The sequence below is a fragment of the Rheinheimera sp. 1928-s genome, from assembly GCF_029269265.1.
Taxonomy (GTDB): Bacteria; Pseudomonadota; Gammaproteobacteria; order Enterobacterales; family Alteromonadaceae; genus Pararheinheimera.
This window is the reverse complement of record NZ_JARIXP010000008.1, coordinates 1-115343: the sequence shown is the minus strand read 5'-3', so window position 1 is coordinate 115343 and position 115343 is coordinate 1. Positions and strand designations below refer to the sequence as shown.

The 115343-nt window shown below is 46.5% G+C and carries 116 protein-coding genes and 1 rRNA gene (1 of these 117 running past the window's edge); 67 read left to right on the top strand and 50 right to left on the bottom strand.

Going from position 1 to position 115343, the window contains the following annotated elements; all coding sequences use genetic code 11:
- Positions 1–402 carry the 3' portion of a hypothetical protein gene (locus P3C17_RS18210; RefSeq protein ID WP_300930748.1) on the top strand. It extends 270 nt beyond the left edge of the window, so only the last 402 of its 672 coding nucleotides appear in the window; the start codon falls outside the window, past its left edge; the stop codon is at positions 400–402.
- On the opposite strand, the gene barA is transcribed toward P3C17_RS18210, so the two are convergent.
- The gene (gene barA / locus P3C17_RS18205; protein WP_300930747.1) at positions 399–3173 is read right to left on the bottom strand and encodes a two-component sensor histidine kinase BarA; all 2775 of its coding nucleotides are present in this window, start codon (positions 3171–3173) and stop codon (positions 399–401) included. The genes P3C17_RS18210 and barA overlap by 4 nt on opposite strands.
- An 86-nt stretch (positions 3174–3259) precedes the next feature.
- Between barA and rlmD the strand changes: the two genes are divergently transcribed.
- From rlmD to P3C17_RS18180, 5 genes are all read left to right on the top strand, one after another.
- Complete coding sequence (rlmD, locus tag P3C17_RS18200) at positions 3260–4600, top strand: 23S rRNA (uracil(1939)-C(5))-methyltransferase RlmD (protein ID WP_300930746.1); 1341 nt, start codon at positions 3260–3262, stop codon at positions 4598–4600.
- Positions 4601–4603: 3 nt separating this feature from the next.
- Positions 4604–6796, top strand: coding sequence for a GTP diphosphokinase (gene relA / locus P3C17_RS18195; RefSeq protein WP_300930745.1), 2193 nt, complete (start codon positions 4604–4606; stop codon positions 6794–6796).
- Between the two features lie 66 nt (positions 6797–6862).
- A complete protein-coding gene (gene mazG, locus P3C17_RS18190) occupies positions 6863–7657 on the top strand; it encodes a nucleoside triphosphate pyrophosphohydrolase (protein ID WP_300930744.1) in 795 nt (264 codons plus the stop codon).
- 84 nt (positions 7658–7741) lie between these two features.
- Positions 7742–8074, top strand: coding sequence for a hypothetical protein (locus P3C17_RS18185; protein ID WP_300930743.1), 333 nt, complete (start codon positions 7742–7744; stop codon positions 8072–8074).
- 54 nt (positions 8075–8128) lie between these two features.
- Complete coding sequence (locus P3C17_RS18180) at positions 8129–9034, top strand: hypothetical protein (protein ID WP_300930742.1); 906 nt, start codon at positions 8129–8131, stop codon at positions 9032–9034.
- A 756-nt stretch (positions 9035–9790) separates the two neighbouring features.
- Here the strand turns inward: P3C17_RS18180 and P3C17_RS18175 are convergent.
- Together P3C17_RS18175 and P3C17_RS18170 are read right to left on the bottom strand one after the other, a co-directional pair.
- Positions 9791–10327, bottom strand: a complete 537-nt coding sequence (locus tag P3C17_RS18175; protein WP_300930741.1) for a hypothetical protein — start codon at positions 10325–10327, stop codon at positions 9791–9793.
- A gap of 537 nt (positions 10328–10864) precedes the next feature.
- A complete protein-coding gene (locus P3C17_RS18170; RefSeq protein WP_300930740.1) occupies positions 10865–11482 on the bottom strand; it encodes a hypothetical protein in 618 nt (205 codons plus the stop codon).
- 385 nt (positions 11483–11867) lie between these two features.
- Here P3C17_RS18170 and folE point away from each other — a divergent pair, with 385 nt between their 5' ends.
- Both folE and P3C17_RS18160 read left to right on the top strand, forming a co-directional pair.
- Positions 11868–12512, top strand: a complete 645-nt coding sequence (gene folE, locus P3C17_RS18165; RefSeq protein ID WP_300930739.1) for a GTP cyclohydrolase I FolE — start codon at positions 11868–11870, stop codon at positions 12510–12512.
- 45 nt (positions 12513–12557) lie between these two features.
- A complete protein-coding gene (locus P3C17_RS18160; protein ID WP_300930738.1) occupies positions 12558–12980 on the top strand; it encodes a VOC family protein in 423 nt (140 codons plus the stop codon).
- Here P3C17_RS18160 and P3C17_RS18155 read toward each other — a convergent pair.
- Positions 12916–14055, bottom strand: coding sequence for an alkaline phosphatase family protein (locus P3C17_RS18155; protein ID WP_300930737.1), 1140 nt, complete (start codon positions 14053–14055; stop codon positions 12916–12918). The two genes, P3C17_RS18160 and P3C17_RS18155, sit on opposite strands and share 65 nt — an antisense overlap.
- 211 nt (positions 14056–14266) lie before the next feature.
- On the opposite strand from P3C17_RS18155, the gene P3C17_RS18150 reads away from it, so the two are divergent.
- Positions 14267–15658, top strand: a complete 1392-nt coding sequence (locus P3C17_RS18150) for an alanine/glycine:cation symporter family protein (RefSeq protein WP_300930736.1) — start codon at positions 14267–14269, stop codon at positions 15656–15658.
- Positions 15659–15738: 80 nt separating this feature from the next.
- Here P3C17_RS18150 and P3C17_RS18145 read toward each other — a convergent pair whose 3' ends face one another.
- From P3C17_RS18145 to P3C17_RS18125, 5 genes are all read right to left on the bottom strand, one after another.
- Positions 15739–16161, bottom strand: a complete 423-nt coding sequence (locus P3C17_RS18145; protein WP_300930735.1) for a DUF3010 family protein — start codon at positions 16159–16161, stop codon at positions 15739–15741.
- Between the two features lie 371 nt (positions 16162–16532).
- Complete coding sequence (locus tag P3C17_RS18140; protein ID WP_008897994.1) at positions 16533–16664, bottom strand: hypothetical protein; 132 nt, start codon at positions 16662–16664, stop codon at positions 16533–16535.
- A 73-nt stretch (positions 16665–16737) separates the two neighbouring features.
- A complete protein-coding gene (locus P3C17_RS18135; protein ID WP_300930734.1) occupies positions 16738–17265 on the bottom strand; it encodes a hypothetical protein in 528 nt (175 codons plus the stop codon).
- A gap of 287 nt (positions 17266–17552) precedes the next feature.
- Positions 17553–18437: a LysR family transcriptional regulator gene (locus tag P3C17_RS18130; RefSeq protein WP_300930733.1), complete on the bottom strand. Its 885-nt coding sequence runs from the start codon at positions 18435–18437 to the stop codon at positions 17553–17555.
- 186 nt (positions 18438–18623) lie between these two features.
- Positions 18624–19247 (bottom strand): class II aldolase/adducin family protein, encoded by a 624-nt coding sequence (locus P3C17_RS18125; RefSeq protein WP_300930732.1) that lies wholly within the window; start codon positions 19245–19247, stop codon positions 18624–18626.
- A 106-nt stretch (positions 19248–19353) separates the two neighbouring features.
- Between P3C17_RS18125 and P3C17_RS18120 the strand changes: the two genes are divergently transcribed.
- The 6 genes from P3C17_RS18120 to P3C17_RS18095 all read left to right on the top strand — a co-directional run bounded on the left by P3C17_RS18120 (position 19354) and on the right by P3C17_RS18095 (position 25346).
- Positions 19354–20511: a methionine aminotransferase gene (locus P3C17_RS18120; RefSeq protein ID WP_300930731.1), complete on the top strand. Its 1158-nt coding sequence runs from the start codon at positions 19354–19356 to the stop codon at positions 20509–20511.
- Positions 20487–21269 carry an amidohydrolase gene (locus P3C17_RS18115; RefSeq protein ID WP_300930730.1) on the top strand — a complete coding sequence of 261 codons (783 nt, stop codon included), beginning with the start codon at positions 20487–20489 and terminating at the stop codon, positions 21267–21269. The genes P3C17_RS18120 and P3C17_RS18115 overlap by 25 nt, the downstream gene beginning before the upstream one ends.
- 9 nt (positions 21270–21278) lie before the next feature.
- Positions 21279–22460, top strand: coding sequence for an MFS transporter (locus P3C17_RS18110; protein ID WP_300930729.1), 1182 nt, complete (start codon positions 21279–21281; stop codon positions 22458–22460).
- A gap of 101 nt (positions 22461–22561) precedes the next feature.
- On the top strand, positions 22562–22984 hold the full coding sequence (locus P3C17_RS18105) for a cytidine deaminase (protein ID WP_300930728.1): 423 nt from the start codon (positions 22562–22564) through the stop codon (positions 22982–22984).
- Between the two features lie 14 nt (positions 22985–22998).
- Entirely contained in the window at positions 22999–24315 is a 1317-nt protein-coding gene (gene deoA, locus P3C17_RS18100; protein ID WP_300930727.1) for a thymidine phosphorylase, read from the top strand.
- Positions 24316–24464: 149 nt separating this feature from the next.
- Entirely contained in the window at positions 24465–25346 is an 882-nt protein-coding gene (locus P3C17_RS18095; RefSeq protein ID WP_300930726.1) for a TIGR02285 family protein, read from the top strand.
- A gap of 7 nt (positions 25347–25353) precedes the next feature.
- Here the strand turns inward: P3C17_RS18095 and P3C17_RS18090 are convergent, their stop codons facing one another.
- The 3 genes from P3C17_RS18090 to trxA form a co-directional block, all read right to left on the bottom strand.
- Positions 25354–26649, bottom strand: a complete 1296-nt coding sequence (locus tag P3C17_RS18090) for an NAD(P)/FAD-dependent oxidoreductase (RefSeq protein ID WP_300930725.1) — start codon at positions 26647–26649, stop codon at positions 25354–25356.
- Between the two features lie 50 nt (positions 26650–26699).
- Positions 26700–27968: a transcription termination factor Rho gene (gene rho / locus P3C17_RS18085; RefSeq protein WP_233009933.1), complete on the bottom strand. Its 1269-nt coding sequence runs from the start codon at positions 27966–27968 to the stop codon at positions 26700–26702.
- A gap of 194 nt (positions 27969–28162) precedes the next feature.
- The gene (gene trxA, locus P3C17_RS18080; RefSeq protein ID WP_046518974.1) at positions 28163–28489 is read right to left on the bottom strand and encodes a thioredoxin TrxA; all 327 of its coding nucleotides are present in this window, start codon (positions 28487–28489) and stop codon (positions 28163–28165) included.
- Positions 28490–28587: 98 nt separating this feature from the next.
- On the opposite strand from trxA, the gene rhlB reads away from it, so the two are divergent.
- Both rhlB and gppA read left to right on the top strand, forming a co-directional pair.
- Positions 28588–29859, top strand: a complete 1272-nt coding sequence (gene rhlB, locus P3C17_RS18075) for an ATP-dependent RNA helicase RhlB (protein ID WP_233079555.1) — start codon at positions 28588–28590, stop codon at positions 29857–29859.
- Complete coding sequence (gene gppA / locus P3C17_RS18070; protein ID WP_346015676.1) at positions 29825–31369, top strand: guanosine-5'-triphosphate,3'-diphosphate diphosphatase; 1545 nt, start codon at positions 29825–29827, stop codon at positions 31367–31369. The genes rhlB and gppA overlap by 35 nt, the downstream gene beginning before the upstream one ends.
- A gap of 63 nt (positions 31370–31432) precedes the next feature.
- Here gppA and hemB read toward each other — a convergent pair whose 3' ends face one another.
- From hemB to P3C17_RS18010, 12 genes are all read right to left on the bottom strand, one after another.
- Positions 31433–32434, bottom strand: a complete 1002-nt coding sequence (gene hemB / locus P3C17_RS18065) for a porphobilinogen synthase (RefSeq protein WP_300930724.1) — start codon at positions 32432–32434, stop codon at positions 31433–31435.
- Positions 32421–33188, bottom strand: a complete 768-nt coding sequence (locus P3C17_RS18060) for a GGDEF domain-containing protein (RefSeq protein ID WP_300930723.1) — start codon at positions 33186–33188, stop codon at positions 32421–32423. Before P3C17_RS18060 ends, hemB begins: the two co-directional genes overlap by 14 nt.
- Entirely contained in the window at positions 33185–33985 is an 801-nt protein-coding gene (locus P3C17_RS18055; protein ID WP_300930722.1) for a TatD family hydrolase, read from the bottom strand. Before P3C17_RS18055 ends, P3C17_RS18060 begins: the two co-directional genes overlap by 4 nt.
- A 2-nt stretch (positions 33986–33987) precedes the next feature.
- The gene (locus P3C17_RS18050; RefSeq protein WP_300930721.1) at positions 33988–34479 is read right to left on the bottom strand and encodes a hypothetical protein; all 492 of its coding nucleotides are present in this window, start codon (positions 34477–34479) and stop codon (positions 33988–33990) included.
- A gap of 18 nt (positions 34480–34497) precedes the next feature.
- The gene (tatC, locus tag P3C17_RS18045) at positions 34498–35247 is read right to left on the bottom strand and encodes a twin-arginine translocase subunit TatC (protein ID WP_300930720.1); all 750 of its coding nucleotides are present in this window, start codon (positions 35245–35247) and stop codon (positions 34498–34500) included.
- Complete coding sequence (gene tatB / locus P3C17_RS18040; protein ID WP_300930719.1) at positions 35225–35617, bottom strand: Sec-independent protein translocase protein TatB; 393 nt, start codon at positions 35615–35617, stop codon at positions 35225–35227. Before tatB ends, tatC begins: the two co-directional genes overlap by 23 nt.
- Positions 35618–35884: a twin-arginine translocase TatA/TatE family subunit gene (gene tatA, locus P3C17_RS18035; RefSeq protein ID WP_300930718.1), complete on the bottom strand. Its 267-nt coding sequence runs from the start codon at positions 35882–35884 to the stop codon at positions 35618–35620. It lies immediately after the preceding gene.
- Between the two features lie 48 nt (positions 35885–35932).
- Entirely contained in the window at positions 35933–37555 is a 1623-nt protein-coding gene (gene ubiB / locus P3C17_RS18030) for a ubiquinone biosynthesis regulatory protein kinase UbiB (protein WP_300930717.1), read from the bottom strand.
- A 2-nt stretch (positions 37556–37557) separates the two neighbouring features.
- Positions 37558–38163: an SCP2 sterol-binding domain-containing protein gene (locus P3C17_RS18025; RefSeq protein ID WP_300930716.1), complete on the bottom strand. Its 606-nt coding sequence runs from the start codon at positions 38161–38163 to the stop codon at positions 37558–37560.
- Positions 38163–38918, bottom strand: coding sequence for a bifunctional demethylmenaquinone methyltransferase/2-methoxy-6-polyprenyl-1,4-benzoquinol methylase UbiE (gene ubiE / locus P3C17_RS18020; protein ID WP_233079565.1), 756 nt, complete (start codon positions 38916–38918; stop codon positions 38163–38165). Before ubiE ends, P3C17_RS18025 begins: the two co-directional genes overlap by 1 nt.
- 103 nt (positions 38919–39021) lie before the next feature.
- Complete coding sequence (locus tag P3C17_RS18015) at positions 39022–40095, bottom strand: DNA alkylation repair protein (RefSeq protein WP_300930715.1); 1074 nt, start codon at positions 40093–40095, stop codon at positions 39022–39024.
- Between the two features lies 1 nt (position 40096).
- The gene (locus P3C17_RS18010) at positions 40097–41119 is read right to left on the bottom strand and encodes a GGDEF domain-containing protein (RefSeq protein WP_300930714.1); all 1023 of its coding nucleotides are present in this window, start codon (positions 41117–41119) and stop codon (positions 40097–40099) included.
- Positions 41120–41442: 323 nt separating this feature from the next.
- On the opposite strand from P3C17_RS18010, the gene P3C17_RS18005 reads away from it, so the two are divergent.
- Both P3C17_RS18005 and P3C17_RS18000 read left to right on the top strand, forming a co-directional pair.
- Positions 41443–43167 carry a DUF885 domain-containing protein gene (locus P3C17_RS18005; protein WP_300930713.1) on the top strand — a complete coding sequence of 575 codons (1725 nt, stop codon included), beginning with the start codon at positions 41443–41445 and terminating at the stop codon, positions 43165–43167.
- Between the two features lie 110 nt (positions 43168–43277).
- Positions 43278–43778 (top strand): hypothetical protein, encoded by a 501-nt coding sequence (locus P3C17_RS18000; RefSeq protein WP_233079569.1) that lies wholly within the window; start codon positions 43278–43280, stop codon positions 43776–43778.
- A gap of 31 nt (positions 43779–43809) precedes the next feature.
- On the opposite strand, the gene P3C17_RS17995 is transcribed toward P3C17_RS18000, so the two are convergent.
- Both P3C17_RS17995 and P3C17_RS17990 read right to left on the bottom strand, forming a co-directional pair.
- Positions 43810–44040: a hypothetical protein gene (locus tag P3C17_RS17995; RefSeq protein WP_233079570.1), complete on the bottom strand. Its 231-nt coding sequence runs from the start codon at positions 44038–44040 to the stop codon at positions 43810–43812.
- Entirely contained in the window at positions 44041–44517 is a 477-nt protein-coding gene (locus P3C17_RS17990) for an EVE domain-containing protein (protein ID WP_300930712.1), read from the bottom strand.
- A 136-nt stretch (positions 44518–44653) separates the two neighbouring features.
- On the opposite strand from P3C17_RS17990, the gene tesB reads away from it, so the two are divergent.
- Complete coding sequence (gene tesB / locus P3C17_RS17985) at positions 44654–45523, top strand: acyl-CoA thioesterase II (protein ID WP_233079572.1); 870 nt, start codon at positions 44654–44656, stop codon at positions 45521–45523.
- Between the two features lie 66 nt (positions 45524–45589).
- On the opposite strand, the gene plsB is transcribed toward tesB, so the two are convergent.
- Positions 45590–48028: a glycerol-3-phosphate 1-O-acyltransferase PlsB gene (gene plsB, locus P3C17_RS17980; protein WP_300930711.1), complete on the bottom strand. Its 2439-nt coding sequence runs from the start codon at positions 48026–48028 to the stop codon at positions 45590–45592.
- Between the two features lie 131 nt (positions 48029–48159).
- On the opposite strand from plsB, the gene lexA reads away from it, so the two are divergent.
- The 5 genes from lexA to P3C17_RS17955 all read left to right on the top strand — a co-directional run bounded on the left by lexA (position 48160) and on the right by P3C17_RS17955 (position 53243).
- On the top strand, positions 48160–48789 hold the full coding sequence (gene lexA / locus P3C17_RS17975; RefSeq protein WP_233009899.1) for a transcriptional repressor LexA: 630 nt from the start codon (positions 48160–48162) through the stop codon (positions 48787–48789).
- A 272-nt stretch (positions 48790–49061) separates the two neighbouring features.
- Complete coding sequence (coxB, locus tag P3C17_RS17970) at positions 49062–50195, top strand: cytochrome c oxidase subunit II (protein ID WP_300930710.1); 1134 nt, start codon at positions 49062–49064, stop codon at positions 50193–50195.
- 9 nt (positions 50196–50204) lie between these two features.
- Positions 50205–51797, top strand: coding sequence for a cytochrome c oxidase subunit I (gene ctaD / locus P3C17_RS17965; RefSeq protein ID WP_233079576.1), 1593 nt, complete (start codon positions 50205–50207; stop codon positions 51795–51797).
- An 8-nt stretch (positions 51798–51805) separates the two neighbouring features.
- On the top strand, positions 51806–52369 hold the full coding sequence (locus tag P3C17_RS17960) for a cytochrome c oxidase assembly protein (protein WP_233079577.1): 564 nt from the start codon (positions 51806–51808) through the stop codon (positions 52367–52369).
- Positions 52362–53243 (top strand): cytochrome c oxidase subunit 3, encoded by an 882-nt coding sequence (locus P3C17_RS17955; RefSeq protein ID WP_300930709.1) that lies wholly within the window; start codon positions 52362–52364, stop codon positions 53241–53243. The genes P3C17_RS17960 and P3C17_RS17955 overlap by 8 nt, the downstream gene beginning before the upstream one ends.
- A gap of 32 nt (positions 53244–53275) precedes the next feature.
- On the opposite strand, the gene P3C17_RS17950 is transcribed toward P3C17_RS17955, so the two are convergent.
- Complete coding sequence (locus P3C17_RS17950; RefSeq protein WP_300930708.1) at positions 53276–53485, bottom strand: DUF2909 domain-containing protein; 210 nt, start codon at positions 53483–53485, stop codon at positions 53276–53278.
- A 26-nt stretch (positions 53486–53511) separates the two neighbouring features.
- Between P3C17_RS17950 and P3C17_RS17945 the strand changes: the two genes are divergently transcribed.
- The 8 genes from P3C17_RS17945 to P3C17_RS17910 all read left to right on the top strand — a co-directional run bounded on the left by P3C17_RS17945 (position 53512) and on the right by P3C17_RS17910 (position 59498).
- Positions 53512–54222: an SURF1 family protein gene (locus P3C17_RS17945; protein ID WP_300930707.1), complete on the top strand. Its 711-nt coding sequence runs from the start codon at positions 53512–53514 to the stop codon at positions 54220–54222.
- Positions 54223–54720, top strand: coding sequence for a hypothetical protein (locus tag P3C17_RS17940; protein ID WP_300930706.1), 498 nt, complete (start codon positions 54223–54225; stop codon positions 54718–54720).
- The gene (locus P3C17_RS17935; RefSeq protein WP_300930705.1) at positions 54720–55700 is read left to right on the top strand and encodes a COX15/CtaA family protein; all 981 of its coding nucleotides are present in this window, start codon (positions 54720–54722) and stop codon (positions 55698–55700) included. The genes P3C17_RS17940 and P3C17_RS17935 overlap by 1 nt, the downstream gene beginning before the upstream one ends.
- Positions 55693–56598 carry a heme o synthase gene (gene cyoE / locus P3C17_RS17930; protein ID WP_300930704.1) on the top strand — a complete coding sequence of 302 codons (906 nt, stop codon included), beginning with the start codon at positions 55693–55695 and terminating at the stop codon, positions 56596–56598. Before P3C17_RS17935 ends, cyoE begins: the two co-directional genes overlap by 8 nt.
- A 15-nt stretch (positions 56599–56613) precedes the next feature.
- On the top strand, positions 56614–57264 hold the full coding sequence (locus tag P3C17_RS17925) for an SCO family protein (protein WP_300930703.1): 651 nt from the start codon (positions 56614–56616) through the stop codon (positions 57262–57264).
- A 204-nt stretch (positions 57265–57468) separates the two neighbouring features.
- The gene (locus P3C17_RS17920) at positions 57469–58485 is read left to right on the top strand and encodes a 5'-methylthioadenosine/S-adenosylhomocysteine nucleosidase (protein ID WP_300930702.1); all 1017 of its coding nucleotides are present in this window, start codon (positions 57469–57471) and stop codon (positions 58483–58485) included.
- 12 nt (positions 58486–58497) lie between these two features.
- Positions 58498–58947: a DUF3592 domain-containing protein gene (locus P3C17_RS17915; protein ID WP_300930701.1), complete on the top strand. Its 450-nt coding sequence runs from the start codon at positions 58498–58500 to the stop codon at positions 58945–58947.
- 197 nt (positions 58948–59144) lie between these two features.
- Entirely contained in the window at positions 59145–59498 is a 354-nt protein-coding gene (locus tag P3C17_RS17910; protein WP_300930700.1) for a hypothetical protein, read from the top strand.
- Positions 59499–59719: 221 nt separating this feature from the next.
- On the opposite strand, the gene P3C17_RS17905 is transcribed toward P3C17_RS17910, so the two are convergent.
- Together P3C17_RS17905 and nfuA are read right to left on the bottom strand one after the other, a co-directional pair.
- Positions 59720–60727: a polysaccharide deacetylase family protein gene (locus tag P3C17_RS17905; protein ID WP_300930699.1), complete on the bottom strand. Its 1008-nt coding sequence runs from the start codon at positions 60725–60727 to the stop codon at positions 59720–59722.
- A 72-nt stretch (positions 60728–60799) separates the two neighbouring features.
- The gene (gene nfuA / locus P3C17_RS17900; protein ID WP_300930698.1) at positions 60800–61378 is read right to left on the bottom strand and encodes a Fe-S biogenesis protein NfuA; all 579 of its coding nucleotides are present in this window, start codon (positions 61376–61378) and stop codon (positions 60800–60802) included.
- Between the two features lie 126 nt (positions 61379–61504).
- Here nfuA and P3C17_RS17895 point away from each other — a divergent pair, with 126 nt between their 5' ends.
- On the top strand, positions 61505–64060 hold the full coding sequence (locus P3C17_RS17895) for a M14 metallopeptidase family protein (RefSeq protein ID WP_300930697.1): 2556 nt from the start codon (positions 61505–61507) through the stop codon (positions 64058–64060).
- Here the strand turns inward: P3C17_RS17895 and P3C17_RS17890 are convergent.
- Positions 64057–64758, bottom strand: coding sequence for a phosphoribosyltransferase family protein (locus P3C17_RS17890; RefSeq protein WP_300930696.1), 702 nt, complete (start codon positions 64756–64758; stop codon positions 64057–64059). The genes P3C17_RS17895 and P3C17_RS17890 overlap by 4 nt on opposite strands.
- A gap of 54 nt (positions 64759–64812) precedes the next feature.
- Between P3C17_RS17890 and bioH the strand changes: the two genes are divergently transcribed.
- The 3 genes from bioH (at position 64813) to P3C17_RS17875 (ending at position 66853) form a co-directional block, all read left to right on the top strand.
- On the top strand, positions 64813–65568 hold the full coding sequence (gene bioH / locus P3C17_RS17885; protein ID WP_300930695.1) for a pimeloyl-ACP methyl ester esterase BioH: 756 nt from the start codon (positions 64813–64815) through the stop codon (positions 65566–65568).
- Positions 65569–65692: 124 nt separating this feature from the next.
- Complete coding sequence (locus P3C17_RS17880; protein WP_300930694.1) at positions 65693–65965, top strand: excinuclease ATPase subunit; 273 nt, start codon at positions 65693–65695, stop codon at positions 65963–65965.
- A gap of 9 nt (positions 65966–65974) precedes the next feature.
- Positions 65975–66853, top strand: coding sequence for a putative metalloprotease CJM1_0395 family protein (locus P3C17_RS17875; RefSeq protein WP_300930693.1), 879 nt, complete (start codon positions 65975–65977; stop codon positions 66851–66853).
- Between the two features lie 64 nt (positions 66854–66917).
- Here P3C17_RS17875 and P3C17_RS17870 read toward each other — a convergent pair whose 3' ends face one another.
- The 3 genes from P3C17_RS17870 to greB form a co-directional block, all read right to left on the bottom strand.
- Positions 66918–69239 (bottom strand): Tex family protein, encoded by a 2322-nt coding sequence (locus tag P3C17_RS17870; protein ID WP_300930692.1) that lies wholly within the window; start codon positions 69237–69239, stop codon positions 66918–66920.
- A gap of 142 nt (positions 69240–69381) precedes the next feature.
- On the bottom strand, positions 69382–70746 hold the full coding sequence (locus tag P3C17_RS17865) for an aldehyde dehydrogenase family protein (RefSeq protein ID WP_300930691.1): 1365 nt from the start codon (positions 70744–70746) through the stop codon (positions 69382–69384).
- An 8-nt stretch (positions 70747–70754) separates the two neighbouring features.
- Positions 70755–71240 carry a transcription elongation factor GreB gene (greB, locus tag P3C17_RS17860; protein ID WP_300930690.1) on the bottom strand — a complete coding sequence of 162 codons (486 nt, stop codon included), beginning with the start codon at positions 71238–71240 and terminating at the stop codon, positions 70755–70757.
- Positions 71241–71543: 303 nt separating this feature from the next.
- Here greB and P3C17_RS17855 point away from each other — a divergent pair, with 303 nt between their 5' ends.
- The 3 genes from P3C17_RS17855 to envZ all read left to right on the top strand — a co-directional run bounded on the left by P3C17_RS17855 (position 71544) and on the right by envZ (position 73897).
- On the top strand, positions 71544–71747 hold the full coding sequence (locus P3C17_RS17855; protein ID WP_233079598.1) for a hypothetical protein: 204 nt from the start codon (positions 71544–71546) through the stop codon (positions 71745–71747).
- 107 nt (positions 71748–71854) lie between these two features.
- The gene (gene ompR, locus P3C17_RS17850; RefSeq protein ID WP_233079599.1) at positions 71855–72580 is read left to right on the top strand and encodes a two-component system response regulator OmpR; all 726 of its coding nucleotides are present in this window, start codon (positions 71855–71857) and stop codon (positions 72578–72580) included.
- On the top strand, positions 72581–73897 hold the full coding sequence (gene envZ / locus P3C17_RS17845) for a two-component system sensor histidine kinase EnvZ (protein WP_300930689.1): 1317 nt from the start codon (positions 72581–72583) through the stop codon (positions 73895–73897).
- A 42-nt stretch (positions 73898–73939) separates the two neighbouring features.
- Here envZ and P3C17_RS17840 read toward each other — a convergent pair whose 3' ends face one another.
- From P3C17_RS17840 to hslR, 3 genes are all read right to left on the bottom strand, one after another.
- Complete coding sequence (locus P3C17_RS17840; RefSeq protein ID WP_300930688.1) at positions 73940–75481, bottom strand: phosphoenolpyruvate carboxykinase; 1542 nt, start codon at positions 75479–75481, stop codon at positions 73940–73942.
- A 213-nt stretch (positions 75482–75694) separates the two neighbouring features.
- Positions 75695–76543 carry an Hsp33 family molecular chaperone HslO gene (gene hslO / locus P3C17_RS17835; RefSeq protein WP_300930687.1) on the bottom strand — a complete coding sequence of 283 codons (849 nt, stop codon included), beginning with the start codon at positions 76541–76543 and terminating at the stop codon, positions 75695–75697.
- 9 nt (positions 76544–76552) lie between these two features.
- Positions 76553–76963 (bottom strand): ribosome-associated heat shock protein Hsp15, encoded by a 411-nt coding sequence (hslR, locus tag P3C17_RS17830; RefSeq protein ID WP_300930686.1) that lies wholly within the window; start codon positions 76961–76963, stop codon positions 76553–76555.
- Between the two features lie 144 nt (positions 76964–77107).
- Between hslR and gspC the strand changes: the two genes are divergently transcribed.
- The 12 genes from gspC (at position 77108) to P3C17_RS17770 (ending at position 88477) form a co-directional block, all read left to right on the top strand.
- Positions 77108–78019: a type II secretion system protein GspC gene (gspC, locus tag P3C17_RS17825; protein ID WP_300930685.1), complete on the top strand. Its 912-nt coding sequence runs from the start codon at positions 77108–77110 to the stop codon at positions 78017–78019.
- Positions 78020–78045: 26 nt separating this feature from the next.
- A complete protein-coding gene (gene gspD / locus P3C17_RS17820) occupies positions 78046–80121 on the top strand; it encodes a type II secretion system secretin GspD (RefSeq protein ID WP_300930684.1) in 2076 nt (691 codons plus the stop codon).
- Positions 80121–81629 carry a type II secretion system ATPase GspE gene (gene gspE / locus P3C17_RS17815; RefSeq protein ID WP_233079606.1) on the top strand — a complete coding sequence of 503 codons (1509 nt, stop codon included), beginning with the start codon at positions 80121–80123 and terminating at the stop codon, positions 81627–81629. Before gspD ends, gspE begins: the two co-directional genes overlap by 1 nt.
- Complete coding sequence (gene gspF, locus P3C17_RS17810) at positions 81629–82849, top strand: type II secretion system inner membrane protein GspF (RefSeq protein WP_300930683.1); 1221 nt, start codon at positions 81629–81631, stop codon at positions 82847–82849. Before gspE ends, gspF begins: the two co-directional genes overlap by 1 nt.
- Before the next feature lie 3 nt (positions 82850–82852).
- On the top strand, positions 82853–83290 hold the full coding sequence (gene gspG, locus P3C17_RS17805; RefSeq protein WP_008899651.1) for a type II secretion system major pseudopilin GspG: 438 nt from the start codon (positions 82853–82855) through the stop codon (positions 83288–83290).
- A 3-nt stretch (positions 83291–83293) separates the two neighbouring features.
- On the top strand, positions 83294–83920 hold the full coding sequence (gene gspH / locus P3C17_RS17800) for a type II secretion system minor pseudopilin GspH (protein WP_300930682.1): 627 nt from the start codon (positions 83294–83296) through the stop codon (positions 83918–83920).
- Entirely contained in the window at positions 83917–84288 is a 372-nt protein-coding gene (gspI, locus tag P3C17_RS17795; protein ID WP_233079609.1) for a type II secretion system minor pseudopilin GspI, read from the top strand. Before gspH ends, gspI begins: the two co-directional genes overlap by 4 nt.
- Positions 84275–84886, top strand: coding sequence for a type II secretion system minor pseudopilin GspJ (gene gspJ, locus P3C17_RS17790; protein WP_300930681.1), 612 nt, complete (start codon positions 84275–84277; stop codon positions 84884–84886). Before gspI ends, gspJ begins: the two co-directional genes overlap by 14 nt.
- Complete coding sequence (gspK, locus tag P3C17_RS17785; RefSeq protein WP_300930680.1) at positions 84886–85866, top strand: type II secretion system minor pseudopilin GspK; 981 nt, start codon at positions 84886–84888, stop codon at positions 85864–85866. Before gspJ ends, gspK begins: the two co-directional genes overlap by 1 nt.
- Positions 85863–87053: a type II secretion system protein GspL gene (gene gspL / locus P3C17_RS17780; protein WP_300930679.1), complete on the top strand. Its 1191-nt coding sequence runs from the start codon at positions 85863–85865 to the stop codon at positions 87051–87053. The genes gspK and gspL overlap by 4 nt, the downstream gene beginning before the upstream one ends.
- A 206-nt stretch (positions 87054–87259) precedes the next feature.
- Entirely contained in the window at positions 87260–87718 is a 459-nt protein-coding gene (locus P3C17_RS17775; RefSeq protein WP_233079613.1) for a type II secretion system protein M, read from the top strand.
- On the top strand, positions 87719–88477 hold the full coding sequence (locus tag P3C17_RS17770; RefSeq protein ID WP_300930678.1) for a type II secretion system protein N: 759 nt from the start codon (positions 87719–87721) through the stop codon (positions 88475–88477). It begins immediately after the preceding gene.
- Here the strand turns inward: P3C17_RS17770 and yrfG are convergent.
- The gene (gene yrfG, locus P3C17_RS17765) at positions 88452–89141 is read right to left on the bottom strand and encodes a GMP/IMP nucleotidase (RefSeq protein WP_300930677.1); all 690 of its coding nucleotides are present in this window, start codon (positions 89139–89141) and stop codon (positions 88452–88454) included. The genes P3C17_RS17770 and yrfG overlap by 26 nt on opposite strands.
- 61 nt (positions 89142–89202) lie before the next feature.
- On the opposite strand from yrfG, the gene nudE reads away from it, so the two are divergent.
- From nudE to P3C17_RS17735, 6 genes are all read left to right on the top strand, one after another.
- Positions 89203–89781 carry an ADP compounds hydrolase NudE gene (gene nudE / locus P3C17_RS17760; RefSeq protein ID WP_300930676.1) on the top strand — a complete coding sequence of 193 codons (579 nt, stop codon included), beginning with the start codon at positions 89203–89205 and terminating at the stop codon, positions 89779–89781.
- Positions 89768–90595 (top strand): 3'(2'),5'-bisphosphate nucleotidase CysQ, encoded by an 828-nt coding sequence (gene cysQ / locus P3C17_RS17755; RefSeq protein WP_300930675.1) that lies wholly within the window; start codon positions 89768–89770, stop codon positions 90593–90595. The genes nudE and cysQ overlap by 14 nt, the downstream gene beginning before the upstream one ends.
- A gap of 575 nt (positions 90596–91170) precedes the next feature.
- Entirely contained in the window at positions 91171–95541 is a 4371-nt protein-coding gene (locus tag P3C17_RS17750; RefSeq protein WP_300930674.1) for a DUF6531 domain-containing protein, read from the top strand.
- Between the two features lie 282 nt (positions 95542–95823).
- Positions 95824–96279, top strand: coding sequence for a hypothetical protein (locus P3C17_RS17745; RefSeq protein WP_300930673.1), 456 nt, complete (start codon positions 95824–95826; stop codon positions 96277–96279).
- Positions 96280–96314: 35 nt separating this feature from the next.
- Positions 96315–96539, top strand: a complete 225-nt coding sequence (locus P3C17_RS17740; RefSeq protein ID WP_300930672.1) for a hypothetical protein — start codon at positions 96315–96317, stop codon at positions 96537–96539.
- Positions 96536–96751, top strand: coding sequence for a hypothetical protein (locus tag P3C17_RS17735; protein WP_300930671.1), 216 nt, complete (start codon positions 96536–96538; stop codon positions 96749–96751). Before P3C17_RS17740 ends, P3C17_RS17735 begins: the two co-directional genes overlap by 4 nt.
- 282 nt (positions 96752–97033) lie before the next feature.
- On the opposite strand, the gene P3C17_RS17730 is transcribed toward P3C17_RS17735, so the two are convergent.
- Both P3C17_RS17730 and P3C17_RS17725 read right to left on the bottom strand, forming a co-directional pair.
- Positions 97034–97285, bottom strand: coding sequence for a YheU family protein (locus tag P3C17_RS17730; protein WP_300930670.1), 252 nt, complete (start codon positions 97283–97285; stop codon positions 97034–97036).
- Entirely contained in the window at positions 97285–98292 is a 1008-nt protein-coding gene (locus tag P3C17_RS17725) for a hydrolase (protein ID WP_300930669.1), read from the bottom strand. Before P3C17_RS17725 ends, P3C17_RS17730 begins: the two co-directional genes overlap by 1 nt.
- Before the next feature lie 57 nt (positions 98293–98349).
- Between P3C17_RS17725 and P3C17_RS17720 the strand changes: the two genes are divergently transcribed.
- Together P3C17_RS17720 and P3C17_RS17715 are read left to right on the top strand one after the other, a co-directional pair.
- Entirely contained in the window at positions 98350–98847 is a 498-nt protein-coding gene (locus tag P3C17_RS17720) for a hypothetical protein (RefSeq protein WP_300930668.1), read from the top strand.
- Positions 98844–100418: a GMC family oxidoreductase gene (locus tag P3C17_RS17715; RefSeq protein ID WP_300930667.1), complete on the top strand. Its 1575-nt coding sequence runs from the start codon at positions 98844–98846 to the stop codon at positions 100416–100418. The genes P3C17_RS17720 and P3C17_RS17715 overlap by 4 nt, the downstream gene beginning before the upstream one ends.
- 46 nt (positions 100419–100464) lie before the next feature.
- Here P3C17_RS17715 and P3C17_RS17710 read toward each other — a convergent pair whose 3' ends face one another.
- From P3C17_RS17710 to P3C17_RS17700, 3 genes are all read right to left on the bottom strand, one after another.
- Complete coding sequence (locus P3C17_RS17710) at positions 100465–100593, bottom strand: DUF3149 domain-containing protein (protein WP_300930666.1); 129 nt, start codon at positions 100591–100593, stop codon at positions 100465–100467.
- Between the two features lie 82 nt (positions 100594–100675).
- A complete protein-coding gene (locus tag P3C17_RS17705; protein WP_300930665.1) occupies positions 100676–101185 on the bottom strand; it encodes a TIGR02444 family protein in 510 nt (169 codons plus the stop codon).
- Positions 101157–103070 (bottom strand): ABC transporter ATP-binding protein, encoded by a 1914-nt coding sequence (locus P3C17_RS17700; RefSeq protein ID WP_300930664.1) that lies wholly within the window; start codon positions 103068–103070, stop codon positions 101157–101159. Before P3C17_RS17700 ends, P3C17_RS17705 begins: the two co-directional genes overlap by 29 nt.
- 110 nt (positions 103071–103180) lie before the next feature.
- Here P3C17_RS17700 and P3C17_RS17695 point away from each other — a divergent pair, with 110 nt between their 5' ends.
- On the top strand, positions 103181–103387 hold the full coding sequence (locus tag P3C17_RS17695) for a YheV family putative zinc ribbon protein (RefSeq protein WP_233081777.1): 207 nt from the start codon (positions 103181–103183) through the stop codon (positions 103385–103387).
- Between the two features lie 20 nt (positions 103388–103407).
- On the opposite strand, the gene P3C17_RS17690 is transcribed toward P3C17_RS17695, so the two are convergent.
- Together P3C17_RS17690 and P3C17_RS17685 are read right to left on the bottom strand one after the other, a co-directional pair.
- Positions 103408–103632 (bottom strand): SlyX family protein, encoded by a 225-nt coding sequence (locus tag P3C17_RS17690; protein WP_300930663.1) that lies wholly within the window; start codon positions 103630–103632, stop codon positions 103408–103410.
- Positions 103629–104528, bottom strand: a complete 900-nt coding sequence (locus tag P3C17_RS17685; RefSeq protein ID WP_300930662.1) for a hypothetical protein — start codon at positions 104526–104528, stop codon at positions 103629–103631. The genes P3C17_RS17690 and P3C17_RS17685 overlap by 4 nt, the downstream gene beginning before the upstream one ends.
- A 180-nt stretch (positions 104529–104708) precedes the next feature.
- On the opposite strand from P3C17_RS17685, the gene P3C17_RS17680 reads away from it, so the two are divergent.
- Entirely contained in the window at positions 104709–105467 is a 759-nt protein-coding gene (locus tag P3C17_RS17680; protein ID WP_233081780.1) for an FKBP-type peptidyl-prolyl cis-trans isomerase, read from the top strand.
- A gap of 85 nt (positions 105468–105552) precedes the next feature.
- On the opposite strand, the gene rsd is transcribed toward P3C17_RS17680, so the two are convergent.
- Positions 105553–106038: a sigma D regulator gene (gene rsd, locus P3C17_RS17675; protein ID WP_300930661.1), complete on the bottom strand. Its 486-nt coding sequence runs from the start codon at positions 106036–106038 to the stop codon at positions 105553–105555.
- Positions 106039–106188: 150 nt separating this feature from the next.
- Between rsd and nudC the strand changes: the two genes are divergently transcribed.
- Together nudC and hemE are read left to right on the top strand one after the other, a co-directional pair.
- The gene (nudC, locus tag P3C17_RS17670; RefSeq protein WP_300930660.1) at positions 106189–106989 is read left to right on the top strand and encodes an NAD(+) diphosphatase; all 801 of its coding nucleotides are present in this window, start codon (positions 106189–106191) and stop codon (positions 106987–106989) included.
- A 330-nt stretch (positions 106990–107319) separates the two neighbouring features.
- Positions 107320–108408 (top strand): uroporphyrinogen decarboxylase, encoded by a 1089-nt coding sequence (hemE, locus tag P3C17_RS17665; RefSeq protein WP_269836688.1) that lies wholly within the window; start codon positions 107320–107322, stop codon positions 108406–108408.
- Between the two features lie 65 nt (positions 108409–108473).
- Here the strand turns inward: hemE and sthA are convergent, their stop codons facing one another.
- Both sthA and P3C17_RS17655 read right to left on the bottom strand, forming a co-directional pair.
- Positions 108474–109889 carry a Si-specific NAD(P)(+) transhydrogenase gene (sthA, locus tag P3C17_RS17660; protein WP_233081787.1) on the bottom strand — a complete coding sequence of 472 codons (1416 nt, stop codon included), beginning with the start codon at positions 109887–109889 and terminating at the stop codon, positions 108474–108476.
- 107 nt (positions 109890–109996) lie between these two features.
- Positions 109997–111115, bottom strand: a complete 1119-nt coding sequence (locus tag P3C17_RS17655) for a fatty acid desaturase (RefSeq protein WP_300930659.1) — start codon at positions 111113–111115, stop codon at positions 109997–109999.
- Between the two features lie 96 nt (positions 111116–111211).
- Between P3C17_RS17655 and fabR the strand changes: the two genes are divergently transcribed.
- Entirely contained in the window at positions 111212–111829 is a 618-nt protein-coding gene (gene fabR / locus P3C17_RS17650; protein WP_008900055.1) for an HTH-type transcriptional repressor FabR, read from the top strand.
- Here fabR and trmA read toward each other — a convergent pair.
- A complete protein-coding gene (gene trmA, locus P3C17_RS17645) occupies positions 111826–112920 on the bottom strand; it encodes a tRNA (uridine(54)-C5)-methyltransferase TrmA (protein WP_300930658.1) in 1095 nt (364 codons plus the stop codon). The genes fabR and trmA overlap by 4 nt on opposite strands.
- Before the next feature lie 168 nt (positions 112921–113088).
- Here trmA and murI point away from each other — a divergent pair, with 168 nt between their 5' ends.
- Positions 113089–113877, top strand: coding sequence for a glutamate racemase (gene murI / locus P3C17_RS17640; RefSeq protein WP_300930657.1), 789 nt, complete (start codon positions 113089–113091; stop codon positions 113875–113877).
- A 6-nt stretch (positions 113878–113883) separates the two neighbouring features.
- Here murI and P3C17_RS17635 read toward each other — a convergent pair whose 3' ends face one another.
- A complete protein-coding gene (locus tag P3C17_RS17635; RefSeq protein ID WP_300930656.1) occupies positions 113884–114375 on the bottom strand; it encodes an RNA-binding protein in 492 nt (163 codons plus the stop codon).
- 671 nt (positions 114376–115046) lie between these two features.
- On the opposite strand from P3C17_RS17635, the gene P3C17_RS17630 reads away from it, so the two are divergent.
- Positions 115047–115343 (top strand): 16S ribosomal RNA (locus tag P3C17_RS17630); the annotation flags it as partial.

The window sequence follows — 115343 nt, the reverse complement described above, 5'->3', positions numbered from 1 at the left end:
GCTGAACTAAAATCAGCCCTTGAAGCCACAGCCTATGCAGAAATGCGTGAGTCAAAACCAACCGAAGCGGCGGGCCCTATGTCGCTGGCTGATCGCGCACTTGCTTCTGTGACGGCTAAAGCCTCAGAGCCAATGACAGAGTGGAACCAACAACGTGAAGTGGTGGTCAGATCCATCAATCCGGTCGATACTGATCTGGCGCCTGATATGTTTAAACCAGTAAAAGCCTTTACCGACGGCAGTTCGTTGATTAATGCGCATGGGGTGTGTTGGAGAGTGCCGCCTCCTGATGCAGGTAAAAATGCACTATGGTTATTTGCAGGCACATCCTGCAATGACGATACCACGGTGGATCAAATCAAGGATATTTTGCAGAAACGTCGCACTTACGCTAATGATTAGCCTGATACTTTTGTTGGTGCTGGCTCAGTGACCAACGGCGGCCAGTTTTTGGCGTCCTGCAATAAGGATTGGATCCTGTCCTGCAGTTCAAATAACTCAGGTTCCAGTTGTTCAGCTGGTTTACCTTTTTTCAGTTCTGTTTCAATCAGTTCTGTCAGTTGTTTGATGACTGGCAAACCTGTGTAGCAGCTGGCTCCATGCAGTTTATGAATATGTTGCAACAGTTGTTCTGCATCTTGTTGTTGCATCGCCTGTTGAATCAAAGCCAGGCTTTCAGGTAAAGACTGCACCAGCATCCATAACATTTCTTTGGCTAAGTCCAGTTTGCCGCCTGCTCTTTGCAAAGCCAGAGTCCAGTCCAGCTGTTTGCTTTGTGGCAACTGAGTTTCACTGACAGAAGCTGCCAATGCTTGCTGGAAATCAGGGCAACATTCGCGCAAGGTGTAATGCAGTAATTTTTCATCCAGAGGTTTGGTTAAAAATTCACAAAAACCTAAAGCTAAAAGCCGCTCTCTTTCGCCCTCTAACGCATGAGCTGTTACAGCAATAATAGGGGTGGCTTCATTCAGCGAACTTTGCTGAATACGCTGACAAGCCTGAATGCCGTCCATCACCGGCATATTAATATCCATAAAAATCAGGTCGTAATGCTGCTGGTTGGCCTTTTGCCAAGCCTCAGCGCCATTACGGGCTGAATCGACCTGCTCGACCATTTCAGACAGCAGGGTATTAATCAGTTTTAAGTTGGCTTCGTTATCGTCCACTGACAGCACCCGCAAGCGGGCTTTGGGTTTGTCCTGCAACGGGTTTTGCTCAGGGAAATCTAAATAAGGCTGAGCCAACGTCATTGCCAGTTTGCGGTAATGTGCAGGTTTGGATAACACAGCTTTGGCGCCTGAGGCTTGTAATACTTCACGTAAATTCGGCGACAAGGTATTAACCAGCAAATACAGCTGTTCGCTGTGCAGTTGTAACTGCTGCAGCAATTCAATCACCTGATTCACCTGATTCAGTGAAATAGAGCGGCCAATCAGCGCCATATCAATTTGCGGCTGCAAAGCCAAAGTCTGGCTCAACTGGCTCATATTGCTGCAACTGATAATATTGAGTCCCCAATGATCCAGCTGAGCCAACATGGCTTCACGGGAATACTGCTGAGGCTCAAAATACAACACAGTTTTTTGCTTCAGCTCTGCCAAAGGCAAAGGTTCAGCTATGGATAAATGATGACGTTTGCACAGCAGCGTAAACCAGAAGGTCGAACCTTCGCCTGCTTTGCTGTCGAAGCCAATTTTACCGCCCATAGCTGTGACTAAACGCTGAGAAATCACTAAGCCTAAGCCTGTGCCACCATAACGACGGCCTATGCTGTTGTCGGCCTGAGTGAAACCGCCAAACAAACTTTTTTGCTGTTCTTCATGAATACCTATACCTGTGTCCTGCACTGAAAAGCGCAATTGCCATTGTTCATCCGGCATAGGGCGACAGCTAACGCGGATCACTACACTGCCTTGTTCGGTGAATTTAATCGCATTGCCGGCAATATTGGTCAGAATTTGATTGATCCGCATCGGGTCTGCTATTAAATCGTCAGGGCAGCTGTTTTCAACCAGCAAGACTAATTCCAGCTGTTTATCAAAGGCATTCGAGGCCAGTAACTCCACCGAATCATTTAATAAATCGCGTAATGAAAAAGGCTCGGGGTTAATCGGCATTCTGCCTTCTTCCAGTTTGGCGTAATCCAACACGTCATTGACCAGGCTTAACAAACTGTTGGCTGATTTTTGAATAGTGGCCAGATAATCCTGCTGGTTGTGCGTCAGGTTGGTTTTCAGCAACTGACGGGCAAAGCCAATAACAGCATTCAGTGGCGTGCGTAATTCATGGCTCATTTTGGCCAGGAAGTCAGATTTGCTGCGGTTATCTTCCATGGCTTTTTTACGGGACAGGTCCAGCTCGATATTTTGCATCTCCAGCTGTTCCATACTTTGTTGCAAGTCGCTGGTGGCCTGTTCAATGCTTTGCTGCATTTCTTCGTCATGGGTTTTCAGCGCCGTTGCCAGTGCATTAATGCCAGAGCGCAATTGCTCCAGTTCGCCTAAAAACGGTTGCTGCAACTGGCTTTGATACTGACCTTCCCGCAGTTGGTCTATCACATCGCCCATTTGCTGCAGAGGACTACTGACTTTCTTAATCAGGCGCAAACTGAAATACACACAAGCGGCAAGCCCTGCCAAAATAATCAGCAAACTGCTCAGCAAAGAGGTTTGTTGTGCCAGCATCACCTTGTCTTTGGCCACTTGTACTGAGATGTAACCTAGCGGCTGGTCGGCTGGATCTGTGCTGAAATCAGCCTGTTCCGGCAAAATAGGCGTGCGGATCACCAGCCAGTTGCCAAGGTCGGTGATGGTGCTTTGCTGCGGAATAGCGCTGTCTGGCTCGTACTTCAGCATGGCAAAGTCTTTATGATAATTGGTGGTGACAAAGAGCTCGTGGTCGGCATTAAAAATGGCGATACTTTTCACCAGAGCTGAGTTTTTTCTGTGGCTGACATCCAGCAAACGTTTGACGTCCTGCCTGCTGTTATGTAATAAGGCATGTTCACTGGCTATAGCTAAAGGCACAGCAATGTTTTCAGCCTGATCTTCCAGATACTGGGCTAAATCATGATGGCGGGCATAGCTAAAATAACCCCCAAGGCATAAACTGACCAGCAAGGTCGGCACCAGGGTGGTCAATAAGACCCAATCTCTTAAACCAATTTTCGTCATCTTTAGCGCTGCTTGATAGAATAGTCCGGAGCGAATTTATAATGACACAAGGCTTACCAAAAGCCCACCACAGGTACTAAGTCCAGATGGTCAAAATTTATCAGGCTGCCAAAGGCACCAGAGATAAACCTCAACAGTTAAAACAAATCGAAATACAGATCGAACGTCTGGATCACGAAGCTCAGGGCATAGGCTTTGAGCAAAAGCGCATTGTATTCGTCAGTGGTGCTTTGCCCGGTGAACGGGTGAAGGTGCAATTGACTGAACAAAAAGATAAATCAGCCAAAGGCAAAGTGGTCAAAGTTTTACAAGCCTCGTCATTGCGGCAGGCTCCGCTATGTAAGCATTTTGCCGACTGCGGTGGTTGTCAGTTGCAGTATCTGTCGGCTGAACACCAGTTGGAGCTAAAACAGCAGGGCGTGGATCAACTGATTCGTCATCAGACGGGTTTAACCAGTTTACCCTGGCTGACACCGCTGAAAAGTGCGGGTGAAGGTTATCGCCGTAAAGCCCGTATTGGTGTTTGGTTTGAGAAAAAGACGCAGCAATTTACTGTAGGTTTTCGTAAAGCCAACGACAAAGTTATTACCTCAATTGAACACTGTTTAGTGCTCAGCCCGGCTTTAGCGCCAGTATTTAGCGTATTGCAACAACAGCTGCCAAAACTGCAACAAGGCTCTGCTATTACTCATGTTGAAGCGCTCGATGCCGACGGTCAGGTGTATTTAATAGTGCGGCATATCCGGCCTCTGCCAGAATCTGATCAACAAGCACTGATCCAGGCCTGGCCCGAAGCCATATGGATAGGCGAAGCAGAGCCTGAACTTTATCAGCATTGGCAAGTCGGAACTGCAGAACCTTGTTATCAGTTGCCAGCACTGGGCTTAAAGCTGAAGTTTTCTGCCGCTGATTTTATTCAGGTCAATCAGGGGATTAATCAGCAAATGGTGCAGCAGGCACTGGATTGGCTCAGTCTGCGGCCTGACGATCAGGTGTTGGAACTCTATTGTGGTATAGGCAACTTCAGTCTGGCTTTAGCGCAGCGCGCCAAATGGGTGCACGGCCTGGAAGGTGTCACCACTATGGTGCGGCGGGCAGAAGGTAATGCAGTACTAAATGGCCTGAGCAATCTGAGTTTTAGTCAGGCTGATTTGCATTTGCCCTGGCCCAAAGCCGACTGGAATAAGCCGAAGTACCAAAAAGTACTGCTCGATCCAGCCCGTGCTGGTGCTGTGGGTGCAGTGGAGCAAATAGCGGCTTTAAGTCCGGCACAGATATTGTACGTGTCCTGCAATCCGATCACTTTTGCCCGGGATGCAAAAGTTTTACTGGCTTGTGGTTATCAGCTGGATAAAATCAGTGCGATGGACATGTTTCCACAAACCAGCCATCTGGAGTTGATGGCTTTGTTTCACAGGAGAAAGTAGCGAATGGTAACGGTAAGGCAATCACATAGCGCCGAATACCACCCAGGCGGCACTCAGAGCTGGTTAACTGCTTTAGGTTTACCTGAAGCAAAAATTAATGCACTGCTGGATGTCGAACTCTGGTTACATCAACAGAATTTAACTGATCAAGAGCCCGAAGTTCAGACGGGCTGGGAAATGGTCGAAATTCTGGCTGATTTGCGTATGGACAAAGATGCCTTAACCGCTGCCTTATTGTTTCCTTTGGTCGAGGCCAAACTGATTGATCTGGAGCAGGTGGAAACCCAGTTTTGTTCCGCCGTGTTGACCATGCTAAACGCAGTGCGCCAGATGGAAGCTATTCGTTCTATTCCGGTCGGGCCAAATCAAAGCAGCAACCCACAACAAGCCGACAACCTGCGCCGTATGTTGTTGGCCATGGTGGAAGATGTGCGCGCTGTGGTCCTTAAACTGGCGGCACAAATTTGTTACCTGCGTTCAGTAAAAAACGCTGACGAAGAAACCCGGGTACTGGCTGCCAAAGAAACCAATGCGATTTTTGGCCCGCTGGCCAACCGTTTAGGCATAGGCCAAATCAAATGGGAGCTGGAAGATTTAGCTTTTCGTTACCTGCACCCGCAAACCTACAAACAAATTGCCAGTTTGCTGGAAGAAAAGCGCCTGGACCGCGAACAATATATGCAGGATTTTGTCGGCTCAGTACGGCAAAAAATGCAGGACGCTGCTATTTCAGTGGAAGTGTACGGCAGACCTAAACATATTTTCAGTATCTGGAAAAAGATGCAGAAAAAGCAGCTGGCTTTTGATCAGCTGTACGATATTCGCGCCGTGCGTATTGTCACCACTAAGGTGCAGGACTGTTACGCCGCTTTGGGCATAGTGCATACGTCCTGGCGTCATCTGCCCAAAGAATTCGACGACTACATAGCCACGCCAAAACAAAATGGCTATCAGTCTATTCATACCGTCGTGCTTGGCCCTGCGGGTCGCCCTGTGGAGATTCAAATTCGTACTCATCAGATGCATGACGATGCCGAACTGGGTGTTGCAGCGCACTGGCGTTATAAAGAAGGTGCTGGTCATGCCGCTCGCGAAGGTCAACTGGATGAGAAAATCAGCTGGTTACGTAAACTTTTGGCCTGGCAGGAAGAGCTGGTCGATGGCTCGGATTTAGCTGAAGAGTTAAAAAATCAGGTCACCGAAGACAGGGTTTATGTCTTTACCCCTAAAGGCGATATTGTTGACTTACCTGTTGGCTCCACGCCGCTGGATTTTGCCTATTATGTGCACTCCAATGTGGGTCACCGCTGCATAGGCGCGAAAATTTCCGGCCGTATCGTGCCTTTTACCTATCAACTGAAAACCGGCGATCAAATTGAAATCTTAACGGGCCGCGAACCTAACCCAAGCCGAGACTGGTTAAACCCGAACTCAGGTTACTTAAAATCCAGCCGTGCTCGTTCAAAAGTTCAGTACTGGTTCCGTCTGCAGGACAGAGATAAAAACATAGCGGCCGGTAAAGATCTGCTGGATACCGAATTAAGCCGGTTGAATCTTAGTATCGACAATATTCCTAAAGTGCTGGCGCGTTTTAACGTCAACAGCATGGAAGAGATACTGGCCGGTATTGGTGGCGGTGAAATTAAAGTCACCCAGGTTGTGCATTATGTGCAAAGTCAGTCGGGCAAAATTCAACAGCCTGAAATTGACCCGCGCCTTATTAGCAAACCTATGTCGGCCCAGCCAAAAAGCCATGTGGTGGTGCAGGGCGTAGGTAACTTATTGACTCATATGGCCGGTTGTTGTCAGCCCTTGCCTGGTGATGCCATCGTTGGTTATATCACTCAGGGCCGCGGTATAGCTGTGCACCGTGATGACTGTGACCAGTTTAAAACTTTGCAGGAAGCGCATCGTGAACGGGTGGTTGAAGCTACCTGGGGCGATAAATACGCCTCAGGTTATGAGGTGACTATTCGTATAGTGGCGCACGACCGCAATGGTTTGTTACGGGATATCACCAGCATTCTGGCCAATGAAAAAGCCAACGTGCTGCGGATGAGCAGTAACTCAGATATCTCCCAGCAAACGGCCACTATCATTATGACGATGGAGCTGTATAACCTGGACTCACTGAACAAACTGCTGACCAAAGTTAGCCAGATTGATGATGTGATCGAAGCCAAACGTTTTCATTAAATTGCGAATTTAACAGCCAATAGCGCCGGAGTTTTAGCTCCGGTTGCTTCTTCTGCAGGATCTATTGTGTCACAACCACTTCAGCAACTATTAGCCATTATGGCCAGACTACGGGACCCACAAAACGGCTGCCCTTGGGATAAAGAACAAACCTACCAGACCATAGTGCCTTATACGCTGGAAGAAGCTTATGAAGTGGCCGACGCTATAGCTCGTGAAGACTATGCCGAATTAAAAGATGAGCTGGGTGACTTATTGTTTCAGGTGGTGTTTTACGCGCAGATTGCCAAAGAAGAAGGCCGTTTTGACTTTGACGACTGCGCTGCTGCCATTAACGACAAACTCATTCGCCGTCATCCTCATGTGTTTGCCGATATGAATTTGGACAGCAGCAAAGCTGTGCTGCAAAACTGGGAAGCCATCAAAACTACAGAACGCACCGCTTCTGGCAAAACCTCTGTGCTGGATAATATCCCGCTGGCGATGCCTGCTTTAAGCCGTGCCTACAAACTGCAAAAACGTTGTGCGCAGGTCGGTTTTGACTGGCCTGATGTAGAAGGGGCCTGGGATAAAGTGCAGGAAGAAATTCAGGAAGTGGCTGAATTACCAGCAGGCGCTGCTGAACTGGAAGAAGAGCTGGGTGATTTGATGTTTGCGCTAGTCAATGTAGTGCGTAAACAAGGTTTTGATCCGGAAAAAGTAATGCGCCAGGCTAATCAAAAGTTTGAGCGGCGTTTTCGGCAGGTGGAGCAGGCATTGGTGGATCAAGGCTCCAGTCCGGCCCAAAGCAACCTGGATGAAATGGAATTGTTGTGGTTAGAGGTAAAAAAACTGGAAAAACAAGGAAAAATAAAAATTTAACGATTAAAAATTGATCAAAACTTGACGCTTTTTTAATTTGTTCAATACTCTGGTCTGGAATAATTAAAATACAAAGCCAGATCAATGACTAAGATATCTCCCATTCTTCTTTCCGGTTTCTGCCTGCTTTTTTTAGGCTCTTGTGCAGAACCCTATAGCGCCCGAATTAAAGCCCCCGAACTGACGGTAGTGAACTCCACAGGCGAAACCATAGACCGTATTGTCGAACGTTCCTGCGATGCCAATGACGACAGCAACGACAGAGTATTAGCGCGAGAGCTGAAAACCGGCCGCAGTTTGGTGATCCCCTTGGCGGTGACGTGCAGCAATCTGGAAGCTTTTAACAAAGAAGGCAGGGTGGTTGGCCGCCAGGCCGAAGTGTCGACCCCACCGGATCTGTATTGGCAAATCTACTGATCTACTGAGGCTTTCTGTAGAGCAACATCCATTAAAAGAAAAAGGAATAAAGGTATGAAGAATCTGTTGAAACTTATTTGCCTGACCGGCTTTGCGGTATTGATGACCGGTTGTAGCTCTTATAGCTATTATCAGGTGGAATCGAACTTCAAAATGAGCGCAGCGGCCGACCGAGTGCCCGCCACTATTACCAAAGGTCAGGGTTTTGCAGCCAATTTCCCGCGTATTACCACTATAGCTGTGAAAGCGCCGGACTTTTGTGTCAGTGAATCTCAGTCACAACGCACAGGTACAGCCCGGGCTGAAACCAACGTCATGCAAACCACTTGTGGTGTCGAAATGGCACAAATTGAAAGCTCGTTAGCCAAAGCTGGTTTTGGTGTGATTAGCTGGAAAGTGCTGCAAAACGAAATGACAGTCTCTACTTCCCATCTGGATGCGGCAAAAAAACTCAGAGCCGATGCGATGTTCCAGATTAACTCACTAGAGCGAGGTGTCACTCAGGCAGGCCAGGACGCCCGTTGGGACAGACGTTTTTACAACACATCTGATGGAGGTAAAGTTCCAACTGCTGTCGACAGTTACATGGCCAATTTACTCGACACCTACGCCAAACAAAACGAACAGGCCATGATTGCAGGTATTGAGGTATTAAGCGCCAGTATTAATGCCAGCGTCACCTTAGTGGAAAATGGCCGCGCCATCTGGTTTTACGAGTGGAACAATGTGCAATCGCAGGAAGACGCTGATCAAATCGTAGCTAACACCTATGTCTACTGTATTGACGGCTACTGCCAGCCTTACGTGCCGCAGCAGTACGCGGCTTATAACGATCAACTGGTTCAGGGCACCAGTGATGCAGTGTCGATTGGCGCCAAAGCAGCAGACCGCCGCCGAGCAGTGCATGATAAGCTGATGAAGCAAGTAGTGGAAGATATGGTGGGACGTTTTACTTTGTAGTTGGTTTATCAACACTCTGCATCAACGAAGCCGCTTTTACTGCGGCTTTGTTTTTGGTTTTCGGCCCTAAACCACCTACTTCAGTAGGTGGTTATCATCCAAAAGGCTTTGCCTGAAACTCTGTTTGTATTTTTCTTATGAGCTATACCAAGCTGGGATTAGGCATCAAGTTCTTTGGCACAGACTAAATAAAAAAGTAACGGACGCTGCAGTTGCTCAGTTACTCGACAAAGGGCCCCTTTTAGGGGCTTAACACAAAGCCACCTTCTTCAGAAGGTGGATTCTTTACAGGGCTCAGTTAGGTTAAAAGCTTTCGCCTTTGGCAACGCTTGCTTTGAGCAGTTGTAGGTTGTACTCGACGCGAAGCGGCAGTACAACAATGAGGCTGTCGGCAGTAAATATATTAAGGCTATGAATTTAGAGCGTTTCGCCGCCGGCGAGATACTTTCTTTTGCTTCGCCAAAAGAAAGTATCCAAAGCAAGAAAGTGCAGGAAGCACTTTCTAACAGCCGAAGGCTGGCCCGCAGGGTGAATTGCATGGATGCAATTCATAAAAGGCGACCCCAGGTCGCAGCGACAACGCTTGCGTTGAACAGCTTTAGCTTGCTCCTAATGGGGATTTGGTGCCAGTAGTTGGAAATTCTTTTTTCCTGATAGGTTCAAAGATCGGAAAACGGAAATTATGTGCACCACAAGACATGCTTCTGAGTTTTCTCTTAGGTTTCTAAATTCATTGTGCCCATATGCTCTACGTTCTCAGTATCGGTAAATATTTCGAAGTAACCATTTGACTTTAGGTATCTTCTTTAAATTTTCTAGCTTTTCACTTTCATTGGTCCACCTGATTGCTTCAACTAATTCGTTGTGGCATACCAAATCTAATGTTCTAAATATGGGAGGTTCTTCAGACTCAATAGATAAACGTATCGCGGTCGCTTCATCTAAGTTTTCCTTAGTTACTTGTGCTGTTTTGCAAAATCGTTTTTCTAAGTCTATGAAACGATTTTTTAGATCTCTGTGCAGCCAAGCAGCTTTAGACGTACCAATTACTAGATCAAGAGTGTTAAAAACAGCGACGGCAAACATTAACCAAGGAGCAAACTCTTTCATATGTGAACTTAGTAAAGCAGCCATGGCAGACGAACTGAGTAGCACATTCATTCCTGTAACAACTCTGTTAAAGTCTTCGAAAAAAGCTTGGCGCGCCATGTGATAACGTATAGAACGTCGAATATCCCAAGTTAACTCCCACTGCTTGTCTTGTAATTCGTTTTCTCTATCTTGCTCGTTCATGAAAGCCTACCATTTATTGAATCTCAATGTCTGGAGGGAAGATACGTACTACCTTTTGCCGCCATTGCCATTGGTGTCTCCGCTAGTTCCCGGCCTCTTTGGAACTGCAGTTGTATTTGATACGGTATTGTCAGAAAAAGTATCCCGACTTTTGCCACCGTCACCGCTATTATTACCAACGCGATTTTTAAAGTCTTCGTTACTCGGACGGGGCTGGCTATTTGGAGGGGTATTTGGTTTTGTCACTTATTACTCCTTAACACTAACTGAAATTTTTTCATACTTTAAAAAGGTTAAGTTATTTAATGAGATTTGAATAGAGGGCATCGATTAACATTTTCGGAGATGTCTTATCTTACAACGAAGAGAATAAGTCTAATGTGATGGCTTTATAGTACATTTGCACATAGTTTGCAGCTTTAATGTAACGTACAAAGTGTACCCCTGGCCCTCAAATTTAGCGTGGAAAGTGGTGCAACTGGTTGACGCAACCAGTGCATTTTTCTCGTGATGAAATTTGGTGTTAACACTGCGAAATTAAACGCCGAGCCACGCTTTTGATTGGGTAATTAGCTGGTACATTGTTGTATGGCTGCGTTTTGCAAATCCAGCCCAATAAGTTACGCCAGACATAATTTTATTTGTTAAATGTACAGTGTTCCTCTTAGACCTCATGCCATTTAAGCTGCTGTTCAATGTCGCATCAATAATACCTGATTCGAGAGCCACTTTTATACGCCATTCAAAACTTGTTTTGTTTACTGATACCAATGGATCGGTGTTATTCCAATGCATCACTTTTCTACACTGTAAATCAAAGTGTTGGTATTGAGTTCCTGACAACTTATGAGTGGAGTAACCTTGTGAAATTACATCTGCTAACAAAGCTTCGCATATTGAAGCGTAATCAATTATTTGCGCTCTAACGTGGGCATATTGCTCTTCATTTGTGGCAAGTAATGCTAAGCCAAGTTTGTATAACCATCGAGTACCATAAAGAGTCTCCGATAGTGCTTTGCGTAGATCAGCATTTTGGACATGCGAAAACTCGTCGCTTTCTAGCTCGGCTGTAGGCTTGATGTCCTTTTTGGCGAATTCAGCCATTGCATCTATAAACACTTGACCAAACTGTTCTTGTATTTTTTTGTCTGACATATGATATTTCCATGTTGTTGTGTACTGACTCTTGCTAAAAGGTACCGCGCTTGCGAGTCGGCACTTCTTCGCATTCTTCCCTGATTTTGAACTATACCAAACTAGCTCCAATGTACCTGTTTTTCAATGTTTTTTTCTAAAACATGATAAATCACGTTCGACAGATGCTATACAGACAGGACGCTAGCGGTGCTTCCACTCGCTCAGACGAAATAACTGACGATTGCAACCAGTGACTATCTAAGATTTCAGGCTGCTGCAGTAGTGTTTGCAGAGTCCAGAGGCGAGGCATCAGCCCGCTTTAACAACTTATTCACCAAACTAAACCAACTCTCTGTGGTCTGCGTATACTATGGACTATTGATAACAAGCAGCGAGAGCTTTTATGTTAACTGAATCTGCTTTAGTGGTTCGCAGCGCGCTGGAAGCTGCTGGGCTGGAAACGCCTATGTTGGACAATGGTCTGTCGAATGATCAGAAGAAACAGCGTTTAACTGAATTAATGACGCAAGTGGTGCATACCCTTGGCTTGGATTTAACAGATGATAGTCTGGCGGAAACGCCTGCCCGTATTGCCAAGATGTATGTGGACGAAGTGTTTTCTGGTTTGGATTACAGCACTTTTCCGAAGATTTCGATGATCGACAATAAAATGCGTGCTGAAGAAATGGTGAAGGTGCAGAACATTAGTTTTACCAGCACCTGTGAGCACCATTTTGTCACCATAGATGGCACCGCTACTGTTGCTTATATACCGGGCCAGAAGATTATTGGTTTGTCGAAGCTGAACCGTATAGTGCGGTTTTTTGCGCAGCGGCCGCAGGTGCAGGAGCGTTTAACTCAGCAAATACAGGTTTCGTTACAAGCGTTGTTGGGTGTAAAAGACGTGGCTGTTAGCATTGATGCTGTGCATTATTGTGTGAAGTCCCGTGGCGTTATGGACACCAGTTCCAGTACTAAAACTATGGCGTTGGGCGGTGCTTTTAAAACCGATGCCGCAACTCGCTCTGAGTTTTTATCGAAGTTTTAAACTGGTTCTGAAGCTTCTCAGCTGGCACACTGGCAAGCTGTATTATTGCCTGAGACTAAAACCATGTTGGCCGGTATTCATCATGTGGCGCTGATTTGCAGTGATTATCAGCGCTCAAAACATTTTTACACTGAAATTCTGGGCTTAAACGTTCTGGCTGAACATTACAGAGCTGAACGCTTGTCTTACAAACTGGACTTGCAGTTGCCTGATGGTAGTCAACTGGAGTTATTTTCTTTCCCAAATCCGCCGCCTCGCCCCAGCACACCTGAAGCTCAGGGTTTACGTCATCTGGCTTTTCAGGTGCTGGACGTCGCTCAGGTGGTCACACATTTAGAGCAGCATGGTATTGCAGTGGAGCCTGTGCAGATTGACCCGTACACTGAGCGTGCTTACACCTTTTTTAAAGACCCTGACGGTTTGCCGTTGGAGTTGTACCAGATACTGCCAGCTGAGCTACGGCGTTAAAATCAAAAGCAGGTGCGGCTTTAGGTTGCACTGCCAGATAATCAAAGCCCAGAGCAGCCGCTATAGTGGCGGCCATCTGGCCTTGTCGCCAGCTTTGTGCTGTACGGATTAAACCTGCAGCCGGAATAGCTGGCCCTATAGCTGCCAGCCACACCTGTTCTGAACCGGCAATTTGTGGCACCGGCCCTTTGTAACCTGGTACAGCTGCGCCTTTACCGTGGGAGCGCCATTGGGCTGCTTCGCCACGGCCGTGATCAGTACTGATCAGTAAAGTAGTTTGGTCACGGTAATAAGGGTCGTTTTGTAATTCCTGCCATAAGTCGGCAATAAACTGATCGCTGCGGTGAATTGCCGCCAGATACTGATCGTATTGGCCTAAATGGGCAAAATCGTCAGCTTCACCTAAAGCGATATACAACAGTTTAGGTTTATGTAAGCGCATATGTTCCAGTGCAAACTCCTGAGTAAAAACATCCAGCCGCACAGTCGCAAAAGGGCTTGGCGTTTTGGCTTGCAACTGATTCAGATACTGTTGTTTTTCACTCAATTTGCCTTGTTCCGGCATAAAACCGGCGTTCACCGTCAGGCCCGAGCGCTTTGTATTCAGAATATAAGGGAATAACTCCCAGGAGCCAAAAGCTGCCACTTTATGCTGCAGCTGGGGTTGTTGATTTAGCCATTCCAGTACTGTGACATTGGGGTTGGCTATTTTGTTGTTGCTGCGAATCGCCGGGTCGGCAAAACCAGCCAGTAATTCCTGATAACCAGGGTAAGAAATTTGATACGAGTTGCTGACATTGATGCGTGAACCCTGACTGCGGTCGCCCAGGGTTATGCCTTGCTGGTTCACGGTTTGATGCAAAAACGGCATTAAAAGCTCAGGTTTGCCTGGTATAAACTGACGGATAAGCTCCGGCGTTTTAACCCACTCTGGTTGCTGATAAAGCGCTGGGTCTGCTCCGGCAAAGACTTCCTGCCAGCGCACACCATCTATGCTCACCAGTACTACTTTAGGTTCTGCTTTTACACTAAGCGGCAACAATACCAACAGCCCTATAAGCCAGTTCAACTTCATTAGAAAGCCCCAACAGCAGTGGATTGGGGCCGATCCTGCCAGTTGAAGATGACAGCAAAGCTTAAAACTGATGGCAATTCGGTGACATCAATAGTATTCAGGCTAAAAAAGCTTGCGTTGCTTCTGATCTGCGCTGAAGATAGCCATCTATAAAAATAGCCGTCTGGAAGTGTATCAGACGGTAGAAATCCAGATCCCAAGGTGCGTGTTTATGTCCGATTTTAGTTTTCAGCAGGCCTTTGAATGGCTGAGTTCTGCCATAGCCTCAGTGGTGTTTTATGCCATTCCTGTCAATGGTGCTGCTTTGCCTGTCACTGTGCTTTGGCTGGTGCTGGGCGCTGTGGTTTTTACCTGTTATTTAGGTTTTATCAATATTCGTGGTTTTCGCCATGCCATTCGCGTGTTACGTGGTGACTATACGGACAAAACCGCCAAAGGTGATATTACGCAGTTTCAGGCGTTGTCAGCGGCTTTATCCGGCACAGTGGGCACTGGCAATATTGCTGGTGTGGCAGTGGCTATCGCTTTGGGTGGGCCAGGCGCTACTTTCTGGATGATAGTGGCTGGCTTTTTGGGCATGACCACTAAGTTTGTTGAATGTACGCTGGCGGTGAAATACCGGGTCTATAACGCCGATGGTTCGACGTCCGGTGGCCCTATGTATTACATCAAAGCGGCTTTGGATAAATATGGTTTGCCACGGCTGGGTAGTTTTTTAGCGGCCTTTTTTGCTATTGCCTGTGTGTTTGGCTCTGCTGGTTTTGTCCATGTGAATCAGGGGTTTTCTCAGGTCAAGCTGGTGACAGGTTTTGACAATGCCTGGGTATTTGGTTTGGTGTATTCGTTTTTAGTGGGGCTGGTGATAGTCGGTGGTATTAAAAGTATTGCCCGTGTCACCAGTAAATTAGTGCCTTTGATGTGTGCTATTTATTTGTCGGCCGCTTTTGTCTTTCTGGTGATGCACTTTGATGCTATTCCGGCTGCAATCTGGACCATATTACACAGTGCTTTTGCGCCAGAAGCTGCTTATGGTGGTGTGATAGGGGTGATTATTCAGGGCTTTCGCCGCGCTGCTTATTCTAATGAGGCTGGTATAGGTTCATCCCCTATAGCGCATTCGGCGGCCCGCACTAAAGATCCGGTGTCTGAAGGTTTTGTCGGTTTACTGGAGCCATTCATCGACACCGTGGTGATTTGTACTATATCGGCACTGGTGATCGTGGTCAGTGGCGTGTATTTACAGCCAGGTCTGGATGGTGTGCAAATGACCTCTGCCGCTTTTGGCTCAGTGTTTGACTGGTTCCCGCTGGTGCTAATGGTCGCGCTATTGTTGTTTGGCTATTCAACAGTAGTGAGTTGGTCTTTTTATGGCTTAAAGTCCTGGACTTACTTATTTGGCCACAGCGATTTTACTCAGCGTAGTTTTAAAGTGCTGTTTTGTTCAGTCGTCGCTATAGGGGCTGTGCCTAATATGCTGGCGGTATTTGATTTTATCGACTCGATGATCTTTTTAATGGCGGTGCCGAATATTCTGGCCTTGTATTTGTTATTGCCGGAAGTGAAGCAGGATTTAAAAGCCTACCTTTTAAAACATAAGGGCTGAAGCATAAGAGCCAGGACATAAAATTAAGTGACAAAAAAGGCAGCATAAAAATGGCTGCCTTTTTTGTTTAAAGCCGGATCTTACTTAGCAAGATAGGCATAAGCGGTTATAAAAGCCGTTTCCTGAAAACCTTTTAATCCTGTTTCCTTAAATACGATAGGCACAGGGTGGCGCGCCAGCTGCTCTTTAATAAAAGAACTGGTCAGAATTTCGGTGTTGACATCAGGTAATAATTGCAGCGCTGCTTCCATCTTAAAACCAACGGCACCACCAGCAAACTTGCCTTTTTGCGGCCGTTCACGGATCACAAAAGTGTCGATTTTGTAGTCTTCTGCCAGTTTGGCAAACACAAACTGAAATTTTTTCATTTGTTCGCTGTCCTGATCTTTTAACAGCGGCAAACGCACAGTGCGGCAATCCGGAATATCAAACAGGCCGCTATCTATAGCCAATAAACACAAAATGGCTTCACTGCCTTTCATTTCAACACCACAAACGCGCATAGGGATTTCTCTGACTAACTCAAGTTGGGCATATTATGACAGCTTAATAAGGAAAAACTATAGCCAACCTCATTGATGTTAATTCTGAGGGCAGTTAATTGTAGGGGCGCGGGCTTGTCCCCGCCCGTATGAATATCCCCTAAGTAATTGCTGTCAGAGCTAGGCGGCTAGGGATTGAGACCCGGGGAGCATAGTTGTCCTATGTGACTGGGGCGAAAGCACGCAGTCAACAACGCTGCGGCTGCAAGTACGACGGGTATAATAAAAAAGCAGACAAACCTGACAGGGGGGGCGGTTTGCCTGCTCACAGTTACTTCAGACAGCAACTGCAATTCAGGCCGGGGAGCCACGTGAATTGCAATCACAGTCTTTTACTGCTGAAAATCTTCGTTTTCGATATCCCACTGGCTAACCGAAAGCTGACGGTAAAAAGACCAGTGCTGTAGTAACCAATTTAACCAATGCTCATAAACGTCGTGATCTTGCGGTATATGGAATGACATAACAGTCTCCTTCTAAACTTGGGCGCTTAAATAAATAGCGCCCAGTCTAGTGTCTCAAGATGACAATACCTTTTCAGTCTGTCACGCTTAAGGTTGACGCTGTGTACACAGGGCTGACGGCCTTAATTTTTTCATTTAAAAGCGCCAGGTTGTGCTGGTTGATCTCGCTTTGCTCCAGTGTGGTGGCCTGTTGAAAATCAGCTAAAGCTGCAACAGGATCCTGACCCATCAAACGGGCCACACCACGGTTAGTGTGAGCAAAAGAGCGCATTTCGCGTTTGTAGCTGCTGTCTGAACCTTCGGCGCGACGGGCGGCATAAATGGCTGAACTGCATGCCTGCTCTGCCTGTTTAAACTCCGCCATATGAGTGTATGCAACACATAAGCTCATATGTTTGCTGAACGCATCAGCCTGCTTGTCTGTAGCTGTCGCTTCTGCAACGCCTTCCTGGTACAGACCAGCTTTAATTTTGCTAACACCCGGGGTATCTTCAATTAACACCATTTTGAAACCGCCGGTTGTTGCTGTGGCGACAAAAGAACTTGAGGCCAACAGCATCACTGCTACTTTTTTGCCAAAGCTAAGGGATGTCGCTTTCATAATTTACTCTCCAGTACTCATCAGTAATTTCATTTCAAAGTGCAGGTTATTCACTGCACTGTGCTTACTTTAGAAAGTTACTGACGAACTGACAAAGGATATAAATCCACCTGACAAGTGAGAAAAATTCATCTGTGGTGCAACAAAAAATGTAACCTGAAGTTGATAAGCAGTGTTTCTGTGGGAGTTTTGCGATATAGAGGTTGGGTTTGGAGTCAGCTGTTACCTACATCCCTGTAGCTAACAACACCTATAAAAAACAAGGCCGCGCTCAAAGAAGCATAGAGTTAAAATGCACGCTGAAAACTTTGTAAAATCCAATCCACCAATAACTGAATTTGCGGTTTATTTGGGTCTGTCTCGTGTTGCACCAGATAATACTTGTCGCGACTTTCCAGTTCTTCACTGAACAGACGTTTTAAGCTGCCACTGGCAAACCAGGATTGACTGATAGGCCAGGGCACCAGAGCTATGCCTAATCCCTGCTGAGCTGCCCGGGCTACACTGAACATACTGTCGAGCTGGATCACTTGTTTTGGAGTAAATACTTCCATTTCCAGCTGTTCTGCCCATTGATGCCAGGACCAGGGTCTGGCCTGATGCACCAGACAAGGCACTTTGGTTAAAGCCTCAAAACCCAGGCCACTGAGTTGTTGATATAACGCCGGATTACAGGCAGGGACATAGCTTATCGGAAATAACTCATAAGCTATTTTGTCTGTGGGTTTACTGCTGGCCAATAAAATCTGCAGATCGGTATGTTTAGCCGGATCCTGCCGCGATTTGATGGTTTCAACTTTCAGGTTGATATCTGGATGTTGTTCTGACCAACCTACTAAACGCGGTACAAAAAGCTCACTGGCAAAAAATTCTGGCATCGAAATACTGATTTCAGTCGGATTTTTCTGCTGGCTAAAAGTACGTAAGGTTTGTTCCAGCTCCCGCATCAAAGGCAGCAGGGCCTGATAAAAGGCCTTGCCTTGAGCGGTCAGCTCTACTGACCGGGTTTGGCGCAAGAACAAATCCAGCCCAAGCTCAGATTCCAGTTGTTTAATTTGATGGCTGACAGCTGAAGGAGTCAGATACAACTGGCGAGCGGTTTCTTTAAAACTTAAACAGTCGGCTGCGACACAAAAACAGCGCAGGCCGCGCATCGAGCTATGGATGGCCATAGATATTCACAATTGTTACCAAAGACGCTGAACTTAAGCAAAAACGGAACCACAAGTTCACACCTTTGATTATAAAAGAGTTTTTTATCAGGCCGCACAGGGATTGAACCTGCTTGCGTCATTGATGCACCAAAATGAGGCGCCACTGCCTGTAAAAGTCTGTTAGACCGGCAGCGCTCAGAACCCTTAGTTAAATTGATTGGCCGCTTTAATGCGTTCCAATTCGCAGGCAATTAAAAATTGCCATGTCTCCAGATGCCGCTTAGCGCTGTCAATGCTGTCTCCCCAAACATAAAGGCCATGGCCACGGATCAAAAAGGCATAAGCTAAGGTTTCGCGCTCAAAGCGTTGGTGCAATTCCTGCAGAGTCAGCTCGGTACTTTGTGGATCCAAAATAGCCAGAGGGCAACAGCTGCGCTGTGCTGCAGTGGCCGCAACTTGCTGTTGTAATTCGTACCCTACAAACAGATGTTGATCGGCTTTGATTAAGCGGGAAAATACCGTCGCTTGCAGATCATGAGTTTGCAGCACTACTTTATGTTGAGGCTTTAACTGATACAAAAACTGATGGATAGCTGTTGCGGTATCGCTTTCGTTTGGGTTTGCCCAATCGTACGACACTAAATCTGCCGGGCTTAACTCGCTTTTATCTTTGTCTGATGCGGTGAAAAGCGCGCTATGCTCAGAGGTGCGGACAGAAAAAAGTCCGCTGCCTGACGGCAACCATTGGCGTTGTGTTATCCAGCGGCCTAAAGTACAGAGCTGGATTGCATAAGGGTTTAATTGATGGGTTTGCAGAGATTGATTCATCTTGATGTTTAGACGTCTACACATAAAACTGTCTGGATGATAGCATTCGTTCCATTGTCAGGCCAGTCAGTTTTGTACTGTTTTTGTGCTGTTTTGAGATTAACTTATGAAGTTACAAAGTAAATTACCCGCCTTAGGTACCACTATTTTCAGCCAAATGTCGCAGCTGGCAGCTGAGCATCAGGCTATTAATTTATCTCAGGGCTTTCCTGATTTCCCATCCAACCCGCGATTGATCGAATTATTGGCGGCATCTGCCCGAGCTGGCCTGAATCAGTATGCGCCCATGCCCGGTGTGCTGGCGCTACGACAACAAATCGCAGCTTTGGTGCAAAGCTGTTATCAGCGGGAACTTTGTGCTGAGCAGCAAATAACAGTGACCAGTGGTGCCACTGAAGCTTTATTTGTGGCTATTCAGACCTTGGTTCGTGCCGGTGATGAAGTGATCGTCTTTGATCCTGCGTATGACAGTTATCAACCTGCTGTGGAGTTGGCGGGCGGTTTTACTGTGCATGTGCCTTTGTTGCCGCCTTTGTATCAGGTGGACTGGGCGCAACTGGAAAAACAAATCAGTAAAAAAACGCGGCTGATCATAGTCAACAGCCCGCATAACCCAACAGGGGCAGTATTTAGTCATCAGGACTGGTTAGCTCTGCAGGCTCTGGTATTAAAACACCGTTTGTATTGCATCAGCGATGAAGTCTACGAGCATTTGGTCTTTGATGGATTGGCGCAGCACAGTGCGAATCAGTACCCTGAACTGGCCGATCGCACAGTGATAGTCTCGTCTTTTGGTAAAACCTTTCATGTCACCGGCTGGAAGCTGGGTTATGCCGTAGCTCCGGTTGAGCTGACTGCTGAATTTCGTAAAATTCATCAGTATGTCACTTTCTCCAGTTTCACTCCGGCTCAGCATGCGATTGCCCACTTACTGACTGAACAGCCGGAAGAGGTGAAAGGGCTGGCCGCGTTTTATCAGCAAAAACGTGATCAGTTCCAGCTGGGTTTAGCGGATTCGGCCTGGAGTTTATTGCCTTGTCGTGGCAGTTATTTTCAACTGGCCGATTACAGCGCATTCAGTGATTTGGACGATGTGGCTTTTTGTCAGTGGTTAACCCGTGAGCATAAAGTGGCGGCTATTCCGTTGTCGGTGTTTTACCGACAGCCGCCCAGTCAGCGTATCATTCGTTTTTGTTTTGCTAAAGAGCCTCAGACTTTAACTCAAGCGACGGAGATTTTATGTCAGTTATCCGTGTTGCGTTAATCCAGTCCGAACTGGTCTGGCAGAACAGCGCCGCGAACCACAGATATTTTGAACAGCAAATAAAACAGCATAAGGACGTGCAGCTTTTTATCTTGCCTGAGATGTTTAATTCAGGTTTTAGCATGGATTCAACTGTTATTGCTGAAACTATGGAAGGGCTTACAGTACAATGGATGCAGCAGCAGGCTAAGTTATCAGAAGCTGCTATTTGTGGTTCTGTCGCTATTTCGGCCCAAGGTCAGATTTTTAACAGATTATTGTTTGTTACTCCTGACGGTGCAGTGCAGTTTTATGACAAACGCCATTTGTTTCGGATGGGGGGCGAGCCGCAACATTATCAGGCGGGTACAGAGCGGGTGATCGTCTCTTACCTTGGCTTTCGGTTTTGTTTGCAGGTTTGTTACGACTTACGTTTTCCGGTGTTTGCCCGCAATCAGCAGGATTACGATGTGCTGATTTATGTGGCGAACTGGCCGGAACCACGGCGTCAGGTTTGGCGCACTTTGTTGCAGGCTCGCGCTATTGAAAATCAGGCTTATGTGCTGGGTTGTAATCGTATCGGGTCGGATGACAACGGCTTAACTTATAGCGGTGACAGCATGGTAGTGGATTATTTAGGTCAAATTCAGGCTGAACTTCCTGTCAGGCAAAGTGGTGTGGTGCTGGCAGAGCTGGATCTGGCTGCTTTACACCAATTTAAACAGAAATTTCCAGCCTATCTGGACGCAGACCCTTTTGTATTCACGCCTTCATTTTAGGGAGAACCCATGTATCAGCGGCAAGTGACGGTACTGGTGTATTTAAGTTTTATGTTATTGGGTTTACTCAGTATTTTATGGGGCATTCTGTTGCCCGATATGATGAAGCAACTGCAGATGTCGCCCGCTGCCAGTGGGTTGTTTTTTGCCTGTTTGTCGATGGGTTCTATTACCGGTGCCTTTTTAGGCGGCAAATATGTGCAGAAATTTGAATTTGTGCCCTTGTTTGCCGTGTTATTACTGACGCTTGTGGTACTGATTATTGGTGCATCTCTGGTGCAGTTCTGGCCTTTGTTATTGGTTTTTGTCTTTGCTTTGGGTTTAACCTGTTCAGGCCTCTTTACTATTGGTCATACCCTGATCGCCCGGCTTTATGTGGCAAAACGCGCCCGTATGATGGGTTTTATGGATTTTATGTTCAGCTTAGGGACTTTAGCTGCGCCCTTATATGTAGTGGTGTTGTATTGGGGTATTGAAGACTGGCGCTGGCCACTGCGTTTATTAGCTGTGATGCTGGCAGGTACTGCGGCTTATGCCTGGTATTTGGGTCGTACCCATCAAAGTCCTGCTCATATGACGTACACCAAAGGCAGTTTGTCTTATCGTCAGGTGATGAAAAAACCGGTATTTTTTGCTTTGGCTTTAATGATGTTTGGTTACGGTGCGGTGGAGTGGGGCCATGGCAATTGGTTTGTCACTTACGCCAGCCAGGGCTTAGCGTTAAGCACTGAGCAGTCGCGCTTAATTTTTGCCTTTTTTACCGGCGGTATGGTGCTGAGCCGGTTGAGTTTTTCATTATTTTTACGTTGGTTTAGCAGCGCGCAGTTGCTGATGATGCTGGTGATCTGTGCTTTTTGTGGGGCTGTTTTAGTAAAAATCACCGCTGTACCCGCTTTATTGCAACTGGGGAACTTTGCTTTGGGTTTTGGTTTAGGAGCAATATTCCCGCTGATGTTAACGGCAGCTATGGATCTGGACAGTGACAATGGTCCGGTGTTGTCTGGTCTTGCCAATATTGGCGGTGCCATTGGTTATCAGGCCGCAGCTTTGGGCACAGGTTTGGCTGCACAACAAGTGGGTATAGCCACAGCCTATTGGCTGATCCCTATACTGGCCGTATGGCTTCTGGGGACTGTCAGTTATTTCAGCTATTTGTTGCATAAAAAACATACGCAAGCAGTACAAGTTTAACTTTTTTGCTGCATTTGTTGGTTTTATCACCAGCTGGCTCTTGATTCTGAACGGCTTTAGGCGCATAACCTAAGGCCGTATGACCTGCAAAAATTTAAACTATGACTACACGTATTCAATGGGCTGAATTAGCCCTCGCTGCCAAAGCAGCATCCGAACAGGCCTATGCGCCTTACAGCAAATTTCCGGTAGGTGTCGCAGTACAAGCCAGCAGTGGCAAAATCTATTCTGGTTGTAATGTTGAAAACGCGTCTTATGGCGGCACTATTTGCGCCGAGCGTAATGCTATAGCCGCAGCTGTAGTGGCCGGTGAGCGTCAGTTTGTCGGCCTGATGGTCTACACCCCGCAAGAACAACTCACCCCGCCTTGTGGCATTTGTCGTCAGGTGATCGCTGAGTTTTTTACACCGGACAGTCCGGTACGCAGCTGCAATCATTTAGAACAACAGCAGGAATGGACGCTGGAACAATTATTACCCAGCGCTTTTACCCCGTTGTTTCTGGCCAATAGCAAAAAATTCTGACTCTGGAGTGCATTGTGTTATTACCTCAGGAAATTATTAAACAAAAACGTAATGGTGGCGCTTTGACAGAAGCGGCTATACAGCAATTTGTCCGTGGTTTAACGGATCAAAGTTTCAGTGAAGGCCAGACCGCTGCCTTGGCTATGGCTATTTATCTGAACGGCATGAGCACAGCAGAAACTGTGGCATTAACCCGTGCTATGCAGCATTCAGGTGCTGTGATGAACTGGACAGATATGCTGGATGGTCCAGTTGTGGATAAACACAGTACTGGCGGTGTGGGTGATAAAGTCAGCTTAATGCTGGCCCCTATGATCGCGGCCTGTGGCGCTTATGTGCCTATGATCGCTGGTCGTGGCTTAGGCCATACCGGTGGCACTATCGACAAACTGGAAGCTATTCCGGGTTACCAGTGCCAGCAGCCTTTAGATAAAATTCAGCAGCTGGTGAAACAACAAGGTTGCGTCATCGTCTCGCAAAGTGGCGAGCTGGCCCCGGCTGACCGCCGTCTGTATTTAATCCGTGATGTTACAGCCACTGTCGAATCTATTCCTTTGATCACCGCTTCTATTTTGTCGAAAAAACTGGCGGCTGGCCTGCAAGCGCTGACAATGGATGTGAAAATTGGCTCTGGCGCCATTATGAAAAATGTCGCTGATGCTTCAGCTTTGGCCAAAAGCATAGTGAACACCGCCAAAGGCGCTGGAGTGCCAACTCAGGCTCTGTTAACTGATATGAACCAGACTTTGGGTGCAACAGCAGGCAATGCGCTGGAAATACTGGAAACGCTGGATTATTTGACCGGCAAATACCGTGAACCTCGTTTGCATCAGGTAACTTTAGAATTAGGCGCCAGCATGTTGCAATTAGGCGGCTTGTTTAAAGATAAAACCAGCGCTATAGCTGCGTTGGAGCAAAGTTTAACTTCAGGTAAAGCAGCGGAGATTTTCAGCAAAATGGTGGCTGCTCAGGGCGGACCAGCAGACTTGCTGGAAAAACCGGAGCTGTATCTGGCCAAAGCCAAAGTAGTACTGGATATCACAGCACCTGTTGCCGGTTATCTGAACAAAGCCGATACCACTGCTATTGGTATGGCTGTGGTGCGTTTAGGTGGTGGCCGTGCTCACCCGGACCAGGTGATCAACATGGCTGTGGGCTTCAGCGATGTGAAAGCCTTGGGCGCACAAGTGACAGCAGGCGACCTGTTAGCACGGGTGCATGCCAATACAACGGAAGCCGCAGAGCATGCCAAAGCTGAGTATCTGGCGGCTTTAACTATTGAAACAACAGCGGCCACTATTGATCCAATTATTCACTTAGTGATTGATTAATAGTCAGAAAAACTGTTGAAAAAAGCCACTTGATGTGGCTTTTTTGCTATTTAATCTGAGCCAGGGTTCAGGTTTTCAGCTTGCGACGAACGACCTTGTTGCTGATAAAGGCATTTGCTACTGTACTGGCTTCTTTGCAGGGAGGCTGGATGAATAAGTTAAGTTGTTGTATTACGTTCATGTTATGGGCCTTTGCTGCTTCGGCCCAACCTTCAATGGTTTGGTACACCAGCCATTGGCCGCCTTATCGTATCAGTGAAGGGCCATACGCCGGACAAGGCTCTTTTGATTTGATGCTGAGTCAGCTGATTGACGCTTTGCCGCAGTATCAACATCAGATCAATCAAATCCATCTTGCCCGAATAGTCAAAGTGTCGGCCACCACCAGCGAAAATCACTGTACCTTTGGCTTGCGGTATACACCTGAGCGGGATCAGCGTACTTACTTTTCTCAGCCTGCTGCTATGTTGCCTAATCTGGCGATCAATGCTCTGCATGATCACAACACACTTAAAAGGCTGTACCCAGCGCAGGCGGTGCGGATGGAAACATTGACGAAGGATTCGGATTTGCTGGGCCTGATCGAAAATGACAGAGCTTACCCTGAGGTAATAGCAACACAGATTAATAAAAAAGGCAGCAACCTGGGCAGCAGCTCTATGACCACATTGAATCCCGCCCAGCTACTGGCTGCAAAACGCGTAGATTATGTAGTGGATTACCCTAACCGTTTACGGTATTTCAGTATCGAAGCAGGGCAGGATCTTAAACTGCAGTTCAGGTCCATAGCAGAGATACCAGGTTTTTCTTACACCTATGTCAGTTGTTCAAAATCGGATACCGGTAGGGGTTGGATTGAAGATATAGATACTGCTCTTACTAGATTAAAACAAAAGCCTGAGTATAAAAACGCCATGTATCGCTGGTTTTCAGAGCAGGAACAGCAACTGCTGGAACCGCATTATGACGGATTTCAGCAAGCCCGGCTTTTTGTACCAGAGCAGGCTGAAACCCGTTTGAGTGGTCTGTAGTAAGGTTTTAATGCAGCTTTAATCGTGGCCTGATGATTTTATTGATTTTACCGATCACCGAAATTACGACAGTGCGGAACCAGCCGTGCAAAGCCACCTGGTGCATACGATACAGCGATATATAAGCCATACGGGCAATACGGCCTTCGATCATCATAGCGCCACCTACCAGATTGCCCATCAGATTACCCACAGTGCCAAAACGGCTCAGTGAAATCAGTGAACCATGATCTCTGTAGTGATAAGCCGATTGCGCTTTGCCTGACAAAGCCGCCGTCAGGTTTTTAGCGACATGACTTGCCATCTGATGTGCTGACTGAGCCCGTGGTGGCACCCATTTGTTATCCGGTAGCGGACAACCAGCACAGTCACCTATCACATAAATCTGACTGTCGATACTGCTTTGTAATGTAGGTAATACCATCAACTGATTAATACGGTTGGTTTCTAAACCATCTAAGTCTTTCAGGAAATCCGGCGCTTTGATACCTGCAGCCCAGACCATCAGTTCAGCCTGTAAATGTTCATCCCCCAGTTGCAGGCCATGTTCATCTGCTGCTGTGACTTTGGTGTTAACCCGCACATCAACACCCAGTTTTAGTAGCTCTTTGTGTGCCGCTGCAGCTATACGTTCCGGCAGGGCCGGCAGAATACGAGGACCAGCTTCAATCACGGAGATTTTTAAGCGGTCACGTTTCATATCGTTAAAGCCATACAAATTCAGCTCTGCCGCGGCATGGTGCAGTTCCGCTGCCAGTTCAACACCAGTTGCGCCTGCGCCAACTATGGCGATATTCAGGTTCTCTTTCGGATGCAAAGGTGAGTTCAGCTTCAAATAAGCTTCAAGTAAACGGCGATGGAAACGATTGGCCTGAGCAGGGCTGTCGAGAAAAATACAATGTTCCTGCACACCAGGCGTATTGAAGTGATTCGACACACTACCAATGGCCAGTACCAGATAATCATAATGAATACGGCGCTCTTCCAATACCACTTCACCACTTTCATCCAGCACAGGCGCCAAAGTGACTTGTCGTTCTGTTCGGTTCAGGCCGGTAAAAGTACCAAGCTGAAACTCAAAGCCGTGTGCTCTGGCATGAGCACGATAAGTCACCTGATCAATATCCACATCCAAAGTGCCTGTCGCCACTTCGTGCAACAAAGGTTTCCAGATATGAGTCGAGTTTCTGTCAATCAGGGTAATAGCCGCTTTGCCCTTACGGCCAAATTTATTACCAAGGCGGGTTGCCAGTTCCAGTCCACCAGCGCCACCACCAATGACTACGATCTGCGGGGTTGTCATCTGTTTTTTCTCACATAAAAAAAACCGGCAACGAGGCCGGTTTTTGGGGGTTAACTATTTTTTTGCCGTTTCATCGACTCAAAAAACTCGTCGTTGGTTTTGGTCATCGACAGTTTATCGATCAGGAATTCCATGCAATCTGTTTCATCCATTGGATGCAGAATTTTGCGTAGGATCCACATTTTTTGCAGCTCTTCCGGCGATGCCAGCAGCTCTTCGCGGCGGGTGCCTGAACGGTTAAATTCAATAGCAGGGAAGATACGACGTTCAGCAATTTTACGAGACAGGTGTAATTCCATATTACCTGTACCTTTAAATTCTTCGTAAATCACTTCGTCCATCTTCGAGCCAGTGTCGACCAAAGCTGTAGCAATAATGGTTAAGCTACCGCCTTCTTCCACATTACGGGCTGCACCAAAAAAGCGTTTTGGTTTGTGTAAAGCGTTGGCATCGACACCACCTGTTAATACCTTGCCTGAGCTTGGGATCACTGTGTTGTAAGCACGGGCTAAACGAGTGATAGAGTCGAGTAAAATGATCACATCTTTTTTGTGTTCAACTAAACGCTTGGCTTTTTCGATCACCATTTCAGCAACCTGAACGTGACGGCTGGCTGGTTCGTCGAAGGTAGAAGCTACTACTTCACCTTTAACCAGACGTTGCATCTCGGTCACTTCTTCCGGACGTTCGTCAATCAGCAATACCATCAGCACACATTCAGGGTGGTTGGCCGCAATAGACTGAGCTATGTTTTGCAGAAGAATTGTCTTACCAGCTTTTGGTGGCGCCACAATCAAACCACGCTGACCACGACCAATAGGAGAGGCCAGGTCTAATACGCGGGCTGTGATGTCTTCTTTACTGCCGTTACCACGTTCCATACGTAAACGGGAATTGGCGTGCAGCGGCGTTAAGTTTTCAAACAGAATCTTGTTACGGGCTTGCTCAGGGCGACCGAAGTTCACTTCGTTCACTTTTAGCAAAGCAAAATAACGTTCGCCTTCTTTTGGCGGGCGAATTAAGCCAGAAATGGTGTCACCAGTACGCAGGTTAAAGCGTCTGATTTGGCTTGGTGAGACGTAAATGTCGTCCGGGCCAGCCAAATAGGAGCTGTCAGAAGAACGTAGGAAACCGAAGCCATCGGTTAGAATTTCAACAACGCCGTCACCAAAAATCTCTTCGCCATTTTTGGCGTGGGATTTCAGGATAGCGAAAATAATGTCTTGCTTACGTAAGCGGGCCATGTTTTCCAGGCCCATAGACTCGGCTAAATCAACCAGCTCGTTAATCGGCTTCAGTTTTAGTTCGGTTAAATGCATATGATGGGTTCTTGTTGGTCAAACAGAATTAAATTGCTTGCCGCTGATTAAAAGGAAGTAGGCTTAGGTTTAGTCAACGGAAAAGCGTGGTTACAGGGATTTGTTGCTGCGTTACACATTAGCAGGATAATTTTCAGTCGTCCAGCCGTAAAAAACAAAAAGGCGTATAAAAAATACGCCTTTTTGTTACGAGCTTAGATATTGCTGTCTAAAAACTCTTTTAACTGAGTTTTGGACAAAGCACCTACTTTCGTCGCTGCAACCTGACCGTTTTTAAACAACAGTAAAGTTGGGATACCACGAATACCAAATTTTGGTGGTGTGCCAGGGTTGTGGTCAATATTGACCTTAGCCACTGTTACTTTACCTGCGTATTCTTGTGCTACTTCGTTGAGGATAGGTGCAATCATTTTGCACGGACCACACCACTCAGCCCAAAAATCGACCAGAACAGGGGCAGCAGCTTTTAACACGTCGGCTTCGAAGCTGTCGTCTGACACCTGCAGAATATGTTCACTCATTTCATTCTCCAATTGCTTTGGGCGTAACTATAAAAAAGTATTGTCAATTTTATCCGGACTGTTTCTTATTGCAAGCGTAACGGTTATGCTAAGCGCGTATGAATAAAACACACTTAACTCAGCATAAATTTGCCGATTTCGCATTGGCTCCACAGGTTCTTGCCGCTTTGGCCGCGCAAGGTTATGACCATTGTACTCCAATCCAGGCTCAATGTTTGCCTCTTGCGTTAGCGGGCAAAGATATTGCGGGCCAGGCTCAAACCGGTACTGGTAAAACGCTCGCCTTTCTGACGGCAACTTTCCATCATTTGTTAACCCACGAGCCTAAAGCCAAAGGTCAACCTCGTGCCATCATCATGGCTCCTACGCGCGAACTGGCGGTTCAGATCCATCATGACGCTCAGGCGCTTGCCAAAACATCCGGCTTGAAGCTTGCTTTGATTTATGGGGGCGAGGGTTACGATTCTCAACGCCAATTGTTGGAACAAGGCGCAGATATTTTAATTGGTACTACAGGTCGCCTGATCGATTACTTAAAACAAGGCCTGTACGACTTGTCACAAATTCAGGTGGTGGTGTTGGATGAAGCCGATCGTATGTTCGATTTGGGCTTTATTAAAGACATCCGTTTTATGTTCCGTCGTATGCCGCCTGTGACTGAACGTTTGAGCTTATTGTTCTCTGCCACTTTGTCTTACAAGGTGCAGGAACTTGCATTTGAGCAGATGAACCAGCCCGTACATATTCACGTGGCACCTGAACAAATGACCGGCTCACGTATTTCTGAAGAATTATTTTATCCGTCAGACGAGCACAAAATGAAGTTGTTGCTGACGCTGATGGAAGAAGAATGGCCGGATAAAGCCATTGTTTTTGCTAATACCAAACATTGCTGTGAAGATATTCACGCTTGGTTGGAAGCCGATGGCCACCGTGTTGGTTTACTGACAGGTGATGTGATCCAGAAAAAACGTTTACGTATTCTGGAGGATTTCACCAGCGGTAAACTGGATATTCTGGTTGCAACAGACGTTGCCGCTCGTGGTTTGCATATTCCTATGGTCAGTCATGTATTTAACTACGACCTACCAGACGATTGTGAAGACTATGTGCACCGTATTGGCCGTACTGGCCGAGCTGGTGAAAGTGGCAAAGCCATCAGTTTTGCCTGTGAGCGTTATGCACTGAATCTGACGGCTATCGAAGACTATATTCGTCATATGATCCCAGTGACTCAATACGATACCTCTGCCTTGCTGGAAGATTTGACTGTGCCAAAACCACGGGTCAGACGTCGTCCGGGTCAAGCTCGCAGTGGTGGACGACCTAATCAGAATGGGCCAAGAAACCCACGTAGCCGCCCGCGCTAAGTCTATGGACGGCGCAGGAAAACCGACACAGCATAATGATATTTATGCTGTGATCGATCTCGGCTCCAATAGCTTTCATATGTTGATGGTGAAAGTTGTTGGGGGCAGCGTCCAGGTGATAGGCCGGGTCAAACGTAAAGTGCGTTTGGCCGCAGGTTTAAACGACAGTTTAGTGCTCAGTAAACAAGCCATGACCCGAGGCTGGGAATGCCTGGCTTTGTTTGCTGAACGTCTGCAAGATATTCCTTCTGCAAATATCCGTATTGTTGGTACAGCTACACTTCGATTAGCCCGTAATGTCAAAACCTTTCTGGTGGAAGCTGAAGCTATTTTAGGCCAGCCTATTCAGGTGATTTCCGGCGAAGAAGAAGCTCGCATTATTTATCTGGGCGTAGCTCATACCTCCAATTGTGATTCGAACCGTTTGGTGATCGACATAGGCGGCGCTTCGACAGAAATCGTTGTAGGGCAGGGCTTCCAGCCTATTTTATTGTCCAGTCTGAATATGGGTTGTGTCACTTTTCTTGAGCGTTATTTTGAAAATAACGAATTAAGTGAAGCCAACTTTAATGCCGCTATTGCTGCTGCAGAACATGAAATCCGCACTATCAGTGATCAGTACCTGCAACAAGGCTGGCAAAATGCCGTAGGCGCTTCAGGCACTGTGCAAGCGATGCAGGAAATTTTAGTAGGTCAGGGCAAAGATGAAGTCATCACTTTGCCACGACTGGAAGCCATTATGCAGCAGGCTCTGGCCTGTGGTCATATGGACCAGCTGAATCTGCCAGGTTTAGCTCAGGAGCGTAAGCAGGTATTCCCTTCTGGTTTAGCTATTTTAATAGCCCTGTTCCGGGTGCTGAATATCAGCGGTATGACTTTATCCGGCGGCGCGTTGCGCGAAGGTGTGTTGTATAGCATGTTGCCGCAGCTGCAGCATCAGGATGTGCGTGCCCGTACCATGCAAAGCATGATGGTGCGTTATTACATCGACCAGCAACACGCAGAGCGGGTGGCGGATATGGCCGCTACTTTGGCCGACCAGCTGCATCAGCAATGGAATTTAGCCAGCTTTGAAGGTTTAGCCATGTTGCGCTCTGGTGCTTTGTTGCACGAACTGGGCTTGTTGATTGAATACAAAAACCATCACCACCATGGCGCTTACATTATCAGCCATGCTGAACTGCCAGGTTTTACCCGGGCTCAGCAACAACTGCTGATGGCGCTGGTCTATAACCACAGAGCGGACATTCACAAAGAAATTTTGTCGAAACAAACCATGACATCAGTGCTGTTAGCCGTACGGTTAACCCGTTTACTGCGGCTGTCGGTGATTTTGTCGATGCGTCGCCGTCACGAAGTCTTACCTGAAGTACAAATCACAGCACAAGCTGAAGCTTTGACTTTAACTTTGCCGGATGGCTGGTTGGATCATCATCCCCTGATGCGCGCTGAACTGGAACAGGAAGTGTTGTATCAACAGCAAGCCGGTTGGCAGCTGAGTATTGAATAAATTGGGGTCAGATCACATTAGTTACACATAACTAATGTGATCTGACCCCATTTTTAGATTTTATTACTTCAACCAAATAGCTGCTTTTTTCGCAAAATAGGTCAGAATGCCATCGGCGCCAGCACGTTTAAAGGCCAATAACGATTCCATCACTATTGCTTCTTCCGCCAGCCAGCCGTTTTGAATGGCTGCCATATGCATGGCGTATTCACCACTGACCTGATAAGCAAAAGTAGGCACACCAAATTCGTCTTTAACGCGGCGCACTATATCTAAGTAAGGCATGCCTGGTTTTACCATCACCATATCCGCGCCTTCTTCCAGATCCAAAGCCACTTCACGTAAAGCCTCGTTGCTGTTGGCTGGGTCCATCTGATAGGACTTTTTATTGCCGCCTTTTAAGTTACCGGCAGAACCTACTGCATCACGGAAGGGGCCATAATAAGCCGAAGCGTATTTGGCTGAGTAGGCCATAATTTTAGTATTTACATAACCTTCGGCTTCCAGAGCTGAGCGAATAGCACCAATACGGCCATCCATCATGTCAGATGGCGCCACTATGTCGGCACCTGCTTCAGCATGAGACAACGCCTGCTTTACCAGAATATCTGTGGTGATGTCATTCAGTACATAACCTTCATCATCAATAATGCCGTCCTGACCATGAGTAGTGAAAGGGTCCAGCGCGACATCAGTGATCACACCCAGTTCAGGCAGATGTTGCTTTAACATCCGCACTGCACGTTGAGCTAAAGCATCCGGGTTATAAGCTTCTTCTGCCAGCAGCGATTTTTTTTCGGCAGCAGTGACAGGGAACAGGGCAATGGCAGGAATACCCAAAGCGACCAGCTCTTTAGCTTCTTCGAGTAATAAATCCAGCGATAAACGTTCAATACCTGGCATTGAAGGAATAACCTGACGCTGATTGTCACCTTCAACAATAAACATCGGATAAATTAAATCATCAACAGTCAGGTGATTTTCTGCCATTAAACGGCGACTGAAATCAGACTGGCGCATACGGCGTAAACGGCTGGCTGGGAAGTATTCGTTAAACTGACTCATCGGGAGTCTCCTGTTCTGTGATCACTGAATGAGACAAGGCTGAACATACCACCTTGTTTCGACCTTCATTTTTCGCCTGATACAGAGCTGTGTCTGCGGCCTGAATATAATCGGCGCTGACGCTGTGAATTTCAGCTACTGCAGCGTAACAGCCGATACTGACACTGATAGACAGCTCCAGCTCCTCATGCTGAATGCGATGGTTAGCCAGACAAAGTCGTACTTGTTCTGCCAATACCATGGCACCTTCTTTATCCGTGTTCGGTAAAATGATGGCAAATTCTTCACCACCGTAACGGCACAAATGATCGGTGCTGCGTTTGAGTTCCTGCTGCAGGCATTTGGCCACTTCTTTAATCACCAAATCACCCACCAGATGGCCATGGTTGTCATTGAAGGCTTTAAAGTGATCAATATCGATCATCAACAGACCCAAAGTGCTGCGCTCACGACGGCTGCGTTTAAGTTCAGCACTGAGCTTCTGATCAAAAAAGGCTCTGTTGCGCACCCCGGTTAAGGCATCGCGGGTACTTTGTTGCTCCAACTGTTTATTTTTGTCAGCCAGCTCAGTCAGGGTAATTTGTAGTTCGAGGGTGCGTTGCTGAATACTGTCTTCCAGTTGATCGGCGACATTCAGCTGCCATTTTTTTTGCTGCAGGTAAAACAGAAGCCATGCGAGTAAAGCCGTCAGCACTGCACCACAGGTGAAGCCGATCAGTAACTGCTGCCAGTTCAGCTGTAGCCATTGCATCATAGTGAGTACTCGTCTGCTGTGATTTGAAACAGTCCCAGGCTATTTTTCCTGCTGTTTAAGGCGATATCATCAAGGTCGTGACCTGTCAGTTTGGCGAACTGTGCGGCGATTTGAGGTAAATATACAGGCTCATTTCGGCTGGATTTAGGTTTGGGGGCCATGGTTTTAGGCAACAAAAAAGGCGCGTCAGTTTCCAGTATCAGCCTGTCCAGTGGCAAATAGCGGATAGCGTCCATTAAGTTCTGCCCACGTTTTTCGTCACATAACCAGCCGGTAATACCAATATAAAGCCCCAGGTCCAGATAGGCCTTTAATTCGGATCTATCGCCGGTAAAGCAGTGTGCTATACCGGTCAGTCCTGAGTGTTTTTTTAACAAACTGATTTGAGTAGAAAAAGCATCACGCTCATGCAGGTAAACCGGCTTTTTCTGCTGTATTGCTAAAGCCAGTTGTAGGTCAAAAACCTGAATTTGCTGCTCTGGTGCAGAGAAATTGCGATTAAAATCTAAGCCGCATTCGCCCACAGCAACTACCGCAGGTTGGCGCAGTAGCAGTTGCAATTCCTCAACCCAGCCTTCAGTCACCGAAGAGGCTTGGTGCGGGTGCACACCAGCAGTGCAATAGAGTGTTGTTGCAGTTTGACAGTAGCCGCTGTTTTGATAACTTTCAGCGAGATCGCTGCTAATTAATAACAACTCGCGAATATGGTTTTGCTGTGCTCGTTGAACGACGGCGTCACGATCCTGCGCAAAACGTTCGCTGAATAAATTGACACCTGCGTCAAACCAGCCTGGCATTCTTATTGTTCCCGAACCACTCTGACTTTACGGTTTGAACCCACTTTGTTCAGATAAAAAGCGCCCAGGATGCCGCGTTCAACCTGATAGGCACTGCCTGTTTCGATGAAGAACTCTTCTTTTGTTGTCTGACGCCACACTTGACCATTGGTAAAAGTGAACACCATGAATCCAAGTTTATTCTGCCCTGCACTTTGTAACTCAAGCGACACATTATCAATAGCTTCTATTTTCCGTGCTTTTGGTTTGTGCTCGAGACCAAATTCAGCAACAGGGTTTGAACTTGCTGCTTCAGTCGTGGCAACGACAGTATTAGTAGTGGCCGCGGCGACTGTTGTGTAAGAGGAAGCTGAACCTGTTTTTCCTATCTTGTCGTAACAAATCAGTCGCTGCAAATCGTTGGTTACAGAACGACATTGCTGCAGTTGTTCTGTTACATCTGCCGCATGCAGGCTTGATGCGAATAATGCTAATACTGTGATGATACCTTTCATTATAATTTCCCGAAAAATTTATGTTGGATCAGAGGATTCGGACGTTTCAACCGGCACATAAAAACGGCTGAGCCATATTCCTAGCTCGTACAATAAACACATAGGCACTGCTAGCAGGATCTGCGAGAGCACGTCAGGTGGTGTCAGCAACATACCTATGATAAAAGCAAACACGACAAAATAGGGTCGTTTTTCTGTTAATTGTTGGCGGGTGACTGCACCTGTCCATACTAATAACAATACAGCGACCGGAATTTCAAAAGATAAACCAAAAGCAAAAAAAAGTTTTAACACAAAATCCAGATAACTACTGATATCTGTGGCTATGGTCACTCCTTCAGGGGCCACACTAGTGAAGAAACCAAAGACGATAGGAAAGACGATGTAGTACGCAAAAGCTATACCACAATAAAACAGTACTGTGCTGGAGATAATCAGCGGCGCGACCAGATGCTTTTCTTTTTTGTATAAAGCCGGGGCCACAAACAACCAGATTTGCCACAACATATAAGGCACAGTCAGACAAAGCGCGACGATAAAGGTTAATTTAAAAGGGGCAAAAAATGGTGCTGCAACATCTGTCGCTATCATAGAAGCGCCAGCGGGCAATACAGCCATCAGCGGCGACGCCATTAAATGGTAAATATCAGCGGCAAAATAAGCCAGGCAAATAAAGACCAGCAGCACTGCCATCACTGTGTTTAACAGCCGACGGCGCAATTCAATAAGGTGCCCTAACAGGCTGTTAGGATTTGTGGTTTTTGTCATCTGCTACTACTGGATCCGGTGTAACGGAAGGAAGGGGAGTCTCAGCTGCCACGGACTGTGCTTGTGGTTGTGCTGTAGTGTTAGCTTTAGGGTAAGGATTTGTCACATCTGCCGCCGCCTGACGCAACTCAGCCATAGCCTCCATCTCTTCAGTGGACAGGTTTAACAGGCCCTTTTCTTCAGCTTGTTTTAACTTGTCGTGTAACTCTTGTATCCGCAGCTCATCGTTTAATTCAGCCTGCATTTGCTGACCAAATTGTTTCACACTGCGAACAAAACCACTGACGCTGCGAATAGCGCCCGGCAATCGCTCCGGGCCTAACACCAGCAGAGAAACTACGGCAATGATGACTAATTCCCAAAAACTCATTTAGCGTTGTTCAGGTGTTTTTGTGGATTCAGTGCTGGCTGGTGCAGGCTCTTTCACTTCAGCTTTGATTTGCGGCTGCTGTGCAGATTGAGCTACCGGAGCTGCAGGTTCAACAGTCTCTTCCGGATCTTTGACTGAATTGCGGAAACCTTTAATAGCAGAGCCTAGATCTGAACCTATGCCACGCAAACGTTTAGTGCCAAACAGCAGGACCACAATCACCAGAATGATCAGCAAATTCCAAATACTAATACCGCCAAAACCCATGTTATTCTCCTTCGGTTTTCAAACTGCTTAAACGAACCTGCTGGCTCGTCAGTTAATTTTCAGGGCAAAGCCCAGTGCTACCAGGGCAAGTCCCGCCGCTGTTATAGACCAGCCAGATGTCAGTAATAAGACAGCTGCTAATAAACTGCAACCTGCCAGCACCGCATTGGCCAGTTTTTTCGTCTGGTTTTGCTGCTGCAGCTGTACCAGCTGCAATTGGGCTAACAAATTGGCCTGTTGTCGAGGGCCTTGTTGCAAATAATGGTGCAACAATCCCGGCATTTCAGGCATTTTCTCTGCCCAAAAAGGTAAATTTGCTTTAATTTCGCGCCATAAGGCGGCTGGTCCCATTTGCTGTTGGACCCAGTTTTCCAGAAATGGTTTAGCGGTTTGCCATAAATCCAATTGCGGGTACAACTGACGCCCTAAACCCTCAATATACAGCAGGGTTTTTTGCAACAATACCAGTTGCGGCTGAACCTGCATATTAAAACGACGGGCTGTGTTAAACAGATTAAACAACACCTGACCAAAAGAGATGTCCTGCAGCGGTTTCTGGAAGATAGGTTCACAGACAGTGCGTATTGCACTTTCAAATTCTTCGACACTGGTGTCTGCTGGCACCCAGCCTGAATCCACATGCAGTTGGGCCACTTTTAAGTAATCGCGGTTAAAAAAGGCGACAAAGTTTTCGGCCAGATAACGTTTATCTTCTTTATTTAAAGTGCCTACTATGCCGCAATCTATACCTATATATTTTGGATTGTCCGGCGTTTCAAAAGACACAAAAATATTGCCTGGGTGCATATCGGCATGGAAAAAGCTGTCGCGGAATACCTGAGTGAAAAATACTTCTACGCCACGTTTCGCTAATAATTCCAGATTAGTACCCTGAGCGCGCAACGCCGCTAAATCTGATACGGGTATACCGTAAATCCGCTCCATCACCATCACACTGGGTCTGCTGTGGTCGGCATACACATAAGGCACATAAAGTGAGTCTGAACCTTCAAAATTACGTTTTAACTGAATGGCATTTGCCGCTTCGCGTTGTAAATCCAGTTCATCCAGAATGGTTTTGCGATACTCTGCTACCACTTCTTTGGTGCGTAATCTCTTACCGTCAGGCAGGTAACGGGCAACTAAAGCTGCCAAAGCATCCATCAGTTCCAGATCGGCCAGAATTTGTGGCCTGATGTCCGGGCGTATCACTTTAATCACTACATCAGCCAAACTGCCATCTGCTTGTTTCAGCTGTGCCGTGTGCACCTGAGCAATAGAAGCTGATGCCAATGGGTTTTCGTCAAACTGTTCAAATAAGTCGTCAATCTGTTGTAATCCCAGCTGCTTAATAATCAGCTGTCTGGCCTGATCGCCAGGAAAAGCTTCTACTTTGTCTTGTAATTTGGCTAACTCATCGACCCATTGCTCAGGAAATAAATCTCGGCGGGTGGATAACATCTGGCCAAACTTAACCCATACCGGCCCCAGTTGCTGCAAAGCTAAACGTAAACGTTCACCTTCGGTTTTGTCGGGGTGCTTGTTTTTCAGCCAGAACGCAGAACTACGGGCGGCCCGGAAATACCAGGGTTGCCATTGCTCTGGGATCAGTTGATCCAGTCCGTATTGCAGCAGGGTTTTTAAAATGTGGTAAAAACGGCGCAGACCCAAAATTACTCCTGCCTGAAGGCGTTGTGGCGACTTAATTGATCCAGCCTGGCTTGCAGTTGGCTGACATCACGACTGAACTGATTCATTTCAGCTTGGGTTGGGCTTAGTGCCAGTTCGTCCTGGGCCAGCTCAACAGTAGCTTGTTCCAGTTGCTGTAATTGTGTCTGGATGTAGAGCTGCAGTTGCTTAATAGCAGTGGCGACTTTATGCGCCAAAGCATCACCCAACCAACCTGAGAGATGTTGCTCCCAGTCCGGGTTTAGTTGCTGTAACAGAGTACTGAATTGCTGGGCGACCTGCAGATCGCCTTCAATCTGAAGTTTGTCCTGTTTAATTAAACGGGTGAGTTGACTCGGGTCATTCAGTTTTTGCAGGGTTGCCAGATCGGTGGCAATGACACAATCGACTTTCTCATTATGCTGATTCAGCAATAAAGTGTCTGCTGTGGCAGACAACACAAAACGCCACGGCAATTCCTGCAGCTGCAAAGCCAGCTGTTTACCCTGTACTTTTTGCAATAAAACAGGGGATGCCGGATCCATAGCCACAACCTTGTGCAGCACTTTTTCCAAAGTTGCGCAGATCAGTTGTGGCACTAAACTGAGCATCAGAATTTATAGCCTTTATGCAGTGCTACTATGCCACCTGTCAGATTGTGGTAGCTGACATGTTCAAAACCAGCCGTTTCCATCATCTGCTTCAGCGTATCCTGGTCCGGATGCATACGAATCGATTCGGCCAGATACTGGTAACTTTCTTTATCGTTCGCCACTAAGCCGCCAATCGCAGGCAGCAACTTAAAAGAGTACAGGTCGTAGACTTTGCTTAGCCACTCGTATTCAGGTTTGGAGAATTCCAGTACCAGTAAACGACCACCAGGTTTGAGCACTCTGTACATTGAGCGCAGCGCTGCGTCTTTGTCTGTGACATTACGCAAACCAAAACCTATGCTGATGATATCAAAGCTGTTATCTGCAAAAGGCAAGGCTTCGGCGTTGGCTTGTACGTAATCTATATTGTTGACTAAACCTAAGTCGCGCAATTTATCGCGGCCAACATTGAGCATAGATTCGTTAATATCGGCCAGAATGACTTTGCCGGTAGGGCCTACTCTTTTGGAAAACAAGGCGGTGATATCACCAGTGCCACCGGCCAAATCCAACACCTGATGACCAGGGCGCACGCCACTGCAGTCAATGGTGAATCTTTTCCATAAACGGTGGATGCCCATCGACATCACATCGTTCATCAGGTCATATTTGGCCGCAACAGAATGAAATACATTGGCCACAAGCGAAACTTTTTCAGTCTGCTTTACGGTTTTAAAGCCAAAATGAGTGCTATCAGGTTGCTGGTCAGTCATAAAAAAGCCTTTGGCTGTTCGTAGTGAACTAAAGTGGCGCTAGTGTAAAAGATTCGGCGGCTTACGCCAACTTATCCTGTCGTTTTATGCAGGGCAGAATGTTTTAGATCAACTCAAAAAAACTTTCAGCATAACAATGGCCGTTGAGCATAATTTGCAGGTGATGCTGTCCTGGATAATGCTTGCGGGTGGTTAAATCAATAAAAGACTGGCGGCGTTCAAATCGCAAATTCTGGCCTGACCATGTTTTATTACTCAACTGGAACACCTTGTAATTTAACTGACCAGATTTTTTCCGGTAACCAATTTTGTATTCCAGCCGCACCTTTGCTTCAAGCTCTGCTGGGCCAGATAAGATGATATGAAAATGCAAAGGCTGCTGTGCCGATACTTTGGCATTGTGCATTTCAAGCTGAACCTGCAACGGCAATTGCTGTAAGCCAAATAAGCTTAAAGCCCCAGGATGCGCCTGCTTTAATAAACCCCGTAACCCATGTTTAATGATCCAGTCGGTGACAGCGTGCTGACCAAACCAGTTTTGTGCCAGCTCAACCACCAGATCCGGGTGGTCTTTACTGATGTCATTTAAATGGTTGGCCACACTACGCTGCACATAAGGTTCAGCATCTGTTTTCAGTTGCTCTAAAATGGGCAATAAAGGGCTTGGGTCTTTTTTAAAAGCTTTAAGTGCCATACCCCAGGGCAAACGGGGTCTGGTGCCTTCGCTGGCCAGGCGGCGTAAATGCAGATTATCAGAGCAGGCCCAGCTTTTCATTTGAGCCAGAGTTTGCTCCGGATAACGCTGTAAAAAAGGCCGGATGGCAAATTCGCCAGTGGAGAAACAAGTAAAGTGAGCCAAGGCATTAAAAGAGGTTTCTGGATGGTCCAGACCAAAGACTTCCACATAATCAGCAAACACAAAACCTGGTACACCGGAAAAATGGCTGCTGACCGGCATTAATACTGCGATGGCATCGGGGTAGGCTAAGTTCAGGCTCTGGTGTAAAGAATGGCTGATATGACGCACTCTGGCTTTGAGTTCCAGCTGCTCCCAATCCGCCCCTTGAGTCTGTTGCAGAAAATGAGACTGATTAAAGGCAGGAAAGTGGTGCAAACATAAGCTTGCAAGCTGTTGTAAAAATGCCTGACTAAATAACTCTTTTAGCAAGCTGGCCATATCAGGTGGCCAGCATTAACTCAGTGGCGACCTGATTGCGGCCACGCACTTTGGCTTCCAGCAATACTTTGCTGCTGCGGGATAAAAACTGATGCCAGTTCTCTGCAGAGTTATAGATGCTGACCCCCAGAGAAATAGTGATTTTAGGTAAGGTTGTTTTACTTTTGGCCGAAACAAACCGCAGCTTTTCTACACCCTTGCGCACTTGTTCTGCGATTTCACCTGCGGTACGTAAATCGACATCAGGCAATAAGATCAGAAATTCTTCGCCACCAGAACGCACTGGCAAGCCACTTTCCTGCACATAACTGGCAATTTTGCGGGCTACTTTGCTTAAAATTACATCACCTACACCAACGCCATAGTCCTGATTAAACTGTGCAAAATGATCTAAATTCACCGCTATAGCGGCAATACGACGACCAGGATTTTCGGTCAGCCACAGATCCAGATGTTCCTGCATTGCCAGTCGGTTGTATAAACCTGTTAAAGGGTCCAGTTGACGTTCTTTTTTCAGATGTTCCAGTTCAGAACGTAATGCATGACATTGCTCGTTGGAAAAATCGAGCTGGTCTTTGAGTTTCTGCTGGCTGGCTTTGATAGCGTAAGTTGCGCTGATGACTTTGTTCACACTTTCACGGCTGCGGTTGGCGTTGTTCGGGTCAAAACCCAACAAGGCCTGGTCCAGCACATCTAGATAATGCTGCACTGCTTCACCGGCGATATCTGTGGTGCCTGACAACTTGCCCAACATAGTGGCGACTTGTTGACTCAGTTCTTCCTGACGCTGATGGTGTGGGCTTAACCATTGGCTGTAAAGTTCAGCCAGAACAAAGTCGTCAAAACTACTCTGAACCGAAAGTTTTTGTTCTATGGCCTGACATAATCCGGCATTTTGACCATTGATATACTCATAGATCACAGTGTAATTGACCGGATGGGCTGCCAAACGATGCCGCTGCAAAAAAGCTGCGGTCAGCGCTGCTTTTTCACTTGCTTGCTCGATTGAGTCCTGATATTTCATGCCAAACACAACTCCACTAAATACTACTGCTAATTTAGCCTTCAAAACGCAATGTTACGCGAAACTTACGTAGAGGCAAACAGACTGATATGGTTAAGCTGACATATCTATTAGAAAAAGTCTTCATCTCTAGCTTTATTAATGACTTATTTTTTGAGTTTTTTTTCTTATCGTCTAAAAAAACGCTGATAGCTGATTAAAAAACAGCTTTTTTAATCCCTCAGGGCACTTTATTGCGGCCAGTCTCCAAAAAGCACAGCCCGTTGCACTGGCTGACAAAACTGAACAGAGTAGAATCAAAGAAAAAGGACGGGGAAGATAAAATGCGTCAGAAATTCATGTTTTTTGGTATTGCTTTGTTGGTCACGGGTTGTAGCAGTTCGTCGATGCAACCAACAGATTTTGATCAGTTCGCCAATCAGTTATGGCAAGCCGAAAAAGCCTTAGATAACCGCAGTAAAACCAGTTTGCCGGATATGTCGGCTGAAACTCTGGCAGCAGCCGATCAGCAGCGGCAACAATGGCTGAAAAAGTTAGAGCAGGTGGATGTTGCCACTTTGACTGAACAGCAACAAATCAATCATGCCATTTTGCACTATAGCCTCAAAGACGCTATTTCAGAGTACAAGTACGGTGCTCACCTTATTCCTTTAACCTCGGAATCAGGTTTTCATAGTAGCCTGGCCTTTATGGTGTCTGGTACCGAATTCAAAACGCTACAGGATTATCAGGATTACCTTACCAAGTTAAAAACCATTCCGCGTTATATGCAACAACAGACCGACTGGATGAAACAAGGTTTAGCGACGGGTATGACTCAGCCTAAAGCTGTACTGGCAGGCTTTGACGAAGGTATTCTGGCTTTTGTCAGCAAAACGCCGGAACAGAATGTGTTTTACCGGCCTTTTACCCGAAAGCCTGAATTTGTCGATGCTGACAACTGGACTGCTATGCAATCAGAAGCAAAACAGATAGTCGAACAGCAACTGAATCCGGCTTACCAGCAGTTTTATCAGTTTATGGTGCAGCAGTATTTGCCTGGAGCTCGCGACAGCATTGCTGCCAGTGAATGGCCGCAAGGGCGTGACTATTATCAGAACCGACTGGAGCACTACACCACATTAAAACTGACACCAGAACAAGTGCATCAGACAGGACTGAATGAAGTAGCCCGTATCCGCGCAGAAATGCAGGGCATCATCAATCAGGTGGGTTTTAAAGGCAGTTTCGCCGACTTTATTCAGTTTTTACGTACCGATCCTCAGTTTTATGCCAAAACCCCAACAGACTTGTTAAAAGAAGCCGCCTATATTGCAAAAAAAGTAGATGCTGAATCGCCTAAATACTTCAAAACCTTACCCCGCACCCCTTTTGGTGTGGTGTCTGTGCCAGCAGAAATTGCCCCTAAATACACCACAGGCCGCTATGCAGGTACAAACCGTGATGACAGGGCAGGTTTTTATTGGGTGAATACTTATGCGTTAGACCGTCGTCCATTGTATGAAATGGAAGCTTTAACTTTGCACGAAGCTGTACCTGGGCATCATTTGCAAATTTCTTTAGCCCGTGAACAAGCCTCATTGCCTGAGTATCGCCGTAATTTCTACACCTCAGCTTTTGGCGAGGGTTGGGGGTTGTATTCTGAATACCTGGGTATTGAAATGGGTTTTTATCAGGACCCCTACAGTAACTTTGGCCGTCTGACCTATGAAATGTGGCGTGCTGCCCGTTTAGTGGTGGATACAGGAATGCATACCATGGGTTGGAGTCGTCAGCAGGCTATTGATTTTCTGGCCAGCAATACGGCTTTGTCTATGCACAACGTCACCACAGAAATTGACCGATACATCAGCTGGCCAGCTCAGGCCTTGTCTTACAAACTGGGTGAACTGACCATCAAAAAGTTACGTAAAGAAGCGGAACAGCAATTAGGCAACAGCTTTGACGTGCGTGAGTTCCACGAAGTGGTATTGCGTAATGGTAGTGTGCCTTTGTCCATTTTAGAGCAACAAGTGGCGAACTATATCCAACAGAAAAAGCAGCCGTAGCACTTTCTGATCCGGGGGCCGTGTTTTGTAGTTATTCTGTCATAGGATTCCGCCCCCGCCTCTGTTAAAGTGCCGCTGTTTTAGTTGCAGCGCCAGGGAGTGAAATTCAGATGTGGATGTTGTTATTGTTGATCGCGGTTGCGCCTATTGTGTTTTTGGCAATGAAACTGGATCAGTTGGGTAAAATGCAAAACAGGTTAAAAGTGCAACTGCATTTTGCTGAGCAACAGTCTGTGCAATTAGAGCATCTGGCATTCTGGCTGGCCGAAGAGCAAAGCCAGCAGCTGTTAGCCAAAGTGCACCAGGCTGGCCGAACTCAGACTAAGGTGCCTGTCTGGTACCAGCATACTGAGTTATTGTGTAAAGCTATTCCGGTGTTATGTAAGGAGCAAGCCAATCACAGCACCTTGCCACGTCAGGCCGTCGCCAAATTTCTGAAACAACAAAATCAGCTGAGTTTTAATGAGATGGAAAACTTTATCCGTCATCATCCGGCGCTGACTGAGTTCTGGCAAAGCAATACGCTGACGTCTTACCTGAAAATGTGTCAGCGTGCTGTGGAGATGCTGCAGGACTATCAGCCTGTGCATTCTGATCGGCTGGCTGGCTAATCTGTTTTATAGCCTGTTCTGAAGAGCCCACTTAATCGCGCAGGAAAACCTCTGGTGCTGTATTAATTTGCCCGTCCTCATCAATAGAGGCCATTTTAAGCCCGGCTTTTAGTACTGCTACTCTTTGTTGTTCCTGCTGCCGCACAAAAGACAACTCATAACCAAAACGCTGTAATTCCGAGACAGAAAACTTCTGTGCCATGCTAAGCATTTCCCAGAAGTAATTTAAATCCCGTGGTTCACGCCGTCTTTCCTGCTTCATCTACGCTGTCCCCTGATTCTTACTCATTGTTAGTATCTGTTGCCACTCTGCTGAACTGACAGGCATCACAGACAATCTGTTGCCCTTTTTAACCAGCGCTAGCTGCTCTAGCTTAGTTGACTGTTTGAGTTTGTCGAGCGACAACAGTTGGGGGAATTTCTCGACAAATTGCAGATCCACAGCAACCCATGGCGCCTTAGTTCCACTGGATTTCGCATCAAAATAAGGGCTTAGTGAGTTAAATTGGCTTGGGTCGGGGTAACTGCTTTGTACCACTTTCGCCAGACCGGCAATACCAATATCTTTGCAACTGGAATGATAAATAAACACCAGATCCCCGGCTTTCACCTGATCCCGCAAAAAGTTACGGGCCTGATAATTGCGCACACCTTCCCATACAATGGCTTTGTCCGGTGCTTTGGCAAAGTCATCAATACTGCATTCTTCAGGTTCAGTTTTAAATAACCAGTAGTTCATCAGTTTTACTCGGTCTGTAGTGCAAGGATGAAGAAAAACTACTTTAGCCTGAATTAGCCTGCCTGAACCAGCCAATTTTGCACTCTGCTCTGGCATGCTGCACAATAGAGCTATCACTATTTTTCAGGAGTTGCACATGAGTCAGGTTTTGTCCGACTTATTATCCCTTTTAAAGCTGGAAACCATAGAGCAGGGTTTGTACAGAGGTCAAAGTCAGGATCTGGGTTTTAAAGCTGTGTTTGGTGGTCAGGTGATGGGGCAGGCCTTGTCTGCATCCAAAGAAACAGTAGACGCTGATCGTAAAGTGCATTCGTTCCACTCCTATTTTTTACGTCCAGGTGATGCCAGTAAACCTATAGTCTACGAAGTGGAAAATATCCGTGACGGCAAAAGCTTCAGTACCAGACGGGTCAGCGCTATTCAGTTTGGTAAACCTATTTTTTATATGACGGCGTCTTTTCAGGCCGAAGAACAAGGTTTTGAGCATCAGGAGCTGATGCCCCGAGTGCCTGCGCCTGAAGAGTTGGCGTCTGATTTAGAGTTTTACCGCGAGCACGCCCATTTAATTCCTGAATCATTACGCAGCAAGTTTATCTGCGAAAAACCCATTGAAATGCGGCCTGTGGCTTTTCATAACCCTTTTAATCCGCAAATCAGTCAGGCGAAACGTTATGTCTGGTTTAAAGCCAATGGTGTAATGCCGGATGATTTAAGGGTGCACAAGTATCTGCTGGCTTATGCGTCAGACTTTAACTTCCTGCCGACCGCTTTGCAGCCTCATGGTAAGTCTTTTATGGCGCCTAATATGCAGGTTGCCACTATCGATCACGCCATGTGGTTCCATCACGATTTCCGTTTTGACGACTGGTTATTGTACGCGGTAGATAGCCCAAGTGCTTCAGGTGCCCGTGGTCTGGTGCGTGGTCAGTTTTTTAATAGGGATGGTGTGTTAGTGGCGTCCACTATGCAAGAGGGCGTGATCCGTAGTTACGACAAAGCCCGCTGATTTCTCAGCAGCTGAATAAAAAAACCACCTTCTGGTGGTTTTTTTGTCGGTGCAAACGTTATTTTCTCAGTCTTTCTTTTTCACTATGCTGAGCACTGTTTGCAGTACGTCCGCTCTTAATAAGCCGTTTACTGTTTGTTGTAAAGGTAACAAAATGGCTGTGGCCTCCAGCTCGTTTTGTTCATTGCTACGACAATAACCGGCTTCTCGCAAGGCATTAATTAAGGTCGCAAACAGCTGCTTATCATGGTACTCAGGCGAGCTGATACCATGTAAAGTACTTAAGCGTTGTGCCAATTCATGGCTTTGCTGCTCTAAATCAGCTCGGGTCAAAGGGCTGTGTAATTGCAGCAAGTTCAACACCACCGCATAACGCTGCAGCACGTCCTGGGCATTATGTGCCAGTAACTCCAGCATAAAATGGCCCACCTGCTGAACCGGTGCTGCCTGTAAAGACTGGCCTTTAGTGTCCACTAACTGATGCTGCTGCAATTGGTCCAACACCTGTTCTATGTAGGCGTTAAACTGATCCAGTTGCAAAAATAATTCGTGTTGCAGCAAAGGTTGTAGCAACTGACAGATATTGATCAGCTGCACTTTGCTTAACTCTGAATGCTGCAATAAAGCCGTCGCCAGAATGGCGGGCAGCATGAATAAATGACAGACATTATTGCGGTAGTAGCTTAATAAAATCGCATTTTCCGGCGTCAGTTGAATGATCTGACCAAAGCTGTCTTGCGACACTTCTACCTTTTTAAGCCGAATAGCATGGTCAATCCACTGGCTGACGGAGCCTTCAGGCAGAGTCACACCGCTATGGTAAGGCGCATAGTGTTGTAAGTTGCGGTAAAACTCCAGTTGAGTGGTCAGCTCCTGCCGGGTCAGAGAATGCTGTCGGGTTGCCAGTAAACAGGTGGCAATCAGGTTGATGCTGTTCAGCGCCGCCGCCTGGTTAATTCGCTGCATAATCTGGGTGGCGAGTGTGGCGACTGTAGGATTCAGCCAGGCAGGTTTTTGTGTGTCTGCGGTTTCTGCCGCGGCACGCCAGTCAGGCACCTGCTGAGTTAAAAAACTGTTTAACGAAATGGGCTGACCAAAGTTAACGTAACCATAGCCGTAGTCCCGCAGTTTTCGCACTGCACTGAAGACTCCGCCTATAGACTCTTTTTTCTTGCTTGAGCCCTTCAGTTCAGTCAGGTAGGTATTCACTTCCATCACATGCTCGTACCCCAGATAAACGGGTACCAGGCTGATAGGTCTGTCTATGCCGCGCAGCAAAGCTTGTACTGTCATCGCCAGCATGCCGGTTTTAGGCTGTAATAAACGGCCAGTGCGGCTGCGACCGCCTTCGGAGTAATACTTGACCGGATAGCCTTTACTGAACAGCTTGCTTAGGTATTCACGGAACACGGCAGAATACAGCTTATCGCCACTGAAACTGCGGCGGATAAAAAAAGCACCGCCACGGCGGAACAAAGTACCTACAGGCCAGAAATTCAGGTTAATGCCAGCAGCTATATGAGGCGGCGCCAAGCCCTGATGGTAAATCACATAACTCAACAGCAGATAATCCATATGACTGCGGTGGCAAGGCACATAAACAATTTCATGGCCTTTTTGCACCAGATCAGTCAGCACCTGACCATTGCTGATTTTTAAGCCCGAATACAACTTTTTCCATAACCAGCCGAGGAAGCGATCGCCCACTCTCAGGGTAGACTCGCGGTAGTCTGCTGCTATTTCTTCCAATAGTTTTAACGCTTCAGTCCGGGCTTCTTTGATACTGATTTTTTTGCTTTTTGCTTCGTCTTCAATAGCTTTTTTCAACACATCTGAAGCAAGCAGAGAGTTAAATAAAGCCGCTCGGTTTGGCAGTTTTGGGCCTGTAGCTGCCAGACGTTGGCGGTAAAAGTGAAACCGTGCCACTCGTAATAATTTGTGGGCAGTATCTTCGTTTACCGTTGAATTTTCTATGATTTGGCGTACTGAAACCGCTTTGCTGAACCGCACTAAGGTATGGCGGCCTGAGATCAAGACGATAAATAACTTGGCCAGCCAACTCGGAGATTCAGACTCGCCGAGCATAGACTTCACACTGTTTTCTTTGCCTGGAGCCCGACCCCAAAGTACAGAAACTGGCAGTAGTTGGGCGGAAAAATGCGGATCGTGCAGATGAGCCTGTAGCAAAGCTAAACCTTGCTGCAAGGCGTCAGTTGAAGCACGACTCCCCCAAAGCACGCGAGGCTGTTCGAGAAAAATAATACGGGACAGGCTTTGTTTACCAACGAGCACTGGTTCCATAGGGTCAGGCAAACCAAGCTTATCGCAGACTCGGGCTATGGTGGCTAAGTCGCTGGCGGAGGCAGTTCTGCTGATGTAGAACACGGGCTGTTTGGGGTCAAGCGCCAGATTTTCTGCTACAGGTTCTGGCACTATTTTGCATCTGACCAAAGGTTTGAGCGGCCAGTACAGCACTTTGGCTAACCATGTCATTGGTTTTAACATATCAAATCCGTACTTATAAACAGCGGCTAGAATAGCATGGAAGACCAGACCAGCAAAATTGTGTCTACGACTTGGCAGACTGCAAAAGGCTGTATATACTCACAGTATCCACTGTATAGGTATTCAGCATTATGCGTCCATTAACACCAAGACAAGCCGAAATTCTGCAACTGCTTAAAGATTATCAGGCGGCCTCAGGTATGCCGCCAACCCGTGCTGAAATTGCGACTCAGCTGGGGTTTAAGTCAGCCAATGCAGCTGAAGAGCATTTAAAAGCGCTGGCGAAAAAAGGTTTTATCGAAATGATGCCGGGCACGTCCCGCGGAATTCGTCTGGTTGAAGATGAGGCGGCCAACGATGTTGAAGAAGAAGAACCGGGTTTACCGCTGATTGGTAAAGTAGCGGCTGGTCAACCTATTCTGGCAGCAGAACATATTCAGCAGCGTTATCAGCTCGATGCCAGCTTGTTTAAGCCCAATGCTGACTTTTTATTAAAAGTGCAGGGCATGAGCATGAAAGACATCGGTATTCTGGATGGTGACTTATTGGCTGTGCATAAAACAACAGAAGCTCGTCAGGGGCAAATAGTGGTTGCACGGGTTGAAGATGAAGTGACGGTCAAACGTTTCCGCCGTGAAGGACAGATGGTTTATCTGCATCCGGAAAACGGTGATTTTGATGTGATTAAAGTGGACTTAAGTCAGCAGCATTTTGCCATTGAAGGCCTTGCCGTTGGCGTGATCCGAACCAGCAGCTGGTAAAAAATCTACCTTTCTCAATAGTTTGCTAATATGAAGGCACTGGTACGACCATTAGGTTTTATCGGTGCTTTTTCATTTTCCGGGTTTACTTCTGTCTGTTCCTTGACTACTTGTTATATGCAACTGATAACAAAACAAAAAAATCAGTGCACCGATTTATGCAAGTTAAGTCGGGACAATAATAATAATGGCAATTGCGGAAAAAGACTGCTGTGGGTGTGACTGTCTTTGATCTGCAATTTGCTTTTGTGCAAAGACAGAGGAGAAGTCACGTGGCGAGAACCAGTTATCTGTGTTGGTCGCTGCTAACCTTTTTGCTTGCGTTTTCAACGCAGTCTGCAGAAATGCCTTTGAACATGACTCAAGGGGTTACAGAAATCAGTCAGCAGGTTTATGACCTGCATATGAAGATTTTTTACATTTGCTGTGCAATAGGGATAGCGGTATTTGGGGTGATGTTTTGGTCCATCATTCATCATCGTAAATCAAAGGGCGTTGAACCAGCCCAATTCCATGAGAGCACCAAAGTAGAGCTGCTTTGGACTGCTTTTCCTGTAGTTATTCTGATTATTATGGCAATTCCCGCCACCCAAACTTTGATAGCCATGGAAGACACTTCCGAAGCAGATGTGAGCATTTTGATCACAGGTTCGCAGTGGAAGTGGCATTACAAATACATGGACCATAAAGTGGAGTATTTCTCTTTATTGGCCACTCCCCGTCAGCAAATCGACAATAAACTAAGTAAAGGTGAAAACTACTTGCTAGAAGTAGACCGGCCTTTAGTGATACCTACAGGTAAAAAAGTCCGCTTTTTAGTGACTTCAGATGACGTGATCCATTCATGGTGGGTTCCGGCTTTTGCAGTGAAAAAAGATGCCAACCCTGGCTTTATCAATGAAGCATGGACTCGTGTGGACCATCCGGGCATTTATCGCGGCCAGTGCGCTGAGCTTTGTGGTAAAGACCATGGTTTTATGCCTGTGGTAGTGGTAGCCAAAGAGCCAGCTGATTTTGAGCAGTGGATAGCTCAGGAATCGGCCACTCAGGCGGCAGCCAAAGAAGCAGAATTAAAACTGCTGGCCATGAATATGAGCAAAGAAGAGCTAATGGCTTTAGGTGAAAAAACCTATATGGGTTATTGCGCCGCGTGCCACCAGCCAAATGGCATGGGTATTCCAGGTGTTTTCCCTGCGCTTAAAGGCAGCAAAATGGCACTGGAAGATTTACCTGCTCATATCGATATAGTGCTGAATGGCAAAACAGGTACCTCAATGCAGGCTTTTGCTAAACAACTGACATTGAGTGAGATTGCGGCTGTGGTGACTTACGAGCGCAACGCCTGGGACAATAACACGGGTGATTTGGTGCAAGCTGCCGACATCGCCAAAGCACAGTCGAAATAGGGGGCGCAGATGAGTACTGTTACTACAGATCCGCATGCTCATGCTGAGCACGAGCATCATGGGCCAGCCAAAGGGTTAAAACGCTGGCTTTACACCACCAATCATAAAGACATAGGTACTTTGTATTTGCTGTTTTCACTGCTGATGTTTTTTATCGGCGGTGCTATGGCGATGGTGATCCGGGCCGAATTGTTTCAGCCAGGACTGCAAATTGTCGAACCAAACTTCTTTAATCAGATGACCACAGTCCATGGTCTGATTATGGTGTTTGGTGCTGTAATGCCAGCCTTTACCGGCCTGGCTAACTGGCTGATTCCTATGATGATAGGGGCTCCGGATATGGCGCTGCCACGGATGAACAATTGGAGTTTCTGGATCCTGCCTTTTGCCTTTAGCATTTTGTTAGCTTCGCTCTTTATGGAAGGTGGCGGCCCCAGCTTTGGCTGGACATTCTACGCACCGCTCTCCACGACTTACAGCAATGACAGCACAGCGCTTTTTGTGTTCTCAGTTCATATTATGGGCATATCGTCCATCATGGGTGCTATTAACGTCATAGTGACCATTATGAACCTGCGTGCACCTGGCATGACGTATATGAAAATGCCATTGTTTGTCTGGACCTGGTTTATTACAGCCTATCTGTTGATTGCTGTTATGCCAGTACTGGCAGGTGTTGTCACTATGGTGCTGACCGATAAGTACTTTGGGACCAGTTTCTTTGATGCAGCAGGGGGCGGCGATCCTGTGTTGTTCCAGCATATTTTCTGGTTTTTTGGTCACCCTGAAGTTTACATTATGATATTGCCGGCTTTTGGCATTATCTCCAGCATAGTACCCACCTTCTCACGCAAACCGCTGTTTGGTTATGCCTCTATGGTGTATGCAACCTCCAGTATTGCGCTGCTGTCCTTTTTGGTCTGGGCGCACCATATGTTTACCACTGGTATGCCGGTCGCCGCAGAACTATTTTTTATGTATTGCACTATGTTGATAGCGGTGCCGACCGGGGTAAAAGTATTTAACTGGGTGGCGACTATGTGGCGAGGGGCCATGACCTTTGAAGTGCCAATGATGTTTTCTTTGGCCTTTATTGTGCTCTTTACCATAGGCGGCTTCTCGGGATTGATGCTGGCTATTACACCGGCCGATTTCCAATACCATGACACCTACTTTGTTGTCGCTCATTTCCACTATGTACTGGTGACAGGTGCCATCTTCTCCATTATGGCTGCTGCTTATTACTGGCTGCCGAAGTGGACAGGCCATATGTACGACGAAACCTTAGGCCAGTGGCATTTCTGGTGTTCGCTGATTTCGGTCAATGTGCTGTTTTTCCCTATGCATTTTGTCGGCTTAGCTGGTATGCCACGACGGATCCCGGACTACGCCCTGCAATTTGCCGACTTTAATGCCTTGATAAGCATTGGTGGTTTTGCCTTTGGTTTATCCCAGTTGTTGTTTGTCTGGCTGGTGGTGAAATGCATTAAAGGTGGCGAAAAAGCTACAGATCAGGTGTGGGAAGGGGCTGAAGGGCTGGAGTGGACTATTGCTTCTCCTGCGCCTTATCACAGCTTTACTACTCCACCCGAAATTAAGTAGGAGCTGGTATGGCACTGAAGCATCAACCTGTTGTGATTAAACTTTGCCTGCTGACCGCAGCCATGTTTGGCTTTGGTTATGCCTTGGTGCCTTTGTACGATGTATTTTGTGATTTAACGGGCCTCAATGGCAAAACCTCCACCATGGCAGCCACAGCAGAAGCCGCAATTCCGGATAAACAACGTGAAGTGCTGGTCGAGTTTATTGCCCGTCCAAATAACAACATGCCATGGGTTTTTGAGCCTGTGGTACATAAAATCCGGGTTCATCCGGGCGAAATCCATCGTATAGATTATCTTGCCCATAATATTACAGGGCGTTCTATGACAGCGCAGGCTGTGCCTTCGGTATCACCGGGTCAGGCTGCTTTGTATTTTAATAAAATGGAATGTTTCTGTTTTACCCAACAACATCTGACGGCAGGTCAGCAGTTATTGATGCCGTTGCAATTTTATGTCGATCCCGCATTACCGGAACAATTCAGCACCATCACTTTGTCATACACCCTGTATGAAGTGGATGCTGTAGCCCCGGTCACTGCAGAGACAGCAACAGGGGACAACAATGAGTGACAAATATGAACATTATTATGTGCCAGAGCAAAGCCCCTGGCCAATAGTGGGGGCTGTAGCACTTTTTATGATTGCTTTTGGGGCAGGCAATTATGTCAATGAAGTGACCAAAGATCAGCCGGGTTATGGCGGTTATTTATTACTGGCTGGCATAGCTACCTTAATTTTTATGCTGGTGGGCTGGTTTCGTAATGTGATTGATGAATCGATGAATGGCTTATACAGCAAACAAATGGACAGGTCGTTCCGGCAATGTATGAGCTGGTTTATCTTTTCCGAAGTGATGTTTTTTGCCGCCTTTTTTGGCGCTTTGTTTTATGCCCGAATTATTGCTATTCCATGGCTGGATGGTGCAAGCAATAACGCCAGTACAGCTGCAGTGTTATGGCCGGCATTTGAAGCAGCCTGGCCTTTACTGAAGACACCAGGAGGCACTGAAACTCAGGCCATGCCATGGCAGGGTTTACCTTTATACAACACCATTATCTTATTAATTTCTTCCGTCACTTTGCATTTTGCTCATACAGGTTTAGAGCAAAACAAAAGAGGTCAGCTGAAGCTGATGTTAGGACTTACCATCTTGTTGGGCGCTGGATTTCTGTATTTGCAGGTCGTTGAATACATCCACGCTTATCAGGATTTGGGATTAAAACTGGACTCAGGCATTTACGGCAATACCTTCTTTTTACTAACGGGTTTCCATGGTTTGCATGTGACTTTAGGGGCAGTGTTTTTACTGGTGATGTTCCTGAGAATTGTGCTGAAAAATCATTTTACGGCGCATAAGCATTTTGCCTTTCAGGCAGCGGCCTGGTACTGGCACTTTGTCGATGTAGTCTGGTTATGTTTGTTTGTGTTTGTTTACGTGCTTTAGAAGCGAAGCGGGTCTGAAACGACCCGCCTTATTCAATAGGGTCTGTGGTGAGGGGTGATGAAGCCAAACTGTAGTGCAAGGATCACAGCTATTAATACAACGGCTGACCACATCACGCGGCGGCCTAAAAATTTCGACATACTGGGCTGATTTTCATCATTTTTCAGCATCAGATATAAAGCACGAAATAAATTAAAAACAATAAAGAGCAGTAGTGCAATGAGTAAAAGTTTAATCCACATAAAACCTCACGACGGCTGGTTATAAGATGCAAGCTCAGCCGTTTGCCCATTTATCCAGACACTGGCTGCTGGCTCTGTGTACTCTGGCTGCTTTTGTCTTATTGATCAAGTTAAGTTACTGGCAGTGGCAACGAGCCGAATATAAACAAGCTCAATTGGATCAACTGCATAGCGCACAGCAGCAAGGTCCGGTTCGTTGGACTGATGTACCTGCAACGCCCGTCGAACAACTGGATGGTCTGGAATTACAAGGCAAAGCGGTGTGGTTAAAACCTGCAGTCTGGTTGTTGGATAATCAACTGATCCAGGGCAAACCTGGTTATGACGTGGTGATCCCTGTGCTGGTATCCAATCAGGGGCCGGCCTTATTAGTAAATTTAGGTTGGATTGAAGCCCCGATGAGCCGCGATCAGTTACCTGAACTGGATATTCCTGCCGAATTTGAGATGGCGGGCTTGTTACGCACCGAATTAAAAGGTTTCAGGTTAGGCTTGAATCTGGAAGAAACCGGGCTTTGGCCTCAGCGTATGCAACAAGTTGAACCCACTGAATTATCCAGAGTATTAGGCCAGGAGCTTTATCCGGCTTTGCTGTATCAATACAAATCCCCTTATTTATATCACTACAAAGCTGTAGTGATGCCACCGGAAAAACACCGGGCTTATGCTCTGCAATGGTTATTACTGGCTGTTGCTGTCGTAGTTGTGGCCTGGTTTATGTCGAAAAAGGAGCTTTAAATGGCCAAGAAGAAGTTTTTAGTGCTGTTTTTGTTGTGTTCTTTATTGCCTTTGGCGTTTGCTCAGGCATTTTTATCTTTGGGCTGGTTTGGCAGCGCGACAACCAACAAAGGCCAGTGGCTGAAGGAAGAAATCATACTGTTACCGGCAGCCAGCGGCGATGTGCACTGGCGACTAGTGTATGTCACCAATGAAGCTGAATGCACAACGCTTTGCCAGAATGCCCATTATGGCATGCAGCAAGTGTATACAGCCCTTGGCCGTAAGCAGCAGCATCTGGATTTATGGCAAACAGGAGGTAACAAACCTCAAGTGTTGCAGTGGCAGCCTCTGCCTGCTGGTGTAGATAGCCTGCAGCAAAAGCTGGTACTGGTCGACATGCACGGTTTGGCATTAATGACTTATCCGGTAGCGGAAGATAAAACGCAGATGGTGCAAACAGGTAAAGCCATTCTGACCGATTTAAACAAGCTGCTGAAATACGACAGGGGGCTGTAATGAAAACCCTGAAACGTCTTGTTACTGGCTCTATAGTTCTGACCATGCTGGTTATTATCCTTGGCGCTTATACCCGCCTGACCGATGCAGGTTTAGGTTGTCCGGACTGGCCAGGTTGTTACGGCTTCTTAAAGGTGCCACAGCAGGCTCATCATATAGAACAAGCTCAGGCGTTGTACCCGGACAGGCCGCTGGAGAGTCATAAAGCCTGGAATGAAATGATCCACCGTTATTTTGCCGGTACTTTGGGCTTACTTATTCTGGCTATTTTCCTGTTTAGCCTGAAACAAAAACGACTGTTGTTGCCGTCCTTATTGTTAGGTCTGGTGATCTTCCAGGCGGCTTTAGGCATGTGGACCGTCACTTTGGCTTTGCATCCTGTGATAGTGATGGGGCATTTATTGGGTGGTTTTACGCTGCTTTCTTTATTGGCTTTGTACTGGTGGCAACTGCAACCAGCTCCTGTCATTGCAGTGAAACAAAGTCTGAAGCTGTTGTTTTGGCCGGTATTGCTGGTGCTGGCAGCACAAATTGCGTTGGGTGGCTGGACTGCAGCCAATTATGCCGCTTTAGCTTGTATTCAGTTGCCGGTTTGTGAAGCCGGCTGGGCCAATCAGCTCAATTTTGATGAAGCCTTTTCGTTGCATTTGGGCTATGACAACTACGAATACGGTGTGATGAGCCAAAGTGCACGCGCTACAGTGCATGTGATGCACCGCATAGGAGCTGTGATTACTTTAGTGGTAGTGGCTGCCTACGCCATAGCCTTGTTGCGCAACAGTTCAGGTGTGCTGAAAAAATTAGCTTTAACTGTACTGGCACTTTTGCTGCTGCAATTTAGTTTGGGGCTTGCCAATGTAGTACTGCATTTGCCTTTGGGCAATGCGGTGGCACATAATTTTGTGGCGGCCAATTTAGTGATGTGTCTGGTGGTCATTGGGTATCAACTGCACAGAAACAAGGAGTCTGCTTATGCTTAAAGTTCTGGCGTTACCCCAACACTATAGCCAGCAATGGCGCGATTATTATCAACTGACCAAACCTAAAGTGGTGGCGCTGTTAGTGCTGACAGCCTGGGTGGGTATGATGCTGGCGCAGCCCGGTTTGCCTAAATTAGGCCTGATGATAGCCGCAACTATAGGCATAGGCTTATTGTCAGCGGCAGCTGCAGCCATGAATCATATAGTGGATCAGCGTATTGATGCGCAAATGGCCCGCACCTACAACAGACCAGTAGCCCGCGGCCGTTTATCGACAACGCAAGCCGTTAAGTTTTCAGTACTGCTGGCTGGGGCAGGGTTTCTGTTGTTGTTTATTGCAGTGAATCCACTGACAGCCTGGTTAACTCTCGCCAGTTTGTTTGGTTATGCAGTGGTCTACACCATGTTTTTAAAAAGAGCGACACCGCAGAACATCGTCATTGGTGGTTTAGCTGGTGCTATGCCACCGCTGCTGGGCTGGACAGCTATGACAGCCGAAGTGCATGCGCATGCGCTGTTGTTGGTGATGATTATCTTCACCTGGACCCCACCGCATTTCTGGGCCCTTGCCATTCATCGCCGCGACGACTACGCCAAAGTAAATATGCCGATGTTGCCTGTGACCCACGGCATCGAATTCACCAAAAGTGCCATTTTCCTTTATACCCTGGTGCTGTTTCTGGTGTGTTTACTGCCTTATCTGGTCGGTATGACGGGCGCTGTGTATCTGGTCGGCAGTACAGTGCTGAATTTAGGTTTTATCTGGTATGCCTGGCAACTGAAGTTTAACGCTAAACCTGAAACCGCTATGGCCACTTTTAAATTTTCGATTTGGCATCTGATGGTGTTATTTTTGGTATTGTTGCTGGATCATTATTGGTTTATATCAGCGCTTTAACAGAAAGAGGATTGTATGCAGAAGTGGTTATGGGGTCTGGTAGCGGTAATCGCATTGGCGGCGGGTCTGTGGTTATCTGCCAGTTTTAAATCCACTACAGCGGATCCTGTGGCTGCTTTGGTCTACCCAACCCCAAGAGCCTTAACTGATTTTCACTTGCTGGATGAACAAAATCAGCCAGTGGGCGTAAAGGATTTGCAGGGGCACTGGACGCTGATTTTTGTCGGCTACACCCATTGCCCGGATATTTGCCCCATGACGATGGCGAAGTTGGCTGGTATGTATCAGGATTTAGTCAAGCTGACACCAGAGCCATTAGAAATTTGGTTTGTATCAGTCGACCCAAAGCGGGACACGCCTGAGCAATTAGCCCAGTACATCAGGTATTTCAACCAGGCTCCTATTAAAGCCAGAACAGCCGAACACAAAGACCTATTCCCTTTTATCCGCCAACTCGGGCTTATGTATGCCATTAATGATGGTAGCGATGCCAGTAATAGCGAACGTTACACTGTCGATCACAGCGCCAGCTTAGCGCTGCTCAATCCACAAGGCGCAGTAGTGGCTATGTTTAAACCAGAAATGAAACCAGGTGCAGTACCACTGATTAATAACCAGCAGTTTTTAGCCGATTATCCTTTGGTGATAGCTGCAGCAACTCGCTAACTTTGATGCAGTGCCCGTCGGGCGACAGCATCCTACCTTTGTAGGTTGCAATCGCCGGAGGCATTGCAACGTTGTGTAATTACAGAACATATCTCGTGACTATTCCACCCACAGGCTTTACAAGCTCTTGGCAAAGGCCCTATGGTAGAGATCTATGCATAACAAGCAGTTATCAGACAAACTCCACCACTGAAGCAGAGCCTTATGAAAAAATTTGTACTGAATGTCTTATTTCCACTGTTGATTTTATCGGCGATATTGAGCCTTAAGGTCAGTGCCGAAGATTTTAGTCAGTATGGTCCAAAAGAATTTACCACCCCCAATAAATGGACAGCGATAGTAGCCGCCTATGAGCCGGAAATTAAGGCTATTGACGAGGCGTTTGCAGGGCTTAAAGACGCAAAAATAGAAAAAACACTGACCATCCGTGGCGTAAAGTATCAACTGGGCCACTATAAAGGCGAACCCATCGTCATTTTCACTACGGGTGTTAGTGTGCCAAATGCTGCCATGACGATGCAAATGGCGCTGGACTATTTCCCTATTGAGCGGGTCGTGATGATGGGTATTGCTGGTGCTGTGAATCCACAATTCCAGCCGGGCGATATCGCTATTCCTGAACGCTGGTACTTTCACGACGAATCTGTTTATGTGAACCCTGATCCGGCCAAAGCCGGCAAATTTATTCTGCCCGATTATTATGAACAGGCCTTGGCAAGCTATCGGGAACGTAAAAAGCAGGACCCACATTCACCAGCCTACGAAAACTTTGGTTATATCCATCCCGAAGAAATGGCTGTGATTAAACAAGGCTGGGACAGCCCGCAACAAATGCCTTATTTCACCGCCACAACAGAATTAATCGAGCTGACAAAAAAAGCGGTTGCCACTATAGATCCAATCAAAATGCCATCCGGCCACCCAATACAAATCAAAGTGGGCGGTAACGGGGTAACAGGCTCGGTATTTTTAGATAACGCGCAGTACCGCCAATGGCTGCAAAAAGTATTTCAGGCAGAAGTCACGGAAATGGAATCGGCCGCTGTGGCTCAGGTGTGTTTTGTTAATGAAGTCGACTGGATAGTAATACGCTCCGTCAGTGATTTAGCCGGCGGCCAACAAGGTAAAAACGAAGAAAATGTGTTTGACGCTATAGCCTCAGGCACAGGCACTAAATTGCTGCTGGGGTTGTTGGATCAGATAGTGTTGGCGAAGCCCTGATGGGGGATATCGATGTTTAATAACAGCAAAACCTTTTTTATAGTCATGTTTGTTGGGGCTTCAATCTGGTGCCTTTACTTAGGCCACATAGCAATAGAGGGTTTAAAGGCTAGTGGCTGGCCAAGCGTTGATGGTGTTATTACCTCTGGCAGTGCAAAGCGTATCGATCACAGCAAAGAGCGGTATATCATTGAAGTTGAGTATAAGTATTCAGTAGGGCATAAAAACTTCATCGGTAATAGATTATCGAACTTAAATGCCTTGCTGGACAGCTCAGAAAAAGACAGCGCTTTAAAGCGATACTCCACTGATAGTAGTGTGAAGGTTCATTACGATCCTAATAACCCCCAAAATTCTTACTTAGTCACAGGGGTACACTTAGTCACTTATGTTTTATGGTTGGCTTGTGTAGGCATGGTTATATTTTCGGCTGTTCATTTGAAAAAGCTATTCAGAACTTAATCTTCTAATCCAAAACTTTGCTGCCAAAGGGGCCTAAATACATTAATTCTTCGGCTTATTGAGATTTTTAATTAATGTGCCCCTGATTGATAGATTAAATTTCTTGTCCATAAATTGACAACAAGCCGTCATCGGCTATGTTTCCAATGCAGGAAAACCTGTAAAACCAATTTAAAGCAACAGAAGGATAGTTGATCATGGCAAAGTACCCATCTTTTTCCGATCAGGCAGTACAAAGTGCAATAGATTCAGCACAGCAACACTACTCAAGCAAATCGTTGACCACTGCTAACGTTGGCATTACTGCAGACGATGGTCATGTCGCATTGCTTGCTGAATGCATCACTGTAACCATAGGTGATGGAAAAGTGTGCCTGAATTTACCTTTAGGTATTGGTAGTGTATGCATACCTGTTCCTATTTCATACGATGGCAAGGTGGCGCAGGCTTGTCTGAGCATTTGCACCACTTGGGGCATACCTACAGGTGTAAAAGTTTCTGTCAGTATTGCAGGTATTGAAATTGTTAGTAAATCATTTGGTAAATGCTAGAAATTAGCTGGATGTAAATTGTTAATCTGAGGACCGCTGCTGTTGCGGTTCCTATTTAACTGCAAAATAAGTACATCCTTGCTCTCTCCTGTATCTAGTTGCTCACAAAGACGTCCTTCCAAGAGTGCTTTTTCTGTTTCAAGCATGCAAAGTTGTCGGTCGGCAGGTCATTTGAAAGAAGCGAACTCTTAAGCCACAGCTAGATTCCATGTATTGGGTCGTTAATCCATCACCCAAGGCTGGGAATACCAGTAGAAATAGCCCTTTTTACTCAACGAAGGGGCTGTGCAGTTGTAGCGTTTATGGCTGGTTTTTAGCTTTTGGCCCGCCTGAGCGCTAAAGGTATCGGGTTTTAGCCAGGTGACTTTAATAGGCTCGCCATTGCTAAAACAGTTGAGCTGGCTGGTTTTAAAATCTGAGCTATCGATTTGCAAAGTTAAAGTAGGTGGGTTTGGGCCTTTAACCGGATCGGCTGCTATATAGTTTTTGACTGGCAAGGCCAGAGTTTTCAGTTTAGGTGTAAAGTGTTTTAAGGCTGCATATTGACTGGACGAAGGATAACGAGGCAGGCGGGTCATCAGACTGTTCAGGCCGACAGCACCGGATTGTTGGCCTATGCCAATAAAACCCAACTCTTGCACCATATGCTCCAGTTCAACACTAAATTCGCCATAAGGGTAAGCCAGCCACTTATGTTTGATACCCAACTGTTGTTCTAACTGAGTTTGCGCCAGCAAAATATCGGTTTTCACCCGTTTCAACCAGTCTGCTTTGCTTTCGCCTTTATTGGGTTTCGCCAGATGTGCATGGTAAGAGCTGTGGTTCGCAATAATAACGCCGTCTTTTTGCAGCTGTTTGATTTGATCCCAACTTAATACCGGCCCTTCTTTGCGGTCTATTAAAGCCGGGCTTAAAAACACCGTATAAGGAAAATCAAACTCCTGCAAAATAGGGTGAGCCTGATGGTAAATATTGTCAAAACCATCGTCAAAAGTGATCACTATGGCATTGTCGGCCGGCTCTTTACCGTTTTGAAGCTGCTCTAACAAGGTATCGAGCCCAATCACCTGATAGTTGTGGTCTTTCAAATACTGCAAATGAGTGCGGAATTCTTGTGGTGTCACGCTGGTAGAACGGGGAGTCTGAGTGCTGACGTGGTGGTACTGCAAAATAACAGCGGCATAGCTTGGAAAGCTCAGTAAAACCAACAAACAGGCCAGCAATTTCATTTGTGAACTCCTTTTGAATCAATACAATAAAGGCCACATCAAGTGGCCTCTGTATTTTATAGATAGCATAAATCAGTAATAAGAATGCTCACCACGCTGGTGGTCAGTCACATCACGTACTGCAGTTAATTCACCGGCAAAACGTTGCAGCAGTTCTTTTTCGATGCCTTCTTTTAAGGTTAAATCGACTTGTGAGCAGCCATTACAACCACCGCCAAATTGCAGTACAGCAATACCATCATCCGTCAGTTCAACCACAGAAACACGACCACCATGGTTAGCCAACTGAGGGTTAATTTCTGCATCAATCACGTATTGCACTTTTTCCTTCAGTGAAGCGTCGTCGTTCACCTTACGTACTTTGGCGTTTGGCGCTTTTAATGTCAGCTGAGAACCCATCTGATCGGTGACAAAATCAATTTCAGCGTCCACTAAAAAAGGTTTGCTTTCGGCATCTACTATCGCCATAAAACCTTCAAATGGTAGCTGTAAATCTGTGCTTTCTACCGCATCGGCAGGGCAGTAAGACACGCCACATTCCGCAGAAACAGTGCCCGGGTTGACCACAAATACGCGGATATGAGTACCAGCGGCCTGTTTTTCCAGCAGTTTACGAAAATGGCTCTGCGCCTGTTCTGAAATGGTAATCATGTGGTAGTACCTGACTAAATTACTAGGTTAATGGCTATGATACTCTGACTTCCTGTACCTTGCCAGCCCCGCTTGTCGGGCCTGACTTTTTATTGCTAAGGTAGCGCCCAGAAAGGGAGAAAAACAATGTATAAAATAACAACTATTATCAGTGCTTTATTATTGGGATTTAGTAGCCAGTTCTCAATGGCTGCACCACAAAGCCCGCAACAATTTTTTGGTTATCCAGTGGGCGAATGGCATTTGCGCCATGATCAAATTCAAATGTATTTCCAGCAACTGGCCACGGCGTCAGATAAAGCCCAACTGGAAGTGATAGGTTATACCCATGAACAGAAACCTGTATTGCAGCTTATTGTTTCTTCTGCTGAAAACTTAAAAAAACTGGAACAAATCCGAGTACAGCATCTGGCTCAGTTATCTACAGGTACTGAACTGGCCAATGATTTGCCACTGATTGTCTGGCTGGGTTATGGCGTACATGGCAATGAATCCAGCGGCCCTAATGCTTCAGTGCAGGTTGCCCATCATTTACTGACAAGCACAGATGCCGAAGTACAAGACTGGCTGAAAAATACAGTGATACTAATCCAACCCAGCTTAAACCCAGATGGATTAGATCGTTTTGCCAATTGGGCCAATATGCACAAAGGCAAAACGCCTGTAGCCGATCCACAAAGCCGTGAGCATATAGAACCCTGGCCGAATGGTCGCCCTAATCATTATTGGTTTGATTTAAACCGGGACTGGTTGCCACTGGAACACCCGGAAAGCCAGGCCCGCATCAGCCAGTTTTATAAATGGCGTCCGGCCGTGGTAGGTGATTTTCATGAGATGGGGCCTAACACTACTTTTTTCTTTCAACCGGGCATTCCCACCCGTACTTATCCTTTAACGCCAAAAGCCAATCAGCAACTGACCGCCAAAATTGCCGATTACCATGCAGCAGCTTTGGATAAAAAAGGCCGTTTGTACTACACCGAAGAAAGTTTTGATGATTTTTATGTAGGTAAAGGCTCTACTTACCCAGACGTAAACGCCAGTGTGGGGATTTTATTTGAACAGGCCAGTAGTCGTGGTCACCTGCAGGACAGTATCAATGGTCCTCTGTCTTTCAGTAAAACCATTGAAAATCAGTACATAGTGTCGTTATCGACCTTGCGCGGTTCGGTAGCGCAAAAAAAAGCACTGCAAAGCTACCAGAAAGCTTTTGTATTAGAGTCAGAGCGTCTGGCTGCGGATGAGTCTGTAGCTGGTTATGTGATTGCTGAGACTGAAGATAAAACCAGATTAGCCAGCTTACTGAACTTGTTAAAACAGCATCAGATCAAAGCCTACCCGATCAATGAACGCTGGCAGCATAAAGGCCAGACCTACCAAAAAGGTCAGGCTTATTATATTCCGCTGCAACAGAGCCAGTATCTGTTATTAAAAGCGGCGTTCAGCACCCAGACCAACTTCCAGGACAATACTTTTTATGACGTTTCTGCCTGGACTTTACCTTATGCTTTTAATATTGAATTCAGTGCCGTAGCGCGTAAACCTGCTGGTGTAGCTGAAGAACCATGGCGGCCTCAATCCGAAACAGCGCTGATGCCATCCGCTGGTGCTTATGCTTACGCTTTTGACTGGAGCGATCAAAAGGCACCTTTGTTAACGCAAGCGCTGTTAGAGCAAGGCGTGGTATTACGTGCAGCCAGTAAAGCCTTTTTCGCCAAAACTGTGGATGGTGAGCAGGCTTTTAATGCCGGAGCTATTGTTATTGCTGCTGGTTTGCAACAACACAACAACTGGTTTGAACGACTGGGTAAAGCCCAGCAACAGGTCGGTTTAACCATCACAGCTTTAACTTCAGGTTTAACCGCTAAGGGCCAGGATTTAGGCAGCAATGGTTTTGTGCCAGTGACTAAGCCGAATGTATTGTTGGTGGCCGGTCCTGATGTGAATTCTACAGAGGCAGGTGAAGTCTGGTTTAACCTTGAAAAGCTGGCGGGCATTTCCCCTAGCTTGATTGAACCTCAGCGTTTAGGCCGGGTCGACTTATCCCGTTACACTCATATTATTTTGCCGGACGGCAGCTACAACAGCCTGCAGCAAAAAGAGCAACAACAGCTCAATCAGTGGGCAAAACAAGGTGGTGTGTTGTGGGGCCATAAAGGCGGAGCTGCATTCCTGGTGCGTTCTGGTTTACTCAAAGCAAAAGCCTGGACAGCGGCTGATATGGCGATGCTGATTTCAGATCAGCAATTAAGTTATGCCGATAAAGAAAGTCTGGCTGGTCAGCGCCGTATTGCCGGTGCTATTTACCAGACCGAACTGGATTTAAGCCATCCTTTAACTTTTGGTATCAACCGCAAAGACTTAGCTGTGTTTAAAAATGGCACCTTTTTACTGGCCCCCAGTGAAGATCCATTTATCAACGTGGCTTTGTATACAGATAAACCTCAACTGGCTGGTTACACAGCGCCTGAATACGTCAGTCGTATCGCTGAAGGTGCAGCATTAATGGCGCATAACCATGGCAATGGCCGGGTTATTGCCATGACAGATAATCCGGTATTCCGTGGTTATTTTGTCGGCTCCAGCCGTCTGCTAGTGAATGCTATGTATTTTGGCAAAATGTTCAGTGCTGAATCGTCCGATGGTGAAAGCGAAGAAGCCGACGAAGAAGAAGCCCACTAAAGTACTCTGGTAATAGCCAAAGTCCAGACACTGACAGTCTGGACTCCTTTGGCTTTGAGCAAACTGGTTAGATAATCCAAAGTGGCTCCTGTGGTGATCACATCGTCCACCAGTACGATATGACTGGGTAAAATACCTTCCTTCAGTTGAATTTTTCCTTTTAAGTTATCCAGTCGTTGCCTGCGGTTTAATCCTATCTGATGAGGCACTAAATCCGGGCTTTGAAATAAGCTGACACAAGGTTTCTGCCAGGCTTTAGCCAGTTGTAACGCCAATAACTTAGCCTGATTAAAGCCCCGCTCCTGCAGCCTGTTTACCGAGATAGGGGTATAGCTAATGCAATCCGGCAATTCCCCACCTTGTTGGTTATAAAGCAGTGCTTGTTGGTAAAACAGCTGGCGTAACAATTCGCCCGCAGCATGCTGTTGCTGAAATTTCCAGCTGCTGATCCAGTGCCTGTAAGGCTGGCTGTACCAGCTGAGGCTATGCAGTCTGTCAAACTTCACTCTGGGCAAACCTTTGGCCACATCAGGCAATAACAACGCATTGTGATCCACCCAGCTTAAATCCAGACGGGGTAAATGGCTGTAGCAATAGTCACAAAGCTGAGTTTGTGGCTGCTGCACCTGCATTTGGCACCATAAACAACAGTTGGGAGCCAGCAAATGTACCAGCTGCTGCAGCAAAGTCGCTTGCATCCGCATCCCTGCTTTGATAAAAGGCCAGACATAACAATAAGTATGGTCGAGCTGATGACAGAACAAACAAAATTTAGCCAAAATCCGCTGGTGTTATTGCATGGCTGGGGTTTAAACCATCAGGTTTGGTCTCAGCTGTTGCAGGCTTTGCCAAAAGATCTTGATATTTTTACGCCGGATTTACCCGGTTTTGGTGGGTCACCTTGCCCTGCTTCTTATGATGTTGACAGTGTTTTAGCCCTGCTGGCTGAGCAAATTCCGGATCAAAGTGTAGTGATCGGCTGGTCTTTAGGTGGCCTGTTGGCTATAGCTTTAGCCAGTAGATACCCGCATAAAGTGAAAAAGCTGGGTTTAATTGCCAGTTCACCCTGTTTTATGGCCAAAGATAACTGGCCTGGTATGCAAGGTGCGGTGATGCAGCAGTTTGCCGGACAGCTGCAGCAGGATCTGGCTCTAACAGTAGAGCGTTTTTTGGCGATTCAGGCGATGGGCAGCAGCACGGCACGTCAGGACATTAAACTGCTAAAACAAGCCGTTTTGAGTTTGCCCCTGCCTTCAGCTTTCGCTTTGCAAGGTGGATTGGAATTATTGGCGACCTTAGATTTGCGGCAGGAGTTTGCCGCTCTAACTCAATCTGTTTTTATCCTTTTGGGCCGTTTAGACTCTTTAGTGCCCGTTGCTATTGCGCCTTTACTCCAAAGTTTGCAACCTGAACTGCAGGTGGAGATACTGCAAAAATCCTCACATGCGCCTTTTATTTCGCATCAGGACGAGTTTATTTCCCTGTTATCCCCACATATAGCGGCATAATTCTTAACTAAATTAGAAAAACCTGCATTTTGGCGGCAAATAATTGCCGCCGAGCTTTCGTTTTGCCGAAAAATGGCTAATAATTACCCAGTTCAATTGGTCAGTTTAATTAGTCAACGAGGTCATGATGGAAATCAGTTCAGCCTTTACGAGCGGTTTTCAGGGCTTTCAGCGTGCATCTGACGCTGTGACTGAAGCAACCGTCAATATAAATCAGCAAGCTGCCCAAAGCAGCAATCAGCGGGCACTGGAAACTCCGGTCGAGCCAAGTGTTGGCCCATCGATGGAGCAAAGTCTGGTGACTTTAAGTAATGAACAAATTAACGCTGAAGCCAACCTGAAGTCGGTAAAAACCGCCGATGAAATGTTGGGTTCTGTTATTGATTTAAGGGTGTAAAAAGCTTTTATGTTACTCACTTCAAATTATCCAAATGTGCCACTGCACACTGGTAATCCGGCCATGGATATGGCCCGGCGCGATAACCTGCGCCGTGAAGTGATAGAACCTGTAGCGGCTATGGAACGATCCGCTGCTGAAAAAGGCCTGATGGCGGATGAAAAAAGCCGCAATGGCAACGCCTCTACTTATGAAGATGTTAAAACCAAAGGTCTGGAATACCGCCAGGCGGTAGTGGAAAAAGAATCCCAGTCTGATTCAGAGCAAGACAAGCAAAATTCCTCCGGTCAGCAAAAAGATGACCCGCAGCAGCAAAAAGAAGAGCAGGCTGAGCAAAAACGTATTGCTGAATTAAAAGCCCGTGATCGGGAAGTGAAAATTCATGAACAGGCGCATGCTGCTATTGGTGGTCAGTATGCCAGTGCTCCAAGCTACGAATACGAAACAGGTCCTGATGGTCAACAGTATGCAGTGGGTGGTGAAGTTCGTATTGATATCTCTGAAATTCCGAATGACCCCCGCGCTACCATCCAGAAAATGCAGCAAGTCAAAGCTGCAGCCTTGGCACCAGCTGAACCTTCAGGTGCAGATCGCTCGGTAGCAGCGCAGGCCAGCAGAACCTTAATGGAAGCTCAGGCTGATTTGACCGCAGAAATCGCGGAAATGGTCAGATCCCGATCAGAGCAAACATCTCAAACTTCAGTGTTGTCTGGTGGTGAATGGGAACCTTACGAGGCGTTGGCAAATAATGAAGCCAATGATTTTGCAGTGCCTCAGTTTGAGTCTTTGCAACGTGATCCACTGATGACATTAAGATCGGATGTAATCTCAGGTTTTTATGCCAAAGCCACGACGCCGGCAGAGCGGCCTTTATTGCAAATGGCCTAAAGCACAGGTTCTGAAAAAAATAAATGCCGGGAAATTCCCGGCATTTGTTTATCTGGCTAAGATATTACTTTTTAAACTTAGCGAAAGCCTGAGCAAAAGCATCACCCATAGCTGCATTCGGCACTTCAGCTGTTTTAGCTGGCTTGCTCGCTTTAGACTGAGATGAGCCTGAAGAACGTGACGAGTCTTTACCCGCACCACCAGCTCCTTTCACTGCAGGTTGCTCATCCATGCGCATCGTCAGAGCAATACGTTTGCGGTCCAGTTCTACTTCCAGTACTTTCACTTTGACGATATCGCCTGCTTTGACCACCTGATGCGGGTCAGAGACAAACTTGTCGGTTAAAGATGAAATATGCACTAAGCCGTCCTGATGCACACCTATATCCACAAAAGCACCAAAGTTGGTGACGTTGGTGACTACACCTTCCAGTAACATGCCTGGCTTTAAGTCGGCCATAGTTTCTACGCCGTCTTTAAACACAGCGGTTTTAAATTCAGGGCGAGGGTCACGACCAGGTTTATCCAGCTCTTTAATCACGTCTTCTACTGTCGGCAAACCAAAATGTTCATCAACAAAATCAGCAGGGTTCAGGCTTTTTAAGAAAGCGCTGTTGCCAAGCAATTGCTCGATCGGCTGGCCAAATTTAGCCAGAATTTTTTCTACTAAAGGGTAAGCTTCAGGGTGAACTGAAGAGGAATCCAATGGGTCCGAACCTTTGTTGATACGCAGGAAACCAGCGGCCTGTTCATAGGCTTTAGGGCCTAAACGCGTGACTTTGAGTAAGTCTTTACGCTGCTGGAAACGACCATGAGTATCTCGGTACACCACAATGTTTTGTGCCAGCGTTTTGTTTAAACCAGCAACACGAGCCAATAAAGGCACTGAGGCCATATTTAAATCCACACCTACGGCGTTTACACAGTCTTCGACGACGGCGTCCAATGACTTAGCCAACAAGCTTTGGTTGACGTCGTGCTGATACTGCCCAACACCTATGGCTTTAGGCTCCACTTTCACCAGTTCGGCCAACGGGTCTTGCAAACGACGGCCTATAGACACTGCACCACGTAAGGACACATCCAGATCCGGGAATTCCTGTGAAGCCAGCTCAGAAGCTGAGTACACCGAAGCACCGGCTTCAGACACCATAATTTTGCTGATGTTTTGCTCTGGCAGTAGTTTGATCACATCGGCCGCTAACTTGTCGGTTTCGCGCGAAGCCGTACCGTTACCAATAGCAATCAGCTCAATTTTATGTTGTTTAGCCAAAGCCGCTAAAGTGCGGACTGATTTGTCCCAGTGATTTTGTGGCGCATGCGGGAATATGGTGGTTTGATCCACCAGCTTGCCGGTTTCATCAATAGCCGTGACTTTCACACCAGTGCGCAGGCCAGGGTCGAGCGCCAGGGTCGCGCGCATACCAGCTGGGGCGGCCATTAATAAGTCTTTTAAGTTACGGGCAAATACTTTAATGGCTTCTTCTTCGGCCTGTTCACGTAATTCGCCTAATAAATCGTTTTCTAAATGCAGGTGTAACTTCACTTTCCAGGTCCACTGCACCGCGGTACGCAGGAAATCATCGGCAGCGCGACCTTGCTGGCGCACATCAAAATGATTGGCAATCATTTGCTCGCAGACTGCATGAGCAGAAGTATCGTCAGCGTCTGGTTGTAATTGCAGGTTTAAAATGCCTTCGTTACGGCCGCGGAACATCGCCAAAGCGCGGTGTGACGGCACAGTTTTAAAGGCTTCTTTATGCTCAAAATAATCGCGGAACTTGGCGCCTTCTTGCTCTTTTCCTGCCACCATGCTGCTTTTGAGTACAGCGTTTTGGCTTAAATGACGGCGTAATTTCGCCAGCAAAGCTGCATCTTCTGCAAAACGCTCCATCAGAATGTATTTCACGCCATCCAGCACTGCTTTGGTATCGGCGAAACCCGCTTCCGCATTGAAGTAGCTGGCAGCTTGTTGCTCAGGCACTAAAGTTGGGTCGTTAAATAAGGCGTCTGCTAAAGGTTCTAAACCTGCTTCAATAGCAATCTGACCTTTGGTGCGGCGTTTGGCTTTGTAAGGCAAATACAAATCTTCTAAACGGGTTTTATTGTCCGCTGCCAATAGTTCTTGCTTCAGTTCCGGCGTCAGTTTGCCTTGTTCATCTATGGTTTTGATAATGACCTGACGTCTGTCTTCCAGCTCACGTAAATAAGTTAAACGTACATCCAGGTTACGCAGTTGGGTATCATCCAGGCCACCTGTCACTTCTTTACGATAACGGGCGATAAAAGGCACAGTAGCGCCTTCATCCATCAGCTGAATAGCTGCAGCAACCTGCTCTGGTCGTGCGGAAATTTCCAGAGCAATTTGTTTAATAATCATAGACATAACTTAAAGCTTCCTTAGCAGCTGGCGACTTTACATCAAGTAAAAGCCAGACTGGTTCTTATCAACTGCCACAATTGTCCACTGTTAAGGCTAAAAAATCCAATAGCAAAACGCTGAAGCGTCCGTACTCTGCACTGAATGACTAGCTCAACCAGCCCAGCACCTTACGTTTCCACTCGGCATAAGGGGCAAAACGTACAGGCGGTTCAGGCCAGAGTGGCCGTTTTAGTACAGACTTCAAATGACTGAACTGCTCGAAGCCTGCTTTGCCTGAATACTGGCCCATGCCACTCGGACCCACGCCACCAAAGGGAAGTTCAGACACCGCCATAAACATCAGCACATCGTTGATACACTGACTACCACTGCTGATTTGCTCTACCCACTGCTGTTGCTGTGAGCTGTTATTACTAAACAAATAGGCAGACAGTGGCTTATCACGTTTTTGCACAAAACGCACTGCAGCGTCAAAGCTATTGATAGAAAGTATCGGCAACACAGGGCCAAAAATTTCCTCTGTCATCAGGCGGCTATCGAGCTGTGGCTCCAACACCAGAGTAGGGCTGAAATACAGCTGTTCTACATCCACTACAGCACCACAATAGACTTCAATGCCTTCAAGGTAACTTTGCACCCGCTGCAAATGACGGGAGTTAATGATACGGCCATAATCCGGGCTGAGCTTCGGATCCGCGCCATACATCTGGTGCAGCTGCGTTTTAATTTCTTCAGCTAAGGCCTGACAGATATCTTTGTGCGCCAGAATATAATCCGGCGCTATACAGGTTTGGCCTGCATTTAGCCACTTGCCCCAGGCAATGCGCTGGGCTGTTAGCTTTAAATCTGCACTGCTGTCGACATAAACCGGGCTTTTCCCACCCAGTTCTAAAGTCACAGGCGTTAAATGTTCCGCAGCAGCGCGCAGCACAATTTTGCCGACCTGGCCGTTGCCTGTGTACATAATATGATCAAAAGGCAGCTTCAACAGTTCCGTGGTTTCAGGCACGCCACCTTCCACTACAACCACAGCTTCTTTATCTAAGTACAAAGGCAGCAAGCGGGCCATAATTGCCGATGTGGCAGGGGCCAATTCAGAGGGCTTCAGCACAGCGCAATTACCAGCTGATAACACCGCCACTAAAGGGGCTAAGGTCAGTTGCAGCGGATAATTCCAGGCGCTGATAATTAGTACAGAACCATAAGGTTCAGGCTGAACAAAAGCCATAGAAGGAAAGGTTCGCAATCCTGTGCTGACCCGGCGTGGCTTAGCCCAACTATTCAGTTTTTTCAGGCAATGTTTAATATCGCTGTGCAAATAGTTAATTTCACTCAACAGCGCTTCAAAAGCCGGCTTGGCTAAATCCTGCTGCAACGCCTGCAATAACTCAGTTTCGTGGGCGGTCAGTAACAACTGCAGCTGTTTTAATTGCTGCTTACGCCAACTCAGGCTTTTGGTGACGCCTCTGGAAAAAAACTCTTGTTGTTGACTTAATAGCTGTTGATACATAACACACCTTAGCCTTTGGCTTGCGGATACCAGATTTTATTAATCCACCATTCTTTGATGCCAGTGGGAGTAGGCACTTGCACTTCATCATCTATTTGTTTTTTGATCAAAGCACGGGCCATAGGAGCATCTATCGAAATGTAATCATTGCGGCCGTAAATTTCGTCAGGCCCAACAATGCGAAAGGTTAGCTGTTCACCTTCGCTGTTTTCAATGGCTACCCAGGCACCAAAAAACACACGCCCTTCCTGCTGGGGCGCGTAATCCACTACTTTAATAACCTCAAGACGCTTTCTTAAGTATCTGATCCTTCGGTCTATTTCTCGAAGAAGCTGTTTGTTGTATTTGTAGTCCGCGTTCTCGGATCTATCGCCGAGGCTGACCGCCCATGCCACTTTGGCCGTGGTATCAGGGCGTTTTTCCCGCCATAAATGGTTTAATTCCTGTTGCAAGGCTTCATAACCTTCGCGGGTGACTAACTCTGTTTTACTCATGCTATCCGGTGTTGATTTGAAAAAAGAAAGAACTGCTGTTCTGGTCTGACTTTATAACCATTTCAAGACGAAGTGGAAAGAGAAGGTCATGAATTTCAACAGATAAGTCAGATACTTAAAAAACACTATTTCTCCTTTGCAATAAAACAACAAATAAAAATACTTAACAATTAGTGGTTTACGTGCAGATTTAAAAATAATCTAAAATATTTATTCACTGTCATTTAGATGTAACAAAAATATGTTAGGCGATTTTGGCTAAGCCAACTATAGTGAAAATGTGCTTAATAAAGGAGGCCAACAATGAAAGCAAAATTAACAGGTCTGATAGTCCTTGCTACGGCTCTTGTGATGACAGGGTGCAGCTCAGCGCCAGATTACGCTTATGTGATTGATCAAAAGACCTTAGAGAAACAGGAAAACTCCACGCGACTGAGTGCTCATACCGGTCATGTGGTTTGGATGAATCCGCCGCTGCGTAAAGTAGAGAAGGTGCAACCTGAATAAGTTGCCCAAGCAGAAGCAGACAAACTTTGTAACAACTGAACCCGGCGCATGCCCTCCATGCTCCGGGTTTTTCGTTTATAGTGAGCTTCATTTGCGGAGGGATTTGTATGCTCGGACAAGAAACAACAAAAATTTTAGTAGTCGACGATGACATGAGATTACGTTCTTTATTAGAACGTTATCTGGTAGAACAAGGTTATATTGTCCGCACCTCCGCCAACTTCGAGCAAATGCAGCGTTTAATGGAACGCGAAAATTTCCATCTGGTGGTACTGGATCTAATGCTGCCAGGCGAAGATGGTTTATCCATTTGCCGCAAGCTGCGCCAGCAGGAAAACGAAATTCCTATCATTATGCTGACGGCCAAAGGCGATGAAGTCGATCGTATTATTGGTTTGGAAATGGGGGCTGACGATTATTTGCCTAAGCCTTTTAACCCGCGTGAATTATTAGCCCGTATCCGCGCTGTATTACGTCGTAAATCCAAAGAGTTACCTGGTGCACCTGCGGTTGAAGAAAGCCAGGTGAAGTTTGGGCCTTTTGTATTTAACCTCGCCACCCGTGAAATGCGTAAAGGCGACGAGCTGATGCCTTTAACCAGTGGTGAATTTGCGGTACTGAAAGTGCTGGTGACTCATGCCCGTGAACCTTTGTCGCGCGATAAGTTAATGAATATGGCCCGGGGCCGCGATTATTCAGCCATGGAGCGCAGTATAGATGTTCAGGTGTCGCGTCTGCGTCGTATGCTGGAAGACGACCCGACTAACCCACGTTATATTCAAACCGTATGGGGTTTGGGTTATGTGTTTGTGCCTGATGGTGCAGTCAACTAAATGCGATTGTTTCCGCGCAGCGCTTTTGGTCAGACGGTATTTCTGATTGGTATTTTGTTGTTGATCAATCAGCTGGTGTCTTATTTATCCGTGGTCTATTACGTGATTAAGCCCAGCTATCAACAAATTAACCATCTGATCGCTAAGCAAATCAAAGTGGTCTTTATCGATGTGGAGCACAACGAAGTGCTGCTGTCGGAAGAGCTGACCAAAAGATTCCAGCAAGCCACAGGCATTGAAGTTTATACCGATGCGACAGCACCTTTACATGGCTTAAATGAAGCCAGCTATTACCCGTATTTCTCGTCTGAAATGTCACAAGAGCTGGGTGGACCAGCCGAAGTGCGTATTGCTCAGCAAAGCAGTTATGCCTTTTGGGTGAAGCCACCGCAAGCACCACACTATTGGGTGAAAGTGCCTTTAAACGGGCTGGACGAAACTGATTTCTCGCCGCTGAAAATTTATGTTCTGGTGATAGGGTTTTTAAGTGTGGCAGGAGGCTGGTTATTTGCACGGCAACTGAACAGGCCTCTGCAAGGCTTGCAACAAGCTGCGTTAAAAGTAGGGCGGGGCGAAATGCCTGATCCTCTGCCTGAGCATGGTTCCACTGAAATAGTGGCTGTAACCCGCGCCTTTAACCGTATGGCCAAGGGTATCAGTCAACTGGAGAAAGACCGGGCTTTGTTAATGGCTGGTGTATCGCACGATCTGCGTACTCCTTTGACCCGTATTCGGCTGGCCAGCGAAATGGTCAGTGAACAGGACAGCTGGATTAAAGATGGTATTGTCAGTGATATCGAAGATATGAACGCCATCATCGACCAGTTCATTGACTACATTCGCCATCACAAAGAAGAAGCGCTGTATGAAGAGGATTTAAACCTGTTGGTGCAGGAGCAAATCAGTGCCGACCGACTGCAAAAACGTGAAATTATTGCCAGTCTGGCTGAACCATTACCGCTGGTGCCTTTGCGCCGCATTGCGATCAAACGCGTATTGAATAACCTGATAGAAAACGCACTGAAGTATTCAGAAGGTGTGATTGAAGTCAGTACAGGTGTAGAACGCGCCAGTCGTAAGGTCTATGTGCAGGTGCGGGATCATGGCCCTGGCATTCCTGAACATGAAATGCAGCGTATGTTTGAGCCTTTTGCTCAGGGTGATACAGCCCGGGGCAGCGGAGGTTCGGGTTTAGGTTTGGCTATTATCAAAAAGATTGTTGATATGCATCATGGGCAAATCAGTATGCATAACCATGCTTATGGCGGATTAGTGGTGACGGTCTATTTGCCAGTGAGCCCAACCAAAACAGCATAAAAAAGGCTCCAATACGGAGCCTTTATTCATTAAATCAAAGCATTAAGCTACTTTTGGACCTGCATTGCGGATCGCATCAGATACATCGTATTTCTTAAAGTTACTGGCAAACTCAGTGGCCAGTTTAGTGGCGTACTCATCATAAGCAGCTTTGTCAGCCCAGGTGTCTCTTGGGTTCAGTAAGTTGCTGTCCACACCTGTCACTTTCAGCGGTACATTCAGATTTAACTCTGGTAAATGCACAGTTTCAGCACTAGCTAATTCGCCAGATACTATAGCGTCGATAATGCCGCGAGTGGTTGGGATATCAAAACGTTTACCCACACCGTGTGGACCACCAGTCCAGCCTGTGTTGACTAAATACACTTTGCTGCCGAACTCACGGACACGTTTGATCAGCAATTCTGCGTATACACCTGCAGGGCGTGGGAAAAACGGCGCTCCAAAACAGGTAGAGAAAGTGGATTCAATCGCAGATGTTGAACCAATCTCGGTTGAACCTACTTTGGCGGTGTAACCACTTAAGAAATGGTAAGCAGCAGCTTCTTCTGACAGGATAGAAACAGGTGGTAAAACACCACTGACATCACAGGTCAAAAACACCACAGCTTTAGGTTCACCAGCACGGTTTTCCAGTACACGTTTTTCCACGTGGGCTAACGGATAAGCTGCGCGGCTGTTTTGCGTCAGGCTGGCGTCTTTGTAGTCTGGCGTACGGTTATCATCCAATACCACGTTTTCCAGAATGGTACCGAAGCGGATCGCATCCCAAATCACAGGTTCGTTTTTCTTCGACAGGTCGATACATTTGGCGTAGCAACCGCCTTCGATATTAAACACTGAGTTTGGTGCCCAACCGTGTTCGTCATCACCAATCAGGAAACGTTTCGGGTCGGCAGACAAGGTTGTTTTACCAGTACCTGACAAACCGAAGAATAAGGTGGTGTCGCCTGCTTCACCGACGTTGGCCGAGCAGTGCATTGGCAATACACCTTTGGCTGGCAACAGGAAGTTTTGCACTGAGAACATGGCTTTTTTCATTTCACCGGCATAACGCATGCCTGCTAATAATACTTTGCGCTCGGCAAAGTTGATCATCACAGTGCCGTCGCTGTTGGTACCATCACGTTCAGGGTTACATTCGAACGAAGGCACGTTCAGGATTTGCCAGGTCTCTTTGCCTGATGTGTTCCACTGAGCCGGAGTGATAAAGAGGTTTTTGGCAAAAATATGCTGCCATGCGGTTTCAGTGGTCACTGTCATCGGAATGTAGTGTTCCGGATCTGCACCTACTTCCAGGTGAGAGACAAAATGTTCTTTGGTCGCAATAAAATCGCTGACACGAGCCCAAAGTGCAGAAAACTTCACCGGATCAAAAGGACGATTCACGTTGCCCCATTGAATATCCTGCTCTGTGCTGGCTTCTTTGACGATAAAACGATCCGTAGGTGAGCGACCAGTTCTGTGACCGGTTTTAACCACCAAAGCGCCGTTATCCGCTAATACACCTTCGTTGCGACGAATAGCGTGTTCAACTAAATCAGCCACTGTTAAATCAATGTGGCGGGTGATTGTAGAGGTCATTGTAGGGTGACTCCTTGAGGTACGTAGGTCAGTAAATTTATGGTTTTTAATAGGGTTCGGCCCGATTGTACTCCATTTGGATGGCCAAAACATCCAGGGAACGCGGGTTTTGTTGGAAATTTAGAGGAAAAATGAAAACTTACAAGGTGGGTTACATAATTGTTTAGCTCCCTGAGAGAGCAATATCTGCTTACTCTCTCAAGGAGATCGTGCTTAAAACTTATTCAATAATAAGGACAATTCAGCGCTATCGAACTGATAAGTACTGTTGCAATAGTCACAGCTGATTTCCAGTTTGCCTTCCGCTATATGCTCTTCAATGGCCGTTTTGCCCAGACTGATGATGGCCGATTCACATTTTTCGCGTGAGCAACCACAGACAAAACGTATAGCCTGATGCGGAAATACCTCAACTTCTTCATCATGGTACAAGCGGTGCAGCATTTGTTCCGTCGGTAAATTCAGTAATTCGTTGGCTGTGATGGTATCGGTCACTATCACTAAATCACTAAAATCCTGCTTGGCTTTTTCCGGATCGACAGGCAACACCTGCAGCAATAAACCAGCGGCACGGCTTTGATTTTCAGTCAGGTCGGTAAACATATACAAACGGGTGGGCAGTTGTTCCGACTGCGCAAAATAAGCTTCTAAGGTATCGGTCAGGCTATCGCCGGTCAGAGGGATAATGCCCTGATAACGTTCGCCTTGTTTAGGCGTAATGGTTACCAGCATATAACCTTCACCAATCAGATCACGAAAACCTGTGGCACCAATTTCCGCTTGCAGTCGGGCTACGCCTCGGAATTCCTGCTCTGCTGTGCCATTGACCGCAGCAAAACGCACAGGGCCATCACCTTGCAACTGCACAGCTATATCGCCGTCCAGCTTTAAAGTGGCAGTCAGTAAACTGGTCGCAACCACCAGTTCGGCCAGCAATTGCTTTACCGGGTATGGATAGTCATGATTTTGCAGCATTTGCTGCAAACTATCGGAGACATAAGCGATTTCGCCGCGCATATCGCGTTGATTAAATAAAAAACGTACTAAAACATCTTGATTCATAACATTACCTTAAGATTGCTGCGACTTGATCAACAACAACTGACGACGCATTTTTTTGTCAGGTTTGGTTTCAGGGTGAGGCGCAAACAGCAAATTCATTTTGCGCAATTCAGCGCGCTCCAGCTTCAACTTCTGGCTCTCTTCTGTTTCCTGATACAGGGCTTGTGCCAAAGGCGCAGCCAGCCTTTTTTCAGACAAGGCCTGAATTATCACTGTTCTTTCGTCTGTGCCTTGCGTCAGTTTTATGGTGGCACCGACCTCCACCGTCCTGCTGGCTTTACAGCGCTGGCCATTATAATGAACTTTTCCGCCTTCGATCATGTCTTTTGCCAGCGCTCTCGTTTTATAAAAGCGACAAGCCCATAGCCATTTATCTAAACGTAATATAAGTGTGGTAGGCTGGTTTACCGATTTATCCATGCCTGTTCTCCGCTGCTGTTGCGCATTAAGTATAGTCTGAGACCCTTTGAACACAGTGAGGGTTCTGAATTCTGATATGTAGGCTTGTTGAGGACAAAACAACTGGGTAAGATGCAATGAGTTATGTAACAGAATTATTAAAGAATGAACTGGTCCGCTTCCACCCAACCTGCCATTGAATGGCTGAACCGTTTGCCGCAGCAGCGCCTGAATTTCTGGTTGTCCTGGATTTTTGTTGTGCTGTTGTGCTGGTTATTGGCAACCTTAAGTTGGCAACTATTACCTGTTCCGCAGGCCCAGCCTATTACAGCGGCTGCTTCTGTAACGGGCCAGGCCGCTCCTGATCTGAAAGCCTTGCTAGACGCCAGTTTGTTTGGCAAAGCATCAGAACAAGCAGAAGCAGCTCCTGTTGTTGCGCCAACCACAGCACCTAAAACAACTTTAAATGTCAAACTGACCGGGGTAGTGGCCATTGGTGGCAAACCCGAACAAGGTTCTGCTGTGATAGAAAGTCAGGGGTCAGAGCAAACTTATGGTGTGGATGACAAAATTGAGGGCACCAGTGCCAGTTTAAGTCAGGTTTTTGAAGACAGAGTGCTGTTGAAAGTCTCGTCCCGTTTTGAAACCCTGATGCTGGATGGTATAGAGTTTCAACAAATGGCAGCTGACAATGGTTCACTGCAGGAAGTGGATTACCAGCCACAACCTGAGCCTATGATGGATGGGCCTCAGCCTCCGGCTCTTGAAGAGTTAGCTGATGTACGTCAGGAAATGTTGTCGGAGCCGATGAAGTTTTTTGACTATATTCGTGCTTCGCCGCAATACCGCAACGGCCAGTTGTATGGGTACCGTGTAATGCCGGGTAAAGACCCCGCCTTATTTGAACGCATGGGTTTAAGAGCCAATGATGTGGCTGTTGAAATTAACGGTACTCCGTTAAATGATATGCAGCAGGCCATGATGGTGATGAATGAATTACGTGAAGCGACTCAGGCTTCGATTAAAGTTGAACGTGACGGCCAGACCAGAGACATTGTCTTTAGTCTGTCACAATAATAATTAATTAAGATGGTTAAACTCTAATGAAGTCAGTGACATCTTCTCGTTTGAATATTTCCCGTTGGTTTGGTGTGGGCGCTATCACGCTGCTGAGTTTTTTTGCAACTGCAACTGAATATCAGCCAAATTTTAAAGGCACAGATATCAACGAATTTATTAATATCGTTGGTAAAAATCTGAACAAAACCATCATTGTTGACCCTCAGGTCCGTGGTCGCATTAACGTGCGCAGTTATGAAATGCTAAACGAAAAACAGTATTACCAGTTTTTCTTAAACGTACTGGAAGTTTATGACTTCTCAGTGGTTGAAATGAAAAGTGGCGTGCTGAAAGTGGTTCGGCAAAAAGATGCCAAAACCTCAAACATTCCTGTGGTCAGTGACAATGCTGGCGCCATTGGTGATGAAATGGTGACCCGCGTGGTACAGGTGAAAAACGTTTCTGTACGTGAATTGGCACCTTTGTTACGCCAGTTTGTTGATCAAAGTGGCGGCGGCAGTGTAGTCAACTACGATCCGTCCAACGTCATTATGATGACGGGCCAGGCTGAGACAGTGAACCGTTTAGTCGACATTATTTCCCGCGTCGATAAAGCCGGTGATCAGGATTTAGAAATCATCAAACTCAGTTACGCTTCATCTGCTGAAGTAGTGAGAATTCTGGAAAATATTTATAAAAATCAGGGCAAAGCTGAACAACCTGAGTTTTTAATTCCAAAAATTGTTGCCGACGAGCGCACCAACAGCGTGATTGTTAGTGGTGAGCGTCAGGCGCGTGAACGTGTTGTGGCTTTAGTGCAGCGCTTAGATGCTGAGCTGGAAAGTCAGGGCAATACCAGAGTGTATTACCTGAAATACGCCAAAGCCGAAGATTTAGTCAAAGTGCTGCAAGGGGTCAGTGCCAGCATAGTGGCTGAAACTCAGGGCGCTGCCACTCAGGCTCAGGGCGCCCGTACAGCAGGCAAAGGCCGTGATATCAGTATTGAAGCTCATGCGGAAAGTAATTCATTGGTTATTACCGCCCAGCCCGATGTAATGCGTTCGCTGGAAGATGTGATTCGCCAGATTGATGTGCGCCGGGCTCAGGTTTTGGTTGAAGCTATTATTGTTGAAGTGGCCGATAACTCAGGTGCTAACCTGGGGGTGCAATGGATTAGTGCGACAGGCGGTATGCAGCAGTTTAATAATGGTGTAGTACCAGTCAGTGCTATAGCTGCTGGTGCTGCTGCTGCAAGGCCTGTACCTGGTACAACTGTCACTACAGAAAACGGTACTACAGTGAATCCAGAAGTTCCTGGTAACTATGATTTATTGAGCGACGCGCTGGGTGGCGTAACAGGTATGATGCTGGGTGTGGTGAAAAACGACTGGGGCGCTATTTTACAGGCCGTCAGCACCGACAGTAACTCCAATATTCTGGCTACCCCGTCTATCACGACCATGGACAACCAGGAAGCATCTTTTATTGTGGGTGAAGAAGTCCCGGTAAAAACCACAACTAGCCCAGGCTCTGGTGGCACCAACCCTTTTACCACTTTAGACCGGATTGAAGTAGGTATTAAGTTAAAAGTCACGCCTCAGATTAATGAAGGCACAGCGGTTAAATTAAATATAGAGCAGGAAGTGTCTGGCCGTAATGGTGACATTGAAGGCAACCCTATCATTGCCAAAAGAGAAATTAAAACTACTGTGTTAGCTGACAATGGCGCTACTGTAGTTTTAGGTGGTTTGATTGACGAAGACGTGCAACAAAGTGAATCTAAAGTGCCGCTTTTGGGTGACATTCCTGTGTTAGGTGCATTATTCCGTTCTACGTCGTCGAGCAAACGTAAACGTAATCTGATGATTTTTATCAGAGCGACCATCATACGTGACGATAGTTTGTTAAACGAACTCAGCCAGCGTAAATACAACTATGTACGGGCGCAGCAACTGGCTCAGGGCGAAAAAGGCATCAGTCTGATGCCGGGCGCTGAAACACCAGCTATGCCGGAATTTGACGATACCTTAATTATTCCACCGACTTTTGATGAGTATCTGCAGAAAAAAGAGGCTCAGGATAAAGAGGTTGTGAAACCTGCAGAGCAGGGAGCTAACTAATGTCTGCTGTTGATCTGAACGAGATGCAGCCAGTGGCGGCCAAAGTGCGTTTGCCTTTTGGTTTTGCCAAACGTTTTGGTGTCTTGTTGCAGGCTCAGCCGGATGGCTGGTTGTTGTATGTCAATCCTCAGACTCCACCTGCCGCCTTGCTGGAAGTGCGGCGCTTATTGTCTGTTTCTTTTAAAGTGCAGAAACTGCAACAAACTGAATTTGATGCGCTATTAGAAGCCTCTTATCAGCGTGATTCGTCTGAAGCTCAGCAAATTATGCAGGACATTGGCAACGAAGTGGATTTAGCTTCTTTAGCTGATGAAATTCCTGAAACTGAAGATTTGTTGGAAAACGAAGACGATGCGCCGATCATCAAACTGATTAACGCCATGCTCGGTGAAGCTATAAAGCTGGGTGCTTCGGATATACACGTTGAAACTTTTGAAAAAAATCTGGTGGTGCGTTTTCGGGTCGATGGCGTATTACGGGAAGTATTAAAACCTAACCGTAAATTATCCAGCTTGCTGGTGTCCCGTATCAAAGTAATGGCCAAGTTGGACATTGCCGAAAAACGCGTACCACAAGATGGCCGTATCAGCTTACGTATTGCTGGTCGGGCTGTGGATGTGCGGGTATCGACTATGCCATCCAGTCATGGTGAGCGGGTGGTTATGCGTTTACTCGACAAAAATAACTCGCATCTGGATTTAAATAAGTTGGGTATGACGCCTGCCGTGCAGAAGATGTTCTCACAACTTATTTTAAAACCTCATGGCATTATTCTGGTTACAGGCCCTACAGGTTCAGGTAAAAGTACCACCTTGTATGCGGGCTTAACGGAGATTAACACCAAAGATCGTAATATTCTGACGGTCGAAGATCCTGTTGAATATGAACTGGAAGGCATAGGCCAGACGCAAGTCAACACCAAGGTCAATATGACCTTTGCCCGTGGTTTACGCGCCATTTTGCGTCAGGATCCTGATGTGGTGATGGTGGGTGAAATCCGCGACTTAGAAACAGCACAAATTGCGGTACAGGCTAGTTTAACAGGCCACTTAGTACTCAGTACACTGCACACCAATACCGCTTCAGGTGCTATTACCCGTCTGGAAGATATGGGGGTTGAACCCTTTTTATTATCCTCCAGTTTGTTGGGAGTATTAGCTCAGCGCCTGGTCCGTACTTTATGTGTGCACTGTAAACATGCACACGAGCCGGACAAAGAAGAGCGGGCTTTACTTGGCGTTACAAAAAAAGACGGAACATTAATTTATCGTGCTGTAGGTTGTGAGCACTGTAATCAGACAGGGTATCGTGGCCGAACCGGTATTCATGAGTTACTGGTGGTCGATGAACATACCCGCGAGCTCATTCACAATGGCAAAGGTGAGCAGTCGATTGAGAAATACATTCGAACTCAAAGCCCCAGTATCCGCCAGGACGGTTTCAGTAAAGTATTAACAGGTGAAACCACGCTGGAAGAAGTGTTGCGTGTGACCCGAGAGGATGCGTAGTGCCAGCTTTTGAATACCAGGCCATGGACGCCAAAGGGCGTCGTAGTAAAGGTGTACTGGAAGCCGATAATGCCCGTCAGGCCCGCCAGTTATTGCGTGAGCAAAAGCTGACGCCGCTGAGTTTAGAGCTGGCTTCGCGGCAGGAAAAACTGTTGGCGTCTGGTAAAAAGTGGTTTCAGTCCGGCATCAGTGCCAGTGAACTGGCGTTGATCACCCGTCAGATGTCAACTCTGATTGAAGCAGGTTTACCAATAGAAAGTGCTTTGCTGGCGGTGTCTGAGCAATGTGATAAAGCCCGTTTACAAAGCATGATGATGTCAGTGCGCTCTAAAGTAGTCGAAGGTTATAGTCTGGCTGAAGGCCTGGCTGAATTTCCTTATGTGTTTGACCATCTGTTTACTTCTATGGTGGCTGCCGGCGAAAAGTCAGGCCATTTGGATGCGGTATTAAACCGGCTGGCTGATTACACCGAACAGCGTCAACATATGCGCAGCCAGATTATGCAGGCGCTGCTTTACCCAGCTATTTTGACCTTTTTTGCCGTAGCAGTGATCAGTATTTTACTGGCCGCCGTGGTGCCGCAAATAGTAGGGCAGTTTGAACATATGGGGCAAAGTTTACCCGGCTCTACTTTGTTTTTAATTGCCGCCAGTGAGTTTTTACGTTCCTACGGTTTGCTGGTGCTGTTGGCTATTTTCCTGGCTATTGCTGCTTTTAAGCGTGCGCTGAAAAAACCGGCCTTTAAACTGAAAATAGATACTCAGCAATTAAAGATGGGCCTGATTGGTAAAGTCAGTCGCGGTTTAAACACGGCTCGCTTTGCCCGTACTTTAAGCATTTTAAATGCCAGCGCAGTGCCCTTGCTCGAAGCCATGCGGATCAGTGCTGACGTGCTTGATAACAGCTTTATGCGCCAATCCATAGCCGAAGCGACGCTAAAAGTCCGCGAAGGTTCTTCACTGAAAAATGCGCTGGAGCAAACTAAATTATTTCCGCCTATGATGCTGCATATGATTGCTTCCGGCGAAAAAAGTGGACAACTCGATGGCATGTTAGAGCGCGCTGCCAATACGCAGGACAGGGAATTTGAAACCCTGGTGACTGTCTCACTGAAAGTATTTGAACCTGTTTTAGTTGCCGTGATGGCTGGCATAGTTTTATTTATTGTAATGGCGATTCTGCAGCCTATTTTGGCATTAAACAATTTAGTCGGAGGTTAAAAAATGCAACAACAAAAAGGTTTTACCTTATTAGAAGTGATGGTGGTTATTGTTATTTTGGGTGTTATCGCCAGTATGGTTGTGCCTAACTTAATGGGCAATCAGGAAAAAGCCGCACGACAAAAAGTGGTAGTGGATATTCAGCAGCTGGAAAACGCGCTGGATTTATACAAGCTGGACAACGGCTTCTATCCAACCACAGAACAAGGTTTACAGGCTTTAGTGACTCAGCCTACCTCTGAACCTATGCCACGTTCTTTCCCTGAAGGTGGCTTTATTAAACGTCTGCAAAGAGACCCATGGGATAACGAATATCAGTTAGTCAGCCCGGGCGAAATGGGCCGTATTGATGTGTATTCGATGGGGCCAGACCGTGTTGCCGGTACAGACGACGACATCGGCAACTGGAACCTCGATGCGCCGGACGCGCAGCAAAACTAAAACATGAAACACCACCGCGGTTTTACCTTGCTTGAAATCATGTTAGTGATGCTGTTATTGGGGTTAATGGCATCTTACGTGGTGGTGAATTTTGTCAGCGAGTCCCGCACTGCCCGTATTCAGAAAGAAACCAACCGCCTGCAGCAACTGGTGCAGGTGGTGTCCGAAACGGCCATTTTAAAGCAGCAGGATTTTGGCTTAGTGCTGAATGACAAAGGCTATCAGTTTCTGGTGCATAACGGAGTGCAGTGGCTGGAAGTGGGGGAACCTAAATTTATGCAGTTTCACCCTTGGCCAGAAGCAGTGCAGGCCGAACTGGAGCTGGAAGGTTTAAGCTGGGCAGAAGACAGTATTTTAGGTCAGGAAGAATTCCGCAAACTGCAGGAAGAATTGCAGGAACAGCTCGCCGAAGCGGCTGAAGACGACAGTAAAGACGGTAAAGCCAAAGACCCGAACAAAGCGCGTGAAAGGCCTTTGTTGCCAAATGTCTATATTTTATCCTCAGGTGACATCAGCCCTTTTCAGTTGGTGCTGGCGGATGAAACTGAGCGTCCTTTTTGGTATCAGACACTGATAGGCGAATACAGTATTCCGCTGACCAAGTCTGAAGTGGAAAACAGCAGACCATGAGAAGCAAAGGCTTTACGCTGATAGAGTTGTTAATTGCAATGGCGGTATTTGCCACAGCTGGCGCTGCTGTGATGAAAACAGCATCTGAGCATATGAATTCTATCTCTCACCTGGAAAATTTGACCTTTGCATCTTATGTGGCAGAAAACCAGTTAAATGCTGTGTTTCTGGAGAAAACCTGGCCATTAAAAAACGAACAGAAAACGGTCGAGTTCGCCAACCGTAACTGGTTATGGCAGCAGCAAATAAACAAAACACCTGACGCTAATTTTAGTGCTGTAGTGGTCAAAGTCAGCCTGGCCGATAATCCGGAAAAAGTGGTGTATCAGTTGCAAACCTATGTAGGTAAACCTGATGCAGAACGTTAACAGAGGCCGTGGTTTTACCTTTATTGAAATGTTACTGGCGATGGCAATTTTTGCCTTAGTAGGCTTAGCCTCAGCCAGCGTATTATCCAGCGTGACTGAATCCGATGCAGCCTCACAAAAAGCGGCTGAACGGCTGGCACAAATACAACGTTTTTTCCTGATTTTAGAGCGGGATTTGGCACAAATCAGTGCACGGCAAATCCGGGTAGAAGGGGAAGAACCGTTACGTTCGCCTTTATTAGGTGAAAAGTTGATGCTGGAAAGTGATGAAGGCGGTTTTGCTTTTGTTCACAGCGGCTGGCGTAACCCCGGTATGGTATTACCGCGCAGTGAAATTCAGGCGGTGGCTTATCGTTTACGTGAAGGCAAAATTGAGCGGCTTTTCAGTTTATTTCCTGATGCAGTAACGGGCAGTGAACCCAAAGTACAGCCTTTGCTGGACAGAGTGACTGGCTTTAAAGTGGAGTTTTTAAAAGACGAAGAGTGGCAGGAAAACTGGAATGAAGAAAAGTTACCTAAAGCTATTCGTTTAACCATCAGCCACGAGCAACTGGGTGAGATGCAGCGCTTTTATACATTGATGAATGGGTTGACCTGATGCGTCGTCAAGCTGGTGTGGCTTTAGTAGTTGTGATGATGATTGTCGCCCTTGTGGTGGTTATTGCTGTAGGTATGAGTGGACGTTTGCAACTGCAGTTGCAGCGCCAACTGAACTTGCAGCAACAACAACAAGCTTATTGGTATGGTATAGCGGCAGAGCAGGCCAGTATTCAGTTATTAAAAAGCACAGTAGCGGGTAAAGACAACGTGAATCTGTCACAGGACTGGGCCTTGTTGGGGGCAACCTTTCCTGTCGATAATGGCAGTATTACCGGTAAGCTGATTGATTTACAAAGTTGCTTTAACTTAAATAACTTACAGCGGCCTGCCGAGCAGCGGCAAATTGGCACAGGCCAGACGACAAATCAAAAAGCCTTTCAGCGTTTGCTGGAGTTAAAAGCGACTGATTTGTCGATGCCAGCTGAGTATTTAACTGCCCGGATCAGCGACTGGCTGGATGCAGACAGTTTGTTGCAAACGGCAGGGGGCGCTGAGCAGGATGACTATGCCGGTTTGCAAATGCCATTTTATACCGCCAATAGTTTAATGGGTTCGACCTCAGAATTGCGGGTGATGCTGGATTTAACTCCTGCTGATTATGAGCTGGTGCGGCCCTGGGTCTGTGTGATCCCTAAAAACAGTACCAGTAAGTTGAACCTGAATACTATTACGGTAGAAAATGCGGCCTTATTAGCAGCTTATATTCCTGAACTGGATGAAGGGGCGGCGTCAGATTTAATAGGCAGCAGACCAGAAGAAGGTTTTGCCACAATAGATGAAGTATGGGCCAGTCCTCAGTTGGCGAATATCAGCGTCACGGATGAGGTCAAAGCCATGATGACAACAAATTCTAATTATTTTGTGCTCGAAACCACAGTCACTTATATGGATACCATCTTTAATCTGGCTTCTGTATTGGTGATTGACGAGCAACAAAAAGTAAAAGTGATAGCGCGGCGGTTTGGAGGCCAGTGGTGAACGAACAATTAATAATAAGACTGGGTAGTCAGCCACAGCAGCCAATCAGTTGGTTGGTATGGTCCGCCATCAATCAAGAGATTATCGCCAGCGGTCAGTTGGCGTCTGCCGACGAGCTTGCTGCGTTGTCAGAGCGTTTAGGCCGTCGTCCTGTAGTGGCTTTAGTGCCTGCAGCTGATGTGGTGTTAAGCGAAGTGTTGCTGCCTGCTAAACCCAACCGGCAAATTATACAGGCTTTGCCTTATATGCTCGAAGAAGAGCATGCAGAGGATATTGAGCAGTTGTATCTGGCTTTGGGTGTATGTCAGCAACGTGGCAAAGAGTATTGGCAGCAAGTGGCTCTATGTAAAAAAACTCAATTGGAACAATGGGTCGGCTCATTGGTTGTCGCTGGTTTTCAGCCAATACAGTTAGTGCCTGATGCGTTGTTATTACCAGAACATCAGGACGGTGCTTCAGCTATTGAGTTGGCGGGTCAGTGGTTATTGCGTCAGGGCCCATGGCAGGCGTCCAGTATTGAGCCGAACTGGTGGCCGGACTTTTTAAGTCTGGCGAATATCGAATTGATCCACAGCTACAGTCCGTGGCCAGCAGAGATATTGCAAAACGTGCAGGCGGCTGAACCAGAGCTGCCTCTGGCTTTGTTAGCGCAGCAACTGCCAGAGCAACGCTTTAGTTTGCTGCAGGGGCAGTACGCGCCGAAAAAAGCGCAGAATAAAGTCTGGTCATTATGGCAAACCTCTATTGTGCTGGGCGCCAGTTGTTTAGCTTTGTATCTACTCGCCTTAGGCGCGCAAGTGTGGCAGCAAGGGCAATTGCTGCAGCAACAAAGAGCAGAGCTTGTGACTCTGTATAAAAGTCGCTTCCCCGCTGAATCAACCCGGGATATTTCCCGTCAGTTGGCCCGTAAATTACAAGGTGCAGGCAGTGGGCAGGACGCGAGTTTGTTTAGTTTGCTGAATCAGTTGCAACAAGAACTGGCGGCGACCACCAATGTGCGTTTAGACAACTTAAGGTACGATCAAAAAAACAGTGAATTGCGTTTTCAGGCCGAAGCGGACAGCTTCCAGCGTTTTGATCATTTAAAAACCCGACTGGAACAAAAAGGTTTTGAAGTGAAACAAGGGGCTTTAAGTAACGAAGGCGGCAAAGTACAAGGTACTGTGGCGATGAAGGTGAAAGTATGAAAAATTGGCAGGATAGACAATTTTCACAGCCGCAGGCTGCCATTCAAGGTGCGGCACACGGAGGTGCCAAATGAAAAATTGGCAGGATAGACAATTTTCACAGCCACAGGCTGCCCGTCAGTGTACGGCACATGGAGGTGCCGTATGAAAAATTGGCAGGATAGACAATTTTCACAGCCGCAGGCTGCTAATACACACGGTGTTGTATGATGAAACAACTACAAAGCTGGTGGCAATCACTGCAAAAACGTGAACAACAGTTGGTGCTGGGGGCTGGCGTCACTTTAGCGGTAGCAGCTTTTTATTGGCTGCTGTGGGCACCGTTACATCTCAATTACCAGAGCCAACAAGTGCAGTTGCAACAAGTCAGTCAGCAGTTGTTGCAAGTCAGCAATTTTCCTGTGGTGTCCACGCAAACCAAAGTGCAGGGTAGTCTGACCGATATCATTAGCTCCAGCGCACGGACCCACAAAATTCAGGTCAGCCGGATGCAACCACAAAATGATCAGATGCAGGTGATGCTGAACGATATTAGTTTTGATCAACTGCTGACCTGGCTGCATGCTTTGCAGTACCAGCATAACGTCAGCATAGTGCAACTGGATCTGGCAGTGGCCGATGCCCCGGGCATGGTGCGTGTCCGTCGTTTATTAGTTGAGTCGTAAATGAATTATAAAAAAATAATACCTGCCGCTATTGGCTTTTATCTGGTGTTTTTAGTGCTGCTGGCACCTGCGGCCTGGTGGTTAAAATTAGTGTCTTTACCTGCACAAGTGCAATTGGGCCCGGTGACCGGCACTTTATGGCAAGGTCAGGTGCAGGCGGTGTCGCTGAATGGCTATGTGTTACCACAGGTCAACTGGCAGTTAAAACCCTGGACATTCTTGATTGGAAAAGTGGCGTTGGACCTGGACATAGGCCAAATCCGGCAGACCACTTTGCCTTATGCCAAAGCTCAGTTGTCTTATGGTTTTTCAGGTCTGCAGCTGCAATCAAGCCAGTTACGTTTACCGGTAGAGCCCATAGTGCCTTTACTTAAATTACGTTTACCATTTCAGGTAGCGGCCAGTGGTAATATGTTGCTGAATATTCAGCATTTCAGTATGGGGCAGCCTTGGTGTGAACAACTGGCAGGCAAAGCCAGCTGGCTGGAAGCCAAGTTTCAGGCACCATCGGGCTGGATCGACTTAAAAGCCATAGATGCCAACTTAAGTTGTGAACAAGGCCAGCTTCAACTGGTGACTGAACCCGGTAATCCGCTGGCGCTGAATGTCACGGCTTTAATAGGTGAGCAGGGCAAGTACCAGCTCAATGGCACTATGAAACCAGACGCCAGCATGCCAAAAGAAGTGCATCAGGCGATGCAGTTTGTTGGCCAGCCGGACGCTGAAGGGCGGTTTACTCTGAAGTTACAGAGCCGTTAACCGACCCGTTAATAGCTGCCAGTAACACAGAATAATCTTCTATAGCTGGAAACTCAGTGATCGCTCTGCTGGGTTTTTGGCTGTCCGGGTTGGCGACTGCCAATAAATGCCCAATACCAAAACGTTGAGCGGACTGCAAAATAGGCAAGCTGTCGTCGACAAACAAAGTGCGCTTCGGGTCAAAACCAAAACGTTGTTGCAACTGCTGCCAGAGTTCCTGCTGTTCTTTAGTCACACCAAATTCATGAGTCGACACCAGCGTATCAATGTAGCTGGCAAGCTCAGTGCGCTCGATTTTTAGTGACAATGAATCCGGGTGGGCATTGGTTACCAGTATCACTTTGCGGCCAGAGTTTTTTAATGCAGTTAAAAAAGCCGGTGAGTCAGCGCGCATTTGAATTTTGTCCATCACTTCACGTTTTAATTCGGTGATAGGAAGTGCCAGTCTTTTTGTCCAATAATCCAGGCAATACCATTCAATTTTACCGTTGAGTTCATGGTATTCAGCTTCAAGCTGTTGTTTGGCGTCCGTCAGACTGATACCACTCAGCTCTGCCCAGCGTTTTGGTAAATGCTCCAGCCAAAAGTAGTTATCAAAGTGTAAATCCAGCAAAGTACCGTCCATATCCAGCAAAATGGTATCAATTTGTCTCCAATCCAGCATAGGTTTTTCCAGCTAATCCATTTATAGTAAGGCGATGGCCCATTGTAGCAGAGGCAGTTTTATGGCGCAGCGCGACAGCGACAAAGAAAAACCGCAGATTTTAGAACAAAAACTGGTCGCACAAAGTCGGCTGTTTAAGATTGAACAACTGGATCTGCAATTTAGCAACGGCGAAAAACGTACGTACGAGCGGATGAAAGGCAGCGGCCGTGGTGCAGTGATGGTGGTGGCTTGCCCTGATCCACAGCATTTTTATCTGATCCGTGAGTATTGTGCCGGTACCCATGATTACCAGTTAGGCTTCCCCAAAGGTCTGATCGATCCTGGGGAAACTGCAGCCGAAGCAGCCAACCGTGAATTGCAGGAAGAAATAGGTTTTAAAGCCGGACGTTTAATTCCGTTAAAAACCGTGGCCTTAGCTCCAGGTTACTTTAGTGCTACAATGCATATTGTCTTGGCGTTGGATTTAACAGCGTCCAGCCTGCCAGGGGATGAACCCGAACCTTTGGAACTGGTACCATGGCAGTGGCAACAGCAGTTTGAGTTATTAGATCAAAGCGATTTCACTGAGGCCCGCAGTGTAGCGGCCTTGTTTTTAGCCCGAGATTATCTGGACAAGCATCAGGATGTTTTTAAGTAGGTTACTGGAACCTGTCAAAGACGCAGCTCGTGCAGCTGGGGATACACTGTGGTCTATGTACCAGAGTGGTGATTTTGAGTCCAAAAATAAAGCGGATGAGAGCCCAGTCACCAGTGCAGATTTAGCAGCCAATGCACTGATTTTGCATGCTTTAACCGAACTCGCTCCGGAAATTCCTGTTGTCTCTGAAGAAATGCATTTACTGCCGCTGCGCCAGCGCCAGGATTGGCCACGCTACTGGCTGATTGACCCTATGGATGGCACCCAGGAATTTATTGCCCGCAGTGGAGATTTCGCCGTCAGCATAGCGCTGGTGGAACATGGCTGGCCTGTATTGGGGGTGATTTATTGGCCGAAAGAACAAATCTGGTATTACGCTACCCGTGGTAATGGTGCTTTTAAACAGCAGCACCATTTCATCAATCGAATTCAGGTCAATCAGCATCAACCTGGTGACGTCCTTAAAATAGCCGTCAGCCGCCGTCAACCCATTGAGCATATTCATCAGTTGCTCAACACTCCGGCCAGTTCAGAATTTATTGCCTTGGGCAGCTGTTCATTAAAAAGCTGTTTAGTGGCTGAAGGTGGTGCTGATTGTTACCTGCGTTTAGGCCCAACAGGCGAATGGGACACTGCCGCTGTGCATGTGATAGTTGAAGAAGCAGGTGGCAAAATTCTCGACAGTCAGTTTGCACCTTTAAGTTACAACCAGCGTGAAACCTTGTCGAACCCCGATTTTATGGTGATAGGCCGCTCTGAAGTGCCATGGACCGAACTGATCCGTGCTCATAGCGCCACCCGGACTTTAGGGTAAAAAAGAGTCTTGACCCAGCAGTAAACTTTTTACATCGCTTCGCTTTAAACATTGTTTAGCCAAAGAAAGTCACTTTGCAGCCCCATGGTTTATTCGCTCAATATATGCAATCTGTTACTAGCTGGCATTAGATATTTTCCTCTAATCCGTTGATTTGTTGTGCCAACCTGCTGGTAACGCAATGCTTAGTCTTTCAATTGAAAGAACCACGCTCGGCATGATCTGGTTCCAGCGCTCCACAAAGAGTTTTCACCAGCGATAAGCTGAGGTTACAACAGGCTGGAACATTCGCTGTACAGATGACATAAGTGGTTATCACTGTAATGCCCTCGCCAGTAATCGCAAGCAGAGCTAATGGCTCAGAGAAGGTTAATGGAAATCCCTATTTACCCATTGATGAATTTACAAAATAAACATTTATGATTTATTTGTTTCTTTTTTGGATCTTTTTTTGTTGATTTTATTCAGGGCGGTCGGTACTTTCTATCTTTGTTTTTAAAATAATCTGAAAACTTTCTATGTCATGGCATGTTGATGTTTCAGGGATGTTTTTATAATGAGTAAAGGAGAATAAGGTGCTCAATAAATACAGCAGGGTGGCGTTTTATACTTTTCTGGCAATGGGAGGTATAAATATCTGTAATACAGCAGATGGCAACAAATCTGATACGGCAAACACCACATTTAGCCAGTGGTTACCCGGTACAGGCTGGTCTGTTGGTGTTAATAAAGCTAATGCTAAAGAACCAGAAGAACCGACAGAAAGAATAGCTGTTGTTGGTACCAGACTGCCCTCTCAAATGTGGGATATCCATTTTTTTATGACCGACTGGAGAAATCGCAGTCTTTCCGGAAGTGGCGGGGGGGGTGGTGGAGGTAGTGCTCCAGAAAATAACCCAGACGATGACAAGTGCGACGGTAATCCGATTATGGTTGCCAATGGCGAAAAAGTAGAGTTTGAAACCGATTTTGTTGGTAAAGAGCAATATCCCCTTGAAATCAGCCGCCACTATTCCAGTCATAATAACTACGAGGGCGCTTTTGGGAAAGGCTGGAGCAGCAGCTTTGATAAACGCCTGGATGTCAGCACGAAAACCTTATACCGGGGTGATGGTAAGTCGGTAAAGCTTTCCGCCGCAACCTTTGACGTTCCTGGTGTGGGCTCTAAGTCGGGCTATAAAACGGCCTCCGGCAAGAATTATCTCTATCAGGGGGCTGGCAACAGTTGGATATTCCGTAACGAAAGCGATCAGAACGAAATTTACGACAGCCTGGGCCGGTTAATTAATGTTTCATTTTCTGAAAAGCCTGACACACTAACCTTTTCCGGAGCCCTGCAGATCCAGTCTTACGGTATCAGCCACAGCTATAGTTACAATAGCAGCGGTAAGCTGTCAGCCATTACCCATTCTAACGGCCGTAAACTAACCTTTGATTGGCAGGGCGAACGTATTTCGTCGGTTAAAAACAATGCTGGATATGAATATCAATACAGCTATAAAACCAACGGTATGTTGGGTAGAGTGGTGTTTCCTGATGGAAATAGTAAAACCTATTATTATGAAGACAGCAGGTTTCCTACTTTATTAACCGGAGTAGCTAAAGGAAACACCAGATTCTCCTACTTTCAATATGACTCAACAGGGCGGGCAATAGAGTCTAAGCACGCTAATGAGACGGAAAAGCATAATTTCTCTTTTACAGCAGATACCACCACAGTTACGAATCCCTTAGGTCATAAAACCACTTATTTTTACGACAGCGCTCTTAGATCAAAACTGATGCGGGTTGAAAAAGAAGGTTCTGCCTATTGTGCCGCCAGTGCTCAGGCGACCACTTATGATACTAGTGGACGCAAAGTGACAGAAACAGACTGGAACGATAAGGTCACTCGTTACAGCTACAATGGCAAAAATCAGGTCATTCAGCAAATAAATGCTTATGGCGAACCGGAAGCGATCACAACTTTGCTCAGTTGGCATGACAACCTGAATAAGTTAACGAGAAAAACCACCGGATGGCTAACTGAGCGCTTTAGCTACGATGAAAAACAAAACCTGCTGACTTATGAGACCTTAGCTAATGGTCAAACCTATACCACCACATACACTTATACGTATCATAGTAACCATTTATTTAGTCAGATCACTGTCACCACACCCAATCAGCGGGTTTCTACATTCCAGTATGACTCATCAGGAAATGTCATCAGATCAACAGATGCATCCGGGCTTGTCACTTTATACAGCGGTTATGATGCTTTAGGTCATGTGGGGCAAATAACATACCCTGATGGTACAGTTACAAAATATGTTTACGACAAAATGGGGCGGGTCACTAAAGAAGAGAAACTGTCGGCTTTCGGTGCTAGTAATGCAACTATTTATACTTATAACTGGGCTGGGAATTTGTCTTCAGTCAAACAAAGCACAGGGGCAGGAACTGGTTATCACTATAATGCCGCTGAGCAATTGATCCATGAATATTACAGTATCATCCCTCCAAGCTCAGGACGAGTGCCAGGAAGTCATGTTAGGTCATTCAAAACTTATTCTTATGACAAAGCTGGGAATGTAACACGTATGAGCTTAGCAGATCAGTTTTTCAGTCGTTTTGTCGATTGTGGTGACCCGATGTCAATTCCAGAGGCTCCTCCAATCACATCTTTTAGCTCAGGGCTGATCGAAGAACCAATCATCATCTTACCCAGACCAGATCCTGACGCCCCGGATGTCTCACAGCCAGTGCAGCCGACACAACCTGACTGTGGTTCTTATTATACCAGTGCAACACGATGGGCTCTAAGTTATGAATATGACAGCATGGGCCATCTGGTAAAAGCTAAGAACCATGCAGGTCAGGTCATGCGCACTTTTACCTATGATGGCAATGGAAATCGTTTAACGGATGCAGATGCGCAGACCAATACAACCACTCAGTTTGCCTACGATGCCTTGGGTCGTCTTATCCGGCAAACAGACGCTGCAGGAAAAGTGACTACCTTCAGCCATGATGCTAGAGGCTTAAAGCAGGTTCAGGATGCGCGCTTTAATAGCACTATCAATAGTAAAAACGACAGAGCTCAGCTTGAACAACTGCTCAGCCCGGATAGCGGCCAAAGTAGTTTTAACTATGATGAAATGGGCTTATTGTCAAACAGCACAGACGCCAGAGGTATCACCACCACTTATGACTATGATGCTGTTGGGCGAATTCAATACAAAAGTAATGGTAGCCAGGCGCTCTGGACTTATGACGAAGGTTCTTATGCAAAAGGTAAACTGAATAAGGTGGGCAACGACAGTGGCTCCACCAGCTACCAGTTTAATGAATGGGGTTTATTAAGCAGCCAAACTCAAACCACTCTGGCAGCCAACTATGTCGGCAGCTGGAATGATGTGACCACCTGGGGTTACGACGCGATGGGCCGTGTCATCAGCCAAACCTATCCTGGTGGCAACAGGGTCAATTACTCTTATGCCGTGAATGGTGATTTAGCCTCCATGACAGTGACTATCAACGGTGTCAGCCGGTCGGTGCTGACAGGGATCAAACAATTTCCGGGCGGGCCAGTGGATGAATGGACTTATGGCAATGGTTTAAAACGCAACCTGAGTTACGACCAGAGTTACCGCTTAACAGGCATCAGCACGCCTGGGGTACAAAGCCTTGGTTTTAGTTACAACCTGGATAACACCATCAGTGCAATCACTCACGGCATTACCAGTAGTTATAGCCAGAATTTCAGCTACGATGCGTTAAAACGTTTAACAGGCATCACCAGCAGTGGTTTGGGCAATCATAGTTTTGGCTATGATGCGTTGGGCAACAGAACCAGCCGCAGTGGTGCTGTGAATGAGAGCTACGCTATAGCACCCAATTCAAACCGTTTATCTTCAGTGACCAAAGGCGGTCAAACCCGAATTTTTGGTTATGACGCTAGTGGTAATGTCACCAGTGAAAAACGTTTTGACGGCAGTGTGATTAGCTACAGCTATAACAACGATAACCGAATGGCGAGCGCAGGCTCGGCGCAGTACAGATACAATGCCTTGGGCCAGCGGGTGTATAAAAAAGTCGGCAGTGTTGAAACCCGCTTTATTTACAGCCCGGATGGTCAGTTGTTAGCCGAAGGTACCACTAAACAGTACATTTATTTTAATGGACAAGTGGTGGGTTATATTCTGAACAACCAGCTGTATTATGTGCACAACGACCATTTGGGGCGTCCTGAAGTGATAACCAATGCCAGCAAAGCGATAGTCTGGCGGGCTAAGCTGGAGGCCTTTGACCGTTCTGTACTGACTACTTCTATTGGTGACTTTAATATCGGCTTCCCTGGCCAATATTGGGACTCTGAAAAACAAAGCTGGTATAACTATTTCAGGGATTACGATGCGACTTTAGGGCGCTATTTGCAGAGTGACCCTATTGGTTTGGCGGGTGGGTTGAATACTTATGGGTATGTGGGGGGAAATCCTCTGATATTGGTTGATGAATTTGGATTGTGCCCATGTGGGTTGCCACAAGATGTAATCAGCGCAGCCAGAAATGATAAGAGAGATTGGAGTAAATCGGCCGACAGAACAGATATAAACAGAGGTTTTGGAGAGAATACATATAAATGTAATCTCTATGCGGATACATCCTATGAATCTTCTGGTTATAACTTACCCAACGTTGGTGGCAGCTTGATGTCTCAATTATTGGGCCTTTATCCTCCTGGTGCACAGAGTCTATCCAGTGCTAGTTATTCTGTTGTAGGCTGGCCAGTCGTGACGCAAGGTCCTGCGCAAGCGGGAGATTTGGTAGCCCATGGTGGTCATGTGGGTATTGCAACTAGCAGTAGTTCAACTATATCCGCATCACCCAGCGGAGTTGTTGAAAATAACTGGGGGTTTAGAACTGGCCAAAATTCAGTTATTCGGAGGTGCTCATGCAACTGATCAAGAACTTTGTTGTAGTAATCTCATTTGTTGTGGTGGTTTTTGTTACACATTATGAGACAAAGGAATCTTATCTTCAGAGGGGCATTGCAGACGGGGAGCTGAATGCTAAGTTGGACATTTTCTATAAAATGAAACCGCATCTATCAAAATGCAATTCTGAAAACAGGGCCGATGAGAAAATGTTGTTTCAGGCCAAAAATATTGAACTATATGTGACTAACTCTAATCATTTATGTTTCATTGAATAGGATGTTTATGTTGTGGGGCCGGTGTTGTACCTTGGCCCCCAATCTTCGATTTGAACTCAACTGCTTAACAGGCATCACCAGCAGTGGCCTGGGTAATCATAGTTTTGGCTATGATGCGTTGGGCAACAGAACCAGCCGCAGTGGAGCTGTCAATGAAACCTACGCTATAGCTCCCAATTCAAACCGTTTATCTTCAGTGACTAAAGGCGGCCAAACGCGAATTTTTGGTTATGACGCTAACGGTAATGTCAGCAGTGAAAAACGTTTTGATGGCAGTGTTATCAGCTACAGCTATAACAACGATAACCGAATGGCGAGCGCAGGTTCAGCACAGTACAGATACAACGCGCTGGGCCAGCGGGTGTATAAAGCAGTCGGCAGTGTTGAAACGAGGTTTATCTATAGCCCACAAGGTCAGTTGTTAGCCGAAGGCACCACCAAACAGTACATTTACTTTAATGGGCAAGTGGAGCTACTGCACTTGTAAACGGAGGTAATTTTACAGCAGCTGGAATTGCCACTTTGGTAACGGCAAGTAGTACACCTAAAATAGCGTTAGATGATACTTTGAATGGTGCAGTGTCAGGCTTCTTAGGTGGGTATACCTCTGGAGGAAAAGGCTATGGTTTCTTGCGAAATCTAACAAAGGGGGCTGGGCTTGGTGCACTATCTGGATTTGGCAGAGATCTGGCGGATGTCGGTATGGATTTCGTGGAAAGCTTTGATGATTGTGGATGTAAAAAGTGATGAACAATAAATGGAAAGCATCAGGAGCAATGATAGCGTTTGCTTGTCTGTCGTTATTGCTTCTACCTTTTGCGACAGAACAAATAGAAGCACTACCTTATGAAGAGCATCAAATAGCGGCATTAAAGAAGTTTTTAGGCTATTTGTATATGTTTTGCTTTTTTGTAGTTATAGCTTATTGGGTCAAGCTAAACAACAAAGATAAAAGCTAAAAAACATGGGGTAAGGACTTCTACCTTACCCCTCTTTTTCGATTTGCCCTAAACAGGCATTACCAGCAGTGGTTTGGGCAATCATAGTTTTGGCTATGATGCGTTGGGTAACAGAACCAGCCGCAGTGGAGCCATTGCCGAGACTTACAGCATAGTGGCTAACTCGAACCGTGACCAAAGGCGGTCAAACCCAAATTTTTGGTTATGTTGCTAACGGTAATGTCACCAGTGAAAAACGTCTTGATGGCAGTACAATACTCTAAGGCCAGAGGGGTGTTAAATCTACTCATTCTCGATCTCGCCTTGTTTTACCAATTGTCGCCACTGCTGTTTGGTGATGATATCTACACTTTCGTGTAACTCTGAATACAAAATTACCAGTTGGTCGGCTTGGAGCTGATGTTTCACCTGCGCGACTTTATCGCTCAGGCTAATGTCCTGCTCACCATATTCAGTGCCTTCGCGTAATACAAAAGCTTCGATCAGGCTTTCCAGCGTATCTGTTGATAATTGCTCATATGGAATAAGTAGCATCAGTGTTTTCCTAAAAATTGAGCAAGGTAAGGCGGCAGCTGTTGTTCCAGATAATATTCCGCTTTAAAAGGCGTATTACCTGTAACAAAACCAACATGGCCACCATGGCGCGATAACAATAACTGCACATAAGGTGGCATTTCATCAGCCTTAGGTAACACAGCTGGTGATAAAAATGGATCATCTTTGGCATGTACCAGCAACAAAGGCACACGCACTTGTTTTAAAAAGGCTTTGCCACTGGATTTCTGGTAATAGTCATCTGCATTTTGAAAACCGTGCAGCGGCGCTGTCAGTAAGTCGTCAAAGTCGCGAATGGTTTTTAACGCCAGAATTTGCGCTTTGCTGACAGGCAAAGGAAAATCTCTGTGTCGTTCCAGTTTGCGCAGCATAGTAGCTTTTAAACGGCCCAATAAATACTGCTGATAGACTTTACTGCCACCTTGATTGATACGCTGTGCACTGGGAGCTAAAGCCAAAGGCGCTGACACAGCCACCGCAGCTTTCAGCACGCACTGTGCTCCTTGTTCGCCACAGTACTTCACCAACACATTACCACCTAAAGAAAAACCAACAGCGGCCAGTTGACGGCCCGGATAACGCAGTTGAAGCTGGGCAATCAAATAGGCCAGATCAGCGGTGTCTCCTGAATGATAAGCTCGTGGCAAGCGGTTGGCGACACCGTTACAGCCGCGAAAATGCATCAGTACTGCTATAAAGCCCTGTTTTTGCAAAGCGTGCAGCATGCCTGCAGCATAGTGGCTATGGATATTACCTTCCAGACCATGCAACACCAGCACTATAGGTTTATCGTCGGCCTGCTCAGGGTTTTCTGTCCAGTTCAGTTGGATATGATCGCCATCTGGCAAGGCCAGCATTTCTGCTTCTGTCGTCAAAGCGCGACGAGGCGCCAGATACTTAGCCACTATGGTTTGCAGATGGCAGTTACGCAGCCACCAGGCTGGTTTAAAAACCGGGGGAAGTTTTACAATTTCAGGGGCTTGCAAAATCAACAATCCTACTTAACAATCAAAGTCACTTTCTCTGGCCGGACCACAATAACAATGAACAGACGCCAGTTTATTTTGCGCTCTCTTGCGCTGACAGTAGCTGCCAGCACAGGGTACGCAGTATATCAGTATCAAAGTCTGCAAGGCAGTGACAATGCGGCTGTTCTGGTATTGGATGCGTTATTACCCGCAGTGCTTTTGGGGGCTTTACCTGCCGATGCCAGATCGCAACAATTATCCTTAGAGCAAACCCGGGATGCGGTGTTAGATTTTCTGGTCTATTTACCTCAACATCAGCAACAACAACTCGAACAGCTATTTCAGTTGCTGCAACAGGATTTAGCCCGGCTGGCATTAACAGGGCAGTGGTTGCAACTGGCAGAGCTGCCGCTGCCACAGCGTCTGGATTTGTTAGTAAGCTGGCGCGACAGTTACTTTTCTTTGTTACAGCAAGCCTTTAGCGGTTTGCGTGAACTGATCTACGGCGCTTTTTATGGTCAGCCACAGCATTGGTTTGCCTTGGATTACAGCGCGCCGGAGTTTAATTCATGAAGAATCTGATTGCTGATGGTGTCTCTGCGGGCTGGTCTTATCTGGATGCTTCCACTTTAACTGAAGATAAGCAGTTTGAAGCGGATGTGGTGATAGTAGGTTCTGGTGCCGGTGGCGCTATGGCTGCTGAACAGCTGAGTTTAGCCGGCTTTAAAGTGATTATTCTGGAAATGGGCGCTTTGTATGAAGGCAAAGACTTTCAGCAGCAAGAGCGCTGGGCTTATCCTGCTTTGTATCAGGATGGCGCAGGCCGTAAAACCCTGGATCAAAGTATAGGTATACTACAAGGCCGCACCGTAGGAGGCTCTACTACGGTCAACTGGACTACTTCGATTCGCACACCCGACAAAACACTGGAGTACTGGCGCGCCGAATTTGGTTGTGATTTTAACTCCGACAATTTAGCGCCATATTTCCAACAGGCCGAACAGCGGCTGAATATCCATCCATGGCCAGTGCCACCTAATGCCAATAACGATAAATTACGACAAGGCTGTGAAGCTTTAGGTTGGCAGTACACTGTAATTAACCGCAATGTCAGCGGCTGCGCTAATCTGGGCTACTGCGGCATGGGTTGCCCTATTAACGCCAAGCAGTCGATGCTGGTCAGTACTATTCCATCGGCTATGCAAGCCGGCGCCATGCTGATTAGCCGGGTATCTGCCCGTGAGCTGAAATGGCAAAATGGGCAAGTGCAATCTTTGGTTGCTGTGCCAGTAGACCCGCATTTTCAGCCTGATTTCAGAGTAAAACTTAGCTTTAAAGCAAAACATTACATAGTGGCTGCTGGTGCTATAGGCTCGCCCGCTTTGCTGCTGCGCTCTAAAGTACCCAATCCTTCAGGTCGGTTAGGTAAACACACTTACCTGCACCCCAGTGTGATTTCAGGTGCTTTATTTGAAGAGACTATAGCTGGCCACAGTGGGGCGCCTCAGTCGATTTATTCTGATCAATTTGTTTGGCCAGGCCATGGGCAGATCGGCTTTAAGCTGGAGGTACCGCCACTGCATCCTGTGTTAATGGCAACCAAATTAACAAGCCTGGCACAGTCACATGCTGCGTTAATGCAGCAGTTTAATCAGTTGCAGGTGGTTATTGCGTTACTACGGGATGGTTTTCATGCTGATAGTCAGGGCGGCACTGTGTTGTTGTCTGATCAGGGTGAGCCAATGGTGGATTACCCTCTTTCAGATTATTTATGGCAAGGCGTACAGGACGCTTATCTGGCGATGGCTGAACTACAATTCGCAGCCGGAGCTAAGTCGGTATTGCCTATTCATCAGGATGCTCAGCTTTACTCCAGTTGGAAGCAGGCTCGCGAGGCAATTAAAGCGCTGCCGCTACAAAAATACCGCGCTACCTTGGTGTCAGCTCATGTGATGGGGGGTTGTAATATGAGTGCAGAGCCTGCCAAAGGAGTGGTAAACCTGGAAGGTCGTCATCATCACCTGGAAAATTTGTCTGTATTTGATGGCTCGGTATTACCCTCAAGCTTAGGCGCTAATCCACAGTTAACTATTTATGCTTTAACCTTGCGAAATACAGCAGCTTTAGTGAAAAATTTAAAGTAAAGGATCAAAGCGCAGCTGAACTGACTGCGCTTGTCTGTTCACCATATTACTCTGCATGCGAAGTTTTATATAAGAAGTAGCCAGCGTAAAATACGCATAAGCCAATCACTAAAGCCAGCCCGGTAAAAGAGATAAAGATCACCGGATCGTTCAGAAACTCTTGCCATATATTCATGATCATATCCTCGCTATTTACTGATGCTTGTAGAGTAGAAGCATCAGTGGAAGCAAAGTCTGATATAGATCAAAGTTGGACTTTAGATGCCTTCCAACTGCTGGCTTTGTTGATACAGATCAAGAATTTCAGCGTCCAATTGCTCAACAGGAGCTTGGACCAACACCAAATAGTGATCCAGTAGCTGACTGTAAGGCAACAGCTCATCATTCAGACTTAACTGATTAAACTGCTGCACCAATAACTGCTGTTCCAGTTTTTCTGCAGCAAGTTCAGTGCTCAATAATTGCTGACGCAGAGGCTGCTGCATATCAGACTCTAGCCATGGAGATGGCAAAGTGCGGCGTAAGGCGCGGATCGACTGAGTCACTTCGGTGCTGAAATGCTTCAGTAAATCTTCCAGCTGTTGCAGTTGAGCTTCGCTGACACTTTGCTGTTGCTTGTCCAGATAGAGCAAAAACAGCAGCAGGTTAATATTCACACCATAGTTGTCCTGCCATTGCAGGCATACATCTTTAATGGCCGGATACAAACTCAGGCTGTACTGCCAGAACTGCTCAGAATTAAGAATTTTTTTGCCAGAATTCTGCACTTTGTTGCTCCCATGCTTCCTGAGCTTCGAACCATTGTTCTTCCACTTCAGATAATTCCTTTTGGACTTTTGTTTGCTCGGCCAATGTTTTGGTCAGCTCAGTTTTACGAACCGCGTCGTAAATACCGGCATCAGCCAAAGCCGTTTCAATCTGCTGTTGTTGCTGGTGCAGCTTTTCTTGTTGCAGCTCCAGCTTTTCAATTTTTTGCTTTAACGGCCGCTGTAAAGCACGTAGCTCAGCTTCCAGCCGTTTTTGATCTTTACGATTTTGGGCGCTGTTTGCGGTCACAGTGTCGTCGGATACTGCAGCGGCATTACTGGCGCGTTGATCCTGTTGCAACCACTGATAATAATCTGACAAATCACCGGCAAAAGGTGCAACTTTGCCATGCGCCACCAGATAAAACTCATCTGTAGTGCTGCTAAGTAAATGCCTGTCGTGCGATACCACCACAATAGCGCCTTCGAAGCTTTGTAATGCCATTACGATAGCTTCACGCATATCCAGGTCTAAGTGGTTGGTCGGTTCATCCAGCAGCAGCAGGTTAGGGCGCTGATACACCAGTAACGCCAGAACTAAACGGGCTTTTTCACCACCGGAAAAAGGCGCGCAGGCGGCCAGTGCTTTGTCACCATGAAAACCAAAACCACCAATATAATCGCGCAACTGTTGCTCAGTGGCATCCGGGGCTAAACGTACTAAATGCTGTAAAGGCGAATCCTGTGGTCTTAAGGTTTCCAACTGGTGCTGAGCAAAATAACCAATACTGACACCATTGGCGTACCAAATTTCACCGGCTTGTGGTGTTAAAGAGCCGGATAACATTTTGATCAGCGTCGATTTACCAGCGCCGTTGCGACCTAACAAACCTATGCGGCTGCCTGGCAGCAACTGAAAGTTAATCTGCTGCAGAATAGGCGTATCACCATAACCTGCTTTGACGTTTTCCATCTTCAGTAAAGGGTTAGGTAAAGAGCGTGGATCTAAAAACTCAAACTGAAAAGGCGAGTCAGCATGAGCAGGAGCCAACAACGTCATACGTTCCAGTGCTTTGATCCGGCTTTGCGCTTGTTTGGCTTTTGTGGCCTGAGCGCGGAATCGGTCAATATACTTTTGCAGATGCGCCACCTGACGCTGTTGTTTTTCAAACATCGACTGGTGTTGTGATAAATGTTCAGCTCGCTGACGTTCAAACTGGCTGTAGTTGCCTTTGTATAAAGTTAAAGTCTGATTGTCGATATGCACCGTATTGTCAATCACGGCATCCAGGAAGTCGCGGTCGTGACTGATCAGCAACAAAGTACCAGTATAGGAAGCCAGGTATTTTTCCAGCCACAATACGGCGTCTAAATCTAAGTGGTTGGTGGGTTCGTCCAATAACAACAATTCTGCAGGTTGCATCAGGGCTTTGGCCAGGTTTAAGCGCATACGCCAGCCACCTGAAAACGACTTCACACTTTGCTGCTGCGCTGCACCACTAAAACCCAGACCATCTAATAAAACACCAGCTTTGGCTTCGGCTCTGTAGCCATCTAAAGCGTCAATCTGATGATGTACTGCTGCTAAATCAACACTGCCATCAGTAATTTTTAACTGTTGAAGCAATGGATAAAGTTTTTCGTCACCTTGCAATACGTAGTCCATGGCCGACATATCCAAAGCTGGCGTTTCCTGCGCCACAGTGGAGATAGTCCAGCTGGCTGGAATAGAGACAGAACCAGCGTCTGGTTGCAGTTTTTGTTGCAACAAAGCAAAAAGACTGGATTTGCCGCAACCGTTGGCGCCAATTATTCCGACCTTTTGGCCTGGAAATACGGTAAGATCGGCCTGTTGCAGTAAGCAATTAATACCGCGTCGCAGTTCGACGTTTTGCAGTTGGATCATAGTGTTTTAGCCCGGACGAAAATTGGTTGCTACTCTAATCGCAAAGTGGCGACAAACCAAGAGCACAAGCGGTATTGATGCGATAAAAGCAGACTGAAGAGAGTAAAAACATGACGGAAAGAAAGAAAAAACGCTTTATCGCCGGTGCAACCTGCCCACAATGTAAAGCTGTAGACACCTTGATGTTGTTTATTGAAAACAACGTGGAAAAAGTAGAATGCGTGCAATGTGGCCATCATATGGCACAACCTGAACAGCAGGTGGCAAAAGCTTCGCGTGCTGCTGAACAGGTGATAGGCGTGTTCAAACCCGAATAAAGTTAGTAAGCGAATGGGTGTTAATAATGCGGCGGTGGCGGCTCTTCATCTACACGTAAAATGCCACTGTCGTTGCCCTTACTGATTTTTTCCGCCAGCATCATCACTTGCCGTTGCAGTTTTTCGATGCTTTTCTGATGTTCATGTAACTCGTCATTCAGCGTTTGCACCATATCTTCCTGGAATGCAAGTTTGCTCTCCAGATCAATGAGTTGTTGCTGCAACTCCACTACTTTTTCTGTCATTGTTTAATCTCCCATACTTCGGCTACGCCACTGGAGCTTTCACTGATAATCTGGCTGTCATTTAAAAATGCCACCGCATGGATCACCGCACTGGCTGGCCTGCTATTGAGAATAGCTCTGACCTGCCACTGCTGTACTTTTTTCCCTGTTGCCACATCCCATAAAATTAAGGCTCTGGATGGAGAACCTGTCACCAGCCACTTTCCGTTTGGACTAAAGCGGGCGGCGGTAATAATTTGTGCTCTGGCTAATTCAAGCTGGCTGAGTTGTTTACCTGTTTTTAAATCCCAGATAAAACCTTGCAGTTCGCTGCCTGCACTAAAGGCATAACGACCTTGCTGATCCAGCGTTACCTTAGTCACCCGGTTTGGATGCGGGAAACTATGAATAATCTGCGCCGTTTCTGTATCCCATAAATAGGCATAATGATCGTTAGAGCCTGTCAAAGCAAAGCGGCCATTGGCCGACATATCGACAGAATTCACATTTTCGGTGTGGCCTAAAAACTCAATGCGACGGCCTGAACTTAAGGTGATATGTTGCACTTTACCGTCGCTTTGGCCTACCAGTAGATGGCGGCCAAAATCAGACACAGCTAAATCACGGATCGTGGCGTCTTTTACCGACCAAAAACCGATGTTGCGGCCATCATTCATTTGCCATAAGGCAAAATCTTTGCTGTCACCTGTTAATAAATGACTGCCATCCGGGCTCAGTGATAAAGATAAAATCTGATTATTGGTTTTTTCCTGATGACCCAGCGAATACAAAGCTGTATCTTTTTGCAGGTCCCAGACCGTGACGCCTGCGTCTAAAGCAGAGACAGCAACCAGTGTTGTTTTGTCGTTAATAGCAGCGCCATAAGAGGGCGTTTCGCTATGCAGCACTTGTCGCACAGATTTTGGTTGAACTTCTGAGCAGGCAAAGAGACCAATTGCCAGAAAAATTATCAGATATTTACAGCTATGGGTTAACGTCATTAGCACAAACCGTTAGTATAGGGACGTTGCATAAAACCTTTAAACTTATTAAAACACAATTTTGCAGCCAAACCTGCTTATTTATTGGAGAAATACATGCGTTTATTAACTAAGGTGTCGCTGATTGCGGCTACCGTTTTAACTTTGTCTGCTTGTAATAAAGAAGCTGAGCAGCCAAAACCTCTGGTTTTAGATACTGACACTGCAAAACAATCTTACAGCTTAGGTGTATCTGCTGGTCGTTTTATCGACACTACCATTCAGGAACATGAAAAATTAGGTTTACCTTTAGTTTCTGAAACTATAGTACGTGGTATTCAGGATCAGTTAGCTGGTAAAGCTCAGCTGACTGAAGAAGAAGTTCAGAAAGTGATGATGGCGCTGGAACAAACAGCCCGTGAAAAACAAGTTGAAGTGGCCAAAGCTCAGGCTGAACAAAACGTGGCTGCTGGTAAAGCATTCTTAGAAACTAACGCTAAAAAAGAAGGCGTGAAAGTGACTGAGTCAGGTTTGCAGTATGAAGTGGTTCAGGCTGCTGATGGTCCAAAACCAGCTGCAACAGACGTAGTTCGTGTGCACTACACTGGTACTTTGGTCGATGGCACTGAATTTGACAGCTCAAAAGAGCGTGGTCCTGCTCAGTTCCCGTTAAACCAGGTGATCAAAGGCTGGACTGAAGGCGTTCAGTTGATGAGCGTTGGTTCTAAGTTCAAATTCACTATCCCTAGCGATTTAGCCTACGGTGAGCGTGACATGGGTACTATCCCTGCAAACAGCGTTTTAGTATTTGACGTTGAATTATTAGGCATTGGCGAAGAAGCCCCTGCAGAAGAAGCTCCGGCTGAAGCTAAGTAATACGTAGCCCGATAAAAAAAGCGACCTGATGGTCGCTTTTTTGCTTTTGTTACGACGACAGCAACTAAACTAACTCAGGACTAACTCAGGCAGATACAGCGTTGGAATGCTTGTTATGTAACGTCTGAATAAGCTCATCTTCGAAATCAAAACGCTCTACCAAAGCCTGGCCTAAAATAGACAAATCACGATCAAAGTTCTTTGACAAAGTTTGACTATCAGCCTCAGCATATTTGTCATTAAACTCAAGTGCCATATCAGTAGACTTTGCTATTTTTGGATACAAGGCATCAGCCAGCTTGCGGCTATCATGGCCATTGACTGCACATTGCGACACAATTTGTTCATAAACTTCAAAATGACCAGCGGATATATAATCCATCAGCAATTGGCAAAAGTGCTGGATATCGGCCAAATCAGGCAAAGAATTCCCACTTTTCTTGTCAAAAGGAGGCAATGCGGCCAGCTCACAATAACGGACAATCAGGCGCTGCCTTTCATCCAGCCAGTTATCTATAGCTGTCAGGCTGCCACCCCATTTTTGCTGTGCTGACTCTAAACGGGTGTACATATACTTCCCCTTACTCAAGTGACTTACTGCTCAGAACCTCTAATTAAAAGAATTCTCGGATAAAGATCAACTACTTTTTTATTGGTCGGTTCAGTCTTTGGCTCTATCATACGCCTGTTTACACGAATAAGTGGTGGAGTAAAACAAAAAATGATCAAGCACAATGTGCCTGCTACCGCTGGCTTGTATGGTCACTGGTTTATTGTCAGTCAGGGCAAAATCTGGCTGTATTCTGTTGATGCGCCGCCCCCCCTGTGTCGTTATGACCAGTTGCCTGACTTTTTAGATGGCAGTGAACCTCTGTGTTTGCTCGGTGCTATTGATGGGATGGATTGTTATCTGCTCAATTACACCGACAGACCCGAAGCAGAAGAACAGTGGCATAACGCACGAGTTTTATTGCTACAGTCCGCCGCTATTTTTGAACATGCTGCCAGAGCCTGTCAGGTGGCCTTGTTTTTACAAACGCACCGATACTGTGGTCAATGTGGCAGCTCCATGCATCTGGTGAACTGGGAGCTCGCAGCGCTTTGTCACAAGTGTGGTCATCGCTGTTACCCCAGAATTAATCCTTGTGTGCTGATAGCTGTGGTTAATGACAAAAATCAATTGCTGCTGGCCCGCTCGGCCCGACATAAAACAGGCTTCTTTTCCATTCTGGCTGGTTTTGTTGAGTCTGCCGAGACGCTGGAGCAGGCCGCGGTGCGTGAAGTAAAAGAAGAAGTAGGGATTGAGATCACTAATTTACGTTATATGGGCAGCCAACCCTGGCCTTTCCCGCATTCACTGATGACCGCTTTTATCGCCGACTATAAGTCAGGCGAGCTGGTATGTCAGCCGGACGAAATTGAGGAAGCCCATTGGTATGATCTGGATCAGTTACCGGAAGTACCAATGGTGGCAACCTTATCAGGTCAGGTGATTCAGTATATTGCTAAGGGTGGAAGATAATGAGTGTTGCGCCATGGATGGCAGGCAAATAAAAAATTATCTGGAATGATTTTTAACAGCTTTAGCTGGCCCGTAAGGGTTTGCGCCATGGATGGCAGGCAAATAAAAAGCCACTAACGTGGCTTAAATGAGATGTAACTTGCGTTACGAGGACTCGTTAAAACGAGTTTCTTTATTCTTGTTCTTTACTAGCGCAGGTAGTTTATAACAGATGTATTTTTGCAGGGCAACAGCTTTTTTCGTTGTGGGCAAATAGCTTTTGGTAAAAAATGGTGACTGATCGGACATCAGTGATAAACTAGGGATAAATCAAAAGATGGCAGATGATAGATGCAACTAAAAAATGATCGTTATTTAAGGGCCTTGATGAAACAACCAGTCGACCGCACTCCAATTTGGATGATGCGTCAGGCGGGTCGTTATCTTCCTGAATACAGAGCGACGCGAGCTATTGCCGGCGATTTTATGTCGTTGTGCAAAAACCCTGAGTTGGCTTGTGAAGTCACTCTGCAACCGTTAAAACGTTATCCTTTAGATGCTGCCATCTTATTCAGTGATATTTTAACTATACCGGACGCCATGGGTATGGGGTTGTATTTTGGCGAAGGTGAAGGCCCACGCTTTACAAAGCAACTGACCGACTTTATGGATGTGATGCAGTTGCCTGTGCCGGATCCGGAAGTTGAGCTGCGTTATGTCATGGATGCTGTGCGTACTATTCGTCGCGAACTGAATGGCGAAGTGCCTTTGATCGGTTTCTCCGGCAGCCCATGGACTTTAGCCACCTATATGTTTGAAGGCGGCAGCAGCAAGACGTTCTCTAAAATCAAAAAGCTGATGTACACAGAGCCAGAAGTGGTGCATATCCTGCTGGATAAACTGACGCAAAGTGTCATTTTGTATCTGAACGCGCAAATTGCCGCTGGTGCTCAGTCTGTAATGATTTTCGATACCTGGGGTGGTGTGTTAACGCCTCATGATTACCGTGAATTTTCGTTAAGCTATATGCAGCAAATTGTTTCAGGCTTAACCCGTTTTGCGGATGGCCGTCCTGTGCCTGTCACGCTGTTTACCAAAAACGGTGGTTTATGGTTGGAAGAAATCGCTGCCACTGGCTGTGATGGTGTGGGTTTAGACTGGACCATTGATATTCGTCATGCCCGCGCCCGTATCGGTGACAAAGTGGCATTACAAGGCAATATGGATCCTTCTATCCTGTTAGGCACGCCAGAGCGCATCCGGCAGGAAGTTCAGGCTATCTTAGATGGTTATGGTATGGGTTCAGGTCATGTGTTTAACCTGGGCCACGGTATTACCCCTGATGTGGATCCGGAAAAAGCCGGTGTCTTTATTGATGCAGTGCATTCGTTCAGCCGCACTTATCATATGAATACCGAGATTGCTGAAGACGACGAGTAGAATTTTCCAGTTCTGAGAAACAACAACGCCAGCTTCATGCTGGCGTTGTTGTTTTAGCTGGCAGATCAAAACAAACGGTTTAACCCATTCATGGCTGCCACCCTGTAGGCTTCGGCCATTGTTGGGTAGTTAAAAGTGGTGTGAACAAAATACTCTATGGTATTGCCGCCATTTTTTTGCATCATAATAGCCTGGCCTATGTGCACAATTTCTGCCGCTCTTTCACCAAAGCAATGAATGCCCAGGATCTCTTTGGTATCGCGGTGAAACAGCAATTTGAGGCTGCCTACACTGGTATTGGCAATCTGCGCCCTTGCTAAGTGTTTAAATTGAGCCCGGCCTACTTCATAAGGAACACGGGCTGCAGTGAGCTCCTGCTCGTTTTTACCCACAGAACTCATCTCAGGTATGGTGTAAATGCCCACCGGAATATCGTCAATCAGGTAGGTACTGCAGTTGCCATGAATAATAGAGTTTGCGGCAATACGCCCTTGATCATAAGCGGCACTGGCAAGGCTAGGGTAACCAATCACATCTCCTACGGCATACACATTAGGGATTTCAGTCTGGTAGTTATCATTCACTTTTAACTGGCCGCGGCTATCTGCTTTTAAGCCAATGGCATTCAGGTTGAGTTTGTCGGTGTTGCCGGTGCGGCCGTTGGCAAACAGAATACAGTCAGCTTTCATTTTTTTGCCGGATTGCAGATGCAAAATAACGCCATCGTCACAGCCTTCAATCCGATCAAATTCTTCACCATGGCGAATAGTTACCCCAGAATTCCAGAAGTGATAACTCAAGGCATCTGATATTTCAGCGTCCATAAAAGACAACAGCCGATCTCTGGTATTGACCAAATCCACCCGTACACCTAAACCCCGGAAAATCGACGCGTATTCACAGCCAATCACGCCTGCCCCAAAAATGATGATATGCCGCACATCGTCTGTTAACGACAAAATAGTGTCGCTGTCAAAAATACGGCTGTGAGTAAAGTCCACATTTTGCGGACGATAAGGGCGGGAACCTGTCGCCAGAATAATATGTTGTGCTGAAATAATCTGATCCGGTGAGCCATCCTGCTCAATACGAATATGATGAGCATCGACAAAAGAAGCATTACCTTGCAGCATTTTGACTCTGTTGCGTTCGTAAAAACTGCTACGCAGTTGCACCTGCTTACGAATCACTCCCGCAGCGTGTTTTAAAATGTGCGGAAAGGTGAGGTTGGACGATTGATCATCCATCTGAAACAGCGGGTTTTCTTTGTATTCAATATAACGGCTAACAGAATGACGTAATGCTTTGGAAGGAATAGTGCCCCAGTGTGTGCAACCGCCGCCGACTTGCTGGTGGCGCTCTATTACCGCCACAGTTTTGCCACTTTTCGCCAGATTCATGGCTGCACCTTCGCCGCCTGGACCTGTGCCTATAATAATTGCATCAAAATCATATGTTTTGCTTTGAGTTGCTTTGACCACGGGTTTTTCCTTCGCTGAATGCACTCTTTATATTTAATCAGAAATCCTGAATTAAAGGCGATAAAAAAGGCGGCAAATGCCACCTTTTGTAAGTTTTTATCAAATGCTTAGGCAAATTGTGCTGTTAACTGCCGCCAGCGTTTTTGCTGCAGCTGCAGATTACGCCGTACTTCCAGCATTTGCTGTTTTAAATCAAATTCATTGTACTGCTGCATCAACTGTTGTTTTTTCTGTTGCAGCAATACCTTTTTCACATCGTAATACGCATGCATTTTTTCCATCAGCAGCTCGTATTCATGCTCAAGGCGTTGCATCACCAGCTCAGCATCTGGTAAATGCGATACTTTGGCCTGCGCACGTTTAAGCTGCATTTGTACTTTGGCTTTTTCGATACGGTCCGGCGGGCAAACGCGTAAGTTACGGGTTAAACCTAACCAGGAGCAGCTTTTAATCAGCCATTTGGTTGGGTCAAACTGCCACCATTTAATGCCATTGCGGTAATCGTATTCAAAAATATGATGAAAGTTGTGGTAACCCTCGCCATAAGTTACAAATGCCAGTATGCCGTTATCCCGTGCGCTATTCTGATCGGTGTAAGGCTGGCTACCCCAGATATGAGCTAAAGAGTTAATAAAAAACGTAAAATGGTGGCTCAGCACTAAACGTAAAACCCCAACGCTTAATAACATGCCGATATAGCTATCGGTTAACCAGCCTAAAAACAGCGGGATACCAAAGTTGGTTGCTACAGTCAGTACCAGATAGTTTTTGTGCTGCCACATGACTATTTTATTGTTCTGTAAGTCGCGGGCGTTGCTGTAATCCTCATAGGTGTTGCTTTGATACTCGCGTAACATCCAACCAATATGGCTGAACCAAAACCCACGCTGTGCTGAGTAGGGGTCTTTGTCGTTTTGATCAACAAATTTATGGTGAACCCGGTGATCGGAAGACCAATGCAGAGCGCTGTTTTGCAGAGCAAAAGCGCCACCTATGGCATAGAACCATTGCAAAGCAGGATGCGCATCATAAGTTTTGTGCGCCCAGAGTCTGTGGTAACCGGCAGTGATCGACATACCGCAATAACCCAAGCATAAGATAGTGGCAATAATCTCTGTCCAGGTAAAACCAACAGCTATGGCATACCAAGGCACCAGTATGGCGGCGACAAGAAAAGTGGACGCAAACAAAATCACGTTGGTCCAGATAATAGGGGGTTTATTCATTTTGGGAACTTTAAGCTTACAACTGTAAGCTAATTTAGCCGTGCAAAGTTGCAGGGTCAAGCGTTAAAATGAGCCAGAAGCAAAAAGGAGTGAGCCGTGACCCGCGCCCAACAAAAAGAAAAAACCAGACGCGCTATTATAGACGCAGCTTTTCAACAGCTTAGTGCTGATAAGGGCTACTCAAGTTTAAGTTTACGTGAAGTAGCCCGTGAAGCAGGTATTGCTCCAACTTCGTTTTATCGCCATTTTACCGATATGGATGAATTAGGGCTAACCCTGGTCGATGAAGCTGGCCTGATGCTTCGTCAGTTATTACGCCAGGCCCGGCATCGTATTGAAAGCAATGGCAGCGTGATCCGCACCTCAATTGAAACCTTTATGGAATTTGTCACAGGACACAGCAACGTATTCCGCTTGCTGCTGCGCGAACGTTCAGGCACATCAGCGGCTTTTCGTAGTGCAGTAGCCCGGGAGATTTATCATTTCGGTGCCGAGCTGGCGGATTATTTGCGTAAAGAAACAGATTGCCCGGCAGAGCGGGCACAGATGCAGGCAGAAGCTATGGTGATCTTAGTGTTTCATGCCGGAGCTGATGCACTGGACGCAACGGCAGAGCAGCGTAAACAAATCACCCAGCGCACTATTATGCAGTTACGCTGGATGGCTCATGGCGCTGCCAGTTATGGCCGCAAAACCCAGTTATCGCAAAACTAGGGAGTAAGTTTGCGTAACCAGACACCAGATTCGATATGGTGGGTGTAAGGGAACTGATCAAACAAAGCAAAAGCTTTGATTTCGTGGGTTTTGCTCAACTGCTGTAAGTTCTGCTCTAAAGTTACAGGATTACAGGAAATATAAATAATATCGTTAAACTGGCTGACAAAAGCCTCAGTCGCTGGATCTAAACCAGCACGTGGCGGGTCGACCAGAATAGTGTCAAGTTGCAACTCTGATAAATCCAACGTCTTTAATTGTTTACCTGTGGCCATGGCCGCGCTGACATCTTCAGCCGACATTTGCAGCACTTGCAAATTGGTTACCTGGTTCATTTCAATATTCAGCTGGGCTGATTTAATCGAACTGCGGGCAATCTCTGTGGCGACCACTTGGCGGAAATAAGGCGTCAGTGCCAGTGAGAAGTTGCCGTTACCACAATAAAGTTCCAGTAAGTCACCTTTGAGTTGGCTTGAAATATTACAAGCCCACTCCAGCATCTGCTGATTCACTTTAGCATTGGGTTGGGTAAAGCTGTTTTCAATTTGCTGGTAACTTAAAGTGCGATCTTTGACTGTCAGTTTTTCAATAATATGATCGCGATGCACCAAGACTTTTTGTTTGCGCGAGCGGCCAATAAAGTCCAGTGGCCATTGCTCTGCTAAATCAGCTTTTAATAAGGCCGCTTGTTCTGCCCAGTCGTCGCTCAGCGGCTTCTTATAAATAAGAGAAACCAACAGCTCGCCACTTAAGCCACTCAGGTAATCAATCTGGTATAACTTGTTACGCAGCGCCGGACGCTTCTTCAGCTCTTCCAGCAGTACAGGCATAAAGTCGGCTATTTGCTTACAGGCTACAGGGAAGTAATCAATACGCTGTTTTTGTTTGGTTTCAGAGTCAAACATAATGTGGAACAAATCGTCCCCTTCATGCCAGACCCGAAATTCAGCACGTTGACGGTAGTGGCTGGGTTCGGAGCGGAACAACTCCAACTCTGGCAACGCATAGGATGCAAACAGCTGCTGTATGCCAGTTTGCTTTTCTGCCAGTTGAGTTTCATATAAATCCGGAAATACTTGCCCTAAAGCCATTGCCTGTCACCTGTTGTCGAAAAAGCGGCCTATTCTAAGGGCTTTTGCCTGAATGTCTATCAGCAAAAGCAGACTGCAGATAAAAGTAGCAGAGCAACTGCCTTAGCGGGCGAATGTCTGGCAAAATAGCATCAGAGCTTTTCAGCAGGTTTTTTCAGAAGATATGGCATGCGTATAGGTTTTATCGATAGTGGAGTGGGTGGTCTTTCTATACTGGGAGCAGTACGTGCTTTAGTGCCTGCTGACTACTTCTATATGATGGATAACAGATACCTGCCTTATGGTACTAAGTCGGAGTTGTTTATCCGCCAGCGCTTAAAACAACTAACCGAACATCTGCTGACTCATCAGGTGGATCTGATTGTCATTGCCTGCAATACAGCTACTACTCAGGCGGTTGATTGGTTACGCCAGCAGTTTGATTTACCTTTTGTTGGTGTAGTACCAGCGATAAAACCTGCTGCTTTATATTGTGCTGGCGAAAAAATGGCATTGCTGGCCACTCCAGCCACAGTCAAAGGCCACTATATACAGAAGTTGGTCTCTGATTATGCTGGTGAGAGCAAGGTACAATTGGTTGGCAGCAGTGAACTGGTGATGCTGGCAGAACAAAAAGTCTGGGCAGATGCTGATGTAAAAGCTGAAGTGGCTCAAGTTATTAAAGGCTGTGGTTTAAATGAGTTCGCACCTAAAGCTATTATTCTGGGTTGCACGCATTTCCCGTTTTTGGCTGAAGAGATCCGTTCTGCTTTTAAGGATTCGCCAAAGTTATTTGATACTGCCGATGCGATAGCCAGACGAGTGCAACATTTAGTGGCAGAAATCACTTCTCTATATAAAGAGCAGAGTCAGGATTGTTTTATTGCAACACAAGAACTGACGGAACTGCAAAAACGAAGAGTCACACAAATGGGATTTGGCCAGCAGAGCTGCTGGCCAGATTTATATCAGGACTAATACATTTTATTCGTCGTTATCGTCACCGTCCTGACGCTCTTTGGCTTCACGCACTTTTAAAGTACGCTCCTGAAACGCAAAGTCGTTTAACTTCTGGATCATCTTGTTGGCATCTTTCGCTGCCACTTCAACAAAACCAAAACCGCGGCGGCGACCCGTTTGGCGATCCTTCATCAAACGTACGTTGACGACTACACCAAACTTTTGGAACAACTCACGTACTGCATCTTCATTTGCACGGTAAGGTAGGTTACCTACATATAAAGTGGCCGTTTCGCCGTCGTAGTTTGTTTTCGCTGCTGCAGCAGAACCAGTGCTATCCAGTGAGGCACCTTTTACTTCAACCAGAATAGGTACCAACACACCACCCAGCACTATACCAATGGCTACTGAGACAGAAGCACTTAAAGCAAGATCAGGGATTAACAATAAAAGCAGATAAACGATGATGGCTAACGCCAGAGTAAAAGGTAAGGATCGTTGTAAATTAGCTAACATAAAGATTTCCTAAGTAATAAAGATGAAAGAGTCAGAGTAAATACATATAAATACTTAAAGCTCTTTCATATTAGCGACTAGTTCTTAAGCAGCCAACTATTAAATGCATGCTTACTGATATTGTTTTTGGGGCTATTTTGCTCATATTGACGGTTTAACCAGCAAACGATCACCAAAGCCCTAAAAAACTAAGATTTGGTATTGCACGCTGCCAAAAACTCCCTATAATGCGCGCCATGCCAACGGGGTGGTGCGAAAGCAGCTCTGGGGTGGTTTTGAGATGAAGTGAAAAATGATGCAAAACATCGCTTGACACGGAGTTGAAAATCACTAAAATGGCCGCCTCGCAGCGCGGTGGAGTCGAAAGGCTCAAAAGTGAAGCGAAGTGAGTTAAGTAGGTGGGTTTGATAAATAAATTCAAATCGCTGGCTTGACACAAATTCTGGGAAGTGTAAGATACGCCTCCCGCTGAACAAGGTAATAACCGGTTCAGCACTGCTCTTTAACAATAAGCAATCAATCATCTGTGTGGGCACTCACGGTTTAGATTCTGCAGCGAGCAATCGCACAAAGAATATATATCAGTGAAGTGACTAACAGATACTCTGTCCGAAAGGATGGATGTTTTAAGTCAGTGATACTGAGCAGCCATTTCGGTGGCAAATTAAACTTAATTGAAGAGTTTGATCATGGCTCAGATTGAACGCTGGCGGCAGGCCTAACACATGCAAGTCGAGCGGGGTTTTCGGACCTAGCGGCGGACGGGTGAGTAATGCGTAGGAAGCTGCCCGATAGAGGGGGATACCAGTTGGAAACGACTGTTAATACCGCATAATGTCTACGGACCAAAGTGTGGGACCTTCGGGCCACATGCTATCGGATGCGCCTACGTGGGATTAGCTAGTTGGTGAGGTAATGGCTCACCAAGGCGACGATCTCTAGCTGGTTTGAGAGGATGATCAGCCACA

Coding starts and splice junctions, on each gene's coding strand:
- tatC (WP_300930720.1), bottom strand. CDS start 35,247: ATGACAAAAACCACAAATCCTAACAGCCTGTTAGGGCACCTTATTGAA.
- P3C17_RS17655 (WP_300930659.1), bottom strand. CDS start 111,115: ATGAATAAACCCCCTATTATCTGGACCAACGTGATTTTGTTTGCGTCC.
- P3C17_RS17865 (WP_300930691.1), bottom strand. CDS start 70,746: ATGTATCAACAGCTATTAAGTCAACAACAAGAGTTTTTTTCCAGAGGC.
- P3C17_RS18145 (WP_300930735.1), bottom strand. CDS start 16,161: ATGCGCGTTTGTGGTGTTGAAATGAAAGGCAGTGAAGCCATTTTGTGT.
- P3C17_RS17955 (WP_300930709.1), top strand. CDS start 52,362: ATGAGTGACAAATATGAACATTATTATGTGCCAGAGCAAAGCCCCTGG.
- P3C17_RS17730 (WP_300930670.1), bottom strand. CDS start 97,285: ATGCTACTTATTCCATATGAGCAATTATCAACAGATACGCTGGAAAGC.
- P3C17_RS17770 (WP_300930678.1), top strand. CDS start 87,719: ATGAATTATAAAAAAATAATACCTGCCGCTATTGGCTTTTATCTGGTG.
- P3C17_RS17925 (WP_300930703.1), top strand. CDS start 56,614: ATGCAGAAGTGGTTATGGGGTCTGGTAGCGGTAATCGCATTGGCGGCG.
- envZ (WP_300930689.1), top strand. CDS start 72,581: ATGCGATTGTTTCCGCGCAGCGCTTTTGGTCAGACGGTATTTCTGATT.
- murI (WP_300930657.1), top strand. CDS start 113,089: ATGCGTATAGGTTTTATCGATAGTGGAGTGGGTGGTCTTTCTATACTG.
- P3C17_RS18110 (WP_300930729.1), top strand. CDS start 21,279: ATGTATCAGCGGCAAGTGACGGTACTGGTGTATTTAAGTTTTATGTTA.
- greB (WP_300930690.1), bottom strand. CDS start 71,240: ATGAGTAAAACAGAGTTAGTCACCCGCGAAGGTTATGAAGCCTTGCAA.
- P3C17_RS18005 (WP_300930713.1), top strand. CDS start 41,443: ATGCGTCAGAAATTCATGTTTTTTGGTATTGCTTTGTTGGTCACGGGT.
- P3C17_RS17855 (WP_233079598.1), top strand. CDS start 71,544: ATGAAAGCAAAATTAACAGGTCTGATAGTCCTTGCTACGGCTCTTGTG.
- nfuA (WP_300930698.1), bottom strand. CDS start 61,378: ATGATTACCATTTCAGAACAGGCGCAGAGCCATTTTCGTAAACTGCTG.
- gspG (WP_008899651.1), top strand. CDS start 82,853: ATGCAACAACAAAAAGGTTTTACCTTATTAGAAGTGATGGTGGTTATT.
- lexA (WP_233009899.1), top strand. CDS start 48,160: ATGCGTCCATTAACACCAAGACAAGCCGAAATTCTGCAACTGCTTAAA.
- yrfG (WP_300930677.1), bottom strand. CDS start 89,141: ATGCTGGATTGGAGACAAATTGATACCATTTTGCTGGATATGGACGGT.
- P3C17_RS18170 (WP_300930740.1), bottom strand. CDS start 11,482: ATGTCAGACAAAAAAATACAAGAACAGTTTGGTCAAGTGTTTATAGAT.
- P3C17_RS17920 (WP_300930702.1), top strand. CDS start 57,469: ATGAAAAAATTTGTACTGAATGTCTTATTTCCACTGTTGATTTTATCG.
- P3C17_RS18155 (WP_300930737.1), bottom strand. CDS start 14,055: ATGAAGTTGAACTGGCTTATAGGGCTGTTGGTATTGTTGCCGCTTAGT.
- P3C17_RS17635 (WP_300930656.1), bottom strand. CDS start 114,375: ATGTTAGCTAATTTACAACGATCCTTACCTTTTACTCTGGCGTTAGCC.
- folE (WP_300930739.1), top strand. CDS start 11,868: ATGTTAACTGAATCTGCTTTAGTGGTTCGCAGCGCGCTGGAAGCTGCT.
- hemE (WP_269836688.1), top strand. CDS start 107,320: ATGCAACTAAAAAATGATCGTTATTTAAGGGCCTTGATGAAACAACCA.
- P3C17_RS17935 (WP_300930705.1), top strand. CDS start 54,720: ATGAAAACCCTGAAACGTCTTGTTACTGGCTCTATAGTTCTGACCATG.
- ompR (WP_233079599.1), top strand. CDS start 71,855: ATGCTCGGACAAGAAACAACAAAAATTTTAGTAGTCGACGATGACATG.
- ctaD (WP_233079576.1), top strand. CDS start 50,205: ATGAGTACTGTTACTACAGATCCGCATGCTCATGCTGAGCACGAGCAT.
- P3C17_RS17715 (WP_300930667.1), top strand. CDS start 98,844: ATGAAGAATCTGATTGCTGATGGTGTCTCTGCGGGCTGGTCTTATCTG.
- gspJ (WP_300930681.1), top strand. CDS start 84,275: ATGCAGAACGTTAACAGAGGCCGTGGTTTTACCTTTATTGAAATGTTA.
- cyoE (WP_300930704.1), top strand. CDS start 55,693: ATGCTTAAAGTTCTGGCGTTACCCCAACACTATAGCCAGCAATGGCGC.
- gspH (WP_300930682.1), top strand. CDS start 83,294: ATGAAACACCACCGCGGTTTTACCTTGCTTGAAATCATGTTAGTGATG.
- P3C17_RS17945 (WP_300930707.1), top strand. CDS start 53,512: ATGCAAGCTCAGCCGTTTGCCCATTTATCCAGACACTGGCTGCTGGCT.
- P3C17_RS17995 (WP_233079570.1), bottom strand. CDS start 44,040: ATGAAGCAGGAAAGACGGCGTGAACCACGGGATTTAAATTACTTCTGG.
- trxA (WP_046518974.1), bottom strand. CDS start 28,489: ATGAGTGAACATATTCTGCAGGTGTCAGACGACAGCTTCGAAGCCGAC.
- P3C17_RS18090 (WP_300930725.1), bottom strand. CDS start 26,649: ATGACAACCCCGCAGATCGTAGTCATTGGTGGTGGCGCTGGTGGACTG.
- tatB (WP_300930719.1), bottom strand. CDS start 35,617: ATGAGTTTTTGGGAATTAGTCATCATTGCCGTAGTTTCTCTGCTGGTG.
- P3C17_RS18185 (WP_300930743.1), top strand. CDS start 7,742: ATGACTAAGATATCTCCCATTCTTCTTTCCGGTTTCTGCCTGCTTTTT.
- P3C17_RS18055 (WP_300930722.1), bottom strand. CDS start 33,985: ATGCCAGGCTGGTTTGACGCAGGTGTCAATTTATTCAGCGAACGTTTT.
- gppA (WP_346015676.1), top strand. CDS start 29,825: ATGGGCCAAGAAACCCACGTAGCCGCCCGCGCTAAGTCTATGGACGGC.
- rsd (WP_300930661.1), bottom strand. CDS start 106,038: ATGTACACCCGTTTAGAGTCAGCACAGCAAAAATGGGGTGGCAGCCTG.
- P3C17_RS18095 (WP_300930726.1), top strand. CDS start 24,465: ATGAATAAGTTAAGTTGTTGTATTACGTTCATGTTATGGGCCTTTGCT.
- hslR (WP_300930686.1), bottom strand. CDS start 76,963: ATGGATAAATCGGTAAACCAGCCTACCACACTTATATTACGTTTAGAT.
- P3C17_RS18050 (WP_300930721.1), bottom strand. CDS start 34,479: ATGAAAGGTATCATCACAGTATTAGCATTATTCGCATCAAGCCTGCAT.
- P3C17_RS18105 (WP_300930728.1), top strand. CDS start 22,562: ATGACTACACGTATTCAATGGGCTGAATTAGCCCTCGCTGCCAAAGCA.
- P3C17_RS18130 (WP_300930733.1), bottom strand. CDS start 18,437: ATGGCCATCCATAGCTCGATGCGCGGCCTGCGCTGTTTTTGTGTCGCA.
- P3C17_RS17895 (WP_300930697.1), top strand. CDS start 61,505: ATGTATAAAATAACAACTATTATCAGTGCTTTATTATTGGGATTTAGT.
- ubiE (WP_233079565.1), bottom strand. CDS start 38,918: ATGACTGACCAGCAACCTGATAGCACTCATTTTGGCTTTAAAACCGTA.
- P3C17_RS17905 (WP_300930699.1), bottom strand. CDS start 60,727: ATGAAATTGCTGGCCTGTTTGTTGGTTTTACTGAGCTTTCCAAGCTAT.
- P3C17_RS18125 (WP_300930732.1), bottom strand. CDS start 19,247: ATGAATCAATCTCTGCAAACCCATCAATTAAACCCTTATGCAATCCAG.
- P3C17_RS17960 (WP_233079577.1), top strand. CDS start 51,806: ATGGCACTGAAGCATCAACCTGTTGTGATTAAACTTTGCCTGCTGACC.
- P3C17_RS17775 (WP_233079613.1), top strand. CDS start 87,260: ATGATGAAACAACTACAAAGCTGGTGGCAATCACTGCAAAAACGTGAA.
- nudC (WP_300930660.1), top strand. CDS start 106,189: ATGATCAAGCACAATGTGCCTGCTACCGCTGGCTTGTATGGTCACTGG.
- P3C17_RS17940 (WP_300930706.1), top strand. CDS start 54,223: ATGGCCAAGAAGAAGTTTTTAGTGCTGTTTTTGTTGTGTTCTTTATTG.
- nudE (WP_300930676.1), top strand. CDS start 89,203: ATGGCGCAGCGCGACAGCGACAAAGAAAAACCGCAGATTTTAGAACAA.
- P3C17_RS18015 (WP_300930715.1), bottom strand. CDS start 40,095: ATGGCCAGCTTGCTAAAAGAGTTATTTAGTCAGGCATTTTTACAACAG.
- P3C17_RS17890 (WP_300930696.1), bottom strand. CDS start 64,758: ATGCAAGCGACTTTGCTGCAGCAGCTGGTACATTTGCTGGCTCCCAAC.
- P3C17_RS17680 (WP_233081780.1), top strand. CDS start 104,709: ATGCGTTTATTAACTAAGGTGTCGCTGATTGCGGCTACCGTTTTAACT.
- rlmD (WP_300930746.1), top strand. CDS start 3,260: ATGGTCAAAATTTATCAGGCTGCCAAAGGCACCAGAGATAAACCTCAA.
- P3C17_RS18000 (WP_233079569.1), top strand. CDS start 43,278: ATGTGGATGTTGTTATTGTTGATCGCGGTTGCGCCTATTGTGTTTTTG.
- P3C17_RS18140 (WP_008897994.1), bottom strand. CDS start 16,664: ATGTCATTCCATATACCGCAAGATCACGACGTTTATGAGCATTGGTTA.
- gspC (WP_300930685.1), top strand. CDS start 77,108: ATGAACTGGTCCGCTTCCACCCAACCTGCCATTGAATGGCTGAACCGT.
- rho (WP_233009933.1), bottom strand. CDS start 27,968: ATGCATTTAACCGAACTAAAACTGAAGCCGATTAACGAGCTGGTTGAT.
- tesB (WP_233079572.1), top strand. CDS start 44,654: ATGAGTCAGGTTTTGTCCGACTTATTATCCCTTTTAAAGCTGGAAACC.
- P3C17_RS17700 (WP_300930664.1), bottom strand. CDS start 103,070: ATGATCCAACTGCAAAACGTCGAACTGCGACGCGGTATTAATTGCTTA.
- P3C17_RS17875 (WP_300930693.1), top strand. CDS start 65,975: ATGTTACTCACTTCAAATTATCCAAATGTGCCACTGCACACTGGTAAT.
- P3C17_RS17910 (WP_300930700.1), top strand. CDS start 59,145: ATGGCAAAGTACCCATCTTTTTCCGATCAGGCAGTACAAAGTGCAATA.
- hslO (WP_300930687.1), bottom strand. CDS start 76,543: ATGAATCAAGATGTTTTAGTACGTTTTTTATTTAATCAACGCGATATG.
- trmA (WP_300930658.1), bottom strand. CDS start 112,920: ATGGCTTTAGGGCAAGTATTTCCGGATTTATATGAAACTCAACTGGCA.
- P3C17_RS18025 (WP_300930716.1), bottom strand. CDS start 38,163: ATGCTCAGTTTAGTGCCACAACTGATCTGCGCAACTTTGGAAAAAGTG.
- rhlB (WP_233079555.1), top strand. CDS start 28,588: ATGAATAAAACACACTTAACTCAGCATAAATTTGCCGATTTCGCATTG.
- P3C17_RS18175 (WP_300930741.1), bottom strand. CDS start 10,327: ATGAACGAGCAAGATAGAGAAAACGAATTACAAGACAAGCAGTGGGAG.
- P3C17_RS18060 (WP_300930723.1), bottom strand. CDS start 33,188: ATGATGCAATGGCTACAGCTGAACTGGCAGCAGTTACTGATCGGCTTC.
- P3C17_RS18120 (WP_300930731.1), top strand. CDS start 19,354: ATGAAGTTACAAAGTAAATTACCCGCCTTAGGTACCACTATTTTCAGC.
- P3C17_RS17710 (WP_300930666.1), bottom strand. CDS start 100,593: ATGAATATATGGCAAGAGTTTCTGAACGATCCGGTGATCTTTATCTCT.
- relA (WP_300930745.1), top strand. CDS start 4,604: ATGGTAACGGTAAGGCAATCACATAGCGCCGAATACCACCCAGGCGGC.
- barA (WP_300930747.1), bottom strand. CDS start 3,173: ATGACGAAAATTGGTTTAAGAGATTGGGTCTTATTGACCACCCTGGTG.
- P3C17_RS17695 (WP_233081777.1), top strand. CDS start 103,181: ATGACGGAAAGAAAGAAAAAACGCTTTATCGCCGGTGCAACCTGCCCA.
- P3C17_RS17950 (WP_300930708.1), bottom strand. CDS start 53,485: ATGTGGATTAAACTTTTACTCATTGCACTACTGCTCTTTATTGTTTTT.
- P3C17_RS17870 (WP_300930692.1), bottom strand. CDS start 69,239: ATGTCTATGATTATTAAACAAATTGCTCTGGAAATTTCCGCACGACCA.
- P3C17_RS17915 (WP_300930701.1), top strand. CDS start 58,498: ATGTTTAATAACAGCAAAACCTTTTTTATAGTCATGTTTGTTGGGGCT.
- P3C17_RS18150 (WP_300930736.1), top strand. CDS start 14,267: ATGTCCGATTTTAGTTTTCAGCAGGCCTTTGAATGGCTGAGTTCTGCC.
- tatA (WP_300930718.1), bottom strand. CDS start 35,884: ATGGGTTTTGGCGGTATTAGTATTTGGAATTTGCTGATCATTCTGGTG.
- gspD (WP_300930684.1), top strand. CDS start 78,046: ATGAAGTCAGTGACATCTTCTCGTTTGAATATTTCCCGTTGGTTTGGT.
- P3C17_RS17880 (WP_300930694.1), top strand. CDS start 65,693: ATGATGGAAATCAGTTCAGCCTTTACGAGCGGTTTTCAGGGCTTTCAG.
- hemB (WP_300930724.1), bottom strand. CDS start 32,434: ATGAGTCAGTTTAACGAATACTTCCCAGCCAGCCGTTTACGCCGTATG.
- P3C17_RS18135 (WP_300930734.1), bottom strand. CDS start 17,265: ATGAAAGCGACATCCCTTAGCTTTGGCAAAAAAGTAGCAGTGATGCTG.
- plsB (WP_300930711.1), bottom strand. CDS start 48,028: ATGTTAAAACCAATGACATGGTTAGCCAAAGTGCTGTACTGGCCGCTC.
- P3C17_RS18180 (WP_300930742.1), top strand. CDS start 8,129: ATGAAGAATCTGTTGAAACTTATTTGCCTGACCGGCTTTGCGGTATTG.
- gspK (WP_300930680.1), top strand. CDS start 84,886: ATGCGTCGTCAAGCTGGTGTGGCTTTAGTAGTTGTGATGATGATTGTC.
- bioH (WP_300930695.1), top strand. CDS start 64,813: ATGACAGAACAAACAAAATTTAGCCAAAATCCGCTGGTGTTATTGCAT.
- gspE (WP_233079606.1), top strand. CDS start 80,121: ATGTCTGCTGTTGATCTGAACGAGATGCAGCCAGTGGCGGCCAAAGTG.
- gspI (WP_233079609.1), top strand. CDS start 83,917: ATGAGAAGCAAAGGCTTTACGCTGATAGAGTTGTTAATTGCAATGGCG.
- P3C17_RS18115 (WP_300930730.1), top strand. CDS start 20,487: ATGTCAGTTATCCGTGTTGCGTTAATCCAGTCCGAACTGGTCTGGCAG.
- cysQ (WP_300930675.1), top strand. CDS start 89,768: ATGTTTTTAAGTAGGTTACTGGAACCTGTCAAAGACGCAGCTCGTGCA.
- P3C17_RS17690 (WP_300930663.1), bottom strand. CDS start 103,632: ATGACAGAAAAAGTAGTGGAGTTGCAGCAACAACTCATTGATCTGGAG.
- P3C17_RS17720 (WP_300930668.1), top strand. CDS start 98,350: ATGAACAGACGCCAGTTTATTTTGCGCTCTCTTGCGCTGACAGTAGCT.
- P3C17_RS17840 (WP_300930688.1), bottom strand. CDS start 75,481: ATGACCTCTACAATCACCCGCCACATTGATTTAACAGTGGCTGATTTA.
- P3C17_RS17990 (WP_300930712.1), bottom strand. CDS start 44,517: ATGAACTACTGGTTATTTAAAACTGAACCTGAAGAATGCAGTATTGAT.
- P3C17_RS18010 (WP_300930714.1), bottom strand. CDS start 41,119: ATGAAATATCAGGACTCAATCGAGCAAGCAAGTGAAAAAGCAGCGCTG.